At 58.7% G+C, this 115,343-nt stretch carries 101 protein-coding genes, 3 tRNA genes and 4 pseudogenes (1 of these 108 running past the window's edge); 55 read left to right on the forward strand and 53 right to left on the reverse strand.

Annotated elements, in window-relative coordinates; translation table 11 throughout:
- Positions 1-67 precede the first annotated feature (67 nt).
- The 5 genes from NQL71_RS24775 to NQL71_RS24795 all read left to right on the forward strand — a co-directional run bounded on the left by NQL71_RS24775 (position 68) and on the right by NQL71_RS24795 (position 8,653).
- Positions 68-3,289 (forward strand): RHS repeat-associated core domain-containing protein, encoded by a 3,222-nt coding sequence (locus NQL71_RS24775; protein ID WP_274643503.1) that lies wholly within the window; start codon positions 68-70, stop codon positions 3,287-3,289.
- 226 nt (positions 3,290-3,515) lie between these two features.
- Entirely contained in the window at positions 3,516-4,082 is a 567-nt protein-coding gene (locus NQL71_RS24780; protein WP_248686584.1) for a fimbrial protein, read from the forward strand.
- A gap of 105 nt (positions 4,083-4,187) precedes the next feature.
- Entirely contained in the window at positions 4,188-4,943 is a 756-nt protein-coding gene (locus NQL71_RS24785; RefSeq protein WP_274643504.1) for a fimbrial biogenesis chaperone, read from the forward strand.
- Between the two features lie 37 nt (positions 4,944-4,980).
- Complete coding sequence (locus NQL71_RS24790) at positions 4,981-7,500, forward strand: fimbria/pilus outer membrane usher protein (RefSeq protein WP_274643505.1); 2,520 nt, start codon at positions 4,981-4,983, stop codon at positions 7,498-7,500.
- A gap of 88 nt (positions 7,501-7,588) precedes the next feature.
- Positions 7,589-8,653, forward strand: a complete 1,065-nt coding sequence (locus tag NQL71_RS24795) for a fimbrial protein (protein ID WP_248686582.1) — start codon at positions 7,589-7,591, stop codon at positions 8,651-8,653.
- A gap of 14 nt (positions 8,654-8,667) precedes the next feature.
- Here NQL71_RS24795 and NQL71_RS24800 read toward each other — a convergent pair whose 3' ends face one another.
- From NQL71_RS24800 to NQL71_RS24810, 3 genes are all read right to left on the reverse strand, one after another.
- The gene (locus tag NQL71_RS24800) at positions 8,668-10,104 is read right to left on the reverse strand and encodes a hypothetical protein (protein ID WP_274643506.1); all 1,437 of its coding nucleotides are present in this window, start codon (positions 10,102-10,104) and stop codon (positions 8,668-8,670) included.
- Positions 10,105-10,276: 172 nt separating this feature from the next.
- The gene (locus NQL71_RS24805) at positions 10,277-12,475 is read right to left on the reverse strand and encodes an autotransporter outer membrane beta-barrel domain-containing protein (RefSeq protein WP_274643507.1); all 2,199 of its coding nucleotides are present in this window, start codon (positions 12,473-12,475) and stop codon (positions 10,277-10,279) included.
- Between the two features lie 173 nt (positions 12,476-12,648).
- On the reverse strand, positions 12,649-14,622 hold the full coding sequence (locus tag NQL71_RS24810; protein ID WP_274643508.1) for a hypothetical protein: 1,974 nt from the start codon (positions 14,620-14,622) through the stop codon (positions 12,649-12,651).
- Between the two features lie 575 nt (positions 14,623-15,197).
- Here NQL71_RS24810 and NQL71_RS24815 point away from each other — a divergent pair.
- Complete coding sequence (locus tag NQL71_RS24815) at positions 15,198-15,557, forward strand: DUF6124 family protein (RefSeq protein WP_274643509.1); 360 nt, start codon at positions 15,198-15,200, stop codon at positions 15,555-15,557.
- 136 nt (positions 15,558-15,693) lie between these two features.
- On the opposite strand, the gene NQL71_RS24820 is transcribed toward NQL71_RS24815, so the two are convergent.
- Positions 15,694-16,836: a glycerate kinase gene (locus NQL71_RS24820; RefSeq protein ID WP_274643510.1), complete on the reverse strand. Its 1,143-nt coding sequence runs from the start codon at positions 16,834-16,836 to the stop codon at positions 15,694-15,696.
- 272 nt (positions 16,837-17,108) lie between these two features.
- Between NQL71_RS24820 and NQL71_RS24825 the strand changes: the two genes are divergently transcribed.
- Entirely contained in the window at positions 17,109-18,128 is a 1,020-nt protein-coding gene (locus NQL71_RS24825; protein WP_166619769.1) for an aldo/keto reductase, read from the forward strand.
- 82 nt (positions 18,129-18,210) lie between these two features.
- Positions 18,211-19,092 (forward strand): EamA family transporter RarD, encoded by an 882-nt coding sequence (rarD, locus tag NQL71_RS24830; protein WP_077183280.1) that lies wholly within the window; start codon positions 18,211-18,213, stop codon positions 19,090-19,092.
- 125 nt (positions 19,093-19,217) lie between these two features.
- On the opposite strand, the gene hppD is transcribed toward rarD, so the two are convergent.
- Positions 19,218-20,294, reverse strand: a complete 1,077-nt coding sequence (hppD, locus tag NQL71_RS24835; protein WP_046820065.1) for a 4-hydroxyphenylpyruvate dioxygenase — start codon at positions 20,292-20,294, stop codon at positions 19,218-19,220.
- Positions 20,295-20,720: 426 nt separating this feature from the next.
- On the opposite strand from hppD, the gene NQL71_RS24840 reads away from it, so the two are divergent.
- Entirely contained in the window at positions 20,721-22,253 is a 1,533-nt protein-coding gene (locus tag NQL71_RS24840; protein WP_046820066.1) for an EAL domain-containing protein, read from the forward strand.
- Between the two features lie 226 nt (positions 22,254-22,479).
- Complete coding sequence (locus tag NQL71_RS24845) at positions 22,480-22,842, forward strand: histone-like nucleoid-structuring protein, MvaT/MvaU family (protein ID WP_008065377.1); 363 nt, start codon at positions 22,480-22,482, stop codon at positions 22,840-22,842.
- 179 nt (positions 22,843-23,021) lie between these two features.
- On the opposite strand, the gene NQL71_RS24850 is transcribed toward NQL71_RS24845, so the two are convergent.
- Positions 23,022-23,546, reverse strand: a complete 525-nt coding sequence (locus NQL71_RS24850) for a DUF4946 domain-containing protein (RefSeq protein ID WP_046820068.1) — start codon at positions 23,544-23,546, stop codon at positions 23,022-23,024.
- A 145-nt stretch (positions 23,547-23,691) separates the two neighbouring features.
- On the opposite strand from NQL71_RS24850, the gene gloA reads away from it, so the two are divergent.
- From gloA to NQL71_RS24870, 4 genes and pseudogenes are all read left to right on the forward strand, one after another.
- Complete coding sequence (gene gloA / locus NQL71_RS24855) at positions 23,692-24,213, forward strand: lactoylglutathione lyase (protein WP_046820069.1); 522 nt, start codon at positions 23,692-23,694, stop codon at positions 24,211-24,213.
- A 117-nt stretch (positions 24,214-24,330) separates the two neighbouring features.
- Positions 24,331-24,417 (forward strand): annotated as a pseudogene (locus NQL71_RS24860) (lactoylglutathione lyase); the annotation flags it as partial.
- Positions 24,418-24,534: 117 nt separating this feature from the next.
- Positions 24,535-24,621 (forward strand): annotated as a pseudogene (locus NQL71_RS24865) (lactoylglutathione lyase); the annotation flags it as partial.
- A 98-nt stretch (positions 24,622-24,719) separates the two neighbouring features.
- Positions 24,720-24,812 (forward strand): annotated as a pseudogene (locus tag NQL71_RS24870) (lactoylglutathione lyase); the annotation flags it as partial.
- A gap of 101 nt (positions 24,813-24,913) precedes the next feature.
- Here the strand turns inward: NQL71_RS24870 and ahpF are convergent.
- From ahpF to NQL71_RS24885, 3 genes are all read right to left on the reverse strand, one after another.
- Entirely contained in the window at positions 24,914-26,476 is a 1,563-nt protein-coding gene (gene ahpF, locus NQL71_RS24875) for an alkyl hydroperoxide reductase subunit F (RefSeq protein WP_046820070.1), read from the reverse strand.
- A 139-nt stretch (positions 26,477-26,615) separates the two neighbouring features.
- A complete protein-coding gene (gene ahpC / locus NQL71_RS24880) occupies positions 26,616-27,179 on the reverse strand; it encodes an alkyl hydroperoxide reductase subunit C (RefSeq protein WP_007975937.1) in 564 nt (187 codons plus the stop codon).
- A gap of 138 nt (positions 27,180-27,317) precedes the next feature.
- Positions 27,318-28,256: a site-specific integrase gene (locus NQL71_RS24885; protein ID WP_274643511.1), complete on the reverse strand. Its 939-nt coding sequence runs from the start codon at positions 28,254-28,256 to the stop codon at positions 27,318-27,320.
- A 178-nt stretch (positions 28,257-28,434) separates the two neighbouring features.
- Between NQL71_RS24885 and NQL71_RS24890 the strand changes: the two genes are divergently transcribed.
- Positions 28,435-29,448 (forward strand): DNA-binding protein, encoded by a 1,014-nt coding sequence (locus tag NQL71_RS24890; RefSeq protein WP_274643512.1) that lies wholly within the window; start codon positions 28,435-28,437, stop codon positions 29,446-29,448.
- Here the strand turns inward: NQL71_RS24890 and gorA are convergent.
- The 9 genes from gorA to galU all read right to left on the reverse strand — a co-directional run bounded on the left by gorA (position 29,445) and on the right by galU (position 40,778).
- Complete coding sequence (gene gorA / locus NQL71_RS24895; RefSeq protein WP_274643513.1) at positions 29,445-30,803, reverse strand: glutathione-disulfide reductase; 1,359 nt, start codon at positions 30,801-30,803, stop codon at positions 29,445-29,447. The genes NQL71_RS24890 and gorA overlap by 4 nt on opposite strands.
- Positions 30,804-30,909: 106 nt before the next feature.
- Positions 30,910-32,370 (reverse strand): MFS transporter, encoded by a 1,461-nt coding sequence (locus NQL71_RS24900; RefSeq protein ID WP_201343632.1) that lies wholly within the window; start codon positions 32,368-32,370, stop codon positions 30,910-30,912.
- Between the two features lie 162 nt (positions 32,371-32,532).
- Positions 32,533-33,405: a prephenate dehydrogenase dimerization domain-containing protein gene (locus NQL71_RS24905; RefSeq protein WP_274643514.1), complete on the reverse strand. Its 873-nt coding sequence runs from the start codon at positions 33,403-33,405 to the stop codon at positions 32,533-32,535.
- Positions 33,402-35,471, reverse strand: a complete 2,070-nt coding sequence (pabB, locus tag NQL71_RS24910; protein WP_274643515.1) for an aminodeoxychorismate synthase component I — start codon at positions 35,469-35,471, stop codon at positions 33,402-33,404. Before pabB ends, NQL71_RS24905 begins: the two co-directional genes overlap by 4 nt.
- Positions 35,468-35,803, reverse strand: coding sequence for a chorismate mutase (locus NQL71_RS24915; RefSeq protein ID WP_046820077.1), 336 nt, complete (start codon positions 35,801-35,803; stop codon positions 35,468-35,470). The genes pabB and NQL71_RS24915 overlap by 4 nt, the downstream gene beginning before the upstream one ends.
- 43 nt (positions 35,804-35,846) lie before the next feature.
- Entirely contained in the window at positions 35,847-37,118 is a 1,272-nt protein-coding gene (locus NQL71_RS24920) for an aminotransferase class I/II-fold pyridoxal phosphate-dependent enzyme (RefSeq protein WP_046820078.1), read from the reverse strand.
- Between the two features lie 22 nt (positions 37,119-37,140).
- Complete coding sequence (locus tag NQL71_RS24925) at positions 37,141-37,992, reverse strand: HemK/PrmC family methyltransferase (RefSeq protein ID WP_274643516.1); 852 nt, start codon at positions 37,990-37,992, stop codon at positions 37,141-37,143.
- Positions 37,989-39,422 (reverse strand): NAD(P)/FAD-dependent oxidoreductase, encoded by a 1,434-nt coding sequence (locus tag NQL71_RS24930; RefSeq protein WP_046820080.1) that lies wholly within the window; start codon positions 39,420-39,422, stop codon positions 37,989-37,991. The genes NQL71_RS24925 and NQL71_RS24930 overlap by 4 nt, the downstream gene beginning before the upstream one ends.
- A gap of 516 nt (positions 39,423-39,938) precedes the next feature.
- Positions 39,939-40,778 carry a UTP--glucose-1-phosphate uridylyltransferase GalU gene (gene galU / locus NQL71_RS24935; protein ID WP_008065368.1) on the reverse strand — a complete coding sequence of 280 codons (840 nt, stop codon included), beginning with the start codon at positions 40,776-40,778 and terminating at the stop codon, positions 39,939-39,941.
- 292 nt (positions 40,779-41,070) lie between these two features.
- Between galU and NQL71_RS24940 the strand changes: the two genes are divergently transcribed.
- Positions 41,071-41,256 carry a hypothetical protein gene (locus NQL71_RS24940; RefSeq protein ID WP_248686574.1) on the forward strand — a complete coding sequence of 62 codons (186 nt, stop codon included), beginning with the start codon at positions 41,071-41,073 and terminating at the stop codon, positions 41,254-41,256.
- Between the two features lie 130 nt (positions 41,257-41,386).
- Complete coding sequence (locus NQL71_RS24945; protein ID WP_046820082.1) at positions 41,387-41,668, forward strand: lipoprotein; 282 nt, start codon at positions 41,387-41,389, stop codon at positions 41,666-41,668.
- A gap of 12 nt (positions 41,669-41,680) precedes the next feature.
- On the opposite strand, the gene NQL71_RS24950 is transcribed toward NQL71_RS24945, so the two are convergent.
- Together NQL71_RS24950 and NQL71_RS24955 are read right to left on the reverse strand one after the other, a co-directional pair.
- Positions 41,681-41,911 carry a hypothetical protein gene (locus tag NQL71_RS24950; RefSeq protein WP_046820083.1) on the reverse strand — a complete coding sequence of 77 codons (231 nt, stop codon included), beginning with the start codon at positions 41,909-41,911 and terminating at the stop codon, positions 41,681-41,683.
- Between the two features lie 72 nt (positions 41,912-41,983).
- Entirely contained in the window at positions 41,984-42,340 is a 357-nt protein-coding gene (locus tag NQL71_RS24955) for a hypothetical protein (protein ID WP_046820084.1), read from the reverse strand.
- A 212-nt stretch (positions 42,341-42,552) separates the two neighbouring features.
- On the opposite strand from NQL71_RS24955, the gene NQL71_RS24960 reads away from it, so the two are divergent.
- The 5 genes from NQL71_RS24960 (at position 42,553) to ada (ending at position 45,707) form a co-directional block, all read left to right on the forward strand.
- Positions 42,553-42,855 carry a DUF1883 domain-containing protein gene (locus NQL71_RS24960; RefSeq protein WP_008065357.1) on the forward strand — a complete coding sequence of 101 codons (303 nt, stop codon included), beginning with the start codon at positions 42,553-42,555 and terminating at the stop codon, positions 42,853-42,855.
- Positions 42,856-42,890: 35 nt separating this feature from the next.
- Positions 42,891-43,061 carry a hypothetical protein gene (locus NQL71_RS24965; protein WP_162837850.1) on the forward strand — a complete coding sequence of 57 codons (171 nt, stop codon included), beginning with the start codon at positions 42,891-42,893 and terminating at the stop codon, positions 43,059-43,061.
- Positions 43,062-43,179: 118 nt separating this feature from the next.
- Complete coding sequence (locus tag NQL71_RS24970; RefSeq protein ID WP_274643517.1) at positions 43,180-43,884, forward strand: 2OG-Fe(II) oxygenase; 705 nt, start codon at positions 43,180-43,182, stop codon at positions 43,882-43,884.
- A 5-nt stretch (positions 43,885-43,889) separates the two neighbouring features.
- Positions 43,890-44,555 (forward strand): DNA oxidative demethylase AlkB, encoded by a 666-nt coding sequence (gene alkB / locus NQL71_RS24975; protein WP_046820086.1) that lies wholly within the window; start codon positions 43,890-43,892, stop codon positions 44,553-44,555.
- An 87-nt stretch (positions 44,556-44,642) separates the two neighbouring features.
- A complete protein-coding gene (gene ada, locus NQL71_RS24980; RefSeq protein ID WP_077183274.1) occupies positions 44,643-45,707 on the forward strand; it encodes a bifunctional DNA-binding transcriptional regulator/O6-methylguanine-DNA methyltransferase Ada in 1,065 nt (354 codons plus the stop codon).
- 37 nt (positions 45,708-45,744) lie between these two features.
- Here ada and acuI read toward each other — a convergent pair whose 3' ends face one another.
- Positions 45,745-46,728, reverse strand: coding sequence for an acrylyl-CoA reductase (NADPH) (acuI, locus tag NQL71_RS24985; RefSeq protein ID WP_077183273.1), 984 nt, complete (start codon positions 46,726-46,728; stop codon positions 45,745-45,747).
- A 120-nt stretch (positions 46,729-46,848) separates the two neighbouring features.
- Between acuI and NQL71_RS24990 the strand changes: the two genes are divergently transcribed.
- The 9 genes from NQL71_RS24990 to NQL71_RS25030 all read left to right on the forward strand — a co-directional run bounded on the left by NQL71_RS24990 (position 46,849) and on the right by NQL71_RS25030 (position 53,313).
- Complete coding sequence (locus NQL71_RS24990) at positions 46,849-47,913, forward strand: NAD(P)H-dependent flavin oxidoreductase (RefSeq protein ID WP_077183272.1); 1,065 nt, start codon at positions 46,849-46,851, stop codon at positions 47,911-47,913.
- A gap of 132 nt (positions 47,914-48,045) precedes the next feature.
- Positions 48,046-48,810: a molybdate ABC transporter substrate-binding protein gene (gene modA / locus NQL71_RS24995; RefSeq protein WP_274643518.1), complete on the forward strand. Its 765-nt coding sequence runs from the start codon at positions 48,046-48,048 to the stop codon at positions 48,808-48,810.
- Entirely contained in the window at positions 48,811-49,491 is a 681-nt protein-coding gene (modB, locus tag NQL71_RS25000) for a molybdate ABC transporter permease subunit (protein ID WP_274643519.1), read from the forward strand. It begins immediately after the preceding gene.
- A 3-nt stretch (positions 49,492-49,494) separates the two neighbouring features.
- Complete coding sequence (modC, locus tag NQL71_RS25005) at positions 49,495-50,574, forward strand: molybdenum ABC transporter ATP-binding protein (protein WP_046820092.1); 1,080 nt, start codon at positions 49,495-49,497, stop codon at positions 50,572-50,574.
- A gap of 83 nt (positions 50,575-50,657) precedes the next feature.
- On the forward strand, positions 50,658-51,677 hold the full coding sequence (locus NQL71_RS25010; RefSeq protein ID WP_046820093.1) for a DNA topoisomerase IB: 1,020 nt from the start codon (positions 50,658-50,660) through the stop codon (positions 51,675-51,677).
- 72 nt (positions 51,678-51,749) lie between these two features.
- On the forward strand, positions 51,750-51,971 hold the full coding sequence (locus tag NQL71_RS25015; RefSeq protein WP_077183269.1) for a hypothetical protein: 222 nt from the start codon (positions 51,750-51,752) through the stop codon (positions 51,969-51,971).
- Between the two features lie 131 nt (positions 51,972-52,102).
- Positions 52,103-52,333, forward strand: a complete 231-nt coding sequence (locus tag NQL71_RS25020; protein WP_046820095.1) for a hypothetical protein — start codon at positions 52,103-52,105, stop codon at positions 52,331-52,333.
- A gap of 205 nt (positions 52,334-52,538) precedes the next feature.
- Positions 52,539-52,823, forward strand: a complete 285-nt coding sequence (locus tag NQL71_RS25025; RefSeq protein ID WP_046820096.1) for a hypothetical protein — start codon at positions 52,539-52,541, stop codon at positions 52,821-52,823.
- A gap of 280 nt (positions 52,824-53,103) precedes the next feature.
- On the forward strand, positions 53,104-53,313 hold the full coding sequence (locus tag NQL71_RS25030) for a hypothetical protein (RefSeq protein WP_046820097.1): 210 nt from the start codon (positions 53,104-53,106) through the stop codon (positions 53,311-53,313).
- 80 nt (positions 53,314-53,393) lie between these two features.
- On the opposite strand, the gene NQL71_RS25035 is transcribed toward NQL71_RS25030, so the two are convergent.
- From NQL71_RS25035 to NQL71_RS25045, 3 genes and pseudogenes are all read right to left on the reverse strand, one after another.
- Positions 53,394-53,478: transfer RNA gene (locus NQL71_RS25035), tRNA-Leu, on the reverse strand.
- Positions 53,479-53,753: 275 nt separating this feature from the next.
- Positions 53,754-54,089, reverse strand: a pseudogene (locus NQL71_RS25040) (GNAT family N-acetyltransferase); the annotation flags it as partial.
- Positions 54,090-54,211: 122 nt separating this feature from the next.
- Positions 54,212-55,372 carry a cytochrome P450 gene (locus NQL71_RS25045; protein ID WP_166619762.1) on the reverse strand — a complete coding sequence of 387 codons (1,161 nt, stop codon included), beginning with the start codon at positions 55,370-55,372 and terminating at the stop codon, positions 54,212-54,214.
- A gap of 73 nt (positions 55,373-55,445) precedes the next feature.
- Here NQL71_RS25045 and NQL71_RS25050 point away from each other — a divergent pair, with 73 nt between their 5' ends.
- The 4 genes from NQL71_RS25050 to NQL71_RS25065 all read left to right on the forward strand — a co-directional run bounded on the left by NQL71_RS25050 (position 55,446) and on the right by NQL71_RS25065 (position 58,425).
- Positions 55,446-56,192: an ArsR/SmtB family transcription factor gene (locus NQL71_RS25050; RefSeq protein WP_274643521.1), complete on the forward strand. Its 747-nt coding sequence runs from the start codon at positions 55,446-55,448 to the stop codon at positions 56,190-56,192.
- Positions 56,193-56,396: 204 nt separating this feature from the next.
- Positions 56,397-57,233: an AraC family transcriptional regulator gene (locus NQL71_RS25055; RefSeq protein ID WP_274643522.1), complete on the forward strand. Its 837-nt coding sequence runs from the start codon at positions 56,397-56,399 to the stop codon at positions 57,231-57,233.
- 99 nt (positions 57,234-57,332) lie between these two features.
- Positions 57,333-57,860, forward strand: a complete 528-nt coding sequence (locus NQL71_RS25060; RefSeq protein ID WP_274643523.1) for a helix-turn-helix domain-containing protein — start codon at positions 57,333-57,335, stop codon at positions 57,858-57,860.
- Between the two features lie 259 nt (positions 57,861-58,119).
- On the forward strand, positions 58,120-58,425 hold the full coding sequence (locus NQL71_RS25065) for a hypothetical protein (RefSeq protein ID WP_274643524.1): 306 nt from the start codon (positions 58,120-58,122) through the stop codon (positions 58,423-58,425).
- A gap of 132 nt (positions 58,426-58,557) precedes the next feature.
- Here NQL71_RS25065 and NQL71_RS25070 read toward each other — a convergent pair whose 3' ends face one another.
- The 3 genes from NQL71_RS25070 to NQL71_RS25080 form a co-directional block, all read right to left on the reverse strand.
- Positions 58,558-58,707 (reverse strand): hypothetical protein, encoded by a 150-nt coding sequence (locus tag NQL71_RS25070; protein WP_274643525.1) that lies wholly within the window; start codon positions 58,705-58,707, stop codon positions 58,558-58,560.
- A gap of 74 nt (positions 58,708-58,781) precedes the next feature.
- Complete coding sequence (locus tag NQL71_RS25075; protein WP_274643526.1) at positions 58,782-59,711, reverse strand: ZIP family metal transporter; 930 nt, start codon at positions 59,709-59,711, stop codon at positions 58,782-58,784.
- Between the two features lie 333 nt (positions 59,712-60,044).
- The gene (locus NQL71_RS25080; RefSeq protein WP_046820106.1) at positions 60,045-60,272 is read right to left on the reverse strand and encodes a PLD nuclease N-terminal domain-containing protein; all 228 of its coding nucleotides are present in this window, start codon (positions 60,270-60,272) and stop codon (positions 60,045-60,047) included.
- 243 nt (positions 60,273-60,515) lie between these two features.
- Here NQL71_RS25080 and NQL71_RS25085 point away from each other — a divergent pair, with 243 nt between their 5' ends.
- Complete coding sequence (locus NQL71_RS25085) at positions 60,516-60,971, forward strand: Hsp20 family protein (protein ID WP_046820107.1); 456 nt, start codon at positions 60,516-60,518, stop codon at positions 60,969-60,971.
- Positions 60,972-61,154: 183 nt separating this feature from the next.
- Here NQL71_RS25085 and NQL71_RS25090 read toward each other — a convergent pair whose 3' ends face one another.
- The 5 genes from NQL71_RS25090 to NQL71_RS25110 all read right to left on the reverse strand — a co-directional run bounded on the left by NQL71_RS25090 (position 61,155) and on the right by NQL71_RS25110 (position 66,392).
- A complete protein-coding gene (locus tag NQL71_RS25090; protein ID WP_046820108.1) occupies positions 61,155-61,652 on the reverse strand; it encodes a CinA family protein in 498 nt (165 codons plus the stop codon).
- Between the two features lie 210 nt (positions 61,653-61,862).
- Positions 61,863-63,140: a translesion error-prone DNA polymerase V subunit UmuC gene (gene umuC / locus NQL71_RS25095; protein ID WP_274643527.1), complete on the reverse strand. Its 1,278-nt coding sequence runs from the start codon at positions 63,138-63,140 to the stop codon at positions 61,863-61,865.
- Positions 63,133-63,558 carry a LexA family protein gene (locus tag NQL71_RS25100; RefSeq protein ID WP_046820111.1) on the reverse strand — a complete coding sequence of 142 codons (426 nt, stop codon included), beginning with the start codon at positions 63,556-63,558 and terminating at the stop codon, positions 63,133-63,135. The genes umuC and NQL71_RS25100 overlap by 8 nt, the downstream gene beginning before the upstream one ends.
- Positions 63,559-63,767: 209 nt before the next feature.
- Positions 63,768-63,841: transfer RNA gene (locus NQL71_RS25105), tRNA-Cys, on the reverse strand.
- 268 nt (positions 63,842-64,109) lie between these two features.
- The gene (locus NQL71_RS25110) at positions 64,110-66,392 is read right to left on the reverse strand and encodes a heavy metal translocating P-type ATPase (RefSeq protein ID WP_274643528.1); all 2,283 of its coding nucleotides are present in this window, start codon (positions 66,390-66,392) and stop codon (positions 64,110-64,112) included.
- Between the two features lie 178 nt (positions 66,393-66,570).
- Between NQL71_RS25110 and NQL71_RS25115 the strand changes: the two genes are divergently transcribed.
- Positions 66,571-67,113, forward strand: coding sequence for an Hsp20/alpha crystallin family protein (locus tag NQL71_RS25115; RefSeq protein WP_046820113.1), 543 nt, complete (start codon positions 66,571-66,573; stop codon positions 67,111-67,113).
- A 76-nt stretch (positions 67,114-67,189) separates the two neighbouring features.
- Here NQL71_RS25115 and NQL71_RS25120 read toward each other — a convergent pair whose 3' ends face one another.
- A complete protein-coding gene (locus tag NQL71_RS25120; RefSeq protein WP_077183260.1) occupies positions 67,190-69,562 on the reverse strand; it encodes a phosphoketolase family protein in 2,373 nt (790 codons plus the stop codon).
- A gap of 225 nt (positions 69,563-69,787) precedes the next feature.
- Between NQL71_RS25120 and NQL71_RS25125 the strand changes: the two genes are divergently transcribed.
- From NQL71_RS25125 to NQL71_RS25135, 3 genes are all read left to right on the forward strand, one after another.
- On the forward strand, positions 69,788-70,534 hold the full coding sequence (locus NQL71_RS25125) for a helix-turn-helix domain-containing protein (RefSeq protein WP_046820115.1): 747 nt from the start codon (positions 69,788-69,790) through the stop codon (positions 70,532-70,534).
- A 21-nt stretch (positions 70,535-70,555) separates the two neighbouring features.
- Positions 70,556-71,539, forward strand: a complete 984-nt coding sequence (locus NQL71_RS25130; protein ID WP_274643529.1) for a zinc-dependent alcohol dehydrogenase family protein — start codon at positions 70,556-70,558, stop codon at positions 71,537-71,539.
- Positions 71,540-71,752: 213 nt separating this feature from the next.
- Positions 71,753-73,120 (forward strand): erythromycin esterase family protein, encoded by a 1,368-nt coding sequence (locus NQL71_RS25135; RefSeq protein ID WP_274643530.1) that lies wholly within the window; start codon positions 71,753-71,755, stop codon positions 73,118-73,120.
- Between the two features lie 146 nt (positions 73,121-73,266).
- Here the strand turns inward: NQL71_RS25135 and NQL71_RS25140 are convergent, their stop codons facing one another.
- Both NQL71_RS25140 and NQL71_RS25145 read right to left on the reverse strand, forming a co-directional pair.
- Positions 73,267-73,719: a hypothetical protein gene (locus NQL71_RS25140; RefSeq protein ID WP_274643531.1), complete on the reverse strand. Its 453-nt coding sequence runs from the start codon at positions 73,717-73,719 to the stop codon at positions 73,267-73,269.
- Between the two features lie 127 nt (positions 73,720-73,846).
- The gene (locus NQL71_RS25145; RefSeq protein WP_274643532.1) at positions 73,847-75,235 is read right to left on the reverse strand and encodes an MBL fold metallo-hydrolase RNA specificity domain-containing protein; all 1,389 of its coding nucleotides are present in this window, start codon (positions 75,233-75,235) and stop codon (positions 73,847-73,849) included.
- A 314-nt stretch (positions 75,236-75,549) separates the two neighbouring features.
- Here NQL71_RS25145 and NQL71_RS25150 point away from each other — a divergent pair, with 314 nt between their 5' ends.
- Complete coding sequence (locus tag NQL71_RS25150) at positions 75,550-76,035, forward strand: hypothetical protein (RefSeq protein WP_046820119.1); 486 nt, start codon at positions 75,550-75,552, stop codon at positions 76,033-76,035.
- Between the two features lie 189 nt (positions 76,036-76,224).
- On the opposite strand, the gene NQL71_RS25155 is transcribed toward NQL71_RS25150, so the two are convergent.
- From NQL71_RS25155 to gacA, 4 genes are all read right to left on the reverse strand, one after another.
- Positions 76,225-76,300 (reverse strand) — tRNA-Gly (locus NQL71_RS25155).
- 63 nt (positions 76,301-76,363) lie between these two features.
- On the reverse strand, positions 76,364-76,924 hold the full coding sequence (gene pgsA, locus NQL71_RS25160) for a CDP-diacylglycerol--glycerol-3-phosphate 3-phosphatidyltransferase (protein ID WP_046820120.1): 561 nt from the start codon (positions 76,922-76,924) through the stop codon (positions 76,364-76,366).
- 33 nt (positions 76,925-76,957) lie between these two features.
- A complete protein-coding gene (uvrC, locus tag NQL71_RS25165) occupies positions 76,958-78,781 on the reverse strand; it encodes an excinuclease ABC subunit UvrC (RefSeq protein WP_046820121.1) in 1,824 nt (607 codons plus the stop codon).
- Between the two features lie 2 nt (positions 78,782-78,783).
- Positions 78,784-79,425 carry a response regulator transcription factor GacA gene (gacA, locus tag NQL71_RS25170; protein ID WP_008015884.1) on the reverse strand — a complete coding sequence of 214 codons (642 nt, stop codon included), beginning with the start codon at positions 79,423-79,425 and terminating at the stop codon, positions 78,784-78,786.
- Positions 79,426-80,112: 687 nt separating this feature from the next.
- On the opposite strand from gacA, the gene NQL71_RS25175 reads away from it, so the two are divergent.
- The 13 genes from NQL71_RS25175 to NQL71_RS25235 all read left to right on the forward strand — a co-directional run bounded on the left by NQL71_RS25175 (position 80,113) and on the right by NQL71_RS25235 (position 97,472).
- Positions 80,113-81,189 carry a 3-deoxy-7-phosphoheptulonate synthase gene (locus NQL71_RS25175; RefSeq protein ID WP_274643533.1) on the forward strand — a complete coding sequence of 359 codons (1,077 nt, stop codon included), beginning with the start codon at positions 80,113-80,115 and terminating at the stop codon, positions 81,187-81,189.
- Positions 81,190-81,464: 275 nt separating this feature from the next.
- Positions 81,465-82,346, forward strand: a complete 882-nt coding sequence (locus NQL71_RS25180; RefSeq protein WP_274643534.1) for an esterase/lipase family protein — start codon at positions 81,465-81,467, stop codon at positions 82,344-82,346.
- 106 nt (positions 82,347-82,452) lie between these two features.
- Positions 82,453-82,734 carry a peptidylprolyl isomerase gene (locus tag NQL71_RS25185; protein ID WP_017339136.1) on the forward strand — a complete coding sequence of 94 codons (282 nt, stop codon included), beginning with the start codon at positions 82,453-82,455 and terminating at the stop codon, positions 82,732-82,734.
- A gap of 134 nt (positions 82,735-82,868) precedes the next feature.
- Positions 82,869-84,737 (forward strand): extracellular solute-binding protein, encoded by a 1,869-nt coding sequence (locus tag NQL71_RS25190; RefSeq protein ID WP_274643535.1) that lies wholly within the window; start codon positions 82,869-82,871, stop codon positions 84,735-84,737.
- Entirely contained in the window at positions 84,737-85,795 is a 1,059-nt protein-coding gene (locus NQL71_RS25195; protein ID WP_046820125.1) for a microcin C ABC transporter permease YejB, read from the forward strand. Before NQL71_RS25190 ends, NQL71_RS25195 begins: the two co-directional genes overlap by 1 nt.
- Positions 85,795-86,817, forward strand: coding sequence for an ABC transporter permease (locus NQL71_RS25200; protein WP_046820126.1), 1,023 nt, complete (start codon positions 85,795-85,797; stop codon positions 86,815-86,817). Before NQL71_RS25195 ends, NQL71_RS25200 begins: the two co-directional genes overlap by 1 nt.
- A 14-nt stretch (positions 86,818-86,831) precedes the next feature.
- Positions 86,832-88,409, forward strand: coding sequence for an ABC transporter ATP-binding protein (locus NQL71_RS25205; protein WP_046820127.1), 1,578 nt, complete (start codon positions 86,832-86,834; stop codon positions 88,407-88,409).
- 136 nt (positions 88,410-88,545) lie between these two features.
- Positions 88,546-89,961, forward strand: coding sequence for a sigma-54 interaction domain-containing protein (locus NQL71_RS25210; protein ID WP_274643536.1), 1,416 nt, complete (start codon positions 88,546-88,548; stop codon positions 89,959-89,961).
- Between the two features lie 289 nt (positions 89,962-90,250).
- Positions 90,251-91,642 (forward strand): GntP family permease, encoded by a 1,392-nt coding sequence (locus NQL71_RS25215; protein WP_166618747.1) that lies wholly within the window; start codon positions 90,251-90,253, stop codon positions 91,640-91,642.
- A 7-nt stretch (positions 91,643-91,649) separates the two neighbouring features.
- The gene (gene hbdH, locus NQL71_RS25220) at positions 91,650-92,423 is read left to right on the forward strand and encodes a 3-hydroxybutyrate dehydrogenase (RefSeq protein WP_166618746.1); all 774 of its coding nucleotides are present in this window, start codon (positions 91,650-91,652) and stop codon (positions 92,421-92,423) included.
- A gap of 68 nt (positions 92,424-92,491) precedes the next feature.
- Complete coding sequence (locus NQL71_RS25225; RefSeq protein ID WP_274643537.1) at positions 92,492-94,447, forward strand: acetoacetate--CoA ligase; 1,956 nt, start codon at positions 92,492-92,494, stop codon at positions 94,445-94,447.
- 157 nt (positions 94,448-94,604) lie between these two features.
- Positions 94,605-97,142, forward strand: a complete 2,538-nt coding sequence (locus tag NQL71_RS25230; RefSeq protein WP_166618744.1) for a PAS domain-containing hybrid sensor histidine kinase/response regulator — start codon at positions 94,605-94,607, stop codon at positions 97,140-97,142.
- A 54-nt stretch (positions 97,143-97,196) separates the two neighbouring features.
- Positions 97,197-97,472, forward strand: a complete 276-nt coding sequence (locus NQL71_RS25235; RefSeq protein ID WP_007933743.1) for a peptidylprolyl isomerase — start codon at positions 97,197-97,199, stop codon at positions 97,470-97,472.
- Positions 97,473-97,565: 93 nt separating this feature from the next.
- On the opposite strand, the gene NQL71_RS25240 is transcribed toward NQL71_RS25235, so the two are convergent.
- The 10 genes from NQL71_RS25240 to NQL71_RS25285 form a co-directional block, all read right to left on the reverse strand.
- Positions 97,566-98,483: a sugar kinase gene (locus tag NQL71_RS25240; protein ID WP_274643538.1), complete on the reverse strand. Its 918-nt coding sequence runs from the start codon at positions 98,481-98,483 to the stop codon at positions 97,566-97,568.
- A gap of 129 nt (positions 98,484-98,612) precedes the next feature.
- Positions 98,613-99,830: an amino acid deaminase gene (locus NQL71_RS25245; protein WP_274643539.1), complete on the reverse strand. Its 1,218-nt coding sequence runs from the start codon at positions 99,828-99,830 to the stop codon at positions 98,613-98,615.
- Between the two features lie 39 nt (positions 99,831-99,869).
- Entirely contained in the window at positions 99,870-100,634 is a 765-nt protein-coding gene (locus NQL71_RS25250; RefSeq protein WP_046820135.1) for an IclR family transcriptional regulator, read from the reverse strand.
- 145 nt (positions 100,635-100,779) lie between these two features.
- Positions 100,780-101,169, reverse strand: coding sequence for a RidA family protein (locus tag NQL71_RS25255; protein ID WP_046820136.1), 390 nt, complete (start codon positions 101,167-101,169; stop codon positions 100,780-100,782).
- 30 nt (positions 101,170-101,199) lie between these two features.
- Complete coding sequence (locus NQL71_RS25260) at positions 101,200-101,994, reverse strand: amino acid ABC transporter ATP-binding protein (protein ID WP_274643540.1); 795 nt, start codon at positions 101,992-101,994, stop codon at positions 101,200-101,202.
- Complete coding sequence (locus NQL71_RS25265; protein WP_046820138.1) at positions 101,991-102,653, reverse strand: amino acid ABC transporter permease; 663 nt, start codon at positions 102,651-102,653, stop codon at positions 101,991-101,993. Before NQL71_RS25265 ends, NQL71_RS25260 begins: the two co-directional genes overlap by 4 nt.
- 8 nt (positions 102,654-102,661) lie before the next feature.
- Positions 102,662-103,324: an amino acid ABC transporter permease gene (locus NQL71_RS25270; protein WP_007941741.1), complete on the reverse strand. Its 663-nt coding sequence runs from the start codon at positions 103,322-103,324 to the stop codon at positions 102,662-102,664.
- A 47-nt stretch (positions 103,325-103,371) separates the two neighbouring features.
- A complete protein-coding gene (locus NQL71_RS25275) occupies positions 103,372-104,220 on the reverse strand; it encodes a transporter substrate-binding protein (protein ID WP_274643541.1) in 849 nt (282 codons plus the stop codon).
- A gap of 365 nt (positions 104,221-104,585) precedes the next feature.
- The gene (locus NQL71_RS25280) at positions 104,586-106,145 is read right to left on the reverse strand and encodes a TerC family protein (RefSeq protein WP_077183245.1); all 1,560 of its coding nucleotides are present in this window, start codon (positions 106,143-106,145) and stop codon (positions 104,586-104,588) included.
- A 281-nt stretch (positions 106,146-106,426) separates the two neighbouring features.
- A complete protein-coding gene (locus tag NQL71_RS25285; RefSeq protein WP_166618741.1) occupies positions 106,427-107,296 on the reverse strand; it encodes a LysR family transcriptional regulator in 870 nt (289 codons plus the stop codon).
- Between the two features lie 103 nt (positions 107,297-107,399).
- Here NQL71_RS25285 and NQL71_RS25290 point away from each other — a divergent pair, with 103 nt between their 5' ends.
- Positions 107,400-108,944: an MFS transporter gene (locus NQL71_RS25290; protein ID WP_274643542.1), complete on the forward strand. Its 1,545-nt coding sequence runs from the start codon at positions 107,400-107,402 to the stop codon at positions 108,942-108,944.
- Positions 108,945-109,008: 64 nt separating this feature from the next.
- Here NQL71_RS25290 and NQL71_RS25295 read toward each other — a convergent pair whose 3' ends face one another.
- From NQL71_RS25295 to cobW, 4 genes are all read right to left on the reverse strand, one after another.
- Entirely contained in the window at positions 109,009-109,572 is a 564-nt protein-coding gene (locus NQL71_RS25295) for a vWA domain-containing protein (RefSeq protein WP_046820143.1), read from the reverse strand.
- A 101-nt stretch (positions 109,573-109,673) separates the two neighbouring features.
- A complete protein-coding gene (locus NQL71_RS25300) occupies positions 109,674-110,672 on the reverse strand; it encodes a magnesium chelatase ATPase subunit I (protein ID WP_274643543.1) in 999 nt (332 codons plus the stop codon).
- A gap of 65 nt (positions 110,673-110,737) precedes the next feature.
- Positions 110,738-114,580 (reverse strand): cobaltochelatase subunit CobN, encoded by a 3,843-nt coding sequence (gene cobN / locus NQL71_RS25305; protein WP_274643544.1) that lies wholly within the window; start codon positions 114,578-114,580, stop codon positions 110,738-110,740.
- Between the two features lie 3 nt (positions 114,581-114,583).
- On the reverse strand, positions 114,584-115,343 hold the 3' portion of the coding sequence (gene cobW / locus NQL71_RS25310) for a cobalamin biosynthesis protein CobW (RefSeq protein ID WP_274643545.1). Its footprint extends 308 nt past the window's final position; only the last 760 of its 1,068 coding nucleotides appear in the window; its start codon lies beyond the right edge, outside the window — the gene reads right to left on this strand; its stop codon occupies positions 114,584-114,586.

The following is a 115,343-nucleotide window of genomic DNA, read 5'->3' on the forward strand; positions in this document are numbered from 1 at the left end:
TCAGGGCAAGACCACGACGACCGACTATGTGTACAACCTGGCCAGTCATGCCCGTACCGGTGAAGTCGTGCTGCAAACCGTCAGCACCCTGATCGGGTTTGATGACACTTCGCAGCTGCCGGAGCAGCCCGGTATCCCGAAAAAATCGGTGCGTAACGTCATCACTCGGCAACACGCTCTACACAGTGGCCTGACGTTACGTGATCAGGACGACAACCAGCTGGTGATTGACTACGAGTATGACCGGCTAGGTCGGGTCATCCGGGAAATCGCCGCGCCAGCCACCGCCTATGAGGCCATTCGTACCTTTACCTATCGGATCCAGCCAGGCCAACAGGCCGAGCAGTCCGTGACGGACGTCAAAGGTGTGCAAATACGCACCCTGGTTGACGGGCTCAACCGCGTCGTGCACGAAGAACTGATCAACAGTGATCCGACTGACCCGGAGCGGGTTATCCGTACCTACAGCGCCCGGTACAACGCTCGCGGGCAGTTGGTCCAGGACACAGTGTATGACTGGTGGGCGCTCGACGGTGTGATGGACGAACGGGCCATGACCACCCGTTATCGCTACGACGACTGGGGTCAGACATCACGTGTGACAGGGCCGGACGGTGTGGTGACTGTCACCGAGAACGACCCGATCAAACTTGAGCAGCGCAGTTGGCGGGAAAGCTCCACGGGCGAACCCCGTATCAGTGAGCGCAATCTGACCACGCTTAATCTGTTTGAAAAGCCGGTGAAGATCCAACAACTCGACGCCCGGCAAAACGTTGTCGCCGAGCGTGAGTATTTTTATAACGGCCTGGGAAATTGCGTTATGCAGTTTGACGAAGTCGGCGAACAAACATTGTTTGAGTACGATGCGTGGTCGAGGCTGCTGACCACTACGCTCCCCGACGGAACACTGGTCAATCAACGCTATGCCCAACACAGTCCCGCCTCGCTGCCCGTAGACCTGCAGGTAACGCCCAACAATTCATCCGAAAAACCATTCCTGGCAGGCCAGCAACAGTTTGATGGCCTCAGTCGACTCGAAGCGCTTCACGTTGGCTACCGTACATTGCGCTACGAATATAAGGAGGGGCTATCACAGCCGAGTCGACACCTGACCGCCAAGGGCAAGGAGATACACTACGAATACCAGTTGGGTCTGACCGGCCGGCCGGTGGGGATCGTCGACGAGAATGAGCAGGTCAACTTCACCTACGACGTACACAGCGCACAACTGCTCCAGTCGCAGAACACACAGGGCCGGTACGAATTCGACTATGACAAAAGCGGCCGTCTGCTGGGTGAGCGCTGGATCGAGGCCGGCCAGAGTTGGGAAACCCGTTATACCAGCACCCCCAGCGGACGCCCCTTGAGCCGTGATGATATGAACGGTCTGAACACGACCTATGGGTATAACGAATTTGGCCAGGTTGAGTCGATTCAACAGGGGCAATTGCGCGGGCAGTTCAGCTACAACAACCTGGGGCAGCTGCAGTCCCTCTACAATCAGGACCTGAGCGCGGACACCTCCGTACGGACAGAACGGGAGTATGACGAACACGGCCGTGAAACCCTGCGCACCCTCACGCCGTCGGGGCATCCGACACAAACCTTGCGTCTGACCTACTGCCTCGACAGCAAGCTGGCGACCCGGCAGTTGCGCGAGGACGGTCGTTTGTTGCTGCAAGAATCCTACACTTACGATTCCCGTGGACGGCTTCAACAATACAACTGTTCAGGCGATTCGTTACCCCGAGATCGCTATGGCAATGAAATCACCAAGCAGTTGTTTGCCTTCGATGCACTGGACAACGTCACTCACGCCTGGACTGATTTCAAGGACGGCAGTTCGGATGAAATGAGCTGTGAGTTTGCAGAGTCGGACCCCTGCCAACTGGTGAAAGTCACCCATTCTCACCTCGACTACCTAAAAGAGTTCCCTTGGGGTATCGAGTTGAGTTACGACGAAGATGGTCACCTGGAGCGCGATGAACGAGGGCACACCCTCAACTATGACGTTCAAGGCCGCTTGCTTGGTGTGACCACCATGAGCGGCGACCCGATCAGCCGTTATCGCTATGACGGTCACAATCAGTTGTTGGGGGTTAAACACGGCTTCGGTAGCGAGACCTTGCGTTTTTATCAGGACGATCGCGTGAGCAGCACCCGGCAAGGCGATACCCGCATCAATTATTTTTACGGCAACGAGCAACTCATGGGGCAGCAGACGGTGGGCGACGACGCTCAGACACTGCTGTTTCTGACCGACAGCAAAAACAGTGTCGTGGGTGAAAGCCAGGAGCAGGCACTGCGAATGGCGGTGTACAACGCCTATGGCGAACGCTACAGCGCAAAGCCCATGCAGAGCCCGCTCGGTTTCAATGGCGAGCCACGCGACGAAATCAATGACTGGTACTTGCTGGGTAAGGGCTACCGGGCCTACAACCCTCACCTGCGGCGCTTTCACAGCCCTGACTCGTTCAGCCCTTTCGGCGCGGGCGGGGTCAATCCGTATGTGTATTGCCTGAGTGATCCCATCAACTATGTCGACCCCACCGGGCACGAGGCGTTGTGGCAGTACAGCTATCTGCCGAGGAAACGCGACGCGGGGGCGATGGCCTGGATCGGTATCGGCATCGGACTGGTGTTTACCGTCGCCTCGGCCGGCACCCTGGCACCGGCGGCCGCTGCGATTGCAGCCGGTGCGAGCGCTGCGGCCGTGGCCTCGGGACTATTAACCATCTCTTCGTTTATTGCCAGCTCTATCAGCGTGGGGACCGGGGTCGCAGCGATTGTGACGGGGGATGAAACGCTGGGGAAGGTCAGTGCGTTTTCTGGCTTCACGGCGGCGGGCACGGGGGCGACATCGTCTGTGGTTGGGCGGTTTGCAGCGAAGGGTCTCAAGGCTGGAGCCTCAACAAATGTGGGTAAACTTGACAGTGGATCTGCAATGAAAATGTCAAGGGCTAACTTAGCCAAAAAAACCTCTGCCGTTAATCCTGGAAAATCGACCTTCGCTGATGATCTTGTCAGTGGAGCGCCGATCAGTATTCCAAGACCCGTTGGAGGACGAGAACCTAATTGGGTGACAGACATTCTAAGCGATAAATTCCGAAACTACCTGGACCCGACGGCTCCCCGAGCAACTGAACCAGCCTGGGTCAGGTTAAGCGCTGACGCCATCAAAAATAATCAAATCCCGAGAGCGAGGACAGGCAGAAATTATATAAATACAGTTACAACAAGTAATCCATCTGACAACCCACGAGACCTGGCACTGGCCGAACTATATTAATCATTCCGGGCTCCACCACTCCCATAAATCGTGGTGGAGCTCGAAAGCAGGATGATTCGAGTTATTGCAAACATCCACTCAATATCCTCCCTATTTAGCTACTTGCCTTCTCCATCATCTTCATCCCGCGCCAAAAATTGAGAGTTCTCTCATACCCCCCCTCCGTACCACACCTCCATAATCCCTTCTGAAACAGAGCAACATTCTCATTCAAAGGAACCGCAACATGAAGAAATTATTATTAGCCTTACCACTCGGCCTGGCACTCACTGTGGTCAGTCAAGCGTCATTCGCCTTTACCGGGACCATCAACTTCCAGGGCCGGATCGACAGCGTCACCTGCCCCATCGAAGTGATTGACCCGGTCACCGGTGCACCTGGCGGCCCAATCCTCATTGGCTACAACTACACCAAAGACTTCCCCACCGTGGGCAGCGAAAGCGTCGGTAAAACGTTCCAGCTGAAACTGACCCCGGGCGGCGGCTGCACCGTACCACCGGGTAGCACGGCTGCGACGGTCACCTTCAGTTCGGTACACGGCGGCGTCGGACCGGGTAACGAGCTATACGGACTCAAACCACTGACGGGCGTTGCCGAGGGCATTGCTGTAGCGATCAAGGATAATATGGGCGCTCTGATCCCCAATGGCGCCGCTTCGAAGCAATACCCGATTTCCATCACTGACCCAAGCACAATGGCCTTTCACGTCGTTTACAAGTCGTACTTGCCAGCGGCCAATATAGCCGCAGGCCCTGCCGAAGCCGACGTCAACTTCACCGTCAACATTATTTAACTCTCGCACGCGTTCGGTAACCACCAGGAAGTTCTCCGCTTCCTGGTCTTCCACGACCCCAATGGCCACAAGGTCAGTCGGGAACGTTGTTCAAGGAACCTATACATGCCAGGTATATTTCAACGGCACTTGCGCGCCAGAGCAGCCCGTACTGCCTGTGCGTTATTCATCCTGCAATTCATTTACTTACCCGCGAGCGAGGCTGCGCTAACGCTCAGTGGCACACGTATTGTCTTTGACGGCGACAAACGCAATGTTTCATTGACCGTCAGCAATCCCAGCGACCGTGTGTTTGCAGTACAAACCTGGATTAACACCGACGCTGACGATCAAACAACAGCTGTTCCGTTCATTGCGACGCCCGCATTGTTTCGACTTAATGCAGGAAAAGAGCAACAAGTTCAGATCAATGGCCTGCCCAATAATTTGCCGCGCGATCGTGAGTCACTGTTCTATTTCAACACCCAGGAAATACCTCAGGTCAATACAAATACTGGCAACCAGCTCAACTTTGCCTTGCGCACCCGAATCAAGTTTTTTTACCGCCCACAGGAACTGAAGGACAACCCGATTGACCGGCTGAAAGACCTCAGCTGGTCAATAAAAAAGATAGATAACCAAGACCATCTGATCGTGACCAATCCGGGTCCGTTCCATGTGTCATTCATTCGTATCGAAGTCATCGACAGCCGTCAGACCGTCGCGCTGGATAACACGGCCATGCTCTCGCCACTGTCCAGTCAGCACTATGACCTTCGCGGTATCAAACCCGGACAGGGACTGAACGTGGTGTTTTCAGCGATCACTGACTACGGCGGCTTTACCCAGCCTGTTACTCAACCCATCAGCCTTGGCTTTTGAGTGTTTGGCACCCATGCTTTTTGCCCGGAACATGACCATGTTTTTTCTGACCAGGCGGTTTAGTCCATGCTACCGGCCGCACCTCTTTCAACTCTTTATCATCAGCAGCGGCAGTGGCCTGTTATTGCAAACTGACTCGGTACAGGCCAGTGAAGCCATCGATTTCCAATCCACCTTCATGCGACAGCTCGACAGCCACCCCAGCGATGCGGGTGCCCTGGCGCTGAATGCGCTCGCTGACGGTGCCGATTTTGGACCGGGTCGTTATCTGGTACGCATTCATGTCAATCAGCGTTATTTCGATCAGCGCGAAATCGACTTCGTGGCGACTCCCGACAACGCAGAACTATCCCCCTGCCTGTCATATCGCCTGCTCGAGGACATGGGGGTCAAGCTCGACAGCCTTCCCGAGCAGAAAGCCACGCCTTCCATGTGTATCGATATAGGCCCGCTCATTCCCGGGGCCACCGCCGATTTCGAGACCAGCCGATTGCTGTTGTCGATATCCATTCCGCAGATTGCGATGCGTCGAGATGCGCTCAACCAAGTCGACCCGCAGCTTTGGGATTACGGCATCAATGCGGCGTTCATCAGCTATCAGGCCTCCGCCCAACAAGGGCATAACGCAAACACCGGGCATTCCAGCAGCCAGGACCTGTACCTCAACAGCGGCCTTAATCTGGGGGCTTGGCGTTTGCGCAGCAATAACGCGTTTCGCCACGACAACCAAGGCCAACGCGAATGGACTCGGGCGTACACCTATGCCCAGCGAGACGTGCCCGGCACCCACTCGCAACTGACTGTCGGTGAAACCATCACCCCGGGCGACGTCTTCCGCAGCTTACCCATCAAAGGTGTGCAAGTGGCCTCGGACATGGAGATGCTGCCCGATACGTTACAGAGCTATGCGCCGATCATACGCGGCGTGGCACAGACACGGGCCAGGCTGGAAGTCCGCCAGAATGGCTATCCGATCTACTCGACCTATGTCAGTGCAGGCCCCTATGAAATCGACGACCTCAGCATCGGTGGCGGCAGCGGCGAACTGGACGTCATCCTGACCGAGGCCGACGGACAGGTCAGGCGATTCACGCAATCCTATTCGACACTCAGTAACTTGCTGCGCGAAGGCGTCTGGCGTTATAGCACCGGCGTGGGCCGGTACAATCCCCCTGATGCGTCCCTGGAGGACCCATTACTCTGGCACGGGACGCTGGCGCTGGGTGTGAGCGCAGACTCGACACTGTACGGCGGTCTGCTGGCCAGCGATTTTTACCGGGCAGGCTCATTGGGAGTCGCCCGGGATATCGGCAGGTTTGGGGCGCTGTCGTTTGATGTGACGCAATCGCGCGCCGACACCGATGCCAACCAGAACGATTCGAACGTCCAAGGCATGAGCTATGCCCTGAAGTACGGAAAGACCTTCGAAACACGTACCAACCTGCGCTTTGCCGGCTATCGCTATTCAACGCAAGGTTACCGTGATTTCGACGAGGTGCTGCGAGAGCGAAGTCACGATTCACGCTTTCATGGAAGCCGGCGCAGTCGCCTGGAAGCGGCCGTCTATCAGAACGTCGGGAGCTCGAGTTCCGTGAGCCTGACGCTGTCTCATGAAGACTTCTGGCGCACCGACTATCAGCAACGTCAGTTCCAGTTCCAGTTCAATACACAACATAAAAACGTCAGCTACAACCTGTACGCCTCGCAATCGCTGAAAGACTCCGGTGTTAATGATCGGCAGATCAGTTTTGGCCTGTCTCTGCCGCTGAACTTTGGACGGTCGGCGACCGCGACCTTCGATGTCAGAGAAAGCCAAGGGCAGTTCAGTCAACGCGCAAGCGTTTCCGGCAGTGCCGACCAATACCGCATGAACTACCGTGCATCAATCGCCAATAACACCAGCAACCAGCAAACCGCAGATTTTTCGGTGGGCTACCAGACGCCTGCTGCTACCGTCGGTGCCGGCATCACCCAAGGGACGCAGTACAACAGCTCGTCTTTGAATGTCAGCGGAGCACTGTTGTTGCATGAAGGTGGCCTGGAGACGGGCCCCTATCTGGGTGAAACCACAGGCCTGATTCACGTTCCGGGCATCGAGAATGTCGGGGTTCTTAACGCGACGGCCGCTAAAACCAATGAGCGTGGCTACGCCATGATTCCGTATTTGCGGCCTTATCGTATCAACCGGGTAACGCTCGACAGCAGCCAGCTTGATCCCAACGTTGAAATCGAGAACGGCATCGCCCATGTCGTGCCGCGCCGAGGTGCGGTGGTGAGGGCCGACTTTATCGCACACCGGGTACAACGACTGATCATTACCACTCGCGACAGACGAGGCGCCCCCCTGCCGTTCGGTGCGCAGGTCACTGACGCCCAAGGTCAACCACTCGGGATAGTCGGGCAGGCGGGCCAATTCATGCTGGGAACAACCAATGGCGTTCAAACACTGCAGGTGCGGTGGGGTGAAAAATCAACCGAGCAATGCCAGCTGCACCTGAATACGGACAGTCTGCCTGAAGAGCAAGGCTACCGAATGCAGGAATTGCCTTGCGTCTGATTGAGACAAGGCGACTTATTCAAAGCCGGTGCTCTGTAACGCTATCGGCCCGTGTACCTCAGGGTGAATTATGATTTCGAGTAAACACATGTTCGTTGGCTTGGCCATGGTGGTGGCCAGTCCTCTTATTCCGTTGAGCTTCGCCCACGCTAATACCTGTGAATGGAAAGACAGCAACCCCGGCCCTATTCCTTACAACATCAACATAGGTACTCACTATGTACCCAGGGATGTCCCACGCAGCACGCCCATTGGCCCGGTGGATAGACGCCATGTGCAAAACGGAGGTGGACTGGCGATTGACTGCCTCACTGTAGGCCCCCGAATCGACTTCAAGGCACGCAATCATGAGCCCATAGTGCCCGGGAACTTTGTAATAAACGGCGAAGACTCGACCGGGAAAATTATCAAGACCAATATCGACGGGGTCGGGGTGAGGGTCAAACTGGGCGAACCCTACACGACTGGCTGGACACCTGTGGGCGCCAGTGTAGCGGTGCCATACGATGCTTTCATCGAAAGGTACATGCCAAACGTGCTTTCTCATTCGCTGTTGATGCCCAATATCACACTGGTAAAAACCGGGGACATTGACCCCGGCGAGCATATATTGAATGTTTCCAATCTGCTCAGCGGAGAGTTTACGGGTGTCGGTACCGCCTTCTATCTGTCCTTGACCGGCAAGGTCATCCAGGCGGAATGCACGGTATCGACCAACCCGGTCAGCGCCGACCCGGTGGATCTTGGAGCGTGGAATCTCTCGGACTTCACCGCTATCGGACACACCACGGATGCACAGCCATTCAGTATTACCCTTAACTCATGCGTGACGGATGCTCGATTGCCCGCGCAAACCGTTACGTACGCCCATATCCGTCTGGACCCTACCGCCGGCTCTACCCTTTACGACGCCTCTGCAGGTCAGTTCACCCTGGGCACAGGCTCGACAGCCAAGGGCGTCGTTCTTCAAATACTGCATGACGACGAGACCGCGATAACGCTAGCCAGTGAAGTGAAACTCAAGCCCATCAATCCTGGGACTACGACCTTGCTTTTCAAGGCCCGTCTTTACCAAACAGCGCCTCCAGCATCAGGCCAGTTGGAACCCGGCCTGGTCAAAGGCTCGCTGAATTTCACCATCACTTATCTATGAGCCCGTCGTGTTCATCATCCGAGCAGTTGCATGTCTTGAGTGGGGAAAAGGAGATAGGAATCTCCCCCATCAAAGCTGACACTGACATGCACGGCAAAGATGCTGTTAATTCTCACCCCCTGCAGGAAAGTCTTTGGCAACATCGCTCTATTGACGCCCGTCACCACGGGATAAGCGCTGCGAATGTACTCCTCACGGCTGTTGGAGTCGGTCAACCAGATGTTAATCAGTTGCGTCTGCGCCTGATAAACCCAAGGCTGCAACACCAGGGGCGTACCGTCATCCGGAACGCTAGCGAGCTTGAGTTTGAGTGGGGTGCCTCGTGCGGCCAGAGGGCAATCGATAGGCGGATTAAAGTCTTGCACGGCGATAGGTTTGACCGTCAGTTTTAAAGGATCCGATGGTTCAGGTCTGGACCCGGCGGTATCCACGGTATAAATGATTTCAACGATACGGCCCGCACCTATATTGGGGGGAATAGCCTTGGCCGGTATTAAAAACTCCGACTTGTTCGACGGGTTTGGCAGCAAGGCATGATGAGACCCCTCCTCACCGTTCCCCTTCCAGAATACCTCCCGCTTGAATTCTTTATCCTCGTCCTCCTGCTTGGGAATGACGACGGTCACGCCTGAAACGCCATACAACCTTGGATCAAGCACACCTGTGCCTGGGCCATTTTGTGCTTCCTTTACGGTGGGGTGCTTGCGCAACGGGGGCGGTTGAATGTTGACCTGCAATCGTACATTCGCCGATGGGAGCGATTCGTTACCGGCCCGATCACGCACCCGATAAGTGGCATAGCGCGGACCATTACCGCGATCGCGGAGCATCTGCCCGCTGAAGGTCAGCATCAAGGGGTTACCGATGTCGGATAACTCCAGGGTCAAGGTGTCCACCTCGTTCACGCTGTCGGGGAACTCTTCCCAATACCACGTGATGACATCTCCGACTTTTGGTTCAGAGTAGACGGGAAGTCTTGCCAGCACTCGATCCTGGTTTTCCGGCCTGGCGAGATAAAAGGCGTCAATTTCTTTTGGCGGGGGGCTGACCTCAGGAGGGAAAATCAATTGGCTGTCAGCGTTGAGCAACGTCGCTTGTTTATCGATGGTGACCGTGTACGGAAATGATCGAGCCGCAACGCCAAGATAGTTGGTCATGATGAAACTGATTGTGTGCTTGCCCTGAGGCAAATTATCCGCACTGATCTCGACGAAGTAATCACCCGGGTCCATGGGTACGTTCCATTTCCCGAAGCCGATTTCGTTCTTTTCGTCATCATCCAGAAAAACACTGACACTCTCGACACCTGGCTTCGGTTCCACTTCGTACCAGGGTTTGAATTCGACTCTCAGCGGCTTGTTCGGGTCGGCCCAGGCCGAACGATGTAACAGGTTGATTTCACCCCCCGGTATATCGGGCAATGGCGCCGGCTTTGTCCAGGGTGCGGTCATTGAGGGGTCGAGCTGATTAATGGACCTCGTTGCTGACATTTCATGTTCTCCGTCACTGAAAATCGGACACGCAGAGGCAATAGCCCGCGTGCCGGCCAATCCTGATGAACATTCAAAGCTGCGCGATGAAGTGCGCCAAGACCAAGCCAGGCGCCACTTGCTTCAAGTACAATTACCAGAGGTATCGCAACCCAAAGTTGGCACCCCACGGCTGTTCGATCTTGTCGCCATTGCTGTAGTCGAAATCGGCATGAATCGAAACTTTGTCAGTCAGCGTCATGGCCACACCGGCACCCAACTCCCCACGGGAACCCGAGAGGTTGTTGTTGAAGGTGTTGTCGTTGACCTTCACTTCATTGTTGTTGGCGAACTCGTGCACATAAGCGGCGCGAATATAGGGCTGCACCACCTTGTCATCCCACTTGAAGTTACGCCCGGCGGTGGCCCCGGCCTTGGCCAACAGTGAATGGGTGCGACTGCCTTCGGCGGACAAACCGTTATCCAGGTCATAATCCTCGCCCTGAATAATCACACCCGACAGTTGGGTAAAAGGTTCAACAAAATAGTCATCGGCCAGTTTGATATGACGGCCAAACTCCAGGGAGGCACCGACGCCATTGCTGTCGTAATTGCCCTTGGTTTTCTTGCCGTCGCTCAGTTGTACATCGGACTCGTTCTGGAAACGGTTGAACTTGAGCACGCCATCGAAGTAGTAGCCGGTCGGCTCATCCAGCCAGGTGGTGTAGGCGCCCAGGGAATAGCTGTCAATGGTGCCGCTAGTACCACGGCTCAAGTCCAGGTCGGACTTGCTGTAACCCCCCAGCACACCGACCAGCCACTGCCCGTCACCCATCTGCAACGGCGCATCGGCACCGAACGACAGGCCTTGCTGGACTTGCTGGTAAGCGACGCCCGAACTGGCGTTGACGTCGAATTTGTTGCCGTAGGCACGAATCCAGCCACCAGCCTTGCCGTGGTCCATGCGAACTTCACCCATACGGCTGCGCAGGGTGCTGAGTTCGCCATACCAGGCGGTCGGCGCCGCATTGAACAACGCGATCACCGACTGGGTTCCCGGGCTGATCACACGGGAGGCGGTATCGAGATACCAGTCGTTGCTGCCATGTTGGATCAGGTCGTAAGAAAAGGCGCCCAAATCCACAGCGCCACCGGCCAGCGAAAACGTCGCATCACCGGACCCGATGTGGACAACCGGAATAGCCCCTGCACCCCGAGGCTCCGAGCCGCTGGAGTCAATCGCAACAGTGTGATTGCCAGTGGCCGCCCCGGCAACGGTCAGGGTATCGACCTGGCCGGTCTGGAAGTCGGTGTGCATGAAGAACGTACCGCCAGTGCCCGACAGCGTTTCCACGTTTAACTTGAAGAATTCGCCCGGGTTGCCGAACTGGATACCACCGCCGTTCATGATCAGGTTTTGTACCTCGCCATCACCGACCATGACCCAACGAGCATTGCTGTTGATTCCCAGGTTTTGCACATTTTGCAGGCGACCGGTCAGGGTGGCGGAGTCCTCCAGCTGCACATTGGCAGTGCTGTTTCCGTCCGCGACGATATCGCCCACTAATGTGCTGCTGCCGACTCGCAAATTGCCTTCGGCACCATTGCGCACGTCCATCAGGGTGCCATTGCCGGCTGTCAGGGTTGTGCCATTGAGCACCGAGATATTGGCCTGGACCGGACCCACCTCCAGGGTGTCGATGAGAATTGCCGGGCCATTGCGGCCTTCGACCTTCGAGTGATTCAAGGTCAACGTCGCGGGCGCGTTGACCAAGGGATCGCTATTGATTTCGATCCCGCTGGCGTTACCCGTGATTGTGCTGTCTGTAGCCGTGATCGTTCCGCCGAATATATTCAAACCCATCGCTTTGGCACCAGTGACCTCCGTGCGCAACAGTGTCAAGTTGCTTAAGCCAGTGATTGTGGCGCCGGATGTCCCGCCATTGATAAAGCTGTCGCTCACTATTGCGGTGGAGCCTTGAGTGGCCGTGGCATTACGACTGACCGCCAGGCCGTTCCGATCACTGGTGATATGGGTGTTCGCAGATATGTCCGCTCGCCCCGCATTCAACAGAACGCCAGTGGCACCCGTTGCCTGTACGGTACTGCCCTGCATGTTCAAGGTCGAATTATTGACCACGATTTGACGGGTCAGGGCGCCATTGGCATTCAAGGTCGACGCTCCATTGAGCACGTAGTTATCCTGCTTCGTGTTGGCGTCAATCGCCAGGACCTCTCCGGGCACCAGAACTCTTGCGTAACCCAAATCGCAAAACAGCAACAACGGCGCAACGGAAAAAATTTTTAAAGCACGAGACAGTGGATGCAACTTGAACAATTGACCTTTAGACATAAAGACACCATTGGCGAGCGAGGATAGAGAGCGGCGCAGGCTATAGATCGATGCTCCTGTCGTATGTAGGACTTATCCGACAGATACTTCGGAAACATAAGAGTCAGGTGCCAGTAAACGCGCGTCAGCGCGACGCGCATTTACTGGCTGGCGTTATTTGCAGATGTGCGTGTTCAAGGGTTTGGAGCAGGCGGAATGTTGCAACTCCCTTCGCCCTGTGACAAACCGACTTCGGTGTTGGTGGGATCTGATGAGGCGGGTTTACCCGTGATGGTGTAAGTCACTTCGCCCTTGCCTAACGGCAATGTTTTCGACCAGGTGGGCAGCACGTGCGTGGCGTAGGGTTCGATGAGCCAGACAATCCCGTCTCTAGCCTGCGCGTCGGTGATGTCGGTGAACGTGCGTTTTTTCTCGGCTGAAGTCACCTCGGTCGGGTTATCAAAATCCGTGTAGGCCTTCCACACAACGTTGACTTCATCGCCTTCCTTGAGCAGGCCGCTGGGTGGAATTCTGTACTCAATGCCGTACGTTGTTTTTCCGGCATCCCAGCGTAATGAATTACAGGTCACGATCCCGGCCGAATTGGTATGCAAAGGCACAGCTTCCGGCAAGGTGAAAACCAGGAAATCGATCTTGACCGACGTACGCGGGTCGGGCTCTTGCGGGTTGACGTGGGCAGGGTTGGTCAGCACATACCAGACCGGCAGGGTCGCACTGGGGCCCTCGTCGCGGATCACGTCCCAGTCGAGCGGAATCTCGATTGTGTCCCCCACCGTGTCGTCGGCGACATCGATGACATAGGGATCACCAATAGGTGTTCCGTTCCACATGACCTGATAGGAATCACCGTTTTTCAGCGGCGCGATGAGTTCTATTTTTGCATTAATGTCCTCGTCTTCATCAGTGTCGATCAATACGTCATCGACCCCCGACTTGCCCACAATCGTGACCTTCTCCAGCTTCGAATTGCCGGGTAGCGGGGTCGGGTTGTCCGGCCCCGCGACAGAAAGGTTGCATTTCACCGTTTCGATGTCCGAGGCAAAAGGCTCTACACCACGCAGCACCGTGTAGCTCAGCGGAATGTCTACAACCCCCGTCGCGCTGCCATAGGCGGAAAGAATCATGTCCCATGGCACAAAGATATCGATCCCGTTGGCGGGGTTAGCGCCGACAGGTGTCCCGGGTTTAAGCTCCTGATCTTTCCACTTGATAACAAGGGTGTCGGTGGACTTGCCATTAGTGACGTGCGGTACATTGACCAAAACGCCGCCATTCACAATGTCTTCACGAAGCAACTCACCGCCGGTGGGGTCCGCCGCCGTGGGTTTGGGCAGTGGCTTGGGCGGTAACGGCCCAAGCGCCACAGACATAAGTTCATACAGAGACAGCGCACTGATGTTGCCGGCCTTGTCGATGAGGACGTAGCCACCACAGCACAGGCCGTCCCCTGCCGCGATGAATTTGTCTTTAGGAATTCTTACCTTCTCGCCAGGCGCAATTGACTCCGGACCGATCAGGTCAATATCGCCAGGGTCCTCGGGCAGCTCACCTTTCAACCAGCCGAAGGCGACTTGAGCGTCGAGTAGGTCGCCGGTCCACATCGGAATAGTGGCCTCAAGAAAATCATTCGTGCCAAACGTTGCATCGGTGATGGGAGCGGTGACCGCAAACACCATTTTGGCCGGAGGTGTCGCGCCATTGGGCGGGACCTTGTCGATATGGATGGGTACGCGTCCCGAGTAATCGGTCACACCAAGATAGTTTTCATGCTCGTATCTGAGGTCGAAGGCACCTTCGTTTTCGGTCTTCAGAAAGAACGTGCTGAGGATGGTAAATACCAGAGGCACCCAAGTATCGCCACCTGTAAAGGATTGTTCCGGGGGAAGCGTCGTCCATTCGTTGCTGCCCCAGCGCGTAATCTGAAGCCTGACGGTGTCGGTACGTCCATTGGGTGGGAGCGCGCCGTTCCATGCGGTGATCGTGGTTTTTTGATCTGCGTTAAGTGCTGCCCTGGGAATCAGCCCCGTTGGATTCCCGGTCATCACAAAATGCGAAACGTCCGGGTCCTGGACCACCAGCGGCTGTGTCCCGCCGAATGTGGGTTCGCCGGAAGCAAGCTTGCGCTCTTTTTTATCTGAACCAGCCATGTTGTCGCTCTCCGTATGCACTACCGGCGCCCAGGACTTTCCATGGCGCTTCAGTTCGAAAAGCAGACCGAATACTGCCGGGCACTACCCAAACGCATCCCGTCGTTCTGCGCTGGGGAGAAGTAGACAGCTTTTTTAGCAACTGCGTAACTGTCAAAGTTGACAGGTACCTGCAGACTTTCGCGTTGTGGAGACGGCGTGAACCCGGTCCTTAAACATCGGCGAAGAGCGTTTGTTTAAAAGCGCTGAGGGTTACTTCATGAAAGCTACAAGACCTTGCGTCATTGCCTACGGTTACGCCAGAATCCGCCGGCTTGTGCGCCTTGGGGCCGCCCGGTAACTTGATTCGTGTCACTGCCCATCAGTGATCGGGTTTAGCAGCCCATGGTGATACGAAGCGCATTTGCATTCCAGACAGTCAGGTCATTTCGTTGCCTGCACTTCATGGTAGCTGTGCGCAGGGCGCCTTCGGGCGCGCCGGTTTCGTGTCTCCCCGGTCTGCTAACCTGCGCACAGCTGCCACCCTTCGTTTAGCAGCGACTCGGTGACGGCTCCACGTTCTTGGAGCACGAAATATGATAAAGCCTTCACCCAACCCGCCGGACACCGATCCGGTCTCTCCGTACGAACCCGATTCAAACAAACTCAACGACGCTGCCGAACGCGCCCTCGACTTTCACTTCCCCTCGACCGCCGACATCAAAGCCACGCCGCGTACACCCAGCACCCTGTTTACCGTCGACCCGCAGGCCACGACCGAAACCTTGATGGTTTACCTGGTCGAGACACTCGCTTCGGTCGATGTGATGGTCCATCACTTGGTGGATCTTCTGGACGGTGGATCACGCAACGCCCTGCTGGGCATTTCCAACAGCATCATGCTGGCGGAGATCACGGCGAACCGGGTGCTGGATCAAGTCGATCCGCCTGAGTAACGAGCGCTTCGCAAACCCTGTAGCAGCTGCCGCAGGCTGCGTTCGAGCGCGAAGCGGTCGCCTGACGGTCTGTCTAAACGGCTGCTACGCAGCCGGACGCAGCCTTCGGCAGCTGCTACAGGGATAGCGGTAGATGTCAGAGTGTGCGGGCGGCCATCCGCCAGACCCGGGCGATGTCTGTCGCCCGCTCTTGCAACAAGCGCGGCGCTTGGGCGCAGGCCTGTTCCAGTGTCATCGGCCCGCTCGCCAGGGCAAACGCGGCATCGACGCCGTGGCCATACAGTTGTTGATAGTCCTCACCCAAGGTACCGGCGATGACGATCACCGGCACACCGTGTTGTTTGGCAATCCTTGCGACGCCAAACGGTGTTTTTCCGCGCAAGGTTTGTGCGTCGAAACGGCCTTCGCCGGTGATCACCAGATCGGCATTTTCGATCTGCTCTGCCAAGCCCACCAGTTCCGCCACCACATCCACCCCGGACTGGAATTGCGCGCCTAGAAACGCCTTGGCGGCAAACCCCAACCCGCCTGCCGCACCACTGCCCGCTTCGTCGCGCATGTCTTTTTTCAAGACCTTCGCGCAGTGATCGGCAAAGTGCCCGAGGGCCCGATCCAGTTGCTCCACCTGCGCAGGCGTTGCACCTTTTTGCGGACCGAAAACCGCCGACGCACCGTGGGGGCCACACAGTGGATTGTCGACGTCGGCGGCGATGTCGAAACGCACCGTGGCCAGACGCGGATCGATGCCGTCGAGATCGATGCGGGCCAGTTGCGCCAGTGCCAGGCCGCCGGGTTCAAGTGCCTGGCCCTGCGCGTCGAGAAGCCTCACGCCCAAGGCTTGCATGGCCCCGGCGCCGCCGTCGTTGGTGGCGCTGCCGCCAATCGCCAGAATCACCCGCTGCGCTCCGGCATTGAGTGCTGCACGAATCAGTTCACCGGTGCCAAAGGTGCTGCTGATGCAGGCATCGCGGCGCTCGACCGGAAGCGATTGCAACCCGCTGGCTTCGGCCATTTCGATGATTGCGGTGTGGCTGTCGGGCAACCAGCCCCACGTCGCAGTGACCGTTTCGCCCAGTGGTCCGCACACCTCGGCCTGGTGCCGTTCGCCACCGCAAGCCGCGAGCACCGCCGCGACGGTGCCCTCACCGCCGTCGGCCATCGGGCATCTGATCAACTGTGCATCGGGCCAAACTTCAGCCAGACCGCGTGCAATCGCGTCCGCTACGTCTTGAGCACTGAGGCTGTCCTTGAACGAATCGGGGGCAATGACGATTTTCATACGAGTTCTCCAGTTCCAATGCGCTCATGCTGTCAGCCGATATAAACAATAACGCCGGTCTGTTGCACAAGTGGCATGGAGGAATATTGTTCATTCTCACAAAACCCGAGACAGAGACGATAAGTCCCGGATCGGCGTTGATTGTCTGTGCGCCATCGCGAGCAGGCGCGCTCCCACAATTTTGATTCGGGATGTTTGATATTTCAGGTTGCCCCACGCCGCCGTTCTGGTATTTGATTGAAAGCCCTTCCAACCGGCAAAAGGATTTCCTCATGAGCTACCGCACGCTGGGTCAATCGGGTTTGCAGGTGTCCACCCTGACCCTGGGCACCATGATGTTCGGCGAACAGACCAGCACCGAAGATTCCCTGCGGATCATCGACAAGGCCTGGGACCAGGGCATCAATTTCATCGACACCGCCGACGTCTACACAGGCGGGCGCTCGGAAGAAATCGTCGGTGAAGCGATCGCCGGCAACCGCCACGAATGGGTGCTGGCGACCAAGGTCGGTTTCGGCCCGGCCGACGGTGTGCCGAACCGCAGCGGCTTGAGCCGCAAGCATGTATTCAATGGCATCGACGCCAGCCTGACGCGCCTGGGTACCGACTATCTCGACATCTATTACCTGCACCGCGAAGACCACAACACGCCGCTTGCGGTCACGGTGTCGGCGATTGGCGATCTGATTCGCCAGGGCAAGATCCGCTATTGGGGGCTGTCGAACTATCGTGGCTGGCGCATCGCCGAGGTGATTCGCGTGGCCGACAAGCTCGGTGTCGACCGGCCGGTGATCAGCCAGCCGCTGTACAACATCGTCAACCGCCAGGCTGAAACCGAGCAGATCACCGCCGCGCAAAATTATGGCCTCGGTGTGGTGCCTTACAGCCCTCTGGCCCGCGGTGTGCTCAGTGGCAAATATGCGCCGGACGTGAAGCCCGACGCCAACAGCCGCGCGGGACGTGCGGACAAACGCATCCTGGAAACCGAATGGCGCGTGGAGTCCTTGCGCATCGCCCAGCAGATCCAGCAATACACCCAGGAACGCGGTGTGGGCATCGTCGAATTTGCGATCGCCTGGGTGCTGAACAACAGCGCCGTAACCTCGGCCATCGTCGGGCCGCGCACCGAAGCACAGTGGGACGCCTACACCAAGGCGCAGGCGGTGAAGATTACCGCAGAGGATGAAGCATTTATCGATTCCCTGGTGACGCCGGGGCATGCGTCGACCCCGGGGTTCAATGATGTGAGCCATTTCGTGTCCGGCCGTAAGCCGCATGACGCAATGTTGTAAATATTGATCATCCGGCCAATATTCAGCACAAAAACCACGTATCCTCCGCAGCCCGTTTTATGTACAACCTCGCGAGGACAGCTTGTCAAAAGGTATCGCTTTATCGGTTTCAGCCTCTGTGTTGTTTGCCGTCATGTATTACTACACCTCGTTGCTCAAGCCGTTGAGCGGTGTGGAGATTTTCGGCTGGCGCATGCTGTTGACCGTGCCCTGCATGACGGTGTTCATGCTGGTGTCCGGGGAATGGCGGCGGGTCATCGACCTGCTGCGCAGGATTGGCGCACAACCGAAGCTGATCGGCGGCTTGATATTGTCAGCGGCGCTGCTGGGCGTACAACTCTGGCTGTTCATGTGGGCCCCGCTCAATGGCTACAGCCTCGACGTGTCCCTGGGTTACTTCCTGTTGCCGCTGGCCATGGTCCTGACCGGACGTATTGCCTACGGTGAACGGCTGTCCTACCTGCAAAAAGTCGCGGTGTTCTTCGCCAGCCTGGGCGTGGTCAACGAGCTGTATCAGGTCGGCGGATTTTCCTGGGCGACCCTGGTGGTGGTCATCGGCTACCCCCTGTACTTCGTGCTGCGCAAGTGGCTGAAGGCCGATAACCTCGGCGGGCTCTGGCTGGACATGACCCTGATGCTGCCGATCGCGTACGGGTTCGTGCACGGTGGCGAGCAGGGCTTCGGTGTCTTCGACCAGCACCCGGCATTGGCGTGGCTGATTCCCCTGCTGGGCTTGATCAGCGCTTCGGCGCTGGTGGTCTACATCATCGCCAGTCGCTTGCTGCCGTTCAGCCTGTTCGGGCTGTTGAGTTATGTCGAGCCGGTGCTGTTGCTGGGGGTGGCGTTGTTGCTGGGGGAAAGCATCAAGCCTGGGGAATGGCTGACCTACATTCCGATCTGGATGGCGGTAGTGGTATTGGTGTTTGAGGGGTTCAAGCATTTGATGCGGCAGCGGCGACCTTAAGCGCCGACAAAGCAAATGTGGGAGCGGGCTTGCTCGCGAAAGCGGTGCATCAGTCAACGTTACCAGAGACTGACAGACCACTTTCGCGGGCAAGACCGCTCCCACAGTTTTACAGCGCTGACAAATCAGTCAGTGGACAGCACGCCACGACGCACCTGATCCCGCTCGATCGACTCGAACAACGCCTTGAAGTTGCCTTCACCGAAGCCGTCATCCCCTTTGCGCTGGATGAACTCGAAGAACACCGGCCCCATCAGGGTTTCCGAGAAGATCTGCAGCAGCAGGCGCTTGTCGCCCGACTCGGACGAACCATCCAGCAGGATGCCGCGCGCCTGCAACTCGCCCACCGGCTCGCCGTGGTTTGGCAAGCGGCCTTCGAGCATTTCGTAGTAGGTGTCCGGCGGCGCGGTCATGAAGCGCATGCCGATGCTTTTCAGATGATCCCAGGTCTTGATCAGGTCATCGCTGAGGAAGGCCACGTGCTGGATGCCCTCGCCGTTGAACTGCATCAGGAACTCTTCGATCTGCCCGGCGCCCTTGGACGATTCTTCGTTCAAGGGGATGCGGATCATGCCGTCCGGCGCGGTCATGGCCTTGGAGGTCAGGCCGGTGTACTCGCCCTTGATGTCGAAGTAGCGAATTTCACGGAAGTTGAACAGCTTCTCGTAGAAGTTCGCCCAATAGGCCATGCGACCGCGATACACGTTGTGGGTCAGGTGGTCGATGATCTTCAGGCCAGCGCCGACCGGATGACGGTCAACGCCCTCCAGGAACACGAAATCGATGTCGTAGATCGAGCTGCCTTCGCCGAAGCGGTCGATCAGGTACAGCGGCGCGCCGCCGATGCCCTTGATCGCCGGCAAGTTCAGCTCCATCGGGCCGGTCTCGATGTGGATCGGCTGGGCGCCGAGCTCCAGGGCACGTTTGTAGGCCTTTTGCGAATCCTTGACCCGGAAGGCCATGCCGCACACCGACGGACCATGCTCGGCGGCGAAATACGAGGCGACGCTGTGCGGTTCGTTGTTGAGGATCAGGTTGATCGCGCCCTGGCGATACAGGTGTACGTCTTTGGAGCGGTGGGTCGCAACCTTGGTAAAGCCCATGATCTCGAAGATCGGCTCCAGGGTGTTGGGGGTTGGCGATGCCAGTTCGATGAACTCAAAGCCCATCAGGCCCATTGGGTTTTCGTATAAATCTGCCATGGTTGGCGCCTCATCATTTGTATCAATTAACGAATGTTAGTTGCTAGCAATGCTGAGACCGGTGGGTGGCGCACAGGAGATGCCCCGCACGCTGCGGGCGAGGAAATCACCGTAGATCAATTGGAACCCGAATATCTTCATTGTCGACCCAAGGCTCTGAGGGCGAGGCTTCTGCTGCCAGAAGACGATTATTATTGTATGCGTAACCTGATTCTACACAGCGTAAATCAATTTGTCCGCCTCCTGTATCAAATCCCCTTTTTCTCCCGTCGTGCAAGGGGTTTGTTGCACGGGTATGGGTCGGGCTACCTTGAGCGGCATAAGTGCCCAGGGCCAACTATCCTGCGTCGTACTTGAACTCTTCATGGGAGGCATCACGCCCCGCCAGCATTTGAGAGCCCGACTTCATTGATACAGGTTTCGCGAATGCCACTGAAAACCAAAGCCCGCCAACGCCGCATGAGGGTCGCTGTGACCCTGCTGAGTGGACTGCTCCCGGTGCTGCTGGGTTTTGCCATCCTTCATATGCAGGCCGAACGTGTACTCCGGCAAAGTAGCCAGCAAACCGCTGAAGAAGCCCTTCGCCAGTTCGAACTGATGCTCGACAACACCGCTCAGGCGGCACGCGAGTTGTTGCCGCTGGCTGGCCAAAGTTGCATTGACGTCAACCTGGCGTTGCGCGAGCAGGTCACCAAGCGTCCATTCGTGCGCTCAACCAACCTGCTGTGGGACGACACGATCTATTGCAGTTCCCTGTTCGGCGACTATCACGAAAAAATTGCCTCCGCAGACTATGCCGACGGCCAGTTGTTGTTGATGAAGGGCAACCCGGTCACGCCCGATACCGCGTTGCTGGTTTATCGACTCAGCGAGGGCAAACGGGGCGCCATGAGTACGCTGGACGGTTACCACCTGAGTAATCTCTTGCGCCTGATCGGGCGCCACAAACTGCTGCTGTTGCAAGTAGGCCCTGACTGGCTGTCCGCTGATGGCAGTTTTCATGAAGGCGAGCCGCCCGAGTTCCCCATCGCGCAGAACAGGCTGACTTCTTCGCGTTATCCCTTCAGTGTGCAGGCCGGTTTCCCCAAAGGCGAAGTGTGGCGTTACATGAGCAGTGAATACCCACCCTTGTTCAGCTTGCTAGTGTTCTTCGGTGTTGTTTCCGGCTTTATCGGGCATGTCATACAGAAGCGCTCGTCGTCCCCGACCGTTGAGATGCAACGCGCACTGGACGCGGCGGAGTTCGTACCCTATTTCCAGCCCGTGGTGGATGCGCAAAGTAAACAATGCACGGGGATCGAGGTGCTGATGCGCTGGAACCACCCGAAAGAAGGCCTGGTACGCGCCGACCTGTTCATTCCGTTTGCCGAACACTGCGGACTGATCGTGCCAATGACCCGCTCGATCATGCAACAGACCGCCAAGCTGCTGGCACCGCGCTCGGCGACCTTTGTCGAGCCGTTTCATATCGGCATCAATATCACCGCCGATCATTGCCGCGATCTTGCGCTGGTCGAGGATTGCCGCCAGTTCCTCGGCGCTTTTGTCCCCGGCTCCATCCACCTGGTACTGGAGTTGACCGAACGCAAGCTGATCGAGCCCACGGCCATCACCCATCAACTGTTCGAGCAGTTGCATGAGCTGGGTGTGATGATCGCCATTGACGACTTCGGTACCGGCCACTCGAGCCTGGGCTACCTGCGCCAGTTCAACGTGGATTTCCTGAAAATCGACCAGAGCTTTGTCGCCATGATCGGCGTCGACACCCTCTCCAGCCACATTCTGGACAGCATCATCGAGCTGGCGGCCAAGCTCAATTTGCCCACGGTTGCCGAAGGTGTGGAAACCGCTGAGCAAAGCGACTACCTCACAGCCCACCATGTGAACTACCTGCAAGGTTATCTGTTTGGCCGACCGATGCCTGCGGCAGACTTCATTAATGCATTAAGTGAGCATTAACTAGTGGCCTTTAGCAGCGCACCGCCCGCCCCCTTAGAATCAAGGCACAACTCTTGTTACATGAAGAAAAAGACATGATTTACTCTTGATCAATTAACTACTACAATTTTTCATGCCTGCGCTAGATTGGCAGGTGAGCCATTTATCACCGAGTCGCTTCAAGGCTCTTGGCTTATAGCTTTGTTTGCGGTTGGTATCAGCCAAACACACTATTGGAGTAAAGATATTGTCCAGACTCGCTGAATTTCGTGCAGCTGAAAAAGCCCTTCAAGAGCAACTCAAGCAGCTTGAATCCCTGAAGAACGATGCCGGGCTCAAGAAAGAAATCGAATTCGAGGAAAAGCTCCAGGGGCTGATGAAAACCTACGGCAAGAGCCTGCGCGACATTATCGCCATCCTCGACCCGAACCCGGCAAAATCCGGTCTGCAACAGGCCGCGCCGAAAACCCGCCGCGCTCGCGTGGTCAAGGTTTATCAGAACCCGCATACCGGCGAGCTGATCGAAACCAAGGGTGGCAACCATCGTGGGCTGAAGGCCTGGAAGGAACAATACGGTGCCGCCACCGTTGACTCCTGGCTGCGTGGCTGAACCCTCGCACTGAAAAAACAAAGCCCTGCACATGCAGGGCTTTTTTCATTTCATAGCATCTAAATGCAAGCATATCGGTCGATCAAAACGCTACTTTCGAGGCAACTTTGTGCTTAATCCTTTTGGCTATCTAAAACTCTCGGCACGGGCAGAAATTCGGCGCTTATCGAGACCTGTAACTAAAGTTTCAAGCCGTTACGTGTAGCCTCTATTTCATTCTGACTGGCCTTATAAGCCTGTGCCTGCCCGGCGTAGGAAAGAACGTAGGCCTTATCGGCATCGACGGCGGCGACCAATGTTTGAGACAGTACATGTCGTCCATTTTGCGTGATGGTGCAGGTGGTTTCCAGGGCCGCCAGGCGACTCAAGGTGGCCGAGTGAATCCGGTTGCAGACGCTTTGATAGCCACCCTGGAAAAAGTCCTTCTGCACCGATTTGCGCATCTCCAGCAACACACCTTCCAGGTTCACCTGATGACCGCTTTGCACCCGGGTCATGGTCAGTTCCATCACCATCACCGGCGTGCCTTGCGCATCGTTCTTGACCGCACGCTGGCGACTGACTTCGGCACCCGCCTCTCCCTGGGCAACGTCTTCGACCTGCCAGCCTGGCGGCCAGGTGACCACCGGCTCATCGGCGCAGGCCTGGGTAATGACCGTAAGCACGCCACTCAAGATAATCAACGACCTGCACAATTGAATCATTGCAATCAACACCCAGCCAGTTAGCCCTGAAGTTTGATCCTCGACCGGCGGTCAGGCAATAGCAGACGCTTTGGGTTTGGTGATGTCGCAACCGATGCGTATCATTGACGTCATTCGTTTGCCCCATTTATTTTCCGGAGGGCCCATGAGCCTGCACGAACTGAATACCTTCCCCGGCGTGACCGCACAGCCCGACACCGCCACCCAGAAATTCGTCTTCAACCACACCATGCTGCGGGTCAAGGACATCACCAAGTCCCTGGACTTCTACACGCGCATCCTCGGCTTCTCGCTGGTGGAGAAACGCGATTTTCCGGAAGCGGAGTTCAGCCTGTACTTCCTCGCCCTGGTGGACAAGAGCCAGATTCCGGCCGATGCCGCCGCGCGTACGGAGTGGATGAAGTCGATCCCCGGCATCCTCGAACTGACCCATAACCACGGCACCGAGAACGATGCGGATTTCGCCTATCACAACGGCAATACCGATCCGCGCGGTTTCGGCCACATCTGCATCTCCGTGCCGGACATCGTTGCCGCCTGCGAGCGCTTCGAAGCCCTGGGCTGCGACTTCCAGAAGCGCCTGAACGACGGCCGCATGAAGAGCCTGGCGTTCATCAAGGACCCGGATGCGTATTGGGTCGAAATCATTCAGCCAGCGCCCCTTTAACGCCAGCCGCATGATCGTTCCCACGCTCTGCGTGGTAACGCCTCCTGTGACGCTCTGCGTCACGCTTTTGGGACGCGGAGCGTCCCGGGCTGCATTCCCACGCAGAGCGTGGGAACGATCAACGACGGCCGCATGAAGCGCCTGGCGTTCATCAAGGACCCGGATGCGTATTGGGTCGAAATCATTCAGCCAGCTCCCCTTTAACGCCCCCCGCATGATCGTTCCGACGCTCTGTGTGGTAACGCCTCCTGTGATGCTCTGCGTCACGCTTTTGGGACGCGGAGCGTCCCGGGCTGCATTCCCACGCAGAGCGTGGGAACGATCACCGACGGCCGCATGAAGAGCCTGACGTTCATCAAGGACCCGGATGCGTATTGGGTCGAAATCATTCACCCAGCGACCCTTTAACGCCCACCGCATGATCGTTCCCACGCTCTGCGTGGTAACGCCTCCTGTGACGCTCTGCGTCACGCTTTTGGGACGCGGAGCGTCCCGGGCTGCATTCCCAGCGCCTGAACGACGGCCGCATGAAGCGCCTGGCATTCATCAAGGACCCGGATGCGTATTGGTTCGAAATCATTCAGCCAGCGACCCTTTAACGCCCCCCGCATGATCGTTCCCACGCTGCTGCGTGGGAACCAGCGAAACACAAAAAAACCCCATGATCACTCATGGGGTTTTGTGTTTTCAGCGTCCGGTATTACGCCGGGGCGGAGGTACGGATCAAGTGGTCGAACGCACTCAGGGAAGCCTTGGCGCCCTCGCCCACTGCAATCACGATCTGCTTGTACGGCACTGTCGTCACGTCACCAGCGGCGAAGATGCCAGGCACCGAGGTCTCACCGCGTGCATCGACAATGATCTCGCCACGGGGTGACAATTCGATGGTGCCCTTGAGCCAATCGGTGTTAGGCAACAGGCCGATCTGCACGAAGATCCCTTCCAGTTCCACGCTGCGCAGTTCGTCAGTCTGACGATCCTTGTAGCGCAGGCCGTTCACTTTCTGCCCGTCGCCTGTCACTTCAGTGGTTTGCGCATTGGTGATCACGGTCACGTTCGGCAGGCTGTGCAACTTGCGCTGCAACACCGCATCGGCACGCAGCTGTACATCAAACTCCAGCAGCGTGACATGGGACACAATACCGGCCAGGTCGATGGCCGCTTCGACGCCGGAGTTGCCGCCGCCAATCACAGCAACGCGCTTGCCTTTGAACAGCGGACCATCGCAGTGCGGGCAGTACGCCACGCCCTTGTTGCGATATTGCTGCTCACCGGGAACGTTCATTTCGCGCCAGCGCGCGCCGGTCGCCAGGATCACGGTCTTGGCTTTCAGCTTTGCCCCACTGGCGAATTGAACTTCATGCAGCTCGCCATTCACACCGGGCACCAGCTTGTCGGCGCGTTGCAGGTTCATGATGTCCACGTCGTACTGCTTGACGTGCTCTTCCAGTGCCACCGCCAGTTTCGGTCCTTCGGTTTCTTGCACGGAGATGAAGTTTTCGATGGCCATGGTGTCGAGCACCTGGCCGCCAAAACGCTCGGCTGCGACACCGGTACGAATGCCTTTGCGAGCGGCATAAATCGCCGCCGAAGCACCGGCCGGGCCACCGCCGACCACCAGCACGTCAAAAGCGTCCTTGGCGCTGAGCTTCTCGGCCTGGCGCTCGATGCCGCTGGTATCGATCTTGGCGAGGATTTCTTCCAGGCCCATGCGGCCCTGGCCGAAGTTCACGCCGTTGAGGTAGATGCTCGGTACCGCCATGATCTGGCGCTCATCGACTTCGGCCTGGAACAGCGCGCCGTCGATGGCGACGTGACGGACATTGGGGTTGAGTACCGCCATCAGGTTCAACGCCTGGACCACGTCCGGGCAGTTCTGGCAGGACAGCGAAAAATAAGTCTCGAAGCTGAACTCGCCCTTGAGCGAGCGGATCTGTTCGATCACTTCGACACTGGCCTTGGAGGGGTGGCCGCCGACTTGCAGCAAGGCCAGCACCAGGGATGTGAATTCGTGGCCCATCGGGATGCCGGCGAAACGCAGGCTGATATCGGCGCCTGGGCGATTGATCGAGAACGATGGCTTGCGTGCGTCATCACCGTTGTCGAGCAAGGTAATCTGGGTGGAAAGACTGGCAACGTCTTTCAGCAGTGCGAGCATTTCCTGGGATTTCGCACCGTCGTCGAGGGAGGCAACGATCTCGATCGGTTGGGTGACCCGTTCCAGGTACGATTTCAACTGGGCTTTAAGATTGGCGTCCAACATACGGGCGATTTCCTTTTTCTGATTCATTTGGAGCAGACATGAAAAAACGCCCGAGCGAATCTCGCCCGGGCGTTTTTATTGGGCGGTGCAGCTTGCTTAGAAGGTGCGGAAGTCCGCCCTGATGAAGCGCGTCACAGACTTAGATCTTGCCGACCAGGTCCAGGGACGGCGCCAGGGTGGCCTCGCCTTCTTTCCACTTGGCTGGGCAAACCTGGCCCGGGTGAGCAGCGACGTACTGGGCCGCCTTGATCTTGCGCAGCAGCTCGGAAGCGTCACGGCCTACACCGCCGTCGTTCAGTTCAACGATCTTGATCTGGCCTTCAGGGTTGATCACGAAGGTGCCACGGTCAGCCAGGCCAGCTTCTTCGATCAGCACGTCGAAGTTGCGGGAGATGGCGTGGGTCGGGTCGCCGATCATGGTGTACTGGATCTTGCCGATGGCTGGCGAAGTGTTGTGCCAGGCAGCGTGGGCGAAGTGGGTGTCGGTGGAAACGCTGTAGATCTCGACGCCCAGCTTCTGGAAGGCGTCGTAGTTGTCAGCCAGGTCTTCCAGCTCGGTTGGGCAGACAAAGGTGAAGTCGGCCGGGTAGAAGAACACCACGGACCACTTGCCTTTCAGGTCGGCGTCAGAAACTTTTACGAAGTCGCCGTTTTTGAATGCGTCAGCTTTGAAGGGTTTAACTTGGCTGTTGATGATAGGCATCGTTGACTCTCCGTCAGGGGTTAAGAAGTTGATGGAGAGAACTTTACCCACTCGACGGACGGTTGGCTCATTGGCAAACCTCATGCCGCTGATTGGCTTTCGCTATTAGCCAACGGTATTAATAGAAGCAAACCGAATTTACGACTCCACAGGCTTTTCCGCGAGACGGGCCATGCCGGGAAACGGACTGGCTTCGATGTAGCGCATGGCGGATTTGATGTCCTTCCAACCGACGTAGCTCATCAACGATTTCAGATCCCAGCCACTTTGATGTGCCCACGAGGCAAAACCGCGGCGCAGGGAGTGGCTGGTGTAGTGCTCGGCGGATATGCCTGCGCGCCCCAACGCCTGGCGCAACAACGGGATCACGCTGTTGGCGTGCAAGCCCTCCTCGCTCAAATGCCCCCAACGGTCGATGCCTCGGAACACCGGGCCGCGAACCAGCGCGGCCTCGGTGATCCAGTCGATGTAGGCCTGCACCGGGCACAAGCGCTGCAACGCGGGAGTCTGGTAGGTTTTGCCGAGGTTTTCCCGGTCGCTCTTGCTGCGAGGCAAGTACAGCGTGATGCCAGAACCCGCGCTCGCTTGCACGTGCTCGATCTGCACGCGGCATAGCTCATCGCTGCGAAAGCCACGCCAGAAACCCAGCAGGATCAACGCCATGTCGCGCCGGGCACGCAGCAATCCAGGTCGATCCCCTTGCTGCCTGGCGGTTTGCGCCTCCAGCTCGAGCCAGGCCACCACTTGCTCCAGATGCTGAAGTTGCAGCGGCTCGGCCTGTTTTTCCTGGGCCGGATGCAACGCCCGAATGCCCTTGAACACCTTGCGCACCACCGGCGCCTTGGTGGGATCGGCAAAACCCTGGCTGGTGTGCCACTGCGCGAGCGCCGACAAACGCAGCTTCAAGGTGTTGATCGACAGCACACCCGCATGCGCCACCAGATAGCGCGCCACACTGTCGCCGGTCGCTGGCAGGAAGCCGCCCCAATTCACCTCGAAATGCTCGATGGCCGCCCGATAGCTACGGCGGGTGTTGTCGCGCGTGGCGGCTTGCAGGTAACGGTCCAGCTCGGTCATGGGCTCGCCTCTCTAATGCGTACTGCTTTTGCGGACCAAAGAACCGCAAAACCCTCATCACATGGGGTAATACCAGTATATCCCGTATCAGGTTAATCGGATATCCAGCGTAATCCAAAGAGTGGTACAATGTGTATATACGTGGTACGTACCACACAGTAAAAACGCAGGAGTTCTCATGGCCCGTGTCGGCGTGAATAAACAAGTGGTGCAAGCGGCGCGGTTGGCGATCATTGCCCGTGGCGAAAACCCGAGCATCGATGCCGTGCGCATCGAAATGGGCAATACCGGTTCGAAAACCACGATCCATCGCTATATGAAGGAGCTCGAGGACAGCACCCCGGACACTGACGAGACACCGTCCGAGCCGATCGACGACGAATTGCTGGCCCTGGTGACGCGCCTGGCGCAACGACTCAAGGAGCAGGCGCAGGAACCGATCGACCAGGCCCGCGAACAGTACGAGCAGCAACGCAAGGCGCTGGAAACCCAGCTGCATCAAGCCGAGCAAGCCAATACGCAATTGCAGCAGCACTACGAACTGCAAAGCCTGGCACTGACCCAGGAATCCGAGGCACTGCAAACCACGCGCTCACAGCTTCAGGGCGAGCAAACCCGCAATGCCGGGCTGAGCCAGGCACTGGCGGATTTCGAACTGCGCTTGAAAGACAAGGACGAGCAGATTCGCTCGCTCGAAGAGAAACACCTGCACAGCCGAGACGCCCTTGAGCACTATCGCAATGCGGTCAAGGAGCAGCGCGAGCAAGAGCAACACCGCCACGAAGGTCAGGTGCAGCAACTGCAGATGGAGTTGCGCCAGGCACAGCAAAGCGCCTTGGTGCGCCAGGACGAAATTACCCAGTTGCACCGCGACAACGAACGCCTGCTGACCGAGAATCGCGGCACATTGCGTGAGCTGAGCCTGTTGCAAGAGCAGCTCAAGCAAAGCAATAGCCGCCAGGATCAACTGCTTGACCAGGCCACTCGCGTCGATAGCGAACGCACCCTCCTCCAGGAACGCCTGCGCGTCGCCATGCTGGAAAGCCAGGCACTCAAACAAAGCGTCGAGGAGCAGTCGCAGGTCAACAAGTCACTGGAGATCGAACTGCTGAAAACCCAGGCGGACCTGGAAGAAAGCGTTCGCCTGGCAGCTGCCGTTGCAGCAGCGCCAGGCGCAGCCAAAGACGATTAACCGCCGACCGGTGTACGCAGGGTGACAAACTCTTCGGCGGCCGTCGGGTGCACGCCGATGGTTTCGTCGAAGTGGCGCTTGGTGGCGCCAGCCTTCAAGGCGATGGCCAGGCCCTGGACGATTTCGCCAGCCTCCGGACCGACCATGTGACAGCCCAGCACCTTGTCGGTCCGGGCGTCCACCACCAGCTTCATCAGCGTGCGCTCCTGGCATTCGGTCAGCGTCAGCTTCATCGGCCGGAAGCGGCTTTCGAAGATCTGCACTTCATGGCCGGCGTCCCGCGCCTCTTCCTCGGTCAGGCCCACAGTGCCGATGTTCGGCAGGCTGAACACCGCCGTCGGGATCATCTTGTAGTCCACCGGGCGATACTGCTCAGGCTTGAACAAGCGTCGCGCCACCGCCATGCCTTCGGCCAGCGCCACGGGTGTCAGCTGCACCCGACCGATCACATCACCCAAGGCCAGGATCGAAGGCTCGGCCGTCTGGTACAGGTCATCCACCTCGACGAAGCCTTTCTTGTCGAGCCTCACCCCGGTGTTTTCCAGCCCCAGATTGTCCAGCATCGGCCGCCGACCGGTGGCGTAGAACACGCAGTCGGCCTCCAGCTGCCGGCCATCCTTGAGCGTCACCTTCAGACTGCCATCGGCTTGCTTATCAATACGCTCGATGTCTGCGTTGAATTGCAGATCCATGCCGCGCTTGGTCAGCTCTTCCTGCAAATGCTTGCGCACGGACCCGTCGAAGCCGCGCAGGAACAGTTCGCCGCGGTACAGCAGCGTGGTCTGGGCGCCAAGGCCGTGGAAGATCCCGGCGAATTCGACGGCGATATAACCACCGCCCACCACCAGCACGCGCTTGGGCAGCTCTTTGAGGAAAAACGCCTGGTTGGAGCTGATCGCGTGCTCGTGCCCGGGAATCTCCGGAATCTGCGGCCAGCCGCCGGTGGCGATCAGGATGTTTTTAGCCGAGTGGCGCTCGCCATTGATCTCGACGGTATGCGGGTCGACGATCTTGGCGTGGCCTTCGTGCAACGTCACGCCACTGTTGACCAGCAGGTTGCGGTAAATGCCGTTGAGGCGATTGATCTCGCGGTCCTTGTTGGCAATCAGCGTCGCCCAGTCGAACTGCGCCTCATCGAGGCTCCAGCCAAACCCCGATGCCTGCTCGAAATCCTCGGCGAAGTGCGCGCCGTAGACCAGCAGCTTTTTCGGTACGCAGCCGACGTTCACACAAGTACCGCCCAGGTAGCGACTCTCGGCCACGGCCACTTTCGCGCCGAAACCGGCAGCAAACCGAGCCGCCCGCACACCGCCAGAACCGGCGCCAATCACATAAAGGTCAAAATCGTAGGCCATTTTCAATCTCCTCGGCAGGTGAACAGCATACCTGCGGACGGCCGTTGAGCAAGCGTTGCGCTGAGATGCTCGGGACGCGCGATGCGCGGCCCAATCTTGTTTTCGATCAATGCCCCTTTGCAGATTGCGTTTTCGGTGTCCGCAGAGTGTGCCAGGCAATCAAAATCGCCATGAGTGCCAAGCCGGATGTCACCCACGAAACCAAACCGATTCCACCTTTGAATGCCCTTCCCGCCTGCGCCATCAATTCCCTTGCTTGACCACCCGATAACTCTGCCGCCACATGATAGGCGCCAGACAGCGTCTCACTTGCCAGCATAATCTGCATTTCGTTCAGGAACCCCGGAAGCTGCAATGCACCGCGATAGTAGGCGGTGACAACACCGCCGAGCACTGTCGTCCCCAAAACTACGCCCACTTCATAGGCCGTTTCGCTAATGGCCGACGCGGCGCCCGCCTTTGCTGGTGGTACAGCTGACAAAATCACATCATTGGACACCGTCGCGATCGCGCCCACGCCAATGTTCAGCAAGGCAAAAGCCACCACTAGAACGGTCAGGCTACTGCCCATGCTGGCGACCAGCAAAAACGCCGCTCCCGCAAACGCCATCAAAATCGGTATCAGCACATGCACCTGTAATCGCTGTGCGACAGGCACGACCGCCATCCCCACGACAATCGCCATGACCTGACCAGGCACCAACGCGAGGCTGGCACTCAAGGGCGACATCTGAAGAACGATCTGCAGGAACTGAGTGGTAAAGAATACGAAGCCGACGAGAAACGCGAGACTCATCAAATTGATCACGACGGAGCCGCTAAAGGTGCCACTGCGGAATAGAGTCAGGTCCATCAGCGGCACTGGCAGACGTAACTGTCGACGCACAAACATCCAGCCCGCTACTGCGCCTACTGCAAATGCTGTCAGCGCCATCCAGTCGATACCATTACTGGCGCTGTGTTTAATGCCATAAACAATGGCACCAAGAGCGAACATCGATTGCAGGATGCTTATCGGATCCAACGGTCCAGAAGTATCTCGCTCGGATTCGGGCAACAACAGCGGCCCCAACACCAGCAATGGCACCAACACGGGCACCGCCAACAGGAAAATCGACCCCCAACTGAAGAATTCCAGCAACACTCCTCCCACCAAAGGACCGAGTGCCGAGCCGACCGTCAACGTCGTTGCCCAGATCGCGACTGCTAGTCTGCGTTCTTCTCGGTCCTCGAACACCGATCGTATCAACGCTAACGTTGAGGGCATCAACATCGCACCGAAAACGCCTATACAAGCTCGCCCGGCAATCAGCTGCGTGGCGGTATCGGCATACGCGGTTAGCACCGACACAATCGCAAAACCCAAGGACCCGGCCAACAACAACTTACGATGACCGACTCGATCTCCCAGACTACCCATCGACACCAGCAACCCCGCCAATACCAGCGAATAAGCATCAATCATCCACAACTGCTGGCTAGCGCTCGGACGCAGGGCCTCGGCAATCTTTGGCAACGCAAATCCAAGCACCGTATTGTCAACTGTCACCAGCAATACAGGCAGCATCAGCACGCTTAGGCCTAGCCAACGCTTTGATCTCGCTCCGCGGTGAGCCGCCTCATTTATTAATGCCATGGGTAAAACTCCTTACTGCACACAAAAAATTCACGGGACATTTTCGTTGCACCCGTGAAGCGTTTCCTACGCACTTCCTTGGCGAGGATTTAATCAGTTCAGCAATGAAAAAATGTGCTGACAATCGACGGCTCCAGAATTCAAACGACTGCCCAATGTACTTGAAACGCCTTGTAGGTCACGTCTGAACTCGTCGTAATCCTGATTACGGACATTTTTCATCAAGCGTTCCATCCCCTCCATCAGCGCAGCGCGTTGATGGCTGGCCTGGTCATTTTCTAACTGTATGTCCCAGTAGACTTCAGGTGGATTCACCAGAACCCGGGACAATAACGCCATCATTGTGCGCATTGGAGGCGGCATCACCTCAAGAGCGCTTTCCAGATCTAGCGAAGACCTTGCCAACGCTAAACCGAACCCGAGAATTGCGGCATGGGGCAGCGCCTGACAGAGCGCCATGAGTTCATCATGGGCCACCGGCGTCATTCGTTTTACCTTCATCCCAGCCCCCATCAGGTGTTGCTCAATGAAGGTCGAAGGCGAGTCGCCGTCTTCTAGGCAAATTGCGACGGTGCGCCCCTGAACGGAGAGCTTGGGTGAAAACATCGGATTGACACCGACGAAAGGCTGCTGACACGAGGTATCCTTCAATGCTCTGTAAAATGGCTCCTGAACAGAGCAAGTCGGTATGAACACAACATCGCTCGAAACGGAGCCAACTACCCATGGTATTGCCCGGATAGCCACGTTTTCGGGCAGCGCAAAGACCACTGCAACTGCCCCTTGGAAGATGTGCTCGGTGTTGCTGAACGGGCTTGTGACATCAACTTCATAGAGGCCAATTTTCTGTTCCGAAGGCCTGCGATCCACCACCCGAATATCGTATCCATATTGCATAAGAATGCGGCTGATCAACGAACCAACCAAACCCGCCCCACCCAATACAACAACCGTTTCGCTCATCATGATTCGCTCCCTGCGACAAAACTGTAATAAGGCACGCTAGCTTTGACCAAAGTTTCTTCAAGCTCTTGCTGTGGATCGGAGTGGGCAACAATTGCGCCACCAATTCCAAATTTCGCCTCGCTACCCTGCAGCACTGCTGTTCGGATGACGATACTCAGTTCTGCTCCACCACTAAAAGATAACCAACCTAATGCACCTGAGTAGACACCGCGGGCAGAAGACTCCAATACGTCAATGATTTCCATCGTGCGTTTCTTCGGAGCTCCCGTCATTGAGCCGCCCGGGAAACAGGCTCGAATAGCTTCGATCGTTGAAACATCCGAGCGAAGGTGCCCACGAACCGTTGAGACCAGTTGGTGAACCGAAGAAAAGCTTTCCACTGAGAAAATCTCAGGAACATGAACGCTCCCTGGACGACACACTTGATTCAAATCATGGCGCACCAAATCGACAATCATCAGGTTTTCGGCCCTGTCCTTGGCCGAACTGCATAGCTCATCCCGCAGTATTTGGTCCTCTGTGAATTGTTCACTACGCGGCCTGGTCCCCTTGATCGGTCTGGACTCTATCAATCCGCTGTCGTCAATTCTGAGAAAGGTTTCGGGCGAAGCGCTCAATACTGAAAATCCTTCAAACGAGAGGTAGGCGCCGTAGGGGACTGGGCTGGCCTGGCGCATTCGCCGATAAGCACTCAAAGGCGCACCGCCGTACGCCATTTTCGCCCTGTTGGTCAGACAGATCTCATACGACTCTCCATCAGTGATGTACTTGAGAGATTGATTGATCTTACTTATGTAATCACCTGGCCCATCCTCGAGCGAGAGCTTCAGCTGATCTACAGCACCTGGAATAAACGTACTGCAATGACCAGCTGACTCATCATTACGATCAAGAAAATCAGGTAAGGACGGCCAAACAACAGCATCGCCAGTAGCAGTCATCATGCATTCATAGGTCTTGTCTTCATGATGATCAAAGACAAAGAAATGCGGTGCAAACATGAATGAAGCATCCGGATAAACCGAACGATAGGTTTTGTGTCCACCCGCCAGTGCTTTCAACTCGTAACCGAGGTAGCCGACAAAACCACCCTTGAAAACAAACGGCAAGTACTGAGGGGTTGCCACCTGCACGGCTTCGAAGATCTGTGCAGTCAGCGTAAAAAAGTCTCCTTTGATACTTTTTTTACCTTTGGGGCCCTCAAGCTTCAGGCACTCATCGTTGACATCGTACTCAAGCCTTATCGCTCCTTGAGCCTCCCCACTACCCATGATCGAGTAGCGGGCATTAGGTCTTTCCGACTTCTCGCTGTCTAGCCAAAAAGCATAATGATCATCTGCATAGAGCGATGAAAATACTGATTGTGGATCCGTGCATTCGGAAAACTCGCGATAGGCAAGCTGCATATTCAGCATCCCCCCTACTGCGACGTATGCGTTTTTTGACGACGTACATTCCATGCCGGACTCTAAGCGAGTTCTAATGCTGTCGTTATGTTCTAGCGCCATGCGTATGAAGTTGCTCAATAGCGCATGGCCATATTCTGAATCGATAGATTCAGGGTGAAACTGGACCCCCCAAACCGGTCTGGTGACGTGTTCGATTGCCATGACCACACCTTCAGACGTCCAGGCCGTACATTGGAGCTCTGCTGGTAGGCTTGTACACATCAACGAATGGTATCTGACCACTTCGAACTGATCCGGCAAATCGCGAAAGAGCCCTTTACCTGAATGAGTAATGCGACTGCGATAGCCATGCACAGGGTGGGGAGCGTGCCCCACGGTCCCCCCAAGAAATTGAGCGATACCTTGGTGTCCCAGACAAATACCGAGCAGCGGGACAGGGGAATGGAGGATGACGTCACCGCAAACACCGAAATCCCCCTCATCTCCGGGGTGCCCTGGACCAGGCGACAGCACTACAGCGTCATATTTTTCGATGCCCAATGCATCATACCGAATGGTATTTTTGACTACATCTGCGCAAATGCCTGTCACCTCATACAAATACTGAGCAATGTTCTGGGTGAAGGAGTCGAAGTTATCAATCAGCAATATTTTCATGAGGGTTGCCTCGGGGCCAGACACTGATTGATCAGGACGTCTTCCTGGATACAGGTCTCTTCTATAATCAGTTTGAATATCGACTCGGTGTATTCTGGCCTCAATCCCACCGCCTCCGATCTAGTCTTAATCATATCGAGCACGTAGGAAATTCGTCCGGGTTGCATCATCGCAATGCCATGGACGGCTTTGAGCTCGGCAATGTCCATACACACCTTCATTCGCTCAGAAAGCAGGTCGACAACTTGCAAATTTATCAAGTCAAGCCGCTCCCGCTGCGGCTGCAAAATGTTAGACGTGCCTGTCTGAGATAACTGTCCCTGTCGCTTCATCTTTTGCACCTCCGTTAGCCAATTTCTGGAAAAGAGTTGTCAGTCAGGCGTGATCCAGCTCGTTGATAGCAGGCGTCCATAGCCCTTTGCTCGTCATAGCCTCCAAAGCCCCCCCTAATAACCTGATGTCTTTGTCGCTGTGGCTTGCTGATACCGCAAAACGCAACATCGCTTTGCCTTTAGCAATAATTGGATAAAACACCGGGAAGAGCAGCATGCCTTGGTCACGTAGGGTTCTTGCAGCCTGCAAACCGGCCTCCTCTGTTTCAAAGAACGCTCCTCTGACAGGTGACTGAATACCTGCGTTGAGCAACCGGTTATCGGTGAGGGAATCTAAAAGGCTGACGTTTTCCCAAAGTCGCTGTTGCAGCACATCGAGTTCTTCACTGAGATGAATTTTCGCCGAGGCAACGTTGGCCGCCAGCATGGGCACCATAATGGAATGACCAAATATCAGTGGATTCGCCAGGGTTCGGATAACTTCAATATCCCGTGGATCTGAAACCACGACAAAACCACCCGAGCCACCAAAGGCCTTTGAGAGAGACCCCGCCAGAATAATATTTGCTGGTAACGAGTGATCAACCGCTGAAAAGGCATATCCCGCACCATGACGTCCAACGATCGAAATACCATGAGCATCGTCTACGTAAAGGTATCCCCGCGCCGACTCTAGCTGCCGAGAGAGCTCGGCGATGGGTACAAGACCACTCATCGACCCAATTCCATCGATCAAAAGCACAGGAGTCTCACCTTTGTCGGTGCAGTCTTTCAGCACTGTGGTCAGCGATTCTGGATTGGTGGACTCAACTCTAGAAACAGAACCGAACTGCTCCAAAATCCCCCTAAGCACCTGCATCGAAGCATGGGCGGTTTTGTCCATTAGCCAGTGGATTCGTTTTTTGACCGGATACCTACTCAACGAACCACTCCCCAGCAACGGTAAAACACCTAAATGGACACTGCTGGTAGAGGTAAACACCGCGACGCCACTACCTCTGTAAACCTGACCAAGCAACTCTTCCAGTTGAGGCAGGTAACTCGGGCGCATTGCACTTCGAGAAGACGACAGGTGCAGTCCGGAAGTTTCCATTGCGCGGTGTGCGGCGTCGATCAAGGCCGAATGGGTTTCTAAGCCCAAGTACGAACAGGAAACGAACTCAGTGAACGTACCTCCATCTTGCAAGGTAATGTCCTTACCCACACGACTCGCAACGGTAAAACCTGTCAGTCCTTCCTCGTAAGCCTTCGCCAGCGCCCCAGTAGTGTTACCGCGACGAACGCTCATCCAGTCTTGTTTAGTTTGCGCATCCATTGCTAAAACTCCTTTATGAAAATCAACGAGATTTACATCCGATGGTCATTACTGAACTGCCCGACGCGTCGGACGCTTCCTTGTCGATTACCGTCTTTATATTCGTCAACTGACTCTGCTTAAACAGTTCGCGTACCGCTTGGGCCTGCGACTCGCCATGCTCAATGACTAACCAACCTTCTCGACTTAGTAAGTGGTTCGCGAGCGAGATGATTTGCCGTATCAGTTCAAGACCATCGACCCCGGAATAGACTGACGCCTGTGGATGGTGATCACTCCACTCAGGCAGCAACTCTTGAGACTGTGGGACGTACGGAGGATTAGCGACAATCAAGCCAACTTCATGTGTGAATCGCGTAAATGCCTGTTCGTCGCGAATGTCTGCCTGCAAGAGATTGACCCGTATCCCCTTGCAGGCAAGCCTGTCGATGTTGCGCTTGAGGTACTGCACCGCTATCTCATCAAACTCCACGCATGTCACTTTCAGATCTGGTCTGCGCCGTGCGATCGCCAGGCCAATCGCTCCGCTTCCAGCACACAAATCGAGAACACTCGCTCCCGATCGCAGCGCAGCGTTGGCCTCCAGCCACTTGTGAATGATTTGGCTGTGAGGACGGGGGATAAACACGCCGGTACCTACCACCAGCGGCATTTCGTCAAACTCCACCATGCCAACAATATGCCCGAGAGGAATTCGGTTACAGCGCTCTTGAACCGCCAACATAAATTCTTCGATCGCACGGCCTTTATCCACCCGTTCGATATAGCGATCTATAAGACAACTCAAATCTTCTTCCAAGTCCCAGACACCAGATTCCTGCAACATGGCCCGCGCTTGACTAATAGCAAGATACTCACGATCAGTAAGACTCATGACCACTCCTTGTAATACTGCGAAAGTCTTTTCAAGATCGACTCATAAAGATAAGAGAACGCCACCAATTCCGGCGGGGGCGTAAATGACGGATGCAAGTCATTTATCAGCTCCTCATAATTACGCGACAGCCCTTCATCCAGAAGAGGAAACCAATAAGGTTTTATATCCCAACGATATTCATATCCTGTGGCAAACATCTGCTGTACCGTTTCCCTGACTGTATGCTCGCGGGCAAACCCAGATAACGGAGCACGGACTGGTTTGAAAGGGCTGAGATCCAGATCGGGAGTCTCTACATCGGTTAGGCAATCAGCTATATAGCGCGCCAACAATGGTGATTGGTGAAGGCCATCTCGGTAGGTACCTGTTGCGAGCCAAAGACCTTTGATGCAGCACTCGCCAATCAATGGGAAACCATCTGCTGGAATTGGTCTATTGCCAACTTGTATGGAAATTATTTCAGCGCCATGAAGGTCCAGATTCAATTGATCAACAGCACAATCAAGTAAAAACTGAACATCTGATATGAGAGCCTGTTGCTTTGGCCGCTCCGAAATAATGTTAGTTGCGCCCAGATACAAGACTCCATCCCCACGAGGGACGCAGTGTAAGCCGCATGCAAAGGCACGATTTGGCGTCCGTATGACCGAACTTGGTAAATCGACCCCTTCTGGCATCTTTACGAGAATGGAAACGCCATAACCACTGAACAGCGGTGGAATTTTCTTTACAAGTTCGTCGAAACCACTGAGCAAATCCAGAGATTGAACGCCTGCGGCAACCACAACCTTCTTTGCCCAGAGAACCTCCCCACTGCACAACTCGACACCCGTTGCTACCCCACCCTCAGCCAACACTCGCTTAGCATTCTCATTTTTCAGAGTGCCGCCTTCGGTGACAAATGCAGCATCCAGTTTTTCCAGTAAAAGGTGCGAATTCACCGAATGTTCGTTTGGTATGTATAACCCCCGCAGAGGGCGAACCAGATGGTTGGGCTTAAGCCACTCCATCTTGCGTGGATCAACAATTTCGAACGGTTCACCATACTCACGAAGGGTACTTTCGATGGTGTCGTAGTTAACGCTGTCTACCTCATCCATGCCGGCGGTATTAAGCAGCACATGGGTCCCAATAGCGGTAAATAACGAACTAGAATTACCTGAAGAGGTTGCCAACCGCTGCGCCCAGCTTGACCACAGGTGTTGGGCTTGTCGGTCCATATCTAGTTTCAATCGACCATAATCGCTCGAAAGTAACCCGCTTGTTACCTCCCCGAAACATCCATTCATAGCTCCCGCGGCTTTTGACGCTGCATTTGTGCGATCCGTCTCACCAACGCGACATACACTTAATCCTCGTGTTGATAGCTCATATGCAATTGAGCCACCAACTGCTCCTGCACCCACGACAATAACATCGAATTCCATGTAAACCTCGAACCGTCACCAGCAACGGAGAAATAAATTATTAATCAGGAAACAATTTATTTCTAAGGCTTCATCACATCGCAATTCAATGCGCGAGTTATTTCATGATATTTCCACGTTACAAATTGACATAAGTATATGCAAAATGTAGGAACAAGCCTTCAGACAACAGAAGGCAAACAACAAAAAACACCACAAATGAAATTCATGTTTCAGCAATACCAATTCTCAATATTGCGGACACTCGTACTCAACAGAACAAATAATCTACTGGACGCACTCCTTACAAAATAAATTCAGCCATAAATATTGGACAGTACCAATTTTATTAGCCTAGATTATTTTATCTAGCGAGGTTTCCGCCTTGCGCGATGGGCGACATCAATATTTGAAAGGTATTTTCTTTCGACGTACAAAAGCAAACGCCCCGATCAAGTCGGGGCGTTTGTTAAGGCCTTCATCAGCATGATTACATGCTTGTGAAGATCGCTTTCAATACAAGCGGCTGGGGCGCTATCAGTAAGCCTTGCCCGTCTTGTAGAAGTTCTCGAAGCAGAAGTTGGTCGCGTCGATGTAGCCTTCGGCGCCGCCGCAGTCGAAACGCTTGCCCTTGAACTTGTAGGCCATCACGCAGCCGTTCTGGGCCTGTTTCATCAGGGCGTCGGTGATCTGGATTTCGCCGCCCTTGCCTGGCTCGGTCTGTTCGATCAGGTCGAAGATGTCCGGGGTCAGGATGTAGCGGCCGATGATGGCCAGGTTCGATGGCGCATCTTCAGGTTTTGGTTTTTCGACCATGCTGTGCACGCGGTAGATGTCGTCGCGGATCATCTCGCCGGCGATCACGCCGTACTTGTTGGTCTCTTGCGGGTCGACTTCCTGGATGGCCACGATCGAGCAGCGGAACTGCTTGTACAGCTTGACCATCTGGGTCAGTACGCCGTCGCCTTCGAGGTTGACGCACAGGTCGTCCGCCAGTACCACGGCGAAGGGTTCGTCGCCGATCAGCGGACGGCCGGTCAGGATCGCGTGGCCCAGGCCTTTCATTTCGGTCTGGCGGGTGTAGGAGAACGAGCAGTTATCGAGCAGCTTGCGGATGCCGACCAGGTACTTTTCCTTATCGGTGCCCTTGATCTGGTTTTCCAGCTCGTAGCTGATGTCGAAATGGTCTTCCAGGGCGCGCTTGCCGCGACCGGTGACGATGGAAATCTCCGTCAGGCCGGCGTCCAGGGCTTCTTCGACGCCGTACTGGATCAGTGGCTTGTTTACCACCGGCAGCATTTCCTTGGGCATGGCTTTGGTCGCTGGCAGGAAGCGAGTGCCGTAACCGGCTGCTGGAAACAAGCATTTCTTGATCATATAAGTCCTTGAAAGGGCTGTGTGTACGAGTTTCGGCGCAGTCTAATCAGGCGGCGTACACCTTACAATGCCCCGCACTGGCTAACCGATGCCATCATAGAGAAATATTCTCGCCGTTAGTTCCGCAGCGAGCACCGCGAATGGATCAGCAGCCTGTTATTGATAGCAGAGTCCGCCAGACTTGCACGACAAGTCAACCCGGGAGCAGGCGCACCACCGCGCGCCCATCGGCACCCGAACGGTGCATTTGGCGGTATCATGGCGCCCTTGAACCAGCCAGCGAGGCAAATAGATGTCTGAAGCAAAAAGCGTCAACGGGTATTTGATCAGGGCCAAAGACGGCCAGTGGTGGGTAGCCGGCGTTGGCGGCGAGAACATTGCCGGGCCCTTCCCGTCCGAAGCCATGGCGATCGAAGTGGCATCGGTGTTGCAGCTGGAACATCCGGCACCCAAACGACGGGGCAAGGACAAGAACTGATCCAGGCCCGACGCCCTGCCCTAGTGCAGGGCTTTTTTTGGCAATCCCTGTAAGAAGTGGCCTTTCGCTATAACCTTTTGCCGCCCGCGCTGTCACAGGCATTGCCCCTACTCCTGACGACGACAACGACATGACCAAATTTCTGCCGCTGATAGCGCTGCTGGCCCTCACTGGCTGCGCCACCTCCGAGACCACTTACCTGAACAATGGCGAACAAGGCCTGGCCATCGACTGTTCCGGCGAGGCCAATTCCTGGGCGACCTGTTACGAAAAGGCCGAGGCTTCCTGCGCCGGCACTGGCTACCGGATTGTCGGCACCGACGGCACGCCCGCCTCCAAGGAAAGCGACAAGACCCTGGGCGTCGACGTTGGCAACTACAAGAACCGTAGCGTCGTGGTGGTCTGCAAATAAGGGCCGAGCGACTTACATGTGGATTTCCGCGAACTTGATCCCCAGGCCGCGCACGGTCTCGACCAGCGCGTCGAGACTGTCGAAGGATTCGACTTCGTCGCTATCGTCTACAAGGAAAAAACTGCGTCCGGCGCTTTTTTTGAAAAACACGATCCATTCCCCCGGATTCGCCGGGTTCTGAATCACATGGGTGGCGCAGATATGGCCCTCTGCGTGCCGCTCCCGTACCTTCTCTCGCTTCATGCTCGACTCCAGAAATGACAATGCCGCCAAAGCCTTGCTTTGACGGCATCGGTGCTGACAGTCGACATTCTATCAGCCGGAAATGCACGCCGTGGCGGCATCGCGAACGTCGAAGGGGCGAAGCGGTACGTTGGAGATACGCTCATGCAGCTTGATGCTGCTGCCGCCGGAGCGCTCCTCGATATCAAATACCGCGGCGGGACCCGATGAAAGCTTCTGTGGCACGATCACCCGCACCCCGTCCTTCTGCTCCTCAATTTGCAAGGCGCCTCGGCTCTCGGCGAGTTTTTCGCTCAGGCATTGGGCGTACTCATGGGGCTTCTTGCCTGAAATCACATTCATGGTCGGCAAGGTCTCGTTGATCTCCGAAACACTTGCACAACCACTGATTGCCAAAACCCACGGCAAGCCCAAGATGCCCCACTTCATACGAAACCTCCGATAAAGACCCTCCGACAGCTCAAACCCGGGTTTTCTCCAAACCGCGGTGGTTTTTTCTTCATTGGCGTGGGCAATCTGCGTTTTTTATTGCCCCTGGGGGCCTGCACAGCCGGATAATAACGCCTCAGGGCTGATAAACTGCGCCTATCGACCATGCTATCGTTTTGATTTTGTAGAAAAAGCCCTTCTGGAGGCGCCTCATGAAATTTATCCACCAGCGCGAGCACCTCAACGAAGACGACATCGTCGTCATTCAATGCTCGCAGACGTGCAACATACGCTTGATGAACGACGCCAACTTCCGCAGCTTCAAGAATGGCGGTCGTCACACCTACCACGGCGGCGCATTCGACACCTTTCCGGCCCGCATCACGGCGCCGAGCACCGGGTTCTGGAACATCACCATCGACACGGTGAACCGCCGGCCGATCAGTGTGACGCGCAAGCCGACCCTGACGCATTCGATCAAGATCATCCGCCGCTCCAGCTCGAAACTGAGCTGAGCAGCGCCTTACTCCGCACACAGGCAGGTATGACCGTGGCCCAGACGACCAAATACGTCATCAAGTACAAACTCAATGGCGAACGCCGCTTCGAATTTGCCCAGTTGGAAAATGGCACTGCAGAGGAAGCCAAAGCCGCGCTGGATGCCCTTCATGGGCAGGGCGACGACGTGATCAGCGACATCAGTGTCAGCAAAGCGCTCTAACATTGCCCGCAGTGAACAGGGACGTCTGCTTCCTGCCGACATTCGAGCGCAAGCGTCGGAGTGTTCACATTCGTTACGCCTCTTAGTCTGGCCACCTCGATAACCTGAGGGCACGGCAATGAGCGAGCAATATCTGGACAGGCTGGACTGGCCCCTGCTGGAACAGCAACTCGATCAGGACGGCTGCGCGGTTATCGCGTCGCTGTTGAGCCACAAGGCCTGTGATCAAATCAGCGCCTTGTACGGCCAGGCGGAACCCTTTCGCTCGCAGGTGATCATGGCCCGCCACGGTTTCGGCCGTGGCGAGTACAAGTATTTCGACTATCCCTTGCCGCCGCTGGTGGCCCGCCTGCGCAGTGCGCTGTACCCACGGCTGGTGCCTATTGCCAACCGCTGGCATGAGCAAATGGACCTGCCGAGCCGGTTTCCCGACAGCCACCCGGCCTTCCTCGAGCGCTGTCACGCCGCCGGCCAGCAACGTCCTACGCCACTGTTGCTGCAATACGGCCCCCAGGACTACAACTGCCTGCACCAGGATCTGTATGGCGAGCACGTCTTCCCCTTGCAGGTGGCGATTCTTCTGTCGGAGCCGGGAGAAGACTTCACCGGCGGTGAGTTCGTATTGACCGAGCAGCGCCCGCGCATGCAGTCGCGCCCACAGGTCATCGGTCTGAAAAAAGGCGACGGCCTGATCTTCGCGGTCAACCAGCGCCCGGTCAAAGGCGTGCGCGGCTACTATCGGGTATCCCTGCGCCACGGCGTCAGTCGCCTGCACAGCGGAAAACGGCATACCCTTGGGATCATCTTTCACGACGCATCATGAGCTCCATGAACCCGATCAACCTTGACCTGTTTGCCGACGCAGAACCCGAACAGCAACCTCGGTGCGAGCAGATCGGCGAACAATCCTACGTCCTCAGGGGCTTTACCCTGCCCTGGCTGGAGCGTGTGCTGCCGGCACTGGATGCCGTGTTGGCGGCGGCACCGTTCCGGCAAATGGTTACCCCTGGGGGCTTCACCATGTCGGTTGCCCTGAGCAGTTGCGGAACATGGGGCTGGACCACCGACCGCAGCGGCTATCGCTACACCCGCGACGACCCGCAGACCGGCCTGCCCTGGCCGTCCATGCCCGAGGTGTTTTTTCAATTGGCGCAGGCGGCGGCATTGGCGGCAGGGTTTGCCGATTTCGTGCCGGACTCCTGCCTGATCAATCGCTATGTGCCCGGGGCGAAGATGTCCTTACATCAGGACAAGGACGAAAAGTCCTACGCTGCGCCTATCGTTTCGGTATCCCTGGGATTGCCCGCGATGTTCCTGTTCGGCGGCTTCGCGCGTAGCGACAAAAGCCAACGGGTACCGCTGCTGCACGGCGACGTCGTGGTCTGGGGTGGCGTGGATCGCTTGCGTTATCACGGCGTTCTGCCGATCAAGGCTGGCCAACACCCACGCCTGGGCGAACAGCGGATCAACTTCACGTTTCGAACCGCTCGATGATGCCGTGGAGTTTGACCGCAAGCGCCGGAGTGTGGGCAGATTGGCCGGCGGTTAATCTGCGGCAAACGGGACAACGGACGTAAAGCCATGACAAGCCAACCGACAACCATCAGCACCGAGAATGATCCACGCTGGGCCGCGGTGCTCGCCCGCGACCCACAAGCGGACGGACAGTTTGTCTACGCGGTGAAGACCACCGGGATCTACTGCAACCCCAGCAGCCTCTCGCGCTTGCCAAAACCGCAAAATGTCGAATTCTTCGACAACGCCGAACAGGCCCAGGCCGCGGGTTATCGCCCAAGCAAGCGCGCGGCCACGGATCAAAGCGCTGTCGCCACACAACATGCTGCCACCGTGGCCGCCGCGTGCCGCCAAATCGAAAGCGCCGAGGCGCTGCCGGCGCTGAACGAACTGGCCGAAGCGGCAGGCCTGAGCAGCTTTCACTTCCATCGGGTGTTCAAGTCCGTGACCGGCCTGACGCCCAAAGGCTATGCCGCGGCCCACCGTTCGCGCCGGGTGCGCGAGCGGCTGGCGGATGGTCGCTCGGTCACTGAGGCGTTATACGATGCCGGCTTCAATTCCAACAGCCGGTTCTATGAGGCGGCGGATCAGGTGCTGGGGATGAAGCCCACCGATTACCGTGACGGAGGGCAAAACAATGACATCCGTTTTGCGGTTGGCCAGTGTTCCCTCGGCGCGATTGTGGTGGCGCAAAGCGAGCGAGGCGTTTGCGCGATTCTCCTTGGGGATGATCCGCAGCAACTGGTTTGCGACCTGCAGGACAAGTTTCGCCGCGCCAATCTGATCGGCGCCGACCAGGCCTTCGAACAGTTGATCGCCAGGGTCGTGGGTTTCATCGAGGCACCGGCCCTGGGCCTGGACTTGCCGCTGGATGTGCGCGGCACGGCGTTTCAGGAACGGGTCTGGCAAGCGCTACGGGAAATTCCCGCCGGCAGCACCGCCAGCTACGCCGACATCGCCCAACGCATCGGCGCGCCCAAAGCGGTTCGCGCCGTGGCACAAGCCTGTGGCGCCAACAGCCTGGCGGTCGCAATCCCCTGCCACCGGGTGGTGCGCAGCGATGGCAATCTGTCGGGGTATCGTTGGGGGGTGGAGCGCAAGCGGCAATTGCTGGAGCGGGAAAAGCCGTGAATGGAGGTTGATGTGGTGCGGCCGCCCCCGTTTCTGATCAGCGATTCACATCCACCACCACCCGCCCCCGCAATTGTCCCGCCAGCAGGCGCGGCGCAGCCTCGATCGCTTCGCTCAAACCGATTTCGTGGCTGATCAGTGGCAACAGGGCAAAGTCCAGGTCCTTGGCCAAACGCCCCCAGGCCTCTACACGCCGGGCTTTCGGTTGGGTCACGCTGTTAATCCCGGCCAGGGTCACGCCGCGCAGGATAAAGGGTGCGACGGAGCCTGGAAAATCCATGCCCTGGGCCAGACCGCAGGCGGCCACGGTGCCTTCGGATTTGGTACTGGCGCAGGCGTTGGCCAGGGTATGGCTACCTACGGAGTCGATGACTGCAGCCCAACGTTCCTTGGCCAGCGGCTTGCCCGGCTCGGACAAGCTGGCGCGGTCGATGATTTCGCCGGCGCCCAGTTGCTTGAGGTATTCGTGCTCCGACAGGCGCCCGGTGGAAGCGACCACCCGATAGCCGAGCTTGCTCAGCAAGGCGATGGCGAAACTGCCGACACCGCCGTTGGCCCCGGTGACCAGCACTTCGCCCTGCTCGGGTGTCACACCGTTGCGTTCCAGCGCCATGATGCACAGCATCGCCGTGTAGCCTGCCGTACCGATGGCCATTGCCTGCGCCTCAGTGAATGCCTCGGGCAGCGCAATCAGCCACTCGCCCTTCAGGCGGGCCTTCTGCGCCAGCCCGCCCCAATGCCCTTCACCCACCCCCCAACCATTGAGCAGGACTTTGTCACCGACCTTGTAGTCCGGATGCCCGCTGACTTCGACGGTCCCTGCCAGATCGATCCCCGGCACCATCGGGAATTTTCGCACCACCGGGCTGCTGCCGGTGATCGCCAGGCCATCCTTGAAATTCAGCGTGCTGTACGCCACACGCACCGTCACATCGCCCTCAGGCAACTGGTCTTCATTAATCTGTTGCAGTGTGGCCCGGTAACCGCTTTCGTCTTTATCGATCAAAATACCTTGGAACATCGCGGCCTCCTGGTGAGATCACCTGTTGTGGTGTGATTTAAATACCACATCGCAAAAAAATCCCGTACTCGACTTTAAGCCAATATGATGGACCGCTATCAACGACGGAGTACCGCTGAAATGAGCCAATGGCCAGATACTCGTTTGCTTGACCTGCTCGGGATCGAACTGCCGATCATCCAGGCCCCCATGGCCGGCGCCACCACCGCTGCCATGGTCATCGCGGCGAGCAACGCCGGCGGTCTCGGCTCGATGCCGGCCGCGATGTTGAGCGTCGAGCAATTGCGTGACGAGCTCAAGAACATTCGTCAACACTGCCAGCGTCCGATCAACGTCAACTTCTTCTGCCATCAACCGCCGACGCTCGACGAGCAACGCGCCCAGGGCTGGAAGAAACTGCTGCAACCCTATTATCGCGAACTGGGTGCCGACTTCGACGCGCCGACACCAGTCTCCAACCGCGCGCCGTTCGATGAGGCGGCCTGCGCAGTGGTCGAAGCGTTGCGCCCGGAGGTCGTGAGTTTCCACTTTGGCCTGCCGGAAAAATCCCTCCTGGATCGAGTGAAAGCCACCGGGGCAAAAGTGCTGTCCTCGGCTACCACGGTCGAAGAAGCCCTCTGGCTCGAGCAGCACGGCTGCGACGCCATCATCGCCATGGGTTACGAAGCCGGCGGGCACCGGGGCATGTTTCTCAGTGAAGACCTGAGCAGCCAGGTCGGTACGTTCGCCCTGGTGCCACAGGTCGTCGATGCGGTGAACGTACCGGTGATTGCCGCTGGCGGCATTGCCGATGCGCGGGGAGTGGCGGCGGCGTTCATGCTGGGGGCATCGGCGGTGCAAGTGGGCACGGCGTATCTGTTCACGCCAGAGGCCAAGGTCAGTGCTTCGCATCACAAGGCGTTGCGCACTGCCAGGGAAAGCGAGACGGCGCTCACCAATATTTTCACCGGTCGCCCGGCACGGGGGATCCTCAATCGGGTGATGCGCGAGCTCGGACCGATGAGCGCCCAGGCGCCAAGCTTCCCCCTCGCGGGCGGTGCATTGATGCCATTGCGCGCCAAAGGCGAAGCCGACTTCAGCAATCTCTGGGCCGGCCAGGCCTTTACCCTGGGGGTCGAGTCGAGCAGCGCTGAACTGACCCGGCGCCTGGCTGAGGACGGCTTGGCGAAATTGCTTCAACGCTGATGGTTATGGCGGGTGACATCCTCACTCGCCATAACCGCGTTGCAACGCATTCCGTTCAGCGGCATTTCGCTATATATTCCGATATATAGCGATTGACCTTCTTGCAGCATGTGCCTTCGACGGAGCCGCTTCATGACTTGTGCCTCACGTTTTGCCCCCACCTGCCTGGCGACCCTGCTCGCCGTGTTCGCCTTCGGCTCTGCCCAGGCGGACGAGGTGCAGGTCGCTGTCGCTGCCAACTTCACCGCGCCGATCCGGGCCATCGCCGCCGATTTCGAGAAGGACACCGGGCACAAGCTGGTCACGGCCTTCGGTGCCACCGGCCAGTTCTACACCCAGATCAAGAATGGCGCGCCGTTCGAAGTGTTCCTCTCGGCAGACGACACCACCGCGCAAAAACTTGAAGCCGAAGGCGACACCGTCAAGGGCTCTCGCTTCACCTACGCCATCGGCACGCTGGCACTGTGGTCGGCCAAGGAAGGTTACGTCGATACCCAGGGCAAAGTGCTGGCCGATAACAAGTATCAGCATCTGTCGATCGCCAACCCGAAAACCGCACCCTATGGCCTGGCAGCCACCCAGGTCCTGGCCAGGCAGGGCCTGGCCGACAAGGTCAAGGACAAGATCGTCGAAGGCCAGAACATCACCCAGGCCTACCAGTTCGTGTCCACCGGCAACGCCGAGCTGGGCTTTGTCGCCCTGTCGCAGGTCTACAAGGACGGCAAGATCACCAGCGGTTCGGCGTGGATCGTGCCGGCCAGCCTGCACGACCCGATCAAACAGGACGCGGTCATCCTCAACAAGGGCAAGGACAACCCGGCCGCCAAGGCACTGGTTGACTACCTCAAGGGACCAAAAGCCGCTGCCATCATCCAGTCCTATGGTTACCAAATCTAAATGTCGCTGACGAGTGCCGATTTCTCCGCCATCTGGCTAACCCTGAAACTGGCGTCGCTGACGACCGTCATCCTGTTGCTGGTTGGCACTCCGCTGGCGTTATGGCTCTCGCGCACCCAATCCTGGCTGCGCGGCCCGGTCGGGGCGATCGTCGCCCTGCCCCTGGTGCTGCCACCCACGGTGATCGGTTTCTATCTATTACTGGCGCTCGGCCCCCACGGCTTTGTCGGCCAGCTCACCCAATCCCTGGGCCTGGGCACCCTCACGTTCAGTTTCGCAGGCCTGGTGATCGGATCGGTACTGTATTCGATGCCGTTCGTGGTCCAGCCGCTGCAGAACGCATTTTCCGCCATCGGCACTCGCCCACTGGAGGTGGCCGCGACCTTGCGCGCCGGCCCCTGGGACAGTTTTTTCAGCGTCACCCTGCCCCTGGCGCGACCTGGCTTCATCACCGCGGCCATCCTCGGCTTCGCCCATACGGTCGGCGAATTCGGCGTGGTGCTGATGATCGGCGGCAACATCCCCGACAAGACCCGAGTGGTCTCGGTGCAGATCTACGATCACGTCGAAGCCATGGAATATGCCCAGGCCCATTGGCTGGCCGGCGTCATGCTGGCGTTCTCCTTTGCGGTGCTGCTGGCGCTGTACTCCAGCCGGTCAACCAAAACGGGCTGGAGTTGATCGATGATTCACACGCGTCTGAAATTGAGCTATCCGGGGTTCGCCCTCGATGTCGACCTGCAGTTGCCCGGCCGTGGGGTGACGGCGCTTTTCGGTCACTCAGGGTCTGGCAAGACCACCTGCCTGCGCTGCATTGCGGGCCTGGAACGGGCCGGACAGGGTTTTATCCAGGTCAACGATGAAGTCTGGCAAGACAGCGACAAGGGGATTTTTGTCGCGCCGCACAAGCGCGCCCTGGGTTACGTTTTTCAGGAAGCCAGCCTGTTTCCTCATCTGTCGGTGCTGGCCAACCTGCAGTTCGGCCTCAAGCGCATTCCCCGGCAACAGCGCCGGGTCGACATGGCCCACGCGACCGAGCTGCTCGGCATCAGCCACTTGCTCGATCGGCATCCGCAGCACCTGTCCGGCGGCGAACGCCAGCGCGTCGGCATGGCGCGCGCCCTGCTCACCAGCCCCACATTGTTGTTGATGGACGAACCGCTGGCCGCACTGGACGCGCAGCGCAAAAGTGAAATCCTGCCTTACCTGCAACGCCTGCACGATGAGCTGGAGATCCCGGTGCTCTATGTCAGCCACTCCCAGGATGAAGTCGCGCAGCTGGCCGACCATATCGTCCTGCTCAGCGACGGCCAGGCGCTGGCCAGCGGCCCCATCGGCCAGACCCTGGCACGCCTCGACCTGCCGTTGGCGCTGGGTGACGACGCCGGTGTGGTGATCCAGGGTCATGTCGCGGCCTACGACGCCCACTACCAGTTGTTGACGTTGCAGCTGCCCGACACCGACCTGAACATTCGCGTGGCCCACACGCCGATGGCCGCAGGCCAGGCATTACGCTGCAAGGTCCAGGCGCGGGATGTCAGCCTGAGCCTGCACGGCGACGAGCAAAGCAGCATCCTCAATCGCCTGCCGGTCACGGTGGTCAGTGAAATGGCGGCCGACAACAGCGCCCATGTGCTGGTACGCCTGGATGCCGCCGGCAGTCCGTTGCTGGCGCGTATCACCCGCTATTCCCGGGATCACCTCAACCTGCACCCGGGCCAACGCCTGTGGGCGCAGATCAAGGCCGTGGCGGTACTGGCGTAACTCGTTATAAGGTCGGGGCGGGGGCACGACTGCTGCGGCGTGGGGTCAATGGCTGTAACGCCCCCTCGCCCAGGACAATCGCCATGCCCGATGCACTGCCCCGAGACCTGCACTACGTCGATGACACCCAGCCGGGCATTACCCGGCGCAAACTGCGCGGCAAGTTCTGCTATTTCGAGCCTTCAGGCCAGCGCATCGTCGACCCGGAGGAGATTCAACGCATCAACGCCCTGGCGGTGCCACCGGCCTACACCAACGTGTGGATCTGCCCGGATCCGCGCGGGCACTTGCAAGCCACCGGCCGCGACGCCCGCGGGCGCAAGCAGTACCGCTATCACCCGCGCTGGCGCGAGGTGCGCGACACCGACAAATACGCGCGCCTGCGGGATTTCGGCCTGGCCCTGCCGAAGCTGCGCAAGCAGCTGGAAGCCTTGCTGGCAGCACCAGGTTTCAGTCGCGACAAGGTCATGGCCACGGTCATCACCCTGCTCGATGCGACGCTGATCCGTGTCGGCAATGCCCAGTACGCGCGGGACAACCGCTCCTATGGCCTGACCACCCTGCGTAACCGGCATGTGGAGATCAACGGCAGTGCGATCCTGTTCCAGTTTCGCGGCAAGAGTGGCATCGAGCATCAGATCACCGTAAAGGACCGGCGGCTGGCGCGGATCGTCAAGCGCTGCCAGGAGATTCCCGGACAAAACCTTTTCCAATACCTCGATGAAAACGGAGAGCGGCACACGATCACTTCTGCCGACGTCAACACCTACCTGCAAACCCTGACCGGTGCCGACTTCACCGCCAAGGATTACCGCACCTGGGCCGGCAGCGCGCTGGCCCTGGCGGTTTTGCGCGAGCTCGAGTGGCAACCCGAGTCACAGGCAAAGCAGCATGTGGTGGCGATGGTCAAAGAGGTCTCCCGGCAGCTGGGCAACACCCCGGCGGTCTGCCGCAAGTGCTACATCCACCCGGCGGTGCTCGAGGGTTTTTCCCTCGGTGCGCTGGCGCAACTGCCAAGGCCGAGGATGCGTAAAGGCCTGCGGGCCGAGGAAGTCGCGCTGGCGATGTTGCTGGAGAAACTGGCGTCTGAACCGACGAACTGACCCGCCTATTTTTTGCACGATTGCAAATGGCTTCTATAGTTGATCTGTACACGAATCAGCTGCGGTGAAGCCATGGAAGACATTTTCGTCGTCAAGCGCTGCAACAAGATCATCATCCATGGACGCCGGGCTGGAGAAACCGTGCATCAACCCGCTGACGCCACCGTCTGGTACCGCATCGCCGATACTCGCACCAATGGCTTTATCGGGGACGGTTACGATCTTGAACACGATGCCCAACACGTTTGCCGACAACTCAATGCCCGATCACAAATGACGGTCCGGCAAGGCTGACGAACATTCGCCAACCGGTTACGGGTCTATACTGAAACAGTGCTGAAGGATCAGCGCTCCATCGGTGGAAAGCTCGCTTGCGGCGGGCTTTTTACTGCCAATCCTCAGGTTTCTTCAACGGAGGTGTTTTCATGTCCGAAAAAGAGTCCATCACCACCCTGCTCACCCTGCTCGACTCCCGTCAGGTTCGCCTGGCTGCAGCTTGCAAGGAAATCGCCGACTGGGTCGATCATCAAGGCGGGCACCCGACTGCCCTCAGGATCCGTGACCGGCTGAACGACATCGAGAAGGATACGCCCCTGATCCGCAACACCCTGTCGTCGCTGCGGCCAGTCGAGCCGCCTCTGCCACGGTTCAGATGATTCTGATCCGGACACCGATGCCCCGACACGCCCTGACGCAGGACGCATGGCCGGCGACGTTATCGTCACCGCGCGTGTGCCTGCCTCATCCTTCCCCCCCCCAAAAAACCCAGCCAGGTGCTGGGATTTTTTTGCGCCACAGAGCGGCGAACATCAGCAATACAGGGTTGTCCAATGATAACCACGCCACGAAGGAGGCGTTCAGATGGTCACCCACTTCAAAATCAGCGGGCATCTGGCCTGCGGACACAAGGGCAACAACCTCACCTCCACCGGAGAACTGAATCGGGTCAAATGCAGAAGCTGTCGCAATACCGACGCTTACAAAGAGGCGCGCAAGAACGAACGCAACACTGCCCGTCGCGCCGCTCGCAAGGCAAAAACCGTTCATGCGCCCAATGACTGGCGCCAGGCCTGGATCGAGCGACTCACCGCCATGGCTGGAATGCAACGGCTACCCCGGGGGTTTCATGGGCAAGCGTTTGTCTAGAGAGGCAACAGCACTGGGCTGAACCCGTCGGCCCAGTGTTTGATGCGTGCAGTAACATGCGCTTGAAGGACTCCACCTACCTGCGGCCTTCCTCAGGCCGTGACGAATGGCCTGGGCAAGCATGGCGCCGGTGATTCGACTCTTCCAAAGTTCTCGCAAGCCCGGGCATTGGGCCCGTCCGATGTGAGGCATTGGCAACAATGGCCTTCCTCGGCTAGGGTCACTTTGCGTAGTGAACCGAGGCGTCTTGATTGGCAGAAATCAGCCCATGGAGGAAGCGATGTCATCCACCCGTAATGCCGAACAAACCTATCGCCAGTGGTCCAGCCCGATCCTGCTTGAACTCAAGGAGCGAGAGCATCAAATGACCCCGTCAGACCGCGAGGCATTGCAAACCATTCTGCTGGAAAGAAGACTGATCAATGTCGGCAACCCTGACGGCATCGATCGACGCAAGGCAGACATCAACGGAGATGAAAAACAGGAGTAACGACGCAACGGACAGCCATTGACGGAGCCGGAACAAACAAGGGTTTGCGTTAGCGTTCGCCAGCAAACCCTTGATCAAGATGGTGCCCCGAGCCGGAATCGAACCGGCACGCCCTTCGGCGGCAGATTTTAAGTCTGATGTGTCTACCAATTTCACCATCGGGGCATGGGAAATGCAAAAGCAGGTGCTGATTTAACCCTAAAACAAAACCAGAATCAATCACTTAGGAAATGATGTTGTCGAAGTCGTAATGGGTCGTTTTCACCCGCCTTGAAACGTTTCGATGGTGGTTTCGGATCAGAAAGGACGCCGGCGATGTGTCATCAGCCGTCCCCATATCCAAGGATCGGACACCCGAGCTAACCATGAGGCGTGCTGCCGGCCCCTTCGCCTGACTCACGCTGCATGATCACTGTGTCGAGCCAGCGGCCGCCCTCGATGCAACGCTCGATCACCCTGCTCAACAGCGCCTGCCCAACGCCCAAACCAGACATGTCCTCGCGGACGTAGACAGAGTCCTCGACCGTGAAACGGTAGGCCGGACGCGGTCGATACAACGAAGCGTAGCCATAACCGACCAATTCCCCGTCGCGCTCAGCCACCAGGAACGGCAGGCCATGGGCACGGACATCGGCGCGCCGTTGACACATCTGTTCGAGGGTCGGTGGCTCCAATTCGAAACTGGCCGAGCCATGAACCACGTGATGGGCATAGATCGCCAGCACCGCAGGCATGTCGTTTTCATTGGCGTCGCGAAGGATCAGGTGGTGAGCCATGGAGAGTCTTCATCAGGAATGGTGGTTCGTTTATTCGTCGATGGCCGTGAGCGTTCAGAGTCGTGGCAGCGACTGGACAAATAGTGACGCCAGGCCAAACCAGGCTTCAAAAATAACGGCGATCATTGCTGAGCTTCCTGAGCGGGATGGAATTTGGGTATGCGTCCATTAAGGGACGGCAAATAACTCCATCGATAGGATCGAGCAGAGGGGAAAGATCCGCATTGCAACCACGCCAATATCGCTTCAGAGGCGATCGTCAACGCCAGTTGCTGACCTGGGCATTCATGTCGTCCTGAGCCGAAACTAAAGGTTCGTCTATTGCTCCGCTTGAGCAACACACTGTCGGGGTCTGGGTTCAGGCAGGGATCTCGGTTGGCTGAAGCGAGTAACACCAGAACGGTATCACCCGCCTCCAGGACGCTATCGCCAATCGTGCATCGCTTCGCAACGAATCGCCGGGTGTTTTGCACGGGCGAGTCGAAGCGCGCTACCTCGGCCACCAGTGCTGCGACGAGCATCGGAGTCGGTTCCCCGTCTTCAATCAGGTCAGGATTGCGATGGAGCGCTATGAGGGTGTTACCAATCAAGCCCGCGGTGGCTTCGAAGGTCTGTGACATCAAGCCGATCAGGTTAGCAATCAACGCTTCCTGATCTGCCCATTCAGCGGCCTTGCTTTCGCTGCGGATGCGAGTCAACAAGCCGCTATCAGTTTTATCGTCATTCAGCAGCGCGCTGAATATTTGGCTTAGCTGAATAGCACCGGAATGGGCCTTATTGAGCTGCGTTTCATCGCTTAGTGGCGATAGGCAGCTGACAAAATCCCGTGTCAGCTTCGCGACTTCTCGCATGCGCAAGGATGGCAGGCCTATCAAGGAGGCAATGACGCACGCGGGCAACGTGAACATCAACTCGTCCGTAGTTTCAAGCGAGTTTTCAAGTGTCGTGACCACACGTGACACAATGTCGGCGATGCCATCCAACTCAATGGAGGCCAGGGCGGGCTCAATCGCCATCCTGGGGCACCGGTGTTGCGCCCCTTCGTTCATACGCATCAACCGACCGAAAACAAGTCCGGCGGCGCCCTGTGCAATTGCCGGGGGAATGGGCTCGTGCAGCGGACGCACCCGACAATCGGGATGCCCCAGAATCGCCTCGACCGCATTGGCCCCACTCGCAATCCATAAGCGCAGATCCGCATCGAAGAACAGACCTCCCTGTTGTCTGAGACGTGCATAGTAAACATAAGGGTCGTGATGCGTGGCTGCTTCAAAAGGCGTCATTTTGGCGTCCTGTTCACAAAGAACAGTTACTATCGAACATCTATTACGCTGACGATTCGTTCAGGAACGAAATATGGATTGCCAAGGCAATGAGCTTGCCCTTTCTCGGATTGCCGGCGCCATTGCCGAACCTGCCAGGACAAAAATGCTTTGTGCGCTGATGGACGGCCACGCGCGAACCAGTACCGAAATGGCCGCCATCGCTGAGGTCAGTACCTCCACCGCGAGCGCGCATCTGGCAAGACTCAAAGAGGACGGGTTGCTCAAGCTGCACACGCAGGGACGGCATCGCTATTACAGCCTGGCGGATACACAAGTGGCCCAAGCGCTGGAGGCCCTCATGGTCATTAGTCAGCATGCGAACACCCGGTTTGTTTCAAACACTCCCAACCGATTGCAGTTTGCGCGTACCTGTTATGACCACATGGCCGGAACCTTGGCGGTTCATTTGCATGACCATTTCATCGAGTCAGATTGGTTGACGGCCTCGGACACTGATGACCGTGCCTATCAGCTGACTGACAGCGGCGAAGCGGCGATGGCTGCTATCGGTATAGAAGTAACGCAAGTCAAGGCTCAGCGACGTCGTTTCGCTTGCTCGTGTCTGGACTGGAGCATGCGGCGCCCTCATCTGGGGGGCGCGCTGGGAGCGGCTTTGCTACAGACAGCGCTAAACCGCAAATGGGTTACTCAAGACCTCGATAGCCGGGCCCTTTCATTGACATCCAAAGGGCGAAAGGAGCTGTCTGGTCGATTTGAAATCACAGTTGAATGTGACACAACCCGCCGACCGCGGTTTACAGATGTCATGACCACTTGAATGTCTGCCCTGCGTCGCCTACAGCTCTTCGCGAGGTCTGCGCCAGAACTGAAAATCAGCGTAAAACGCTCTAGCCCGGGTCGATCAGCGCCCGCAAGACATGTATGATAATGATACACGTTATTGTTAACCGTAATATCCCACTGCCGCCAAGTCCATTACAACCGGGCTATTGCAACGGTGAATTTATATAAAGGGGTCTTGATGACCTATATGTCCCCCAAGCTCAATGCCAACTCGCCCGACGTGTTTCACCTGGAGACTAGCGACACCAGTGGCTACGCCGTGGATTGGCACGCCCACGACTGTCATATGCTGCTGTTACCGCGCCAGGGTGGGCTGTTTCTCTCGACCGAAAGCAGCCAGACCTCTCACATATCGCGCCAATCGTTTTCCTTTGTGCCGGCAGACTTTGCCCACGCCACTGAGGCGGCTCCGGGGCGGGAGAAACATATGACCTTGTATGTCGACCCGTCCTACGTCAAACACCAGGGACAGATGTTCGGTTGCCGAAGTTTCGCCAAACAGGTCAATCGATCAGGGATCTGGCAAGCGACCGAGGTGCTGGAAGGTATCTTGCGCCTGCATGACCAACTTCAAAGCTGTGCGACGGCGCAGGCCTTTGAGCGCCAATTGCCCCACCTCAATCATCTGCTCTTCGAGGAGTGCACGCGGGTTATCGCTTGTCAGCAAACCCTACCGCCGCCGAGTGAACGACAGCAGCAAGCCACCCTGGTGCACGACATACAGCGATACGTTCGGGAGAATCTGGACTCAGACTTGACGATTGAGTCGATTGGACATGAATTTCACCTGTCTCGGCGTCACCTTACGCGTATTTTCAAAGCTGTTACCGACGAAACCCTGCTGGATTTCACCAATCGCACGAGAGTTGAAACTGCCGCCCGGCTTGTTTCATGCACATCACTATCGATCCTCGAAGTCAGCCTGGCGGTGGGACTGGATTCCCCCTCTTACCTTGCTCGACTGTTCAAGCGCTACCTGAATCTAACGCCAAGCGAGCTACGCAAACCCCGCTGACGATCTGGCCCAAACGGGCGCACGCAAGGCCCGATCGAGCGCTTTCGACCCATTGATGATGGCCACAATAGACCTCTTCTCCCCCCTCTAGAGGTCACAATGAGCGACGTGGACGCTGTACAAGTCTTCAAGTCCAGCCGGGGCGGTGGCAGCCTGACCCCCGTCGTTATCGCCGCTCCCGGGTCTGGCGCTGAGCAGATCATGACGGTCGCAGACCCCTTTGCGCGACTGGCGTCCAGTCGCGAGCGGGACAGGCTAAGTTACTGGCAGGAGCGCAAGGCGAAGGAAGTCATGATGGAGCACCTTGATTGTGGCATTCGGATTTCCGTCGTAGCCAAAGAGTGTGCCTTGTCACGAAGCCATTTCTCCCGCGCTTTCAAGAAAGCTACGGGCCACGCTCCACGTGATTGGTTCAAGCTTGCAAGATTGACCCGAGCCAGAGAACTCCTTGAGCAAACCGACTTTTCCATTTCTCAAGTGGGTTTGGCGTGCGGGTTTGCTGATCAACCGCATTTCACCAAAATATTCTCCAGTAATTTTGGTATGCCCCCTGGAAAGTGGCGTGCAAAGGATAGACGTACGGCTTGCCCGGTCGATGGGCCGTCATTTTCTCGGAATTTTTTGTAACGTCCCACCTCATAAGAATAAGAGGTGAATGGGCGAGAAAAATCTGGGCGACCTCACGATGAAGATTCGGGCCACTGTTATCTGCGAGAAAGTGGTTTTGTTTGTCATTTGCCAGGACCAATGATCGATTTTTTAAATAGAAATTCGTTGATATCACCGGCCGATCGTACGGTCTGAATTGTACAGAACCGAACCGACACCCATTTCAGGATTTGGGCGATCAGGAAAATGACAGGGATGATTTGAAGGCAGAACCGTCATGTCGAACCATTCAGCCGACCAAATTAAAGCGTGCCGCCGCCTTGCGATGGAGCGAAACCAAAAACTTTTCGAGGAGGCAAACGCCATCAATCGGTCGGCACTCGACCTCCTGGAACATAGTGACTTCGACAGTGAAATGTTTCTGGTTTATCTGCAGCTAAAAAAAAGGGCAAAAAAACGTTTTAGAGAAGCGCTGGAACATGCCGTTTTACTGAATGAGCATTTTCCCTCACCGCAGCTACAAAATAACCACAGATGGGAACACTCGGAAGTAAGAGCGCAAGAGCTCATGAATGAGCCTTAGTTAACCCATGGAGTATTGCGACTTGATTCGAGGCTCGGAAATGCTCTGCCCTCGCCGGCAGCAAATGGCGTAGCTAGACAGTCTTTCCTGGATCAAGGAGCAAGGTGGGCATCACCCTGGTGCAGACGCCGGTTACTTACTCTCTTCAGTTTTGCCCTCTTGCATTTGCACAGATGACTTGCTGCCGTCGGTATTGTCTTTGGTGGTGTTCTTTGAGCTGTCAAAACACCCATGCAGCATAAACACACTGCAGAGACTCAGGCACACGCAGAGCTTTTTCATGATGGTCTCCTAGACGGATTGAGAGGTGCCGTCGGTTCGAGCTTGAATTTGATCCAGCCAGTCAGAATCCAGCGCTACCCTAACGCGGTATCGAGGAACATCATGACGCCGAAGCCCAACATCAGACCCAGGGTGGCGGGGGTTTCATGACCGTTGCGATGCGTCTCTGGTATGACTTCATGGGAGACCACAAAGATCATGGCCCCGGCGGCCAGGCCAAGTGCGATGGGGTAGCCCAACGCGAAGCCACTGGAAATACCCAGGCCGACAAGGGCGCCAAAGGGCTCCATCAGGCCAGACCCGACTGCAATGAGTGCCGCGCGCAGTGCCGAGATCCCGGTCACCCGTAAAGCCATGGCGACCGCCAAACCCTCGGGTAAGTCCTGGATCGCGATCGCGGTCGTCAGCGGTATGCCGACCTGCATGTCTGCGGTGGCAAAGCTGACACCTATCGCCATGCCTTCCGGCAGGTTATGCAGGGTGATCGCCAGGACGAAAAGCCAGACTCGATTGATGCGCTTGGCTTCAGGCCCGCGCCGGCCGCTTTTTTCATGTTCGTGAGGAACAAATCGATCGAGGCCGATCATCAATGCAACACCCAGCGCCAATCCCAGCACCACGATACTCGCCGCGAGCAAACGGTTACCGCTGAGCTCCTGGGCCGCTTCGATCCCCGGCAGGATGAGCGAAAAAGAACTGGCAGCCAGCATCATTCCTGCAGCGAAGCCAAGCATGATGTCCTGGGTACGCGCCGCAATATCGCGCAGTGCAATCGCGACGACAGCCCCCATTGCTGTCGCGGCAAAGCCGGACAGGCCACCAAGAAAAGCGAAACGCAGATTGTCCTTGTTGGCTCCGACGAAAGCGCCGTAACCGCTGACCATCAGCACCAACATCACGCACATTAGAACCAGCCAAAACACCCTGCCGCCCCATCCATAACGGGTCACATGACCAAACAAGGCGCGTAGGGGGGCTGCTGATGAAGAAGGCGGTTCCGACATGGAAAGGTCCCTTATTTTCGTGTTGAGCGTTTAGCGGAAGATCCCGGCAACGACGACATCAAGGCTCTGGAAACCCGTTGCGCCTCCCGCTCAAAGGAGAGGGTTGAGACTTGGAACATGTCCGATAGATCATATCCCTGCGTACGCTGCTTGCTGACCATGCTGCTCACCTCCAGATTAAAAAAGACACCGCACGCGGTGCGCGCGTGCGGTGTTTTCATCAAAATTACAGTTCGCTCACTCAGAACTCGGATGCCCACCTGCATTCATATGAAGCGAGCGCAATGAGGTTAATTTCAAAAATTTTTGTCGCGTACGACAAACGGGCTGCGATTAACCTTTGCTGTGTTCCGGCGAGCTAGGACCCTCCTTGATACCGCGTGGCCCGGCAACTCCCCACACGATCAGTCCTACCACCGGAAAGAGAATGAGGCCGATCGCCCAAGCCGCTTTTACACCGACCGTTTTGTCGCTGCGAAACACGCTAACGATAGCCCACAGGTCAACGAGCAGAATGATCACCGCGACAGCAATCGAAAAATAACTGGTTGCTTGCGACATGATTCGATCCTCCAGAGGCTGGTAATCCTTAGGCGCCAGACGGTCAATGGTGTTCAAAAGAAATTGGTTGGTAAGGCCACGCACACCATATGAATGACCTCTTGGACGCGCCCAGCGTTTGAGAACAAAAAATTATTTTTACCCTTCTTGAATCGTTTTTCTGACGTCGCTATATATTTTGTACGCGATGCCGAAACCGGGTCGCGTCATAAATCACTTGGAGAAAACTCAGGAGATTTAGCTATGGCTACTACCTTTTCGTTAGCCCCACTGTTCCGTCAGTCGGTAGGCTTTGATCGTTTCAACGACCTTTTTGAATCCGCGCTTCGCAGCGAGGCGGCCTCGACGACCTATCCACCTCATAACGTCGAAAAGCATGGCGATGATCACTATCGAATCGTCATAGCGGCGGCGGGTTTGACTGAGGAGGATCTGGACATTCAAGTCGAGAAGGAGGTGTTGACCATCGCCGGCGGCAAGCGAGAAAGCGATAAGGAGGCGATTTACCTGCATCAGGGTATCGCGCAACGGGCATTTCGATTGTCTTTCCGTTTAGCGGATCACATCGAGGTTCAAAATGCATCGCTGGCCAATGGGCTGTTGAGCATTGATCTGCTGCGGGTTGTTCCAGAGGAAGCCAAACCCAAGCGCATCAATATCGATGGCTCGGGGAAGTCTGATCTGAAACAACTCAACTAACAGCCCAAACGAGGCGCTCTTCGGAGCGCCTTTTTTGTACGACCAAGCCGTCTTTTTCCAGTGCGCAATAGCTGTGCCCAACTGAACGAATCAGCTACCCCGCCGAATCACCGAAATCTCTTCGCGGACAGGGAGTTTACGACCGTGCAAATAGGGATGTTCGGCATCGTCATTCATCAGGCTTTACTCTCCTTCGGTGAGCGCGCGACGATGAAAATCAGGAAGCCGTTTCAAAGCGTATTCGGTAGCTGCTGTTTGCACTTGGCAGCGGGTGCCGGAGAACTGATGCTCGTGGCTGAAAAGACGACATTGCTCCTGCGACTGAAACGCCCAGGCGAAGCAAATGGTGCCGGCGGGAATGCCATCGACATCTTCCGGGCCAAGAATCCCGGTCGTGGCCACCGCGACATTGGCGGTACTGTCACGCAGGGCGCCCATTGCCATTTCCCTGGCAACCTCCACACTCGTCAGGTTGAAGGTTTCAATAGTGCGCGGGCTGACATGCAAAACGCGTTGTTTGGCCTGCGGCGAATACACCACGTAACCGCACTCAATGAACTCGCCGCTACCTTCGACCTCAGACAGCAGCGTAACGATCTTGCCGGCGGTACAGGATTCGGCCGTCGTTAGCACCAGGGAGTTATCACGCAGGTAGTCAACGGTATCGTCAGCGATGGACATGACCGGTCCTCACGAAGTTATTGATCGGTTGACAGGTGATGGCGCTGAACATTCCGTCGACCTTGGTTTCCAACGAATCGGTGATCGCGTCGCTGCATATATTGAACGGCAGCAAGGGCCCAAATTGATTCGACTGGATGTCAAACTTTAATACGTCACACCACTCGATGGGGCGGTGCCTTAAGTGCACGCCGGCCATTGCCTGCCTGATCAAACGCATGAAATTCGCCAAAGCTGGTCCAGCCTCGTGGTATAGCTTTGGCTCATCATTTCCCGGCGCATGCCCCAATCGGGATTGCTCGGCACGCTGGCCGCGCGCAGCGTCCCCCTTCCCCACCTGCCATTGATCTGATCCAGCACCGCCATGACGCGGCTTGCCTCGGCCGGTTGCGAGGTGGCGAACAGGTCATCGGTGTACTCGCCGTGCTGGCACAGGTTCAGCAGCATGACCTCCGCTTTGCTATAGGCGAATCCGGGGCGGAATACCCGATCAAGCGCTTCGACGGCCGTCCTGGTCAGCAGACGCACATCATCCGTTGGATAGGGTAGATCCACCACCACACCGTTCGCGTATTTGGCTTCCTCGGGATTGAACATGCCGGTACGGATACTGACCCTGATCTTCTTGCACAGCGAATTCTGAGCCCTGAGTTTTTCCGAGGCGCGCATCATGTAGGTGGCGACGGCCTCCTTGATCGGTGGCAGCTCTTTGAGCCTCATGCCGAACATTCGGCTGCAGCAGATCTCCTGCTTCGGTGGGTCCGGTTCATCCAGCTCCAGGCACGGCGTACCCGCCAGTTCCCGGGCGGTTTTCTCGATCACCACGCTGAAGTGCTTGCGCAACGACCAGGCATCCGCCTTGGCCAGATCCATGGCTGACTTGATGCCCAGTGCGTTCAAGTGCACTTTCATGCGCCGGCCCACGCCCCACGCTTCACCCACGTCGGTGTTGCGCAGCACCCAGTCACGTTTTAGCGGGTCGCAAATATTCACTACGCCACCGGTTTGCGCCTGCAAGCGTTTCGCCGTGTGGTTGGCCAGCTTGGCCAACGTCTTGGTCGGGGCGATGCCAACGCCGACCGGAATACCGGTGCACCGCAACACCTGGCTGCGAATCCGCCGACCAAGGACGTCCAGCCCTTCGATGCCGGTCAGGTCGGCAAACGCCTCATCGATGCTGTACACCTCGACCGCCGGCACCATCGACTCGATCAGTGTCATCACCCGCTCGCTCATGTCGCCATACAGGGCATAGTTCGACGAGAAGGCGACGATACCCTGCTGACGAAGTTTGTCCTTTATCTGGAAATACGGTTCGCCCATCTTCACAAAAGGCTTGGCGTCGTAGCTGCGCGCGATGACGCAGCCATCGTTGTTCGACAGGACGACGATCGGGACCTTGGCCAGGTCCGGGCGAAACACCCGTTCGCAACTGGCATAGAAGCTGTTGCAATCGATAAGACCGTAGACCGGCGCTGGCTTAGACATGGCTGCGCACACTGCCCGTGATCACACCCCAGATCGACAACTCGTCACTTTCCAGTACATAGCGGGGCGGGTATTTGGGGTTCTCCGACAGCAGGATCACGTCCTTGCCGCGAATGCACAGGCGCTTGCACACCGGATCGTTATTCAGCAAGGCAACGACAATATGGCCATGGGCCGGTTCTAGCGAGCGATCCACGATCGCCAGATCACCCTCAAAAATTCCCGCGCCCTGCATGCTCTCCCCGGTGATCGATACCAGGTAGACGTGCGGTGCGCGGATATTGAGCACCTCATCCAGGGAGATGTGCGCCTCGATGTGGTCCGCGGCCGGCGATGGAAAACCCGCTGGCACCTGGAACAGGCAGAGCGGCAGTTTCCGACCGCCCTGGCCGATAGGTCCTAAAATTGCAAAGCTCATGACGCACGACTTCCGATACTGTACGAATATACAGTTAACGGCCAGAAGGCTTTGCGGTCAATTTTTTTGTAGGAAAATTCTGATAGGCGGACGCATCAGTTCAGTCAGTGTCGCGGTTGCGGAACACCTGGTGAACATTGCGCAAACTTTCACTTTCCTGAAGCCAATAAAAAACCCCGTAGATCACTGATCTACGGGGCTATTTATAGTGGAGGCCGAGGTCGGAATCGAACCGGCGTAGGCGGATTTGCAATCCGCTGCATAACCATTTTGCTACTCGGCCTCAAAACATCTGCTGTCAGTAGCGCGACATCAAATGCGTAAAAACTGGAGCGGGAAACGAGATCTTGATCTCGCTCTATCTCCTTGAAAACATTGAGCTTTTTCAGCCGTCAGTGCTTTCGATGGCGTGAATTATGTACTCATTTCCCGGAGCTTGCAACCCCTTGATTTCAAAAAAATTTCTGAGGGTATCTTCGCCCTGCCTGGGGCACCCTGCACGTCCGATTCAGTTGACGAAGAATGGCGGGCACCCAGTGCCGATTCGAACATTAGCGCCAATCCAGGTATCGAAACAGTTCCTCCTCCTGCTCGAAGTGCAGTTGCACGAGGGTATCCAGACGAATCAACAGGTGTTGAATCTCATCAGCAGAAATCGATGCCGACTCGGAACGGAAGTCACTGCACATGCGCGCCAGCAAATGGACAAGGCGAAAAATTTCCCGGTGAGCGTGGCTCATGGCCGCCATCGGGTCCTCGCCCGGCATGTTCCGTGTCAGCAGAGGATACAAGGTATTTTCATCTTCCCGTTCATGGTGCACGAGTGACGTTTGCAGCTTGTCGACCAATTCCAGCAAGTCGGCCTGTGCTTGCGCACGTGGTCGCTGATTGAAGTCGCTGGCCAGTTGGTGCAGATCGCTCAGCACGCGGGAGAGTTGCTGGTGTTCGTCTTGCAGTCGATCCATGTGTGCTGCAGAAAGCTTTCGCTTACTGCGCCCTCGTAACGGCCCCAATGCCCGCAGGGCATTAACGATGATCACGACATCGATGCCTTCCTGTACTACGGCTCCGATCAGCGGTGGCAAGTAACCAAGGCCTGCCACTACCATGGCGAGCAACGACATTCCCATGCCAACCAGCACACCCTGGCGAGCGATGAAGCGGGTTTGTCGGGCAATGTCCAGCGCCTCGACCAGGCGATCAAGACGATCCACCAACAGGACGACACCGGCGGCTTGCGCAGAAGCCGTGGCACCACTGGCGCCCATGGCCACGCCGACGTTAGCCGCTGCCAATGCAGGCGCATCGTTGATGCCATCGCCGACCATCAGCGTGCTCATGCGCTGGCAACCTTGCTCTACAGCGCGCACTTTGTCCTCAGGCGTCATCCCGGCACGCAGTTCGTCAATGCCTGCCGACAGTGCAATCATCTCGGCAGTTTCCAAACGATCCCCGGTCAGCATGACGATCCTCTCGATACCTTTGTTGCGCAGTCGACGCAGGGTTTGTGGCGTTTCGCGGCGAACGGTATCCGAAAAAATCAGCAGGCCAGCAAGTTGCCCATCCACCTCGATGAAGCTCCCGCTGCACGCAAGATAATCCATGTGGCGAAGCATGGCTGACGACCATTCAGTCGCAGAGGCATCATTGCCAACAAAAGATAGTGTGCCGAAGCGCACACGCGTACCCTCGATTCGCCCACAAAGCCCGGCGCCCGGGGTTTCCTCCACATCCTGTGGGACGCCAAGGGGCAATTGGCGCTGATGCGCCGCTTCGACGATGGCCTGGGAGACGGGGTGAGTCGAGGCCTGCGCCAGCGAAGCGGCCAGGACAAGTAAATGCTGCGGATCGGCAAGTCCATTGACTTCAATCGATTGCAGATGAGCATGCCCGCTGGTGAGGGTGCCGGTCTTGTCAAAAAAAACCTGTTTGACCCCTGCCAGCGCTTCCAGCGTCGCTCCATCCTTGATCAGGATCCCGCGCCGTGCCGCTCTCGAAATACCTGACATGATGGAAATGGGCACCGCCAAGATCAACGGGCAAGGGGTAGCCACCACCAGCACCGCCAACGCTCGCAAGGGATCGCCACTCATTTGCCAGGCCACGGCGGCAATCAGCAACGTCAGCGGTATGAAGAACAACGCATAACGATCAGCCATTCGCACAAAAGGCGCACGTGAACGGCGGGCGGCCTCGGCCAGCCGAACGATCCCGGCATAGGTACTTTGAGCTGAGGTCCGTGTAGCGGTCAGCAGGAAGGGTGCCCCAACGTTGGAAATGCCACTGGGCAGTGGCTCTCCCTCACGATGGGTGACGGGCAACGACTCACCGCTGAGTGCCGATTCGTCCACAATGGCGGTCGCGCTGAGCAGGCGGCCGTCGACCGGCACTACTTCGCCCAGTCGTACCAGCAATGTTTGATGGGGCTGGATTTGCTCAACAGGGATCTTGCGTAAGGCACCCTCTTCCTGCAACCAGGCAAAACGTGGCGCGCGTTCGGTGAGTGCCCGCAGTTCGCGTTCAGCGCGTTGTTTGGTGAAAAATTCCAGAGTACGCCCGGATGCCAGCATCAAGGCAATCACCGCAGCCACCAAATTCTGCTGGAAGCCAAGCGCGGCGATTATCGACAGCAATGCGATCAAGTCGACACCCGCCTCCCCTCGCGCCAGCCGCCTGACAATCTCGAAGAGCAGGATCAAGGCCATCACCAGGCTACCCGCCGCCCAGCAGATCGATGCCCAGTCAGATCGATGCGCAAGATGCGCGACGCCCCCGACCAACAGCGTCAGGGCGGTGAGCAACAACAACATGGGGTCCAGCCATTTACTGAGCATCGAGGCTTAACCTTTGCGATCTGGCTCATTCATTGAAGCAGGCCACAAGCCAAGTGAAGGCGACAATTGGAAAGAACAGGTGTTTGCCCTCTTTCTGATCCAGGTCAAACACGCTTGGGACGTTCAGCAGAAACTAGAGTCAGCCGTCAATCATCACGTACGATGAAGGAGTGTAGAAATGAGCAATTCCGTGAAAAAAATGCCCGTGACCAACGACGTCAAGGCCGCTCAACAATCAGCTGGCAATGATCTTTGGCGCCCCTTGGAAAAACTCCGGCAACAGGTTGATCACCTGTTCGAGGACTTCGGCCACCGCTCAAACCTGTCTCCCTTCAGCCGTGGCCTGTTTGATGTGGATCCCTTCTGGCGCAGGGAGCTTGGCGGTCACAGCCTGCCTGCCGTGGACATCACCGAGAAAGACAACAGTTTCGAAATCACTGCCGAGTTGCCCGGCATGGATCAGAAAAACATCGAGGTCAAACTGTCCAATGGCAGCCTGATCATCAAAGGGGAAAAGAAACAAGACAAGGAAGAAAAACACAAAGGCTATTACCTCAGCGAGCGTCACTACGGTTCCTTTGAGCGGGTGTTCAGCCTTCCCAAAGGGGTCGATGCCGATAAGATCGAGGCGAGTTTCAGCAAAGGCGTGCTGAGCCTCTCGCTGCCGAAAAAGCCTGAAGCCATGAATGCCGATAAAGTCGTGCAGATCAAAGCCGACTGACGCTGGGGCAACCTGTATTCGGCCGGGGAACCGGCCGTTTTTTTGGTGTTTTCGAGCCGCAGTTGCCGCGTAGTACTTAACGACCCGCTTGCGTCCATTGCCAATTCAGGACCTGGGGCATGTCCTGCCCATGTTCGATGAGATAGAGCTTGTGCCGCTCCATCGTCGACCAGTATCGCGCCTTTGCGAGCGGAATCAGATCCTGCAGACGAGGCACGCGCTCTATGACGTCCAGCGCCAGCTGATAACGGTCCAGATTGTTGATTACTGCCATGTCGAAAGGGGTGGTGGTCGCGCCCTCTTCCTTGAAGCCTCGCACGTGAAAGTTCTGATGATTGGTGCGCTTGTACAGCAAGCGGTGAATCAGCGCCGGGTAGCCGTGGAAAGCGAATATCACCGGTTTGTCCAGCGTAAAAAGATCATCGAACTCACTGTCGGGTATGCCATGGGGATGCTGGTACGACGGCTGCAGCACCATCAGGTCCACGACGTTGACCACCCGAACTCGCAAGTCCGGCACGTACTCGCGCAACAAGGTGACGGCGGCCAGCGTTTCCAGGGTAGGCACATCACCAGCGCAGGCCATTACCACATCCGGATCCTCGTCATCGCGGCACGCCCAGTCCCATCGACCGATACCCTTCTGGCAGTGCCCAATGGCTGCATCGATATCCAGCCACTGCCATTCCAGCTGTTTGCCAGCGACGATGACATTGATGTAATTGCGGCTTCTGAGGCAGTGGTCCGTCACTGACAGCAGGCAATTGGCATCGGGAGGCAAATAGATCCGGGCTATGTCGGACTTTTTATTGGCTACCAGATCGATGAACCCCGGGTCCTGGTGGGAAAACCCGTTATGGTCCTGACGCCAGACGTGGGATGTCAGCAAATAATTCAGCGAAGCAATGGGTTGACGCCAAGGTACTTCAGCGGCGGTCTTCAGCCATTTGGCATGCTGGTTGACCATTGAATCGACAATATGGATGAAGGCCTCGTAACAGGACAACACACCATGACGTCCAGTCAGTAGATAGCCCTCGAGCCAGCCCTCGCAGACCTGCTCACTGAGAATCTCCATCACTCGCCCATCGGCGGCCAGATTCAGGTCGTCCGGCTCCAGCGGGTCCATCCATGCCTTGGCGCTGATGTCATAGACCGCATCGAGACGATTGGAGGCAGTTTCATCCGGGCCGAACAGGCGGAAATTCCGGGACGCCAGGTTATTTTTCATCACATCGCGCAAATACGTACCCATCACCCGTGTAGCCTCCGCGCGCAGGCTGCCAGGTGCATCAGACTTCACGGCATAATCGCGAAATCGCGGCAAATCCAGAGGGCGCATCAACACACCACCATTGGCATGGGGGTTAGCGCTCATCCGTCGGTGTCCGGTCGGCGCCAGCGCTGCAATATCGGGCAATAACGCACCATTTTCATCAAACAGTTCATCAGGCCGATAACTGTTGAGCCACTCTTCCAGCTGGCGCAGATGCAATGGCTGTGCGAAATCGGTCAACGGCACTTGATGCGCGCGGCACGTGCCTTCGACTCGATGACCATCGACGAACTTCGGACCGGTCCAGCCTTTGGGCGTGCGCAACACCAGCATGGGCCACAGCGGCCGTTGCGGCGGCGCGGATTGCCCGGGTCGTCGTGCATCATGCTGAATATCAGCAATTTTCAGAACCATCGTGTCCAGTGTCTGCGCCAGTGCTTGATGCACCTGCAGCGGGTCATCGCCTTCGACGAAGTACGGATCGTAGCCATAGCCATACAACAGGGCCGAGAGTTCATCCTCACTGATTCTGGACAGTACGGTGGGATTGGCGATTTTGTAGCCATTGAGGTGCAGGATGGGCAATACCGCTCCGTCCCGCGCAGGGTTGAGAAACTTGTTGGAGTGCCAACTGGCTGCCAGTGTCCCTGTCTCGGCCTCGCCGTCACCGATCACGCAAGCGACAATCAGATCCGGATTGTCAAACGCGGCACCGTAGGCGTGGGCCAGGCTATAACCCAGTTCGCCACCTTCATGGATTGATCCCGGGATTTGCGCCGATACATGGCTGGAGATGCCGTACGGCCAGGAGAACTGGCGAAACAGGCGAAGCAGGCCGTTTTCATTACACTCCACGGAGGGGCAGAATTCGGTATAGGTGCCCTCGAGGTAGGTCTGGGCGACCACCGCCGGTCCGCCATGGCCGGGACCGGCAATGAAAATCATGTTCAGGTCGTACTGTTTGATCAATCGATTCAGATGGGTATAGATCAGGTTCAGCCCGGGCGTCGTCCCCCAATGGCCCAGCAGCCGCGGCTTGATGTGCGCCAGGGTCAGGGGTTGTTTGAGTAGCGGATTGGCTCTCAGGTAAATCTGCCCTACCGCCAGATAGTTGGATGCCCGCCAATAAGCATCCAGGCCCTCCAGTTGTTCAGCATTCAGGAAATTGCTCATGCACTTCTCCGCCAAAGGACCGGGCTGTTGATAGGCCTCAACCGATTCTGGGAGTCTGAGGCGCTCAAGACTTGATTTACATCAAATGCCCACGTCGCCATTTGGGTAAAAGTGCATAAAGGATGGTCCGCTGGTCGATTACACCAGCTATCCCGGGAATCCGGGGCGTGTCAGCTGCCACACCGCCTATCCTTAGGGGGTCATCCGCCATTGACTTCCCTTCTCATGCCTGACATCCGCGCTGTACAAGTACATTTCCTGAAGGCTGCGTGCACAAACTGCAGTGTGATGGAGCTATGCCTGCCCATCGGCATGACCGGCCCGGAAGTCGAGCGTCTGGACACGTTGATCGTGCAACGCTTCAAGGTCAAAAAGGGCGCAGCGCTGTACCGCGCAGGCGATCCGTTGCGCTCGCTTTATGCGGTGCGAATCGGCTCGTTCAAGACCAGCATCCTTTCGATCGATGGCCGCGAGCAAGTCACGGGGTTCCAGATCCCCGGCGAAATGCTTGGGCTGGACGCCATCAGCACGGATCTGCATGCGTGCGATGCGGTAGCCCTTGAAGATAGCGAAGTCTGCCCCATCCACTTTGCTCACCTGGAAGAACTTGCCCATGAGCTGCCTTCCCTGCAGCACAATCTGAACAAAATCCTCAGCCGGGAGATCGTGCGCGATCACGACATGTTGATGATGCTGGGCAACATGAGCTCGGACGAGCGTCTGGCAGCCTTCTTGCTGAACCTGTCGCAACGTTTGAAGACCCGTGGCTATTCATCGACGGATTTCGTCTTGAAAATGCGCCGCGAGGAAATTGGCTCGTACCTGGGGCTGCGCCTGGAAACCATTTGTCGGGGCATCGCACACCTGCGGGATCAGGCACTTGTGGAAATCTCAGGCCGTGACGTGAAAATCCTTGATCTGGAAGGCCTCAAGCAGTTGATTGCCGGCTGCCATCGCCCTCCCGTCTGTTGACCCCGTCGACCGGGCATCATTATGCGCGCCATGGTTTTGCATACAGCCGGTCAACCACTGCTATTGGAAGATCGGCCCGTTCCTACGCCCAGTGCCAATCAACTGTTGATCAAAGTCCTCGCCTGCGGCGTCTGCCGCACCGATTTGCATCTGGTGGACGGTGAGTTGCCTCAAGCGGTGCTGCCCCGGGTGCCGGGGCATGAAATCGTTGGTGAAGTCGTCGCGCTGGGCACCCACGCAAACCCTGAGCGCATCGGCCAGCGGGTGGGGGTTCCCTGGCTTGGCTGGACGTGTGGTCAGTGCGCATTCTGCCAGTCCGGTCGGGAAAATCTCTGCGACCAGGCCATGTTCACCGGCTGTCATCTGGACGGCGGTTACGCCGAATACGTCGTGGCGGACCAACGCTTCTGTTTTCCTGTCCCAGAGGCTCTCTCCAGTACTGAGGCCGCACCGTTACTGTGTGCCGGGCTGATCGGCTTTCGCGCCTTGCAAATGGCAACAGGCGCACGCCATCTTGGGCTTTATGGTTTTGGGGCCGCCGCGCACCTGGCCATTCAAGTCGCACGGGGACGAGGCCAGCAGGTGTACGCTTTCACTCGACCGGACGACACGGAAGGACAGGCGTATGCCCGATCCCTGGGGGCGAGATGGGCCGGCTCGTCGGACCAGATTCCCCCTCATCTGCTTGATGCCAGCCTGATTTTCGCTCCGGTCGGGGCGCTGGTGCCGCTGGCGCTGGCCGCCACCGTCAAGGGGGGCTGCGTGATTTGCGCCGGCATTCACATGAGTGACATCCCGGCCTTTCCTTATCGGCTGCTATGGGGCGAGCGCAGCGTACGATCTGTGGCCAACCTGACCCGCGACGATGGCACAGCGTTTTTTAACGAACTGCTACATACACCCGTACACTGCGACACCACCCATTTTTCCCTCGATGATGCCAATCAGGCATTGGCGCTGTTGCGCACTGGCCAGTTCAATGGGGCGATAGTGCTTGTTCCGTGACGAGAATGAGGGCGGGGGATTGCGCTTTTTATTGACAAACCTCAACCCGTCCGCGTGGTCGCGGTGTAGCAATAGTCAGGCAGAAGGCCACCGAGTGTTAGAAGCGTTAACGCCAGTATGGAGAACCTGCGCCATGATCCTGGGCGGGTGATCGCCAGGTATGACCCGAGCGCCCTGCCTGCGCCAGCAACCCACCTTTTGGGGGATGAGCTCATGAACTCACCTTCGCAGACATTTCCGGAAGAGCCGTTCGGCCAGCAACATCACGTTGACACGGCGCACATAGCCCCAGTGTTACGCCAATACGCCGAACCCCTGCCGGAGCTGGACTCCCCCGCTTTTGCCAACCTGTTCGATCGCTACGCCGATGCACGTGTGGTGATGATCGGTGAAGCGAGCCATGGAACCGGTGATTTCTATCGAACCCGGGCGGCAATCACCCAGGGGCTGATCGAGCGGCACGGATTCAATATCGTCGCAGTTGAAGCCGACTGGCCGGACGCCGGTCATGTCGACCAATACGTGCGGGGCTTGGCGCATTCAGCCTGGAAGCGTCACATCTTCAGCCGCTTCCCGACCTGGATGTGGCGCAACAGCGAGGTGAAGGCGTTTACCTATTGGCTTCATCAGTACAATCACCAACAGGTTCCCGACCGCCGCGTCGAGTTCCGCGGCCTGGACGTCTACAGCTTGCGCAACTCCATTCATGAAGTGCTGGGCTATCTCGACCGGGTCGACCCGCACCTGGGCCAGGAAGCCCGGCGCCGCTATGGCTGTTTGACGCCGTGGCAGGATGATCCGGCGCTGTACGGCCACTTCGTCGAACGTGACGGTGTGATGCCCTGTGAACAGCCGGTGGTCGAGCAGCTCAATGCCATGCTGGCTGAACAATTGGCCGGGCTCATCCGCGACGACGAGGCGTTTTTCAATGCAACCCAGAACGCTCGAGTGGTGATGGCGGCGGAACAGTATTACCGGGCGATCTATCGAGGGTCGACGGCTTCCTGGAACCTGCGAGATCGGCACATGTTCGATACCTTGCGCGCACTGCTCGAACACCGAGGCCCGCAAGCCAAAGCCGTCGTCTGGGCCCACAACTCCCATATCGGCAATGCGGGCGCCACGGAAATGGGCTGGAAAGGTCAGTTCAATATCGGTCAGCTGTGCCGAAGCGCCTTTGGGCGCGATGCCGTACTGATCGGCATGGCGACCGACCGAGGCCAGGTGGCTGCCGCCGATGACTGGGACGGTGAGATGTTGATCAAGGACGTCCGCCCTTCCCTACCGGACAGCTGGGAGCATCAGTTTCTCAAGGCCGGGGTAGCGGCGTCCCTGACCGACTGGCGAGACCCGCAGCGCAAAGAACTGCGCAGCGTTCTGTCCGCGCCCTTGCTGGAACGGGCCATCGGGGTGATTTACCGTCCTGAAAGCGAGCGATTCAGCCACTACTTCGAGTCGATGCTGGCCGAACAATTCGATGCCATGATCTGGATCGAGCAAACCACGCCGGTCACCGCGCTGCCCCTGCCGAAAAACCAGCAGCTGGAACCGGAAGACGAAACCTATCCGTTTGGCGTGTGAGCATGAGTGCAGGCGCAGAGGTGGAGCAGTTTCGCCAGGCCCTGGAGTGGCGACTGGAACGTACCGGGGAGAGTGGCGCAGGGGCCAGGTGGGTGATGAGTAACAACCGTTTTTCGTGGCTCGTGATTTGTTCCAGGCAGAGGACTTCAACGCAGGCGCTTGGCCAGTTCGACATTGGGCTGCCATAAGGTATTAATGCAGGCCTCTTCGTCGTTTTCCGTCACAGGCTCAAGCGCCATCGAGTCAAGCAAATGCGTGCTGACCATGGCCAGGCGCACAATGCCGTTTTTGTCGAGGTAGGACTGTGCCACACATTCACACAAGGGCCGCGCGAGGGCTATTGTGAGGGGGTCTGTGCCGGCACTCTCGAACTCGATCTCCAATCGCGCCGTACAGGTGCCTACCAAGTCCTGCACCGTGTGAGAGGCGAAGAGAAATACCGTAAGATGTCCCGCCATCAGCGCCACCAGGCCTGACAGCAGGATGGCGGCCTCACGCTTCCAGGAAGCCGTACCCGTCCAGTGCAGATACCTGTGCACCGCAACCCTGCTCCAGTCTTGAACCGCGTGATACCCGCTGAAAAGCTTGTTGTTTGCCATGACCGGGCTCTCGTGATCGTTATCCAAACAATGGCGCCGAGCGAAAAATGCCGTTTGATCTGGATCAACCCGGGTACAACCGGGCCCGTCTACTTTGTCCGCAATGCCTCTAGCGTCGGCGATTTTTTCACCTTGATACGCTGGCAGTGATGTCGATGCTGGAGAGTTCAACACTGTCGCGATACTCCGGCACCGAAACCGACCATCCCAACTCCAGGCTGATGCGTCGGCGCAGCACATCCGAGGCGTTAGGTTCCCCATGCACCACAAAGGTATGTTTCGGCGGCTGCTTGAATCCACGCAGCCACTGCATGATTTCATCGGCATCGGCATGTGCGGACAAGGTTTGCATCGGCACGACTTCAGCCCGGATCGGCACATCCTTGCCATGGATACGCACTGAAGACACTCCCGCGACAATTTGCGCGCCACGGGTGCCACCGGCCTGGAAGCCTGGCATCAGCAGTGTGTTAACCGGATTCGGCGCCAGTGCCTTGAGGTGGTGGACCACGCGCCCGCCCGTCGCCATGCCGCTGGCGGCAATGATCACCGCTGAAGTGCGTTGCTGATCAAGCGCTCTGGATTCATCGACGGTGCGAACGAATTGCGCCACATGGCACATCCCCTCGCACGCCTCCAGGGACAATCTGTGTTCGTTCCGAAAACGCTGGTACAACAGCGTGACATCGGTGGCCATCGGGCTGTTGAGGTAGATTGGAATATCGGGAATCGCCCTTTTGAGCTTCAACTGATACAGGTGATACATCAGCAGCTGAGCACGCCCGACCGCGAAGGATGGCACCAGGGTAATCCCTCGGCGCAATGCCGTACGGGTGATGACCTCGGCCAATTGCGCCTGGGGTGCCTCGCCGGGATGTTGACGATCACCGTAGGTCGATTCCACCAACAGGTAATCCGCCTGCTCGATGGTTTCCGGAGCGAACATCAAGGGATCGTCCGGCCGCCCCAAATCCCCTGAAAACACCAGGGCCTGGCCGTCGGCATTCACCTGCACCGTAGCGGCCCCCAGAATATGCCCGGCGCCACGCAGCAGGATGGTCATGTCCGCGGCGATTTCCACCTTGTGGTGCAACTCCACCGGCCGCAACAGTTTCAGTGCCTGCTCGGCATCTTGTTCAGTGTAAAGCGGCAACGCCGGGCTGTGCTTTGAGAAGCCATGCCGATTGGCGAACTCGGCCTCCTCTTCCTGCAAGCGACCACTGTCCAACAACAGGATTTTCACCAACTCACAGGTGGCGGGCGTGGCGTATACCGGGCCGCGATAACCATTGCGTACCAATACGGGTAAATATCCGCTGTGATCAAGATGGGCATGGGTCAGGACGATGGCATCGAGGTCGCCAACCGGAAGCTGAAACGGGTCCCGATTGTGTAATCGAAGCTGTTTGTAGCCCTGGAACAGACCGCAATCGATCAGCACATGCTGGTTGCGGTGTTCCAGCAGGTACTTGCTGCCCGTGACCGTGCCAGCGGCACCTAGAAATGTGATTCGCATGGCCCTTTCCTTGAACATTCATGGGAACGCTATTGATCGCTCCTTTTGGCTCAGGCCCAGTTGATTTTTATCAATTGCAGGCTCGATGGCGTTTTGTTCTATCGGGTGCGGGAGGAACGCCAAGGCATGTTGTTTACGGCGCTGGAGAGGAATCACTTGTGCATCTGATATAGGTCAAGGTCACGTGTGACAGCTCTGCTAATGATCAAGTTGTCATGCTGAAGTCTTTGATTTTTGCGAATGCGGCCTGATGCAAGCAGCGCAATCGGTTAACTCAAGATCCGTTCAGCCCACCCCTACCAAGGCAGCTAGTCATGAAAAATACCCGGTTGGCCGTGCTCTTCCTCGCCGCCTCGTTAACCCCCCTATGGGTGACGGCGGCAGAGCAATCTCAAGCGACGCAGACGCAGCAACAAACGCCCAGTGTTGCCGAGTTCGATAAACAGATGGCTCAGGCGCAAGAAACTTTCAAGAAAATGCAGGCGCAGATGGAGAAAATCCAGCAAACCCAGGATCCCCAGCAGCGGCAGAAGCTCCTTCAGGAACATTGGAATACCATGCAAAATGGAATGAGCATGATGAACGGCATGTGGGGGCCGGGAATGATGGGCAATGGACGCATGATGGGTGGCAAACACATGATGGGGTGGCAGGACTACTCGAACCTGACTCCGGAGCAAAAAAGTCAACGCCAGTACATGATGGACAGGTACACGGGGATGCAACAGATGATGATGGATAACATGATGAGGCACCAAAACTACATGCAAATGCAGCCAATGGCGAAGCCCGGGCAGTAGGCATTTGCTCGTTGAGCCTGCCTTTCTCGATCGATTGGATTGGGGAGAGATGTGCCGACCCGGCAATGCGTCATCTGTCTGGAAACCGCTGAAAGCAGATCCCAGCAGAAATTGCCGGAACGAAAAAAGAGGCCGAAGCCTCTATTTTCCAGTGCTGCAGCGCTCAATGGAGCGCTGTAACACAATATTTGGAGCGGGAAACGAGACTCGAACTCGCGACCCCGACCTTGGCAAGGTCGTGCTCTACCAACTGAGCTATTCCCGCGTCTTGGTGTGGCGCATTCTATAGAATTCAGAAGCGCCGTCAACCCCTTGATTCAAAAAAGTTTTATTTCTTTTGCACGTCGGTACGCAGATGCGGCCAGGCCGCCCGCAAGTACTGAACCATGGACCACAATGTCAGGCCTGCGGACACCATCAGCAGGGTGTAGCCCAACAGGACCCAGAAGCTGAAGTCCTTTGGATTGGCCAACAGGATCACCAGCGCCAGCATTTGCGCGGCGGTTTTCCATTTGCCCAAGTTCGACACGGCCACGTGCGCACGGGCGCCGAGTTCGGCCATCCATTCGCGCAAGGCCGATACCACGATCTCGCGACCGATGATCACCGCAGCCGGCAGCGTGAGCCACAGGTTGCCATGTTCCTGTACCAGCAACACCAGGGCAACGGCGACCATCAGCTTGTCGGCCACGGGGTCGAGGAAGGCCCCGAATGGCGTGCTTTGTTCCAGGCGTCGGGCCAGGTATCCGTCCAGCCAGTCGGTGGCGGCAGCAAAAGCGAAGACCGAGGCTGACGCCAGGTAACTCCATTGGTAAGGCAAGTAGAACAGCAAAATGAAGATCGGTATGAGCAGGACGCGTAGAACGGTAATCAGATTAGGGATATTCATCGGCACAACTGGCTACGAGGTGAGGGGGGCATTCTACTCGCTGTGCAGATTGGCATAAATCAACTCTGCGAGCTTTTTACTGATCCCGGGGGCTTTGGCGATCTCTTCGATGCTGGCACGAGACAGCTCCTGCAATCCACCAAAATGTTTGAGCAAATCGCGACGACGTGTCGGCCCGACCCCGGCAACGCCTTCCAGCGTCGAGGTTCGGCGGGTTTTGCCGCGTCGCGCGCGGTGTCCGGTAATCGCAAAACGGTGGGCTTCGTCGCGAATCTGCTGGATCAGGTGCAGCGCGGGGGAATCACCGCGCAAGGTAAATTCGTGGGCGGCGTCGTTGAGGTACAGGGTTTCGAAACCGGCCTTGCGCGTCGCACCCTTGGCTACGCCGAGCAGGATCAGGTCGGGCACCGCCAGCTCGTCGAGCACGTCGCGGGCCATCGACAGCTGGCCCTTGCCGCCATCGACCAGCAGGATATCCGGCAACTTGCCCTCCCCGTCCTTGAGCTTGCTGAAGCGCCGGGTCAGCGCCTGGTGCATGGCGGCGTAGTCATCGCCCGCCGTCACACCTTCGATGTTGTAGCGCCGGTAATCGGACTTGATCGGGCCCTCGGGGCCAAACACCACGCACGAGGCCACGGTCGCCTCCCCACTGGAGTGACTGATGTCATAGCATTCGAGGCGCTGGGGTGGCTCGTCCAGCTTCAGCACTTGCGCCAAGGCGTCAAAACGCTCGGCAACGTGTTGCCGGTTGGCCAGGCGCGCACCCAAAGCCTGCTCGGCGTTGGTCACGGCCAATTGCTGCCAGCGCGCACGCGTACCGCGCACCCGGTGGCTGATGGTCAGTTCGCGACCGCGCAGCTCGTCAATGGCCGAAACCAGTGTCGGAAAGTCTTCGTGAACCACGTTGACGATCAGCTCGCTTGGCAAGTCGCGTTCGGGACTGCTGACGTAGTACTGGCCGAGAAACGCCGCCATGACTTCAGTAACGTCCTCCTCGATACCCACCTGCGGGAAGAAGTTCTTGCTGCCCAGCACTCGCCCGCCGCGCACGCTGATCAGGTGAACACAGGCGCCGCCCGGATTGACGAAGGCCGCAATCACATCGACGTCGCCCGTGCCGCCTTCCATGCTCTGTTGATCCTGGACCCGGCGCAGCAGCGAAATCTGGTCGCGCAATTCGGCGGCACGCTCGAATTCGAGGTTGATCGCCGCCTCCTCCATGGCCGCAGACAACTCGTCGGTCAATGCATTGCTGCGTCCCTCGAGGAACATCACCGAGTGCCGCACGTCTTCGGCGTACACCTGCGGGTCAACCAGGCCGACACAGGGGGCCTTGCAGCGCTTGATCTGGTACTGCAGGCACGGTCGGGTGCGGTTCTTGTAATAGCTGTCTTCGCACTGGCGGACGAAAAAGGTCTTCTGCAACAGGCTCAGGCTTTCGCGAATCGCTCCGGCACTCGGATAGGGGCCGAAGTATTTGCCCTTGGCCTTCTTCGCCCCGCGGTGGATGCTCAAGCGCGGAAACTGGCCATCGGAGAGAAAGACGTAAGGGTAGGATTTGTCGTCGCGCAGCAGGATATTGTACGGCGGACGCCATTCCTTGATCAGCGTCTGCTCAAGCAGCAAGGCCTCGGTTTCATTGGCCGTGATGGTCGTTTCGACCTGGGCGATACGGGCCACCAGCGCCGCGGTCTTGGGAGCCAGGCCGGTTTTGCGAAAGTAGCTCGACAGGCGATTCTTGAGATTCTTGGCCTTGCCGACGTAGAGCAGGCGCGCATCGCTGTCAAACATGCGGTACACACCGGGGCGCCCGCTGACCGTCGACAGGAAGGCGCTTGGATCGAAGATTTCAGTCATTTTCAGAGGCTGGCATCTACCATGCCGTGACGAACCGCCAACAGCGTCAACTCGACATCGCTGCTGATCGAGAGCTTCTCGAAAATGCGATATCGGTAGGTGTTCACGGTTTTTGGCGACAGGCACAACTTGTCGGAAATGATCTGGACTTTCTGGCAGCCGACGATCATCAGGGCGATCTGGATTTCCCGCTCCGACAGCGCGTCAAACGGCGAATCGTTGGTTGGCTGGAAAGACTTGATCGCCAGTTGCTGGGCAATTTGCGGGCTGATGTAACGCTGCCCGGCAAACACCAGGCGGATGGCCTGGACCATTTCCGGCAATCCCGCGCCCTTGGTCAGATAGCCTGCAGCACCCGCCTGCAACAGCCGCGTGGGAAACGGATCTTCCTCGCACACGGTCACCGCGACGACCTTGATGTCGGGATGGCTGCGCAATAGTTTGCGGGTAGCTTCGAGACCGCCGATGCCGGGCATCTTGACGTCCATCAAGACCACATCGGGTTTCAACTCACGCGCCTTCAGCAGGGACTCTTCCCCGGACTCTGCCTGGCCGACTACTTGCAGGCCATCGATGTCAGCCAGCATTCGTGTAATGCCTGTACGAACGAGATCATGGTCATCGACTACTAGCACCCTAATCAAGCAGACACCTCGCGATATGATCTTGTTGGTTGCCGCCACCTTAGCAAAAAGCAACTGTCAGACCTAGCGCCAAGCGTTATATAAAAAGTTTCCATTCATCTTGCAGGGCCATTCGGCGAAATCGGGGTCGCGATCCGATAGCAAACGCCGTCGACGATCGATAGCATTTTTGATTGAAACCTCGTACCGGCCTCTAGTAAGCTCGGTGCATTCATCGGAGACAGACCATGTTCAACGCCCGCCCACCGCTTCATACCGCCAGCGCCCCGCGCTCGGTTGCGGCTGCCCGGGTGAATGACGCGTGCACTCCGGCAAGCTTTTATTTTGGGTATTGGTTTAGCCACTGGCGCGCCTGATACCCACACGGCGCCCACTTCAAACGGGTCGCCACCAGAGAATTTTCAACCCCCGGTCGGCTCCCCGACCGGGGGTTTTGTTTTTTTGGGCAGCACATTTAGCGACACACCGCCATCAAGAGGATTTTACAAATGAACTACGCCACTTATTACCGCTACGACAGTTTTACCGCCTGGCGATTTACCACCCTCCGCTCGGGACAGCCTGCCGCCTCCGATCGGTCACCCACAGGTGGCAAGCACACACACGCAGCCAATCCGGCCAATTGTCGAACACCCCAGTAGGGCCGCGCGCGGGAATGAACCCGCCGCCAGCCCAGGAAGCCTGAACATGAACTCGTCCGTCTCTGCTCTGCCACTGTCGACCCTCACCCCGGCCAACGAAGCGCTGACCCTGCGCCTTCCAAGTTCGTTGCAGCTCAAACAGCAATTGCTCCTCAGCAATGCCCTGACCCGGCAGATCGCCGCTCACCGCCAGGCGGTTCGCGCGATCCTCGACGGTGAAGACTCCCGTCTGCTGGTCATCGTCGGCCCCTGCTCCATCCACGACCCGCAATCAGCCCTCGAATACGCTGACAACCTGGCCCGCCTGAGCGCCGACGTCAGCGACCAGTTGCTCCTGGTGATGCGCGCCTACGTCGAAAAACCTCGAACCACGGTTGGCTGGAAAGGCCTGGCTTACGATCCGCACCTTGATGGCAGCGACGACATGGCCGGCGGCCTGACCCTGTCCCGCGAACTGATGCGTGAAATACTCATGCTCGGCCTGCCGGTGGCAACTGAACTGCTGCAACCCATGGCCGCCGGGTACTTCGATGACCTGCTGAGCTGGGTGGCCATTGGCGCCCGTACCACCGAGTCGCAGATTCATCGCGAGATGGCCAGCGGCCTGGGCATGCCGGTAGGCTTCAAGAACGGCACCGACGGCGGTGTTGGCGTGGCCTGTGACGCGATGCGCTCGGCCGCCCATCCACATCGCCATTTCGGTGTCGACAGCCAGGGCCATCCCGCGATCATCCAGACCCCGGGCAACGCCGACACCCATCTGGTGCTGCGCGGCGGTCATCACGGTCCGAACTTCGATCGCGCCAGCGTAGCCCGCGTGCACGGTGACTTGACCCGACTGAAGATCCCGGCCCGGATCATGGTCGACTGCAGCCACGCCAACAGCAGCAAAGATCCACTGCGCCAGCCCGCGGTGTTCAACGACGTGCTGGAACAACGCCTGCAGGGCGATCGCTCGCTGATCGGCATGATGATCGAAAGTCATTTGTTCGAGGGCTGCCAGGCCCTGGGCCCGTCGCTGCAGTACGGGGTATCGGTCACCGACGGCTGCCTGGGCTGGAGCGCGACCGAACAGCTGTTGCGCCAGGCGGCGGATCGGCTGCGGGCACAGGCAAACGCCTGACAAGGCCTGAGCCAACCCGTCCTGGTCCACAGGCGGGTTGGCGACCAGCGGGAGAAAATGACCTGACGGAAGCAGGCCTTTGCCCACGCACCCGCAAGCCCCGCGCACAAGATCTACGAAGCATACGACCAAGGCCGCAGCCACTTCCGATCATTCGTACTCTGCCTATGCCGTTTTCCCCGGGCCACAGCGGCCATTTCATGCATCGTTCTGGCGCCGGAGTCATTAGAGTGAAGTCGAAGTCACTTTCTTGAACCCTGGAAAAAGGATTGAACATGCAACGGAATGCACAGACTCATTATCCGATCCTGCTGGTGCACGGGCTTTTCGGCTTCGAGCGAATCGGCAGCGTACACCTCTTCCACGAGGTCAAGCAGGCCCTGCGATGTGCTGGCGCGAGCGTGTTCATCCCGCATCTGTCTGTCACCCATAGCAACGAAGAACGCGGCGATCAGCTACTGGCGCAGATCCAGCGAGTGCTCGAGGGGACCGGCGCCAACAAGGTCAATCTGATCGGTCACAGCCAAGGCGCGCTGGCCGCACGTTATGCCGCCGCGACTGCGCCAGGCAAGGTGGCCTCGGTGACGTCCGTCAGCGGCCCGAACCACGGCTCGGAACTGGCTGACTTGCTGCGCAAGGCGTTGACTCCCGGCGACCTGCCGGAAAGGGTGGCCGAAACGGTTGCCACCCTGTTTGCCGACCTGCTGTCGGTGTTCAGTGGCAAGCGCCGGATACCGCACAATGCCATCGGTGCACTGAACGCCCTGACCACGCAAGGCGTGGGCGCGTTCAACCAGAAGTACCCCCAGGGGTTACCGCAGATCTGGGGTGGCAAGGGCCGCGAACAGGTCAACGGTATCCGCTACTATTCCTGGAGTGGCATCCTGCAGGGAAAGCGACAGAATGACGAACTGGACGCCGTTGATCCGTCCCAAGGCCTGCTGCGGGCGCTTTCGCGTTATTTCACCACCGAGCCCTTGCAGAACGACGGCGTGGTCGGCCGCTACAGCTCCCACCTGGGCACTGTCATCCGCTCGGATTATCCGCTGGACCACCTGGGCACGCTTGGCCCCGCAAGCGGTCAAAATGCAAGGCGACTCGACCCGGTCGATCTTTATTTGCAACACGCCGCGCGCCTGAAAAAAGCCGGGCTTTGATCCAGGCCCGCCGTCCAGAGCGCTGGCAACGGAACTTTGAGGAGAAATAGCCCACTGAATCCGGTAGGCTCAGCACTTTACCGAACATTGAATGGAGAGTTTCCCCATGGCCAAAGCCACTGCCCGTCACATCCTTGTTTCCAGCGAAGACAAATGCAACGAACTGAAGGCCCAAATCGAAGCGGGTGCAGACTTCGCCGAAATCGCCAAAGCCAACTCCACCTGCCCTTCCAGCCGCCAGGGCGGTGACCTGGGCTCGTTCGGCCCGGGCCAGATGGTCAAGGAATTCGATACCGTGGTCTTCAGCGCACCGATCAACGTGGTGCAAGGTCCGGTCAAGACCCAGTTCGGCTACCACCTGCTGGAAGTGACCAGCCGCCAGGACTGATAACCCCTGGTTTGACTGTGCAACGGCCCGCCTCCTGGTGGGCCGTCGCGTTTCAGATACGTATTACGGCTGGCGAGGGACGCGCCGCTAGCGTACAAATTGTGCTTAACGACCACCCGGCTCTAAGGCTGACAATGCGACTGGCTTTCCCGACCTTATTGTTCACTGCCGTGGCCCTGCTACTGGGCGCCGCCGGTGTGAATGCCGCCCCGCAACATGCATTGACCGTGTACGGCGAGCCCGCCAGGTACCCCGCCGGCTTCAGTCATTTTGCCTACACCAACCCGCAGGCCCCCAAGGGCGGGACGATGCGGCGCTCGGCGATCGAGATCGGGCATTTCGATCACATCCTGCCTTATATAGACAAGGGCATCGGCGTGACGCAGATCGATGGCTTGCTCTACTCCCCGCTGGCGCAGCGCTCGCTGGACGAACCCTACACCGTCTACGGCCTGGTGGCGCAGAAAATGGAGCGCTCCGACGATGGCCTGTCCCTGCGTTTCTACCTCAACCCCAAGGCGCAATTTGCCGATGGCAAGCCGATCACCGCCGGGGACGTGCGCTACACCTTCGATCTGTTGATGACCCAGGGCAGCCTGCGTTATCGCACGCAGTTCGCCGACGTCAAGGGGGTGGAAATCGAATCGCCGTTGACCGTGCGCTTCGACTTCAAGAACAACGAAAATCGCACCCTGCCGCTGGACATCGCTACCTTGCCGGTGCTTCCCGAACACTGGTGGAAGACCCGTGACTTTGCCGATGGCGGCGGCTACGAGCCGCCCCTGGGCAGCGGACCGTACAAGGTCGGCAAGGTCGATTCGGGGCGCAGCATCACCTTCGAGCGTAACCCCGACTGGTGGGGCAAGGACCTGCCGGTCAGCCGCGGCCTGTACAACTTCGACCATTTCAGCATCGAGTACTTCGGCGATACCGATGTCGCGCGCCAGGTTTTGCGCGGCGGCGCCTATGACTACAACCGCGAGTTCTCGGCCACCGGCTACTCCATCGGCTACGACAGCCCGGCCCTGAGCGACGGTCGCCTGCAAAAGGCCCACCTGGCTACCGAAGCACCACAGTCGGCCCAGGGCTTCGTGTTCAACCTGCAAAAGCCGATGTTCCAGGACCGCCGGGTGCGGCAGGCGCTGGCGATGCTGTGGGACTTCGAATGGAGTAACCGGCAGATGATGCGCAACCTGTACATCCGCCAGCAGAGCTTCTTTTCCAATACCGACCTGGCCGCCCGGCAACTGCCTGACGCCGGTGAACTGGCGATCCTCGAACCCTTGCGTGGACAGGTTCCCGAGGAAGTCTTCAGCAAAGTGTTCGAACCGCCGAAAACCGATGGCAGCGGACTGATCCGTGACAAGCAGCTGCAAGCCCTGGACCTGCTGGAACAGGCCGGCTGGAAACCCCGGGGCGATCAACTGGTCAACGCTGACGGCGAGCCACTGAGCTTTACCTTCCTGGTCAGCCAGAACGGTATGGACCGCCTGCTCCTGCCTTACAAGCGCACCCTGAAACAGATCGGCATCGACCTGAACATCCGACGGATCGACTCGTCCCAATACGTCAATCGCCTGATGAGCCGCGACTACGACATGATTGTCACCGGCTATCCGGTCACCACCTCTCCCGGCGGCGAACTGATCAACTACTTCGGTTCGGTCTCGGCCACCGATCCCGGGGCGAACAACTACATGGTCTTGAAGAACCCGGCGGTGGACACCCTGATCAACGGCCTGATCCGCGCCAACACCCAGGCCGACATGTTGCACTATGCCCATGCGCTCGACCGGGTGTTGCAATGGAACTATTACTGGATTCCCAACTATTACCCGCCAGGCAGCTCCACCGTGTGGTGGAATCGCTTCGGCATACCGAACGTGCAGGCGAGCAATGACGAAGCCATCGAGAGCTGGTGGGAAATGAGCACCACGCCGTTGACCAACCAGCAAATGACCGCCGAGCGGATCCGTCGCGGCAGCCCCGGAGGACCCCATTGATGTGGGCTTATATCGTGCGGCGCCTGCTGCTGATCATCCCGACCCTGGTGATCATTCTCTTGGTCAACTTCGTCATCGTCCAGGCCGCACCGGGCGGTCCGGTGGAACAGGCCATCGCGCACCTGCAGGGCATCGGCGCGAGCAGCGTCGCAGGTGGCACGAGCGAGACCATGGGCCACTCCCGGGCCAGTCGCGGCCTCGATCCGCAGTTGATCAAGGACATCGAAAAGCAATACGGCTTCGACAAGCCCGCACCAGAACGCCTGTGGCTGATGCTCACCAGTTATGCACGCCTGGACTTCGGCAAAAGCTTCTTTCGCGGCGCCACCGTCACCGACCTGATCCTGGAAAAAATGCCGGTCACCATTTCCCTCGGGCTCTGGGCGACGCTGATCACCTATCTGGTGTCGATTCCCCTGGGGATCCGCAAGGCCGTACACCACGGTAGCCACTTCGATGTCTGGAGCAGCACCGCGATCATCATCGGCTACGCCATGCCAGCCTTCCTGTTCGCCATGTTCCTGATCGTGGTGTTCGCCGGCGGCACTTCGCTGAACTGGTTCCCGGTACGCGGGCTGGTCTCGGACAATTTCGAATCGTTGTCGACCCTGGGCAAGGTCGCGGATTATTTCTGGCACCTGGTACTGCCGGTGACTGCGCTGGTGATTGGTGGTTTCGCGACCCTGACCATCCTGACCAAGAACTCGTTCCTCAATGAAATCACCCGTCAATACGTAGTCACCGCCCGCGCCAAGGGCTTGAGCGAACGCCGGGTGCTGTACGGCCATGTTTTCCGCAACGCGATGTTACTGGTGGTGTCGGGAATTCCCCAGGCTTTCATTAGCGTGTTTTTTGCAGGTTCCCTGTTGATCGAGGTGATCTTCTCCCTTGATGGCCTGGGTCGCATGAGCTACGAAGCGGCCGTGTCACGGGACTACCCGGTGGTGTTCGGTTCGCTGTTCATCTTCACGCTGTTCGGCCTGCTGATCAAACTCGTCGGTGACCTGTGCTACACCCTGGTCGATCCGCGGATCGACTTCGCCGCGAGGAACGCCTGATGTTGAAGCTTTCGCCGTTGGGCCGACGCCGCTTCGAGCGATTCAAGAAAAACCGCCGCGGCTGGTGGTCGCTGTGGTTGTTTGTCGGGTTATTCCTGCTGACCCTGGGCGGCGAACTGATCGCCAATGACAAACCGCTGGTCGTCAGCTATCAGGGTTCGTTGTACTTCCCGGCGCTCAAGCGTTACACCGAGCAGGAATTTGGCGGACAACTGCCCTTCCAGGCCGATTACCGCAGCGATTATGTGCAGAACCTGATCAAGAAGGACGGGGGCTGGCTGCTGTTCCCGCCGATCCCCTTCAGCGACGACACGCCGAACTATGACCTGAACAAGCCAGCCCCCAGCCCGCCTTCGAACGTCAACTGGCTGGGCACCGACGACCAGGCGCGGGATGTGTTGGCGCGGGTGATTTTCGGTTCCCGGGTGTCGATCCTGTTTGCCTTGATGCTGACCTTCGTCAGCGCGTTGATCGGCATCGCCGCAGGCGCCCTGCAGGGCTATTACGGGGGCTGGGTCGACTTGCTCGGCCAGCGGCTGCTGGAGGTCTGGTCCGGGTTGCCGGTGCTGTACCTGCTGATCATCCTCTCGGGGTTCGTCGAGCCGAATTTCTGGTGGTTGCTGGGGATCATGGCGCTGTTCTCCTGGCTGGCGCTGGTGGACGTGGTGCGTGCCGAATTCCTGCGCGGGCGCAATCTGGAATACGTCAAGGCGGCCCGTGCGCTGGGCCTGAGCGATCGCAAAGTGATCGTACGACACATCCTGCCCAACGCCATGAACGCGACCCTGAGCTACCTGCCGTTCATTCTGACCGGGGCCATCTCGACCCTCACCGCGCTGGATTTCCTCGGCTTTGGCATGCCGGCGGGCAGTGCGTCCCTGGGCGAACTGATCGGCCAGGGTAAACAGAACCTGCAGGCGCCATGGCTGGGCCTCACGGCGTTTTTCACCCTGGCGCTGATTCTTTCCCTGTTGGTGTTCATCGGCGAAGCCTTGCGCGACGCCTTTGACCCTCGTTCGTGAAGCGGACTGTTGATATGAGCAATCTGATCGAAATCCGTGACCTCAGCGTGGCCTTCAGTGGCCAGACCGTTGTGCGCAATCTGAGCCTGGACATCCGCCCGGGCGAATGCCTGGCGCTGGTCGGCGAGTCGGGGTCGGGCAAGTCGGTGACCGCCCACTCGATCCTGCAACTGCTGCCCGAATGCGGCACCGAAACGACCGGCAGCATCCGTTATCGCGGCCAGGAACTGGTGGGCGCCGATGCGCGCAAATTACGTGAACTGCGGGGCAATCGCATCGCGATGATCTTCCAGGAGCCGATGACCTCCCTGAACCCGTTGCACAGTATCGAGAAGCAGATTGGCGAAACCTTGCTGGTGCACAAGGGCATGGCCGGCAAAGCGGCGCAGGCGCGAATTCTCGAGTTGCTGCATCTGGTGGGCATCCAGAAACCCAAGGAGCGGCTCAAGGCCTATCCCCACCAATTATCCGGTGGCCAGCGCCAGCGGGTAATGATCGCCATGGCCCTGGCCTGCGAGCCGGATTTGTTGATCGCCGACGAACCGACCACCGCGCTGGACGTGACGGTGCAACGCAAGATCCTGCTGCTGCTCAAGTCGCTGCAACAGCGACTGGGCATGTCCCTGCTGCTGATCAGCCATGACCTCAATCTGGTGCGCAGCATTGCCCAGCGCGTCTGCGTGATGAAAGCCGGGGAAATAGTCGAGCAGGCCAGCTGCGAAATCATCTTCACCGCCCCCAGGCACCCCTACAGCTGTGTGCTGCTGAACGCCGAGCCGGAAGGTGAAGCCCTGTCCCGGGACGAACGCGAAAACGTGCTCGAGGTGGACAATCTGCGGGTGCAGTTTGCCATCGGTGGCGGACTGTTCCAGCGCAAGACCTATCTCAAGGCCGTGGATGGCATCAGCCTGAATATTCAACGCGGCAAGACCCTGGGCATCGTTGGCGAATCGGGTTCCGGCAAGTCCACGCTCGGCCAGGCGATCCTGCGCCTGCTGGACTCCGAAGGGGGTATCCGCTTCCAGGGCCAGGCGCTCGATGGCCTGACGCAAAAGCAACTGCGGCCGTGGCGCAAGAAAATGCAGGTGGTGTTCCAGGACCCGTTCGGCAGCCTCAGCCCGCGCATGTCCGTGGCGCAGATCATCAGCGAAGGCCTGGAAGTGCATAGCCAGTTGAGCACAGAGCAATGCAACGCCGAAGTGATCCGGGCGCTGCAGGAAGTCGGGCTCGACCCGCAAAGCCGACATCGCTACCCCCATGAGTTCTCCGGTGGCCAGCGCCAGCGCATCGCCATCGCCCGGGCGCTGGTGTTGAAACCGGCGCTGATACTCCTGGACGAACCGACCTCGGCGCTGGACCGTACCGTGCAAAAGCAGGTGGTCGCCCTGCTGCGTCAACTTCAGGAAAAGCACGGGTTGACGTACCTGTTCATCAGCCATGACCTGGCGGTGGTGCGCGCCCTGGCCCACGACATGATCGTGATCAAGGACGGCAAGGTGGTCGAAAGCGGCGCCAGCCACGATGTGTTCGATTCGCCGCAGCATCCGTACACCAAGGAGCTGTTGGCGGCGGCACATGTGGGGCAGGCATAATCCAGCCAGACCGCGTCGCGGCCATCGCGAGCAGGCTCGCTCCCACATTGGATTTGTGACCGACACAGATCACCTGTGGGAGCGGGCTTGCTCGCGAAGACGGCCTTATCGGCAATACACATCCAGGACCTTGCGCATGAACACCACCGAAAGCCTCAAGGACTACCAGCGCGTTCGCCTGCTGGCGATCCGCTCGCTGTTCGAGATCATCGAGCAGTCCAGTGAAGGCACGGTGATCGTCGACCGTGACGCCAACATCGTCTGGATGAACGAGCGCTATGCCAAGCGATTCGGCCTGCAATCGGCCGAAGGCGCCATCGGCAAGGCCTGCGAAAGTGTGATCCCCGGCAGCCTGTTGCGCGAAGTAGTACGCACCGGCCGACCAATTCTGCTCGACATGCAGGACACTCCCAAGGAGCCGCTGGTGGTCATGCGCCTGCCGATCCACGACGATGCCGGCGAGGTGATCGGTGCCATCGGCTTCGCCTTGTTCGATGAGTTGCACAGCCTGTCGCCGATGCTCAAGCGCTACATGAGCATGCAGCAGGAGCTTGCCTGCACACGATCGCTGCTGCGGGCACGCCAGACCAAATACAACTTCGCCCACTTTATCGGCACCAGCGCCGCCAGCCTGGAAGTCAAGCGCCGCGCCCGGCGCAGCGCAAGTACCGACTCGCCGGTTTTGCTGCTCGGTGAGACCGGCACCGGCAAGGAATTGCTGGCACAGGCGATCCATAATGCATCGCCGCGAGCACACAAGGCGTTTGTCAGCATCAACAGTGCGGCGATCCCGGAATCCCTGCTGGAAGCCGAGTTCTTCGGCACCGCCCCTGGCGCCTTTACCGGCGCCGACCGCAAAGGCCGCGCCGGCAAGTTGCAGATCGCCCAGGGCGGAACGTTGTTCCTCGATGAAATCGGCGACATGCCATTGCCGCTGCAAAGTAAATTGCTGCGGGTGCTGCAAGAAAAGGAGTTCGAGCCGGTCGGCTCCAACGAGGTGATCCAGAGCGATGTGCGAATCATCGCCGCGACCTCGACCGACCTGGAAGCGGCGATCAAGCGTGGCGAATTTCGCGCCGATCTGTACTACCGCCTCAATGTCCTGCCTATCCAGGTTCCACCGCTGCGCGAGCGCCTCGACGACCTGCCCGCCCTTAGCGAGGCGATCCTTGAAGAGCTGCGCAGCCAGCACGAATTGAACAGCGAAGCGCTGGCGCTTTTAGGCCAGCATGCCTGGCCGGGGAACATTCGCGAACTGCGTAACGTACTGGAGCGGGCGGCGTTGCTCAGTGATGACCTGCGGCTGACGGTGGTGGATATCCGCGCTTCGATCGGGACTTTTATGCCGGTTGCGCGCGTGGCGCCGTTGTCTGTCGAGCCGGTGCAGCATGAGACGTTCAGTGCAGCCCGTGAGCGTTTTGACCGGCAAGTGATCGAAAACGCCTTGGCGCAATGCGGGGGTAAGGTGATTGAAGCGGCGGCCCGATTGGGGCTGGGGCGGTCGACGCTGTACAAGAAAATGGTGGCACTGGGGATTGTAGAGTCTCAATAGCGAGACATATGTCTCCATTAGTAGATACGGCCTTTTCGCGAGCAAGCCCGCTCCCACAGGGATACCGTATGGCTTGAATAATGCGTCACCTGTAGGCGCGGACTTGCCCGCGATGGGGGGCCGGAACATTCGCCGAAAATCTCAAAAAAGAGACAAGACTATCCGTCACTGGTTTGTCTGATTAGATATTTCGTTATATTTCAACGACTTAGACTTATGGCACGAAACTCGCTATAGCCCCTCCCCACAACGTACTACCTTACAAAAATAACAATCCAGGAGACACTCCATGAGTGTGATCATTGCCTTGGCAGCCCTCACGCTGCTGATGCTGGCCGCTTACCGTGGCTACAGCGTTATCCTTTTTGCCCCGATTGCCGCCCTCGGCGCCGTCCTGCTCACCGATCCTTCCGCCGTCGCCCCTGCCTTCACCGGGGTGTTCATGGAAAAAATGGTCGGATTCATCAAACTCTATTTCCCGGTATTCCTGCTGGGCGCGGTGTTCGGCAAACTCATCGAGTTGTCTGGCTTCTCACGCTCAATCGTCGCGGCCGCCATTCGCCTGCTCGGCACCCGCCAGGCGATGCTGGTGATCGTGCTGGTTTGCGCCTTGCTGACCTACGGCGGCGTCTCGCTGTTCGTGGTGGTGTTCGCGGTCTATCCGTTTGCCGCGGAAATGTTCCGCCAGAGCAACATCCCCAAGCGCTTGATCCCGGCGACCATCGCCCTCGGCGCTTTTTCGTTCACCATGGATGCCCTGCCCGGCACCCCGCAGATCCAGAACATCATCCCCAGCACCTTCTTCAACACAACCGCCTGGGCTGCGCCCTGGCTGGGCTTGATTGGTGCGATCTTCGTGGTCTGCGCCGGCATGCTGTTTCTGCAGCGCCAGCGCAACAAGGCCCAACGCGCCGGTGAAGGTTATGGAACGGACCTGCGCAACGAGCCGGAAACCGCCGCCGACATCAAGCTGCCTAACCCCTGGATCGCCCTGTCGCCTTTGTTGGCCGTGGGCATCATGAACCTGCTGTTCACCCAGTGGATTCCGCAGTGGTACGGCAAGACCCACAGCCTCGCACTGCCGGGCATGGCCGCACCGGTGACCACTGAAATCGCCAAGCTGACGGCGATATGGGCCGTTCAAGCCGCGCTGCTCGTCGGCATCCTCATGGTGTTGGTGTTTGGCTTCCAGGCGATTCGCGGCAAACTCGCCGAGGGCAGTAGAAGTGCAGTCGGCGGTTCGTTGCTGGCGGCGATGAACACCGCGTCGGAGTATGGATTTGGCGCAGTGATCGCCTCCTTGCCGGGGTTCCTGGTATTGGCCGACTGGCTCAAGAGCATCCCCAATCCGCTGGTCAATGAAGCGATCACCGTGACCCTGCTGGCCGGCATCACCGGCTCCGCTTCGGGCGGCATGAGCATCGCCCTGGCGGCGATGTCCGAACAGTTCATCAGCGCCGCCCACGCCGCCAACATCCCGCTGGAAGTCCTGCACCGGGTTGCCGCCATGGCCAGTGGCGGCATGGACACCCTGCCGCACAACGGCGCGGTGATTACCCTGCTGGCGGTAACCGGCTTGACCCACCGCGAGGCCTACAAAGACATTTTCTGTATTACGCTGATCAAGACCCTGGCGGTTTTCGTAGTGATCGGCACTTTCTACGCCACTGGCATTGTGTGAGGTATTGATGACGACTCTTTCGGGCAAGACCGCCTTGGTTACCGGTTCCACCAGCGGCATTGGCTTGGGGATAGCCCTGAGCCTGGCCAAGGCCGGCGCCAACCTGATTCTCAACGGATTCGGCGATGCATCCAAGGTGATTGCCGAGGTCGGCCAGTTCGGCAGCAAGGTCGGCCATCACCCGGCCGATGTCAGCGACCCGGCGCAGATCGCCGACATGATCGCCTACGCCGAGCGTGAATTCGGCGGCGTCGATATTCTGGTCAACAACGCCGGTATCCAGCATGTGGCGCCGGTGGACGAGTTCCCGGTGGAGCGCTGGGATTCGATCATTGCCATCAACCTGTCATCGGTCTTCCACAGCACCCGCCTTGCCTTGCCGGGCATGCGTGCCAAGGGCTGGGGCCGGGTGATCAACATCGCTTCGGTGCATGGCCTGGTGGGTTCGACCGGCAAAGCCGCCTATGTCGCCGCCAAGCACGGGGTGATCGGGCTGACCAAAGTGGTTGCCCTGGAAACGGCCACCAGCCACATCACCTGCAACGCGATTTGCCCGGGCTGGGTACTGACGCCCCTGGTGCAGAAGCAGATCGACGATCGCGCCGCCACCGGTATCGAACCGCAGCAGGCTCAGCATGACCTGCTGGCCGAGAAGCAACCGTCGCTGGAATTCGTGACGCCTTCGCACCTGGGTGAACTGGTGCTGTTCCTGTGCAGCGAAGCGGGTACCCAGGTGCGTGGTGCGGCATGGAATATCGATGGTGGGTGGTTGGCGCAATAACCCACAGATGATCGTTCCCACGCTCTGCATGGGAACGATCTGGCACCCGACTGGAAGAAGAGGCACACATGTCCGACATCCTCTGGCAACCCACCGCCGAGCGCATTGGCAAGACTCGCATGGAGGCCTTTCGGCGCTTCATCAATCAACGCCACCACCTGCACATCGACGACTATCCCGCCCTGCACCAGTGGTCAATCGATCAGCGCCCAGACTTCTGGCAAGACATCGTCGACTTCTTCGACATCCGCTTCCATGAGCAACCCGATGCAGTCCTCCTGGAAGGGCCGCAAATGCCCAGCGCCCAGTGGTTCCCCGGCGCGACCCTGAACTTTGCCGAACACCTGCTGAGCCGTCGTGACGACGCCGTGGCAGTGGTGGCCGTGGCTGAAAACGGTCAGCGTGAGCACTTGACCTGGGCCGAATTGGCGGAGCACGTCGCCGGCTTTCAGAAGGGATTGATCGCGGCCGGTGTCGGCCTCGGCGACCGGGTGGCGGCGTGCATGCCCAATACCTGGCAAACCCTGGTGGCCATGCTCGCCACCACCAGCCTCGGGGCCATCTGGTCTTGCTCTTCGCCAGACTTCGGCACACAAGGGGTGATCGACCGCTTCGGCCAGATCGAACCGAAAGTGTTGGTCACCTGCGCCGGCTATCGTTACGCCGGCAAGGAGATCGACCAGACCGCCAAGCTCAACGAAATCCTTGAGCGCCTGCCGACCTTGCAACAACTGGTCATCGTGCCTTACGCCCGGCCCAAAGCCCGCATCGAAGACTTCCATACCCAAGCCAACGTCACGCTCTGGGATGACTTCCATGAACCCGGCGGCGAACCGGATTTCGTCCCGGTGCCCTTCGCCCATCCGCTGTACATCCTCTACTCCAGCGGCACCACCGGCGTGCCCAAATGCATCATCCACAGCACCGGCGGCGTGCTGCTGCAACACGTCAAGGAACACGGGCTGCATTGCGATCTCGGCCCCGGTGACCGCTTGTTCTACTACACCACTTGCGGCTGGATGATGTGGAACTGGCTGGTATCGGCCCTGGCGGTGGGCAGCGCCGTTGTGCTGTACGATGGCTCACCGTTCCAGCCCGACGCCGAACGCTTGATCGACCTGATCGACGACGAGGGCATCACGGTATTCGGCACCAGCCCCAAGTACCTGGCCACCCTGGAAAGCAGCGGCATGAAGCCTGGGCAAAGCCATGACTTGAGCAGCCTCAAGACCTTGCTCTGTACCGGTTCGGCGCTGTCGCCGCAAAGCTACGACTACGTCTATCGGGATTTCAAGGCCGACCTGTGCCTGGCGTCGATGTCGGGCGGTACCGACATCGTCTCGTGCTTTGTCAACGGCAACCCCTGGCAGCCGGTGCGCCGGGGCGAAATCCAGGGCAAGAGCCTGGCCATGGCCGTGGAGGTGTGGAACGACCAGGGCCATCCGGTGATCGGCGAAAAAGGCGAGCTGGTGTGTACCCGGCACTTCCCCGCGATGCCCATCGGCCTGTGGCACGACCCGGACGGCGAAAAACTCCGCGCCTCGTATTTCAGCCAGTTTCCCGGCGTCTGGGCGCAGGGCGACTACGCCGAACAACGGCCCCATGGCGCAATGATGATCCACGGCCGCTCAGACGCTGTACTCAATCCTGGTGGCGTACGCATCGGCACCGCGGAAATCTATCGCCAGGTGGAGAAAGTCCCGCAAGTGCTCGACAGCGTGGCCATTGGGCAGCAATGGCACGATGATGTGCGGATCGTGCTGTTCGTGCGCTTACGCGATGGGGTGGCACTCGACGATGCGCTGCAGCAGCAGATCCGCCAGGTCATTCGCGCCAACACCACGCCGCGGCATGTACCGGCGAAGATTGTCGCGGTGACCGACATTCCGCGAACCATCAGCGGTAAAGTCGTAGAACTGGCAGTGCGCAATGTAGTGCACGGGCAAAAAGTGAAAAACACCGATGCCCTGGCCAACCCTCAAGCGCTCGAGCAATTCCGCAACCGTCCCGAACTCCAGGACTGAAATACCCCCCCCTCGACGTGCAATACGTCGATTTCCATGGCAAAAAGCACCCGCGAAGCATTCAATGATAAAAATGACCTGAAGCAGGTCATCCAGCGTCTACTGCCCTGCAAGGACAGTAGACGCCGCCACACCGACTTATGTGCAGGACAACTTGATGAACGCATCACCAACCGGCAGCGATGCCCAGGCCCTGATTGCCAGACTCGACTGGGCGAACAGTCCGCTAGGCGCTGCCGGTACCTGGCCGCAGAGCCTGCGTACCGCCGTGGACATCGTGATTCATTCGCCGATGCCGATGCTGCTGCTCTGGGGGCCGCAACTGACGCAGATCTATAACGACGGCTTCGCGCTACTCGCCGGCAGCAAGCATCCGCACGCTTTCGGACAGCCAACCCACCAGATCTGGCCCGAATTAAAGGACTTTACCGACCCGATTTACAACGCGGTCCTACAAGGCCAGGTGCGAACCTACAGTGAACAGCGCTTCACCCTACAGCGCGACGGTATCGATTCCGACTTCTGGCTGGACCTGACCTACAGCCCCATCCGTGACGAAAACGCCCAGGTCGCCGGGATCCTGGTCACCGCCATCGAAACCAACGAGCGCCGGCGCATCGCCCTTGAACTGGAACAGCGCTCCGCCGCGAGCCTCAAGGCCCAGCAAGACACCGAGGAGCGCCTGCAATTGGCCCTCGCCGCCACCGACGCGGTCGGCACCTGGGATTGGGACATCAGTGAGGACCGCTTCATCGCCGACGCCCATTTCGCCCAATTGCACGGCATTGAACCCTCCCTGTCCAGCCAGCTACCGATCAGCGAATACCTGCACGGCGTCCACCCCGAAGACCGCACCTTGATCGCCCGCAGCATCAAGCATTGCATCACTCACGGCACTGAATACGCCGAGGAATACCGCCTGTTGCAAGCCGATGGCCAGTTGCGCTGGGTGTTCGCCCGCGGACGTTGCTACAAGGATCACCACGGCCGGCCGATCCGCTTCCTCGGTGCCGCCCTGGACCTGACCGATCGCAAAAACACCGAGCAGGCCTTGCGCCAGAGCCAGACCGAGCTGCAGTTGATCATCAATGCCATGCCGATCCTGATCAGCTACGTCGACCGCCAGGAGCGCTTTCGCCTGAATAACGCCGCCTACCTCGACTGGTATGGCCTGACGCCCCAGGAACTCTATGGCCGCACCATCCTTGAAGTGCTGGGCGAGGAGGCCTATGCCCTGCGCGCCGAGTACATCGCCCAGGCCCTGGCCGGCAAGGCCTGCTGCTTCAGCATCAGCACCCCGCACCGCGATGGCAGCATCCGCCAGGCGCTGATGAATTACCTGCCGCGTCACGGTGCAGATGGCGCGGTGAATGGTTTCTATATCTTCGTCATCGACGAAACCGAGCGTAAACAGACCGAAGAAGCCCTGCGCAACCTCAACGAAACCCTCGAGGAACGGGTGAGCGCCCGTACCCGACAACTGGCCGAGGCCAATGAAAAACTGCTCAGCGAAATGTTCGAACGCGAGCGCGCCGAAGAAGCCCTGCGCCATGCGCAAAAGATGGAAGCGGTCGGCCAGCTTACCGGCGGCATCGCCCATGACTTCAACAACATGCTCACCGGCATCATTGGCAGCCTCGACCTGATGCAACGCTACATTGCCGAAGGCCGCGCCGCCGAAATCACTCGCTTCACCGAGGCCGCGGTTTCCTCGGCCAACCGCGCCGCCGCCCTCACCCATCGCCTGCTGGCGTTCTCCAGACGGCAGTCGCTGGATCGCAAGACACTGAACGCCAATGACCTGATCCACTCCCTGGAGGACCTGCTAAGCCGGACCAAGGGCGACCATATCGAACTCAAGCTGCAACTGGCCAAGGACGTCTGGCCGGTCAGCACCGATGTCAGCCAGCTGGAAAACGCCCTGCTCAACCTGGTGATCAATGCCCGGGACGCCATGCCCGATGGTGGCCAGCTGTGCATCGAGACCGCCAATGTCTATCTGGACGGCAGTGACATCACCACCCTGGAGCCGGTCAAGGCCGGGGATTACCTGATGATCGCGGTCAGTGACAATGGCACCGGCATGACCCCAAAGGTTTTGGCCAAGGCGTTCGACCCGTTCTTCACCACCAAACCCATCGGCCAGGGCACCGGATTGGGCTTGTCGATGATCTACGGGTTCGCCCAGCAGTCCGGTGGCCACGTGACCCTGTTCAGCATGCCCGGCCAAGGCACCAGTGTGCGCCTGTATTTGCCGCGGCTATTGGGCCAGGAGCCGCAGGATGTCCTATCGCCGGTGATCGGCGAAACACCGTCGGCGATTGCCGGCGAAACGGTCGTGCTGGTGGAAGACGACCCGGCGGTGCGCATGCTGGTCTTCGATCTGCTCAAGGAGTTGGGTTATCACGCCTATGAAGCCGAAGACGCGAAGACCGCCCTGCCCTTGCTCGAATCCGACCTGCGGGTCGATCTGTTGGTCACCGATGTCGGGCTACCCGGGATGAACGGCCGGCAACTGGCCGAGATTGCCCGTCAGCATCGGCCCGAGCTGAAAGTGCTGTTCATGACCGGATACGCGCAAATGGCCGCCGAACGCCAGGGCTTTCTCGAAGATGGCATGGACATGGTGGCCAAGCCGTTTTCCATTGATCTGTTGGCCAACAAGATTCGCACGATGATCGGCCAACCGCAGTGAGTTAGGGCATAATCGCGCGCCACGCTGTCAAGACCGTTGCAAGGTATCTACCCCATGAAAGCTCAAGCCCGCCATATCCTGGTGAAAACCTCGGAAGAAGCCGAGCAACTCAAGCAACGCATCGCCAAAGGCGAAGCCTTCGATGTGTTGGCCAAGAAGTACTCCACCTGCCCGTCCGGCAAACGCGGTGGCGACCTGGGCGAAGTGCGGCCGGGGCAGATGGTCGGTGCGATCGATGCAGTGATCTTCAAGAAACCGTTGCGGGTGGTGCATGGGCCGATCAAGAGCAAGTTCGGGTATCACCTGGTGCAGGTGTTTTACCGGGATTGACTCGTCAGGTTCAGGGCCTCTTCGCGAGCAAGCCCGCTCCCACAGGGGATCCTCAGTGTCCCCTGTGGGAGCGAGCCAGCGGCCATCCTCCACTTACCTGGGAATCAACGCCCCCGGCACCTGAATCACCCGACTCGCCAACCGATGCCCCGCCTCGGCCGCCTCGACCGGGCTCCCACCCTTGAGCCGCGAAGCCAGGTACGCCGCACTGAACGAATCCCCCGCTGCCGTGGTATCCACCACCCGTTCAACCTTCTGCGCCGGCACTTCGAACGACTCGCCGGGACAACGGATCAGACATGCCTCGGCACCACGCTTGAGCACCACTTCAGGCGTACCGATCTGCTCGTAGGCTGCAAAAATCGCCGCACAATCGGAGAAATGGAACAGCGCCTGCTCGTCATCGACGGTCAGCAGCGCCAGGTCGACATAGGGCAGGACCTTGCGATAGGCCGCCCGGGCGTCCTCAATCGAAGCCCATAACCGCGGGCGGTAGTTGTTGTCGAAAACGATCCGCGCATCTCGCTGGCGGGCCTCGATCAGGGTTTCCAGCAATTTTTGCCGACCTTGTACCCCCAGTACGGCAAGGGTGATGCCGCTGAAATACAACACGTCGTAATCCGGTAGCGCCGCCAGGATCGGCGCGGCGGCCGGGGTGGTGAAACAATCGCGCACCGCCGCTTCGTTGCGCCAATAGAGAAAACGACGCTCGCCGGCGGCGTCGGTCTGGATGCAATACAGCCCCGGCAAGCGGCCGGGCAAACGCTGGACCAGGCCCAGGCCAATGTTTTCGGCGGCCCAGCCATGGCACATGGCATCGCTGAAACTGTCATCGCCCAAGGCGGTGACGTAATCCACCGTGCCAGCGGCGCCCAGTTCCCGGGACAGATAGACCGCGGTGTTCAGGGTGTCGCCGCCGAAACTCTGTTGCAGACTGCCGTCGGCGCGCTGCTGCAATTCGATCATGCATTCGCCGATCAGGGCGATGCGTGGGGTGTTGATGGTGTTCATTATTGTGGGGTCTCTGGTGTTGCTGCGGTGTCTGACGGGGCCCCTTCGCGAGCAAGCCCGCTCCCACATTTGATCGCATTCCAATGTGGGAGCGGGCTTGCTCGCGAAGGCCGCAACTCGGTGCTGGTCTTAGAAACAGGTTTCCATGTTCTCGATGACGTTCAACTGCTCATCCACCAGGCACCCCGTGCGCCACTTGTCGAACGTCAGGCACGGGTGCGAAGTGCCGAACGAAATGATGTCGCCCACCCGCAAATCTACCCCCGGCGCCACGGTCATGAAGGCATGCTGGTCCATTACGGCAGTCACCTTGCAGGCGCTCACATCATCGCCCTTGGCCGGCACCACACCGGCCCGGTAACGCAGCAACGGCACCGGCAAACCGGCGTCATAGGCTACGTCGCGTTTGCCAAGGGCGATCACCGCAAAGCCGGGCTCGGGCAACGACTGCACGTGTGCCCAGACTTCCAGCGCCGGGCGCAGGCCCTCCTGCAGATCGCTGCGACGGTCGAGCACGCAGCACTGCGCTTCCTTGTAGATGCCATGGTCGTGTGCCACATAGCTGCCGGGACGCAAGACACTGAGGAAACGCCCGCCAGCGTTCTGCGCCTCGAACTCTTCGGCAATCAGGTCATACCAGGCCGAACCTGAAGCAGTGATGATCGGCTTGGCAATCGCGAAAGCGCCGCTGTCCTGCAATTGCACCGCCAGGCGCACCAGGGAGCTGGCGAACGCGCGAATGCCGCTCACCGCGTGGTCACCGTGGATCACGCCTTCATAACCCTCGATCCCGGTCAGCGCCAATGCCGGTTGCGCGGAGATCGCCTTGGCCAGGTCCAGCACCTCTTGCTCGCTGCGGCAACCGCAACGACCACCGACCACGCCGTACTCGATCATTACGTTCAGGCGCACACCGCGGGAAGCGAAATAGGCACCGAGGTCGGCGACGTTGTCGGGGTGATCAACCATGCAATAGAAGTCGAACGTCGGATCAGCCAGCAAATCGGCAATCAACGCCATGTTCGGTGTGCCGACCAGTTGGTTGGCCATCAGCACCCGATGCACGCCGTGGGCGTAGGCTGCACGGGTTTGCGTGGCGCTGGCCAGGGTAATGCCCCAGGCACCGGCATCGAGTTGCCGGCGAAACAGCGCCGGGGTCATGCTGGTTTTGCCGTGGGGCGCGAGTTCAGCGCCGCTGTTGCTGACAAAGTCCTGCATCCAGCGGATGTTGTGTTCCAGCGCCTGGCGATGCAGCACCAGCGCTGGCAGGCTGACGTCGCGCACCAGATTGGCGCCAGTGTGGGCAAAGCCCTTTTCCACGGCGGCAGTATTCTTGGCAGAAGACATGGTCGAACTCCTCACATTCGCGGCCGCGGGCAGCCGCTGTTATTCGTTGATGCGACGGGCCAGGCTGTTCGCGCTATCGATCAGCACCCGGCGGTAGTCGTCGTAATTGTTCCTGGCATCGGCCCGGGGGGCGACGATGCACAGTGTCGCGATGGCCACCCCGTTTGGGTCTTTGACCGGGGCGGCGAAACAATGGGTAAAAGTGTCGGCGACGCTATCGAACGAGAAAAATCCATCGATACCGGCCTGGCGGATTTCCTTGAGAAACTGCTCCAGGGGCAAGCGTTCGCCGGTGGGCAGGATGAAGTCGTCGTGGTCGATCAAATCGACGATTTCCTGGTCGCTCAAATGCGCCAGCAACAGGCGCCCGGACGCGGTCCAGGGAATGGGCGCGTTCTCGCCGATGTCCGAGGAAATGCGGAAATGCCGCTCACCCTCCTTCATCAGTGCGACGGTGTATTTACGCCCGTTGAGCAGGCACATCTGCGCGGTTTCACGGGTCTGGCTGACGATGTCCTGCAGGGCGTGATCGGCCTCGCGGCTCAGGTCGAAGTGGCGCAGGTGCGCCTGCCCGAGGAAGTACAGCTGGCGGCCGAGGTAGACGTGACCGTCCTTGCCCACCGGCTCCAGGATCCGCCGTTCGAGCAACGAGGCCACCAGCTCGTAGACCGTGGATTTGGGGCTGCCGATGCCGCTGGCGATGTCGTTCGGGCGCAGGGGCTGGCCGATCTCCTTGAGGAAATCGAGGATATCGAACGCCCGGTCCAGACCGCGAGCCCGGCGCTTGATGGTGTCTTCGCTCATGTCAGTGGTTCCCATTCAAATTCGCCGGGATGTTAACGGAATGCGGTGTCGACAGTCAGGCCGCCTTCGCGAGCAGGCTCGCTCCCACATTTGGAATGCGATCCCCTGTGGGAGCGAGCCTGCTCGCGAAGAAGTCACCGCGGACTCAAGCCTTTTTCTTGTACGCAATGCAGTCGATCTCGACCTTGCAGTCGACCATCATGTTCGCCTGCACGCAGGCCCGCGCCGGGGCGTGTTCGGGCTTGAAGTACTCGGCGAAAACCTTGTTGAAACTGGTGAAATCCCGCGGATCCTCCAGCCACACGCCAACACGTACCACATCTTCCAGGGCGTAACCTGCTTCATCGAGAATCGCGACCAGGTTCTTCATGGTCTGGTGAGTCTGCTCGACAATACCGCCAGTGATGATCTCGCCGTCCACCGCCGGCACCTGCCCGGAAACGTGCAGCCAGCCGTCGGCTTCAACGGCGCGTGCGAAGGGGCGCGGCTGACCGCCGGCGGCGGTGCTGCCGGTGCCGTAACGAGTAATGCTCATGGGTGTTTCTCCTGATTGAAAATCGAGTGTTTAAAACCGCGTGCTTTTGAGAAAATCAGCCAGACGCGGCGATTGCGGGCGCTCGAACAGATCCTTGGGTGGCCCCTGCTCTTCGATACGCCCCTGGTTCATGAAGACGATCTTGTCCGAGACCTCGAAGGCGAAGCGCATTTCGTGGGTCACCAGCAGCATGGTCATGCCGTCTTCGGCCAGGCCCTTGATCACGCTGAGCACCTCGCCCACCAGTTCCGGGTCCAGCGCCGAGGTCACTTCATCGAACAGCATCAGGCTCGGGTTCATCGCAATCGCCCGGGCAATCGCCACGCGCTGTTGCTGACCGCCGGACAACTGCCCGGGAAAATGATCGCGGCGCTCCAGCAGGCCCACCCGCTCCAGCCATTTTTCCGCCAGGGCCACCGCTTCGTCCTTGTGCAGCTTCTTGACCTTGAGCAAACCGAGGGTGACGTTCTGCAGCGCGGTCAGGTGCGGGAACAGGTTGAATTGCTGGAACGCCATGCCCGTCATGGCCCGATGGCGGGCGATGACTTTCTCCGGGTGGCGGATGCGCTTGCCGTTGACTTCGTCATAGCCGATGGATTCGCCATCGAGCAGGATCTGCCCGCCCTGGAATTCTTCGAGCATGTTCACGCAGCGCAACAACGTGGTCTTGCCCGAACCGCTGGAACCGATCAGGGTCACCACGTTGCCGCGCTGCATGCTCAGATCGACGCCCTTGAGCACTTCGAGCTGGTCGTAACGCTTGTGCAGGCCGCGAATGTCCAGCAGCGGCTGGCCGTTTTGTGCAGGGGTTTGAGTCTGAGTCATGGCAAGGCCACCCGCTTTTCAATGTGCCGGCCGAGTAACTCGATGCCGTAGTTGATGACGAAGAACAGGAATCCGGCGAACAGGTAGAACTCCAGGGTCATGAAGTTGCGGGCAATGATCTGCTGGGTACTGAGCAGCAGCTCGGCCACGCCGATCACCGACAACAGGGTCGATGCCTTGACGATCTCGGTGGACGAGTTGACCCAGGTCGGCAGGATCTGCCGCATCGCCTGGGGCAACAGCACGTAGCCGAGGGCCTGGTAGAACGTCAGGCCGATGGCCTGGCTCGCTTCCATCTGCCCGCGCGGCAAGGCCTGCAATGCGCCGCGCACGATCTCGGCGACGTGGGAGCCGCAAAACAGCGTCAGCCCCAACGCCCCGGCCTGGAACGCGCCGATCTGCCAGCCCAGCGCCGGCGCCATGTAGAAGCAGGCCAGCACCAACACGAACACCGGGGTACCGCGAATCACATCGACGTAGAAACGAAACGGCGCGCGCATCCAGAACTTGCCGTAGGTCAGCACCAGGCCGGCGAACACACCGAGCAGCGTGCCAAGCAAAATCGCCAGCGCCGACACCTGCACACTGGTCAGGAAACCTTGCCAGAGCGGTTCGCGCGCCACCCATAACTCATGCAACCAACTGGGGGATTCGTACATGGAGCCTCCTATCGGCGGATCGCCAGGCGCTGCTCGAGGTAACGCAGCATCATGGCAATGAGGTAACAGGCCGCCACATAGAGCGCCGTGGTCACCAGCCAGGTTTCAATCACCCGGTAGCTCTCGACATTGATCTTGCGCGCGTAATAGGTCAGCTCCGGCACCGCGATCGCGGCCGCCAGCGAGGTGTCCTTGAACAGCGAAATGAAGTTGTTCGACAGCGCCGGCAACACATTGCGCAGCATCACCGGCACGGTGACGTAGGCCTTGACCTGCCACTCGCCCAGGCCGATGGCCAGGCCGGCTTCGCGCTGGCCCTTGGGAATGCTCAGCAGGCCGCCGCGGAACACTTCGGTCAAATAGGCCCCGGCATACAGCGACAGGGTGATGATGAACGAAGGGATCTTGTCCAGGCGAATGCCCAGGCTTGGCAAGGCGAAGTAGATCAACAGGATCAACACCAGGATTGGCGTGTTGCGGATCACCGTGACATACACCGAAGCCAGTACCCGCAATGCGCGGTGCTTCGACAACAAAGCAAACGCCATCAGCAGGCCGATCACGCAGCCGATGGCGATCGACACCAGCGCCAGTTCAAGGCCCAGGCCGAGCCCCGCCAGCAAGGTGTCGAAATCGCGCCACACGGCGGCAAAGTTCAACTGATAGTTCATGGTCGGCAGTACCTTGAACGGGGCGCGTACGCCCCGCCCTCACGGGATCATTTGAATTCGGCGGGGAATCCGATGGCTGGCGTCGGCAAGTCGACACCGAACCACTGCTTGAACGACGCGGCGTAGGTCGGGAACTCAACGCCGGTCATGGCTTCATGCAGGGTGGTATTGACGAAGTTCAACCAGTCCTGGTCGCCGCGCTTGACCGCACAGGCATAGGTTTGCGGGCTCCAGGCATAGGCCGGGCTGCGATAGCGCCCGGCGTTCTGCACCATCAGGTACTTCACTGAAGACTGGTCAGTGGCCGCCGCGTCGGCACGGCCAGAGTTCACCGCCTGGTACATCAGGTCGACGCTGTCGTACTGATCGACCTTGGCCTTGGGCAACGCCTGGTGCACCAGTTCTTCGGCGTAGACGTTTTGCAGCACCGCCACGGTGACGCTGTCACCGGCGGCTTTCATGTCGTCGATTTCCTTGTACTTGCTGTTGGCCGGCAACAGCAGGCCGACGCCTTCGCGGTAGTACGGCAGGGTAAAGGCCACTTGCTGGGCACGGCTGGCGGTGACGGTAATGAACTGGCAGCTCATGTCGACCTTGTCGGTCAACAGGTTGGGAATCCGCGCATCGGACGACTGCACCACGAACTCGACCTTGCTCGGGTCGTTGAACAAGCCTTTGGCGACCATGCGCGCAATGTCGATATCAAAGCCCTGCAACTTGCCATCCGCCCCCTGGAAGTGCCAAGGCGCATTGGTGCTGCCGGTACCCACGATCAGTTTGCCGCGGGCCAGTACGCTGTCGAGCTTGCTGTCCGCCGCCTGGGCCACGCCCACGGCAGCAGCAGAGGCTGCAAAAACAAAAACACACGCTTTGAACAAGGAAGGTCGGCGATGCATGGCAAGCACTCCAGGGCGATGTTTATTCCGCTATACCGGAATATGGTATGTAACAACGGAATAGACAGCAGAAAGTGTGCCACAGGTTGTGGGCGGAATGTAGGGGGGATTGAAAAGTGTTTTGAATCAGATGGATGGAATGATGTGAGGAAAACGCGTTACCAAAAGAGACGCTGGCGTAGCGCTACCGTTGGCTACGGATGGCGGGTATCTGGTTCACAAATGGTGCGTAGGTGTTTCTGTGGGAGCGGCCTGCTCGCGATGGACGTCAACGATAACGCGGGCTGTCTGAATGCCCGCGTTGTATGGACGTTTTTCCCGAGCATGCTCGCTCCTGCAGGTGCAGCGCCGGTCGGGGGATACAATCACCCGCTGAGGCGATCCAGAAACACCCGTGTCACCCGCCGCTCTTCAACCGACATGACGGTCAACCGCCAGCCTTCCCACTCGTGGCTGTCGCCGATCATCGGCAGCCGATCCAGCAGGCTCACCACCAAACCGGCCAGGGTTTGATAGTCGTCGGTCGGTTGTGCCGCAAACCCGGTCCGCTGATGCACCCGCGCCAGGTTCAATGCGCCGCTGACCACGAAGCCGCCCTTCTCCTCGACCACGTCCGGGCCTTCGATCTCGCTGGCGTCGGGCAGCTCACCGGCAATCGACTCAAGGATGTCGGTCATGGTCAATACGCCGACGAAGTCACCGAATTCGTTGACCACAAACGCGATGTGGGTCGAGGCCTGGCGCATCTGTTCCAGGGCATTGAGGATCGAATAGCTGTCCAGCAGATTGATGGCCTGGCGGGCAAGGTGGGCAAGATCGGGCTGGTTGCCGGCCAGGTATTCCTTCAGCAACTCTTTCTTGTGCACGAAGCCCAGCGGCTCATCCACCGCGCCGTCGCGAATCAGCGGCAGCCGCGAGTAGGACGAATGCATCAGCCGTGTACGAATCGTCTCGGCGTCATCAGCCAGGTCGATATAGTCGACGTCGGCGCGCACGCTCATCAACGTACGGATCGGTCGCTCCGCCAGTTGCAGCACACCGCTGATCATCACTCGCTCGCGGCGATCGAACAGCTGTTCACCCGCTGCCTCGCCGTTATCCAGCAGGTCGGCAATCTCCTCACCGACCTCTTCCACCGCTAATTTGCGTCCGCCGAGCAAACGCATCACCGCATGGGCGGTCCGCTCTCGCATCGGTCGCAAGCCCTGCATCGAGCGCTTGCGCCGTGCCCGGGCGATCTGGTTGAACACCTCGATCAGGATCGAGAAACCGATGGCCGCGTACAGATAACCCTTGGGAATGTGGAAGCCCAGGCCTTCGGCGGTCAGCGCAAAACCGATCATCATCAGGAAGCCCAGGCACAGCATGATCACGGTGGGGTGTGCATTGACGAAGCGGGTCAACGGTTTACTGGCAACGATCATCAGGCCGATGGAGATGATCACGGCGATCATCATCACCGCGAGCTCGTCGACCATGCCTACCGCGGTAATCACGGCATCGAGGGAGAACACCGCATCGAGCACCACGATTTGCGCCACGATGGGCCAGAACAGCGCGTAAGCCGTATTGGACGTGCGCTCGCCGACATGCCCTTCGAGCCGCTCATGCAGCTCCATGGTCGCCTTGAACAACAGGAACACACCGCCAAAGAGCATGATCAGGTCGCGACCCGAGAAGCTCTTGTCGAACACTTCGAACAATGGCTGCGTCAGGGTCACCAGCCAGGAAATACTCGCCAGCAGGCCCAGGCGCATCAACAACGCCAGGGACAGACCGATGATTCGCGCGCGGTCACGTTGCTCCGGTGGCAATTTGTCCGCGAGGATCGCGATGAACACCAGGTTGTCGATACCCAACACCAGCTCCAGCACAATCAGCGTCAACAAGCCCAGCCATGCGGTGGGGTCAGCTAACCATTCCATGAAAACGTCTCGATCTCTTCAGTGAATTCAGAATGCCGGGCACGGCAAGGCACGGCGCAGAGGCCGCGAAACAGCAAGGACCTTGGCGTTCGGACGTCGAAAGACCGGGTATCTGGAGTGCGTCAGGACCGCGCGTTGGCGCGAAGGGAAAGGATAACTGGGGGGCTCCGTGAGGGTGTTCATGCAAGTCCTGGAAATGAAAAAGGACTTGAATCGTACAGGCGGCAGCGACAAATCCTACAGCTGGAAATCATTTCAAGATCTGTAGAAGACCAAAACGGTCACCCTGATTGTTTGATCCGTTCGACATACCTGAGCACCGCCGGTGATTTCTCGAACCGCCGATGAATCAACGCCAGCCATGAAGACGCTTTACAGTCCTTGATCTGGCGATAAACCACACTCGGCAAACTGACATGCCCGACCACCGACGCCGGCACCACCGCTACGCCCTGGCCGAGGGACACCAGGGCAATCACTGCCACCAATCCACCCGGTTGCGCCCCCAGCCTGGGTACGAAACCACCCTCGGTGGCGACCTGCAAGGTGCCGTTGACTTGCTCCGGCAGAATAAAGTTTTCGTTCTGCAAATGCGCGCAGGTGATCGCTGCCACGCGGTTCAACCATGAACCATCCGGCAACGCCAGCACAAAGCCTTCATCACTCAGACGCACACTGTCGACGCCATCGGGCAAGGCCATCGGACAGCGGATATAGCCCAGGTCGAAGCGCCCTTCCAGGATCATGCTCGGCAGGCTGGCCATGGGACTTTCCCGCACATTGAGGCTGACATCCGGGTATTGGCCGGTAAAACCCTGCACCTGTTTTTGCAGCAACCCCGAATACACCGCCGACGCGACGTAACCCAGTTCGATATGACCAATGTCCCCACGCCCGGCGCGCTGGGCGTTTTGCTGGGCGTATTCGAATTGCCGCACCGTCGCCTCGGCTTCGATCAACAGGGCAGCCCCGGCTTCGGTCAGGCTGACTTCACGCGTCTGGCGCACGAACAGGCGCGTGCCGAGTTCGTTTTCCATGTCCTGGATCTGCCGAGTCAAGGTCGGCGGTGCGATGCCGAGTTGTTCGGCAGCGCGAGTGAAGTTGCCTTGGCGGGCAACAGCGAGAAAATAGCGGAAATGACGGATGTCCATCGGTGCATTAGCTCAAAGGTAATGAAGTGACGGTATGTGCCTAACAAAGGTAGCGCCAGCCAGCGATAAGCTGCAGCCAACCCCACAGTAGAGAACCCTCGCCATGTCCGTCAAACCCAGGGTGAGCCCGCGCCTGACCTTGCTGACCGCCTCGGCGGTATGCTCGTTGATCGTACTCGACACCAACATCGTCGCCGTTACCTTGCCAAGCATCGCTCGGGACTTGGGGGCGAATTTCGCTGACATCGAATGGGTGATCAGCGCCTATATGCTGGCTTTTGCCGCGCTGTTGCTGCCCGCGGGCAGCCTGGCCGATCGCTTTGGTCGGCAGAAAATGCTCATGTGCGGGCTGGGCATTTTCATCCTCGCATCACTGGGGTGCGGTGCCGCGCCTAACGCGTTGTTCCTCGATATCGCCCGCGCCATCAAGGGTGTCGGCGCGGCGCTACTGTTGACCTCGGCCCTCGCCTCCATCGGCCACACCTTCCACGATGAAGTCGAACGGGCCAAGGCCTGGGCATTCTGGGGCGGTTGCATGGGCGTGGCCATGACGGCAGCGCCAACCCTGGGCGGCTTGATTGCCGAATACGTGGGCTGGCGCTGGATTTTCTACCTCAACCTGCCAGTGGGGCTGTTGCTGATGGTCATGGTCTGGCGCGCAGTGCCGGAATCCCGTGATGCCCAGGCCGCGCGCCTCGATCCGTGGGGCAGCCTGGCCTTCAGCGCCAGCTTGTTGTGCCTGATCTGGGGGCTGATCGAAGCCAACCGGATCGGCTGGAACAACCCTGCGACCTATGCCCGCCTGGTGGCTGGGGCCCTGTTGCTGGGGTTATTCGTGGTGATCGAACGCCTGCAACAGCGGCCAATGATCGACCTGCAACTGTTCCGTCATCCGCGCTTCATCGGCGCGCTGCTCGGCATGTTTGCCTACGCCGCGTGCGCCCAGGTGATGATGACGCTGTTGCCGTTCTACCTGCAGAACGGCTTGGGTTTCACCGCCATCCGGGCGGGGCTGGGCATGCTGCCATTTGCCATTACCCTGCTGATTTTGCCACGGGTCGGCGCACGCCTGGCGGGACGCGTGACGCCAGCAAACATGATGGCCATCGGGTTGACGCTCGTCGGCAGCGGTAATTTGCTGAGCGCTTGGGCGGTCGTTAGCGGTGGTTACCTGCCCTTCGCCCTGGCGATTGCCGTGACCGGCGCCGGAGCCGGGTTGCTCAATGGCGATACGCAGAAAAACATCATGGCCTGTGTGCCACGGGAACGCACCGGCATGGCCTCGGGCATGAGTACCACCATGCGCTTCAGCGCTATCGTGCTGGCCATCGGTGTGTATGGCGCGTTGCTTTCCGGGCATAGCGAACGGTTGCTGCACGACGGCCTGGCGACACAGGGCGGGCAATGGCTGGAACACACCCAAGGCATTGCCTCGCGGGTGGTGGCGGGCGATATGCCGGCGGCGCTGAGTCTGGTGCCGGAGGCCGCGCGGCCGCTGGTCGAGCCGCTGGCGCGACAGGCTTTCGTGGGTGGTTTCAGCCTGTTGCTGTGGGTCGCGGGGCTGGCGGGATTGCTGGGGGCGCTGGTGGTGGGCACGCTGATGCGTCATCCGCTTCCAATGCCGCGCACAGCGCTGGTGCTGGAATGACCCGTATCTGGAGATTTCATCTCTGAATGTGCTGGCGATCAGGCCAGCACGGGCAACACCGTACTCAGTTCGGCAGCAGCTCGTCGATATGCCGATATTCGGATTGCAACTGCGCTGCCAATACCTTGCTGCGCCCAAGACGAATCGGCCCGCGTTCGATGTCGATCAGCAGCCCCGGACAGTCGAGCGCGGGCAACGACGGCCATTCTTTCAATCGGCCATCAGTCACCAGCAACAGCCGCTGCAGTTCCGCCGGGAAACGCTTTTGCCGAACGGCCAGCCACCGCCCCGCTTCGCCAAGCGCCGCCAGCAGTGGCGTGCCACCACCGGCGCCCAAGCCATCGAGCCACTGGCGCAAGCCCGTCGACGTTTTCAAACCTTGCACCTGCCACTTCGGCACCGCACCGCTGGCCGTCAACAAAGCCAGGCGCGCCCGCTGGCGGTAGGCATCATCGAACAATTGCGCCAACAGGCCCTTGGCATCGCTCAATGCCTGGTGGCGACGCGTTGAAGCCGACGCGTCGACAATCACCAGCCACAGCTCATGGGGCGAGCGCGTGCGCTGCTGGAACAACACATCCTGGCGCTGGCGCGGCCGACCGTTGAGTAACGTGCCTGGCCAATTGATCGCGCCGCTTTGGGCAGCATGACGTTTACCCTGCTTGCCGTGATCGAGTCGTCCGGCACGCGGTCTGGCATTCGCCCCCGCGTCAGACCGGGGGCGAATGCCTAGGGCTTTTTTGGCCAGCCCGGCACTACACGTCGGGCGCCGACCGGTAGCGCTTGAGCGGGCATTTCACCCCACTGGCCCTGGCCTTCGCTCGGGTTGGCGTTCTGGCCGGATCGAACCTGCTCCTGCTGTGGTGCAGGTGGCGTGTGCTCCCGACGACGATGGCGCAGGGCGAACTCAGCGACCGCGTCTATATCCTCATCGCAAATCGATGTCACGCCGCGCCACGCCGCATGCGCACGGGCCGCACGCAACCAGACCAGATCAGCGCGCAAGCCGTCGACTCCAGCGGCAAAGCAGCGCTCGGTAATCTGCACCAGCGCTTCATCGTCGAGGGGAATGCTCGCCAATGTGCTGCGCGCGTTCTGGCAGCGCTCACGCAACGACTGCTGCTGGCTCTCCCATTCGGCGCAAAATTGTTGCGGGTCGCTGTCGAAATCAAGGCGTCTGCGGATGATTTGCCCGCGCTCAGTCGGTGCGGTCTGGCCACTTAGGGCGACATTCAAGCCAAAGCGATCGAGGAGTTGCGGACGCAGTTCGCCCTCTTCCGGGTTCATGGTGCCGATCAGCACGAACTTCGCCGAATGCCGATGGGAAATTCCGTCGCGTTCAACCAGGTTGGTACCGCTGGCGGCCACGTCGAGCAGCAGGTCAACCAGGTGATCGGGCAGCAGATTCACTTCATCGACGTAGAGCACGCCACCGTCAGCCTTGGCCAGCACACCGGGGGAAAATTGCGCGCGCCCCTCACTCAGGGCCGCGTCGAGGTCGAGCGTGCCGACCAGGCGTTCCTCGGTAGCACCCAAGGGCAAGGTGACGAACTGGCCGCTGGCCAACAGGTCCGCCAGGCCGCGGGCCAGGGTCGACTTGGCCATGCCGCGCGGGCCTTCGATCAATACGCCGCCAATCTTCGGGTCGATGGCGGTCAGGTACAGCGCGAGCTTCAGATCGTCGGCGCCGACCACGGCGGAGAGCGGGAAATGGGGCGTGTCGGTCATGTCGGGTTTCTCATCATGGTCGGGTGGTGATCGTTCCCACGCTCGGCGTGGGAACGATCCTGCAGTCAGCTGTCTTCTTCTATATCCAGCAACAGGTTTTCCAGGGCCTCGCGATAGTCCCCCGGCTCCTTCCACATCCCCCGCTGTTGCGCTTCGAGCATGCGTTCGGTCATGTCGCGCAGGGCATGGGGATTGTGCTCGCGCACGAAATCCCGGGTGCCCGGATCGAGCAAGTAGGCATCTGCCAGCAGCGCGTACTGGTGGTCGTCGATCAACTGGGTGGTGGCATCGAAGGCAAACAGGTTGTCGACCGTCGCCGCCATCTCAAAGGCGCCTTTGTAGCCGTGGCGCTTGACCCCTTCGATCCACTTCGGATTGGCCGCCCGGGAGCGGATGACCCGGTTCAGCTCTTCCTTCAGCGTGCGGATCTTCGGCAGGTCCGGCTGGCTGTGATCGCCGTGATAACTGGCTGCCGCTGCACCGCTGAGGCTTTCCACCGCCGCCAACATGCCGCCCTGGAATTGGTAGTAGTCATTGGAGTCAAGCAAGTCGTGCTCGCGGTTATCCTGGTTTTGCAACACCGCTTGCACCTGGCTCAGGCGCTGGGAAAACTGCTCGCGGGCTGCGGTGCCTTCATCGGAACCGCCGTAGGCGTAGCCGCCCCAGTTCAGGTACACCTCGGCCAAGTCCTCGCGGCTTTGCCACAGGCGACCGTCGATGGCACCCTGCACGCCTGCGCCATAGGCGCCGGGTTTGGCGCCGAAGATCCGCCATCCGGCCTGCCGCCGCGCCTCGTCTTCGTCCATTCCCGATTGCAACAACGCTTCCCGCTCGGCGCGCACCTTGGCGGCCAGCGGATTGAGATCGTCAGGCTCATCCAGCGCAGCGACTGCCTGCACGGCAGCGTCGAACAGCCGAATCAGGTTGGCAAAGGCGTCGCGGAAGAACCCCGAGACGCGCAAGGTCACGTCGACCCGCGGTCGATCGAGCAGGCTCAACGGCAGAATCTCAAAGTCGTCGACCCGCTGGCTACCCGTGGCCCACACCGGGCGCACGCCCATCAAGGCCATGGCCTGGGCGATGTCGTCGCCGCCGGTGCGCATGGTCGCAGTGCCCCACACCGACAGGCCGAGCTGGCGCAAATGATCGCCATGATCCTGCAGGTGGCGTTCGAGAATCAGGTTGGCCGACTGGAAACCGATGCGCCACGCGGTGGTGGTCGGCAGGTTGCGCACGTCCACCGAATAGAAGTTGCGCCCGGTCGGCAGTACGTCCAGGCGACCTCGACTCGGCGCGCCACTGGGACCGGCGGGGACGAATCGGCCACTGAGGGCATCGAGCAGGCCACGCATCTCGGCCGGGCCGCAGGCGTCCAGTCTGGGTGCGACCACTTCGCGCAGGTGGTCGAGGATGGCGGTCACTTCAGACCAACCGGCCGCCTGTGGGAGCGGGCTTGCTCGCGATGGGGTGTCAGCCACATGGATGTCGACTGACACTCCATCGCGAGCAGGCTCGCTCCCACAGGGGTCATTCAACATCTGGGAGATCAGCTGTGTGGCGAACAACTCGAGACGTTCGCGGGTGTCGCCTGTGGTGCGCCAGGGTTCATCGCTGATCGACAACAATGCGCTCGGCCGCGGCCCACCCCACGGCTCGGCCAGCGCACAGTCCAGCGGATCGAAGCCCAACTCGAACGCCTTGGCCAGCGCCCGCAACAGGCTCGATTGCGCACCACGGCCATCGCCCCGAGGAATGCGCAGCAGCGCGAGCAAGGTATCGATGCGCAGCCGGCCCATTGGGGATTCACCAAAGACGTGCAAGCCATCACGGATCTGCGACTCTTTCAGGTCGCACAGGTAGGTGTCCAGGCGCGGCAGCCAGATCGCCGCATCGGCATCACTGTCCAGTTGTTCGTCCAATTGCAGCTCGCGGTCTATATGGGTATCGCGCACCAGTTGCAGGATGTCGCGTTGCAATTCCCGGGCACGCCGTGGGTCGAGCAGTTGCGCTTCATAATATTCGTCGGCCAGCAACTCCAGATTGCGCAGCGGACCGTAGGTTTCGGCGCGGGTCAACGGCGGCATCAGGTGATCGATGATCACCGCTTGCGTCCGGCGTTTGGCCTGGGCGCCTTCGCCCGGGTCGTTGACGATGAACGGATAGATGTTCGGCAGCGGCCCGAGCAGTGCATCCGGCCAGCAGTGCTCTGAAAGCCCCACGCCCTTGCCCGGCAGCCACTCCAGGTTGCCGTGCTTGCCGACGTGGATCACGCCGTGGGCGCCGTAGGTGCCGCGTAACCAGAAGTAGAACGCCAGGTAGCCGTGGGGCGGCACCAGGTCCGGGTCGTGGTACACCGCACTGGGGTCCACCTGATAACCCCGCGCCGGCTGGATGCCGACGAAAGTCAGGCCCAGGCGCAACCCGGCGATCATCATTCGCCCGTCACGACACATCGGATCCTTCTCGGGTGCCCCCCAACGTTCCAGCACCGCCTGGCGGTTGGCGTCCGGCAGCGCATTGAACATCTGCAGGTATTCATCCATCGCCAGGCTTTGCTGGCAAGGACGTTGATCGAGGCTATCGAGGTCGTTGCTGACGCCGCCGAGCAATTGCTGGATCAGCGCGGTGCCACTGTCCGGCAATTCGGCTGGCAGCGGGTACCCTTCTTCATACAGCGCACGCAGGATATTCAACGCCGCAGCCGGGGTGTCGAGCCCTACACCATTGCCGATACGACCATCACGGGTCGGGTAATTGGCCAGGATCAGCGCGATACGCTTTTGCCCGTTGGGTACCCGCGCCAGATCAGTCCAGCGCCGCGCCAGTTGCGCGACAAAGTCCATGCGTTCCGGCTGCGCGCGGTAGCAAACCACATCCGACTGGCTGCGCTCGCTGCGCCAGGCCAGGTCCTTGAAGCTGATCGGCCGGCTGATGATGCGCCCGTCCAGTTCGGGCAGCGCAATGTGCATCGCCAGGTCCCGCGGGCCGAGGCCCTGTTCGCTGGCTCGCCAACCGGGTTCGTTGTCCTGGGCGCAAATCGCCTGGATCACCGGGATATTGCGGCGAAACGGCCGCAAGTGCGGTGCTTCAGGGCTCGATTGGGCGAAACCGGTGGTATTGAGAATCACCCCTGCCCCGACTTCATCCAGCCAGTCTTCGACCATGCAAAGGCAGCCGGGCTCTTTCAAACTGGCCAGTGCAATGGGCAACGGGTTCAACCCCGCCGCTTGCAGGCGCTGGCAGAACATATCAATGAAAGCCGTGTTCGCCGCCTGCAGATGCGAGCGGTAGAACAGGACCGCCGCCACCGGTTGACCGGCCTGCCAGTCGGCGTGCCAGTCGCTCAGTTGCGCGGGGCTTTTTCGCGGGTGGTAAATCGCCGTGCGCGGCAGGGTTTGCGGCTCGGCCCAGGCGTAGTCACGATCCAGCCAGCGATTGGCCAGGCATCGGAAAAAGTCGCGGGCATTGCCCAGGCCACCCTGGCGCAGAAACTGCCAAAGCCGGTCGCGATCCTCGACGCCTACGGTGCTGAGGTCGCTGAGCTCCGGGTCCGGCCTGTCATCGCCCGGAACCAGAATCAGCTGTACACCGCGCTGTGACAGCTCCACCAGCCGTTCGACGCCGTAGCGCCAATAGGCAATGCCGCCGTGCAGCGAAATCAGAATGACTTTGGCGTGGCGCAATACTTCGTCGACATACAGATCCACCGATGCATGGTTCTGCACCTGCATCGGGTTGGCCAGGCGCACGCTCGGGTAGTCGTCGGGCAACTGCTGCGCCGCTTCGGCGAGCAGCGCCAGGCTGGAGTCGCCGCTGCACAGGATCACCAGCTCGGCGGGGGTTTGTCCAAGGTCGGCAATGTTGTCATCCGACACGAATCCGCCGGGCTGAGTCCTGAGCAGGTGCATGGGTTACACGCTGAGCGCAGCGCGCAGTTGCGCTTCGAGCAAGGTGGCGTCCAGTGCCTGGCCGATCAACACCAGGCGCGTGGTGCGTGCTTCGGCAGCGCCCCATTGGCGGTCGAAGTGCTTGTCGAAACGTGTGCCCACGCCCTGGATCAGCAGGCGCATCGGTTTGTTCGGGATCGCCGCGAAACCCTTGACGCGCAGGATGCTGTGCTCGACCACCAGCTGGGTCAGCGCGTCCATCAGCAGGCTTTCGTCGGCTTGCGGCAGTTCGATGGAGATCGAATCGAAGGCGTCGTGATCGTGGTCATCATGGTCATCGTCGTCATGGTGATGATCGTGATGGCTGTGGCGGCTGTCGATGTGTTCTTCGGAACCGGCGCCGAGGCCGATGAGTACGTCCAGCGGCAGGCGACCGCTGCTGGCCTCGATGACTTTCACCGCTGGCGGCAATTCTTCGGCGACTTCCAGGCGCACGCGGGCGAGGTCTTCGGCGCTGATCAGGTCGGCCTTGTTGAGGATCACCAGGTCAGCGCTGGCCAACTGGTCGGCGAACAGCTCGTGCAACGGCGATTCATGGTCCAGGTTCGGGTCGAGCTTGCGTTGGGCGTCGACTTGATCCGGGAACGCGGCGAAGGTGCCTGCCGCCACGGCCGGGCTGTCGACCACGGTGATCACCGCATCAACGGTGCAGGCGCTGCGGATTTCCGGCCACTGGAACGCCTGGACCAAAGGTTTTGGCAGGGCCAGGCCCGAGGTTTCGATC

Origin of the sequence: Pseudomonas serbica, from assembly GCF_028823535.1 — a bacterium.
Taxonomy (GTDB): Bacteria; Pseudomonadota; Gammaproteobacteria; order Pseudomonadales; family Pseudomonadaceae; genus Aquipseudomonas; species Aquipseudomonas serbica.

Coding starts and splice junctions, on each gene's coding strand:
- modC (WP_046820092.1), top strand. CDS start 49,495: ATGATTCACACGCGTCTGAAATTGAGCTATCCGGGGTTCGCCCTCGAT.
- NQL71_RS25075 (WP_274643526.1), bottom strand. CDS start 59,711: ATGTCGGAACCGCCTTCTTCATCAGCAGCCCCCCTACGCGCCTTGTTT.
- NQL71_RS25055 (WP_274643522.1), top strand. CDS start 56,397: ATGACCTATATGTCCCCCAAGCTCAATGCCAACTCGCCCGACGTGTTT.
- pabB (WP_274643515.1), bottom strand. CDS start 35,471: ATGAAAATATTGCTGATTGATAACTTCGACTCCTTCACCCAGAACATT.
- NQL71_RS25030 (WP_046820097.1), top strand. CDS start 53,104: ATGTCATCCACCCGTAATGCCGAACAAACCTATCGCCAGTGGTCCAGC.
- NQL71_RS24795 (WP_248686582.1), top strand. CDS start 7,589: ATGTTCGTTGGCTTGGCCATGGTGGTGGCCAGTCCTCTTATTCCGTTG.
- NQL71_RS24970 (WP_274643517.1), top strand. CDS start 43,180: ATGAGCGAGCAATATCTGGACAGGCTGGACTGGCCCCTGCTGGAACAG.
- NQL71_RS25180 (WP_274643534.1), top strand. CDS start 81,465: ATGCAACGGAATGCACAGACTCATTATCCGATCCTGCTGGTGCACGGG.
- acuI (WP_077183273.1), bottom strand. CDS start 46,728: ATGTTCCAAGGTATTTTGATCGATAAAGACGAAAGCGGTTACCGGGCC.
- NQL71_RS24805 (WP_274643507.1), bottom strand. CDS start 12,475: ATGTCTAAAGGTCAATTGTTCAAGTTGCATCCACTGTCTCGTGCTTTA.
- NQL71_RS25125 (WP_046820115.1), top strand. CDS start 69,788: ATGCCTGACATCCGCGCTGTACAAGTACATTTCCTGAAGGCTGCGTGC.
- gorA (WP_274643513.1), bottom strand. CDS start 30,803: ATGGCCTACGATTTTGACCTTTATGTGATTGGCGCCGGTTCTGGCGGT.
- NQL71_RS25300 (WP_274643543.1), bottom strand. CDS start 110,672: ATGACCGACACGCCCCATTTCCCGCTCTCCGCCGTGGTCGGCGCCGAC.
- NQL71_RS24840 (WP_046820066.1), top strand. CDS start 20,721: ATGCCACTGAAAACCAAAGCCCGCCAACGCCGCATGAGGGTCGCTGTG.
- NQL71_RS24785 (WP_274643504.1), top strand. CDS start 4,188: ATGCCAGGTATATTTCAACGGCACTTGCGCGCCAGAGCAGCCCGTACT.
- NQL71_RS25195 (WP_046820125.1), top strand. CDS start 84,737: ATGTGGGCTTATATCGTGCGGCGCCTGCTGCTGATCATCCCGACCCTG.
- NQL71_RS25020 (WP_046820095.1), top strand. CDS start 52,103: ATGTCCGAAAAAGAGTCCATCACCACCCTGCTCACCCTGCTCGACTCC.
- NQL71_RS24825 (WP_166619769.1), top strand. CDS start 17,109: ATGAGCTACCGCACGCTGGGTCAATCGGGTTTGCAGGTGTCCACCCTG.
- NQL71_RS25210 (WP_274643536.1), top strand. CDS start 88,546: ATGAACACCACCGAAAGCCTCAAGGACTACCAGCGCGTTCGCCTGCTG.
- ada (WP_077183274.1), top strand. CDS start 44,643: ATGACAAGCCAACCGACAACCATCAGCACCGAGAATGATCCACGCTGG.
- ahpF (WP_046820070.1), bottom strand. CDS start 26,476: ATGTTGGACGCCAATCTTAAAGCCCAGTTGAAATCGTACCTGGAACGG.
- NQL71_RS24950 (WP_046820083.1), bottom strand. CDS start 41,911: ATGAAGCGAGAGAAGGTACGGGAGCGGCACGCAGAGGGCCATATCTGC.
- pgsA (WP_046820120.1), bottom strand. CDS start 76,924: ATGAATATCCCTAATCTGATTACCGTTCTACGCGTCCTGCTCATACCG.
- ahpC (WP_007975937.1), bottom strand. CDS start 27,179: ATGCCTATCATCAACAGCCAAGTTAAACCCTTCAAAGCTGACGCATTC.
- NQL71_RS24890 (WP_274643512.1), top strand. CDS start 28,435: ATGGCCCGTGTCGGCGTGAATAAACAAGTGGTGCAAGCGGCGCGGTTG.
- NQL71_RS25060 (WP_274643523.1), top strand. CDS start 57,333: ATGAGCGACGTGGACGCTGTACAAGTCTTCAAGTCCAGCCGGGGCGGT.
- NQL71_RS25190 (WP_274643535.1), top strand. CDS start 82,869: ATGCGACTGGCTTTCCCGACCTTATTGTTCACTGCCGTGGCCCTGCTA.
- NQL71_RS25050 (WP_274643521.1), top strand. CDS start 55,446: ATGGATTGCCAAGGCAATGAGCTTGCCCTTTCTCGGATTGCCGGCGCC.
- NQL71_RS25270 (WP_007941741.1), bottom strand. CDS start 103,324: ATGAACTATCAGTTGAACTTTGCCGCCGTGTGGCGCGATTTCGACACC.
- NQL71_RS24815 (WP_274643509.1), top strand. CDS start 15,198: ATGATAAAGCCTTCACCCAACCCGCCGGACACCGATCCGGTCTCTCCG.
- NQL71_RS25010 (WP_046820093.1), top strand. CDS start 50,658: ATGCCCGATGCACTGCCCCGAGACCTGCACTACGTCGATGACACCCAG.
- NQL71_RS25085 (WP_046820107.1), top strand. CDS start 60,516: ATGGCTACTACCTTTTCGTTAGCCCCACTGTTCCGTCAGTCGGTAGGC.
- NQL71_RS25090 (WP_046820108.1), bottom strand. CDS start 61,652: ATGTCCATCGCTGACGATACCGTTGACTACCTGCGTGATAACTCCCTG.
- NQL71_RS25100 (WP_046820111.1), bottom strand. CDS start 63,558: ATGAGCTTTGCAATTTTAGGACCTATCGGCCAGGGCGGTCGGAAACTG.
- NQL71_RS25250 (WP_046820135.1), bottom strand. CDS start 100,634: ATGAGCGAAGACACCATCAAGCGCCGGGCTCGCGGTCTGGACCGGGCG.
- NQL71_RS24885 (WP_274643511.1), bottom strand. CDS start 28,256: ATGACCGAGCTGGACCGTTACCTGCAAGCCGCCACGCGCGACAACACC.
- NQL71_RS25280 (WP_077183245.1), bottom strand. CDS start 106,145: ATGGAATGGTTAGCTGACCCCACCGCATGGCTGGGCTTGTTGACGCTG.
- NQL71_RS25015 (WP_077183269.1), top strand. CDS start 51,750: ATGGAAGACATTTTCGTCGTCAAGCGCTGCAACAAGATCATCATCCAT.
- NQL71_RS25215 (WP_166618747.1), top strand. CDS start 90,251: ATGAGTGTGATCATTGCCTTGGCAGCCCTCACGCTGCTGATGCTGGCC.
- NQL71_RS25260 (WP_274643540.1), bottom strand. CDS start 101,994: ATGACTCAGACTCAAACCCCTGCACAAAACGGCCAGCCGCTGCTGGAC.
- NQL71_RS25110 (WP_274643528.1), bottom strand. CDS start 66,392: ATGCTCAGTAAATGGCTGGACCCCATGTTGTTGTTGCTCACCGCCCTG.
- NQL71_RS24955 (WP_046820084.1), bottom strand. CDS start 42,340: ATGAAGTGGGGCATCTTGGGCTTGCCGTGGGTTTTGGCAATCAGTGGT.
- NQL71_RS25175 (WP_274643533.1), top strand. CDS start 80,113: ATGAACTCGTCCGTCTCTGCTCTGCCACTGTCGACCCTCACCCCGGCC.
- NQL71_RS25245 (WP_274643539.1), bottom strand. CDS start 99,830: ATGTCTTCTGCCAAGAATACTGCCGCCGTGGAAAAGGGCTTTGCCCAC.
- NQL71_RS25275 (WP_274643541.1), bottom strand. CDS start 104,220: ATGCATCGCCGACCTTCCTTGTTCAAAGCGTGTGTTTTTGTTTTTGCA.
- NQL71_RS25285 (WP_166618741.1), bottom strand. CDS start 107,296: ATGGACATCCGTCATTTCCGCTATTTTCTCGCTGTTGCCCGCCAAGGC.
- NQL71_RS25205 (WP_046820127.1), top strand. CDS start 86,832: ATGAGCAATCTGATCGAAATCCGTGACCTCAGCGTGGCCTTCAGTGGC.
- hppD (WP_046820065.1), bottom strand. CDS start 20,294: ATGGCAGATTTATACGAAAACCCAATGGGCCTGATGGGCTTTGAGTTC.
- NQL71_RS25255 (WP_046820136.1), bottom strand. CDS start 101,169: ATGAGCATTACTCGTTACGGCACCGGCAGCACCGCCGCCGGCGGTCAG.
- NQL71_RS25140 (WP_274643531.1), bottom strand. CDS start 73,719: ATGGCAAACAACAAGCTTTTCAGCGGGTATCACGCGGTTCAAGACTGG.
- NQL71_RS24790 (WP_274643505.1), top strand. CDS start 4,981: ATGTTTTTTCTGACCAGGCGGTTTAGTCCATGCTACCGGCCGCACCTC.
- NQL71_RS25145 (WP_274643532.1), bottom strand. CDS start 75,235: ATGCGAATCACATTTCTAGGTGCCGCTGGCACGGTCACGGGCAGCAAG.
- NQL71_RS25080 (WP_046820106.1), bottom strand. CDS start 60,272: ATGTCGCAAGCAACCAGTTATTTTTCGATTGCTGTCGCGGTGATCATT.
- NQL71_RS24915 (WP_046820077.1), bottom strand. CDS start 35,803: ATGAAGCGACAGGGACAGTTATCTCAGACAGGCACGTCTAACATTTTG.
- uvrC (WP_046820121.1), bottom strand. CDS start 78,781: ATGACTGAAATCTTCGATCCAAGCGCCTTCCTGTCGACGGTCAGCGGG.
- NQL71_RS24905 (WP_274643514.1), bottom strand. CDS start 33,405: ATGATGAGCGAAACGGTTGTTGTATTGGGTGGGGCGGGTTTGGTTGGT.
- NQL71_RS24990 (WP_077183272.1), top strand. CDS start 46,849: ATGAGCCAATGGCCAGATACTCGTTTGCTTGACCTGCTCGGGATCGAA.
- NQL71_RS25025 (WP_046820096.1), top strand. CDS start 52,539: ATGGTCACCCACTTCAAAATCAGCGGGCATCTGGCCTGCGGACACAAG.
- NQL71_RS25130 (WP_274643529.1), top strand. CDS start 70,556: ATGCGCGCCATGGTTTTGCATACAGCCGGTCAACCACTGCTATTGGAA.
- NQL71_RS25070 (WP_274643525.1), bottom strand. CDS start 58,707: ATGAAAAAGCTCTGCGTGTGCCTGAGTCTCTGCAGTGTGTTTATGCTG.
- NQL71_RS25120 (WP_077183260.1), bottom strand. CDS start 69,562: ATGAGCAATTTCCTGAATGCTGAACAACTGGAGGGCCTGGATGCTTAT.
- NQL71_RS25065 (WP_274643524.1), top strand. CDS start 58,120: ATGTCGAACCATTCAGCCGACCAAATTAAAGCGTGCCGCCGCCTTGCG.
- NQL71_RS24850 (WP_046820068.1), bottom strand. CDS start 23,546: ATGATTCAATTGTGCAGGTCGTTGATTATCTTGAGTGGCGTGCTTACG.
- NQL71_RS24940 (WP_248686574.1), top strand. CDS start 41,071: ATGTCTGAAGCAAAAAGCGTCAACGGGTATTTGATCAGGGCCAAAGAC.
- NQL71_RS24800 (WP_274643506.1), bottom strand. CDS start 10,104: ATGACCGCACCCTGGACAAAGCCGGCGCCATTGCCCGATATACCGGGG.
- NQL71_RS24960 (WP_008065357.1), top strand. CDS start 42,553: ATGAAATTTATCCACCAGCGCGAGCACCTCAACGAAGACGACATCGTC.
- hbdH (WP_166618746.1), top strand. CDS start 91,650: ATGACGACTCTTTCGGGCAAGACCGCCTTGGTTACCGGTTCCACCAGC.
- NQL71_RS24900 (WP_201343632.1), bottom strand. CDS start 32,370: ATGCTGCCTGTATTGCTGGTGACAGTTGACAATACGGTGCTTGGATTT.
- NQL71_RS24920 (WP_046820078.1), bottom strand. CDS start 37,118: ATGGATGCGCAAACTAAACAAGACTGGATGAGCGTTCGTCGCGGTAAC.
- NQL71_RS25235 (WP_007933743.1), top strand. CDS start 97,197: ATGAAAGCTCAAGCCCGCCATATCCTGGTGAAAACCTCGGAAGAAGCC.
- cobN (WP_274643544.1), bottom strand. CDS start 114,580: ATGCACCTGCTCAGGACTCAGCCCGGCGGATTCGTGTCGGATGACAAC.
- NQL71_RS25045 (WP_166619762.1), bottom strand. CDS start 55,372: ATGACGCCTTTTGAAGCAGCCACGCATCACGACCCTTATGTTTACTAT.
- galU (WP_008065368.1), bottom strand. CDS start 40,778: ATGATCAAGAAATGCTTGTTTCCAGCAGCCGGTTACGGCACTCGCTTC.
- NQL71_RS24925 (WP_274643516.1), bottom strand. CDS start 37,992: ATGAGTCTTACTGATCGTGAGTATCTTGCTATTAGTCAAGCGCGGGCC.
- NQL71_RS24930 (WP_046820080.1), bottom strand. CDS start 39,422: ATGGAATTCGATGTTATTGTCGTGGGTGCAGGAGCAGTTGGTGGCTCA.
- umuC (WP_274643527.1), bottom strand. CDS start 63,140: ATGTCTAAGCCAGCGCCGGTCTACGGTCTTATCGATTGCAACAGCTTC.
- NQL71_RS25230 (WP_166618744.1), top strand. CDS start 94,605: ATGAACGCATCACCAACCGGCAGCGATGCCCAGGCCCTGATTGCCAGA.
- gloA (WP_046820069.1), top strand. CDS start 23,692: ATGAGCCTGCACGAACTGAATACCTTCCCCGGCGTGACCGCACAGCCC.
- NQL71_RS25290 (WP_274643542.1), top strand. CDS start 107,400: ATGTCCGTCAAACCCAGGGTGAGCCCGCGCCTGACCTTGCTGACCGCC.
- NQL71_RS25115 (WP_046820113.1), top strand. CDS start 66,571: ATGAGCAATTCCGTGAAAAAAATGCCCGTGACCAACGACGTCAAGGCC.
- NQL71_RS25150 (WP_046820119.1), top strand. CDS start 75,550: ATGAAAAATACCCGGTTGGCCGTGCTCTTCCTCGCCGCCTCGTTAACC.
- NQL71_RS24810 (WP_274643508.1), bottom strand. CDS start 14,622: ATGGCTGGTTCAGATAAAAAAGAGCGCAAGCTTGCTTCCGGCGAACCC.
- modA (WP_274643518.1), top strand. CDS start 48,046: ATGACTTGTGCCTCACGTTTTGCCCCCACCTGCCTGGCGACCCTGCTC.
- NQL71_RS25240 (WP_274643538.1), bottom strand. CDS start 98,483: ATGAACACCATCAACACCCCACGCATCGCCCTGATCGGCGAATGCATG.
- NQL71_RS25225 (WP_274643537.1), top strand. CDS start 92,492: ATGTCCGACATCCTCTGGCAACCCACCGCCGAGCGCATTGGCAAGACT.
- NQL71_RS24780 (WP_248686584.1), top strand. CDS start 3,516: ATGAAGAAATTATTATTAGCCTTACCACTCGGCCTGGCACTCACTGTG.
- NQL71_RS25185 (WP_017339136.1), top strand. CDS start 82,453: ATGGCCAAAGCCACTGCCCGTCACATCCTTGTTTCCAGCGAAGACAAA.
- NQL71_RS24820 (WP_274643510.1), bottom strand. CDS start 16,836: ATGAAAATCGTCATTGCCCCCGATTCGTTCAAGGACAGCCTCAGTGCT.
- NQL71_RS25265 (WP_046820138.1), bottom strand. CDS start 102,653: ATGTACGAATCCCCCAGTTGGTTGCATGAGTTATGGGTGGCGCGCGAA.
- NQL71_RS24945 (WP_046820082.1), top strand. CDS start 41,387: ATGACCAAATTTCTGCCGCTGATAGCGCTGCTGGCCCTCACTGGCTGC.
- NQL71_RS25200 (WP_046820126.1), top strand. CDS start 85,795: ATGTTGAAGCTTTCGCCGTTGGGCCGACGCCGCTTCGAGCGATTCAAG.
- alkB (WP_046820086.1), top strand. CDS start 43,890: ATGAACCCGATCAACCTTGACCTGTTTGCCGACGCAGAACCCGAACAG.
- NQL71_RS25135 (WP_274643530.1), top strand. CDS start 71,753: ATGAACTCACCTTCGCAGACATTTCCGGAAGAGCCGTTCGGCCAGCAA.
- modB (WP_274643519.1), top strand. CDS start 48,811: ATGTCGCTGACGAGTGCCGATTTCTCCGCCATCTGGCTAACCCTGAAA.